The 115,343-nt window shown below is 38.9% G+C and carries 91 protein-coding genes and 5 pseudogenes (1 of these 96 running past the window's edge); 44 read left to right on the top strand and 52 right to left on the bottom strand.

Annotated features, from left to right (window positions below):
• The 9 genes from ACFIKR_RS01700 to ACFIKR_RS01660 all read right to left on the bottom strand — a co-directional run.
• On the bottom strand, positions 1-514 hold the 5' portion of the coding sequence (locus tag ACFIKR_RS01700; RefSeq protein WP_375658579.1) for a cell envelope biogenesis protein TolA. Its footprint begins 1,028 nt before the window's first position; only the first 514 of its 1,542 coding nucleotides appear in the window; its start codon is at positions 512-514; its stop codon lies off the left edge, out of view.
• Between the two features lie 108 nt (positions 515-622).
• Positions 623-1,075, bottom strand: a complete 453-nt coding sequence (tolR, locus tag ACFIKR_RS01695) for a protein TolR (protein WP_273787696.1) — start codon at positions 1,073-1,075, stop codon at positions 623-625.
• Between the two features lie 15 nt (positions 1,076-1,090).
• Complete coding sequence (tolQ, locus tag ACFIKR_RS01690) at positions 1,091-1,804, bottom strand: protein TolQ (protein ID WP_015856945.1); 714 nt, start codon at positions 1,802-1,804, stop codon at positions 1,091-1,093.
• A gap of 1,747 nt (positions 1,805-3,551) precedes the next feature.
• On the bottom strand, positions 3,552-3,992 hold the full coding sequence (gene ybgC, locus ACFIKR_RS01685) for a tol-pal system-associated acyl-CoA thioesterase (protein WP_375658578.1): 441 nt from the start codon (positions 3,990-3,992) through the stop codon (positions 3,552-3,554).
• A 213-nt stretch (positions 3,993-4,205) separates the two neighbouring features.
• A complete protein-coding gene (ruvB, locus tag ACFIKR_RS01680) occupies positions 4,206-5,300 on the bottom strand; it encodes a Holliday junction branch migration DNA helicase RuvB (RefSeq protein WP_375658577.1) in 1,095 nt (364 codons plus the stop codon).
• A gap of 13 nt (positions 5,301-5,313) precedes the next feature.
• Complete coding sequence (gene ruvA / locus ACFIKR_RS01675; RefSeq protein ID WP_375658576.1) at positions 5,314-5,928, bottom strand: Holliday junction branch migration protein RuvA; 615 nt, start codon at positions 5,926-5,928, stop codon at positions 5,314-5,316.
• Positions 5,929-5,941: 13 nt separating this feature from the next.
• The gene (gene ruvC / locus ACFIKR_RS01670) at positions 5,942-6,457 is read right to left on the bottom strand and encodes a crossover junction endodeoxyribonuclease RuvC (protein ID WP_375658575.1); all 516 of its coding nucleotides are present in this window, start codon (positions 6,455-6,457) and stop codon (positions 5,942-5,944) included.
• A 1,262-nt stretch (positions 6,458-7,719) separates the two neighbouring features.
• Entirely contained in the window at positions 7,720-8,238 is a 519-nt protein-coding gene (locus ACFIKR_RS01665; protein WP_015856950.1) for a DUF1465 family protein, read from the bottom strand.
• 182 nt (positions 8,239-8,420) lie between these two features.
• Positions 8,421-9,563 carry an OpgC family protein gene (locus tag ACFIKR_RS01660; protein ID WP_375635530.1) on the bottom strand — a complete coding sequence of 381 codons (1,143 nt, stop codon included), beginning with the start codon at positions 9,561-9,563 and terminating at the stop codon, positions 8,421-8,423.
• Positions 9,564-9,928: 365 nt separating this feature from the next.
• Here ACFIKR_RS01660 and ACFIKR_RS01655 point away from each other — a divergent pair, with 365 nt between their 5' ends.
• Together ACFIKR_RS01655 and ACFIKR_RS01650 are read left to right on the top strand one after the other, a co-directional pair.
• Entirely contained in the window at positions 9,929-10,591 is a 663-nt protein-coding gene (locus ACFIKR_RS01655; RefSeq protein ID WP_375644454.1) for a thiamine phosphate synthase, read from the top strand.
• Positions 10,592-10,901: 310 nt separating this feature from the next.
• Positions 10,902-11,678 carry a TIR domain-containing protein gene (locus tag ACFIKR_RS01650; RefSeq protein ID WP_375658574.1) on the top strand — a complete coding sequence of 259 codons (777 nt, stop codon included), beginning with the start codon at positions 10,902-10,904 and terminating at the stop codon, positions 11,676-11,678.
• A 307-nt stretch (positions 11,679-11,985) separates the two neighbouring features.
• On the opposite strand, the gene ACFIKR_RS01645 is transcribed toward ACFIKR_RS01650, so the two are convergent.
• The gene (locus tag ACFIKR_RS01645) at positions 11,986-12,231 is read right to left on the bottom strand and encodes a type II toxin-antitoxin system RelE/ParE family toxin (protein ID WP_375658573.1); all 246 of its coding nucleotides are present in this window, start codon (positions 12,229-12,231) and stop codon (positions 11,986-11,988) included.
• A 17-nt stretch (positions 12,232-12,248) separates the two neighbouring features.
• A complete protein-coding gene (locus tag ACFIKR_RS01640) occupies positions 12,249-12,437 on the bottom strand; it encodes an antitoxin (protein WP_375619989.1) in 189 nt (62 codons plus the stop codon).
• Between the two features lie 495 nt (positions 12,438-12,932).
• Between ACFIKR_RS01640 and ACFIKR_RS01635 the strand changes: the two genes are divergently transcribed.
• From ACFIKR_RS01635 to ACFIKR_RS01595, 9 genes and pseudogenes are all read left to right on the top strand, one after another.
• The gene (locus ACFIKR_RS01635) at positions 12,933-13,298 is read left to right on the top strand and encodes a helix-turn-helix domain-containing protein (RefSeq protein ID WP_375658572.1); all 366 of its coding nucleotides are present in this window, start codon (positions 12,933-12,935) and stop codon (positions 13,296-13,298) included.
• Between the two features lie 371 nt (positions 13,299-13,669).
• Positions 13,670-14,035, top strand: coding sequence for a helix-turn-helix domain-containing protein (locus ACFIKR_RS01630; protein ID WP_375658572.1), 366 nt, complete (start codon positions 13,670-13,672; stop codon positions 14,033-14,035).
• Between the two features lie 339 nt (positions 14,036-14,374).
• On the top strand, positions 14,375-15,418 hold the full coding sequence (locus ACFIKR_RS01625; RefSeq protein WP_375658571.1) for a tetratricopeptide repeat protein: 1,044 nt from the start codon (positions 14,375-14,377) through the stop codon (positions 15,416-15,418).
• A gap of 164 nt (positions 15,419-15,582) precedes the next feature.
• On the top strand, positions 15,583-15,951 hold the full coding sequence (locus ACFIKR_RS01620; protein ID WP_375658570.1) for a helix-turn-helix domain-containing protein: 369 nt from the start codon (positions 15,583-15,585) through the stop codon (positions 15,949-15,951).
• Between the two features lie 631 nt (positions 15,952-16,582).
• The gene (locus tag ACFIKR_RS01615; protein ID WP_375658704.1) at positions 16,583-16,981 is read left to right on the top strand and encodes a hypothetical protein; all 399 of its coding nucleotides are present in this window, start codon (positions 16,583-16,585) and stop codon (positions 16,979-16,981) included.
• 315 nt (positions 16,982-17,296) lie between these two features.
• Positions 17,297-17,672 (top strand): annotated as a pseudogene (locus ACFIKR_RS01610) (helix-turn-helix domain-containing protein).
• Between the two features lie 486 nt (positions 17,673-18,158).
• Entirely contained in the window at positions 18,159-18,734 is a 576-nt protein-coding gene (gene efp / locus ACFIKR_RS01605; protein ID WP_273787683.1) for an elongation factor P, read from the top strand.
• 11 nt (positions 18,735-18,745) lie between these two features.
• Entirely contained in the window at positions 18,746-19,537 is a 792-nt protein-coding gene (locus ACFIKR_RS01600; protein WP_375658569.1) for an inositol monophosphatase family protein, read from the top strand.
• A 92-nt stretch (positions 19,538-19,629) separates the two neighbouring features.
• Positions 19,630-19,910: pseudogene (locus ACFIKR_RS01595) on the top strand (inositol monophosphatase family protein); the annotation flags it as partial.
• 486 nt (positions 19,911-20,396) lie between these two features.
• Here ACFIKR_RS01595 and ACFIKR_RS01590 read toward each other — a convergent pair.
• The 3 genes from ACFIKR_RS01590 to ACFIKR_RS01580 form a co-directional block, all read right to left on the bottom strand.
• The gene (locus tag ACFIKR_RS01590; protein WP_375658568.1) at positions 20,397-21,182 is read right to left on the bottom strand and encodes a hypothetical protein; all 786 of its coding nucleotides are present in this window, start codon (positions 21,180-21,182) and stop codon (positions 20,397-20,399) included.
• A gap of 14 nt (positions 21,183-21,196) precedes the next feature.
• The gene (locus ACFIKR_RS01585; protein ID WP_375658567.1) at positions 21,197-21,631 is read right to left on the bottom strand and encodes a hypothetical protein; all 435 of its coding nucleotides are present in this window, start codon (positions 21,629-21,631) and stop codon (positions 21,197-21,199) included.
• Between the two features lie 1,032 nt (positions 21,632-22,663).
• A complete protein-coding gene (locus ACFIKR_RS01580; protein WP_375658566.1) occupies positions 22,664-24,454 on the bottom strand; it encodes an ABC transporter transmembrane domain-containing protein in 1,791 nt (596 codons plus the stop codon).
• 187 nt (positions 24,455-24,641) lie between these two features.
• Between ACFIKR_RS01580 and rpmE the strand changes: the two genes are divergently transcribed.
• From rpmE to ACFIKR_RS01565, 3 genes and pseudogenes are all read left to right on the top strand, one after another.
• Positions 24,642-24,863: a 50S ribosomal protein L31 gene (rpmE, locus tag ACFIKR_RS01575; RefSeq protein ID WP_015856961.1), complete on the top strand. Its 222-nt coding sequence runs from the start codon at positions 24,642-24,644 to the stop codon at positions 24,861-24,863.
• Between the two features lie 243 nt (positions 24,864-25,106).
• Positions 25,107-25,229, top strand: a complete 123-nt coding sequence (locus tag ACFIKR_RS01570; protein WP_375658565.1) for a hypothetical protein — start codon at positions 25,107-25,109, stop codon at positions 25,227-25,229.
• 316 nt (positions 25,230-25,545) lie between these two features.
• Positions 25,546-25,758, top strand: a pseudogene (locus tag ACFIKR_RS01565) (ABC transporter); the annotation flags it as partial.
• A gap of 1,170 nt (positions 25,759-26,928) precedes the next feature.
• Here the strand turns inward: ACFIKR_RS01565 and ACFIKR_RS01560 are convergent.
• The 6 genes from ACFIKR_RS01560 to tkt form a co-directional block, all read right to left on the bottom strand.
• Complete coding sequence (locus ACFIKR_RS01560) at positions 26,929-27,093, bottom strand: hypothetical protein (protein WP_375658564.1); 165 nt, start codon at positions 27,091-27,093, stop codon at positions 26,929-26,931.
• Between the two features lie 626 nt (positions 27,094-27,719).
• Entirely contained in the window at positions 27,720-27,887 is a 168-nt protein-coding gene (locus ACFIKR_RS01555; protein WP_375658563.1) for a hypothetical protein, read from the bottom strand.
• A 914-nt stretch (positions 27,888-28,801) separates the two neighbouring features.
• Positions 28,802-29,833, bottom strand: a complete 1,032-nt coding sequence (locus ACFIKR_RS01550; protein WP_375658562.1) for a class I fructose-bisphosphate aldolase — start codon at positions 29,831-29,833, stop codon at positions 28,802-28,804.
• A gap of 130 nt (positions 29,834-29,963) precedes the next feature.
• A complete protein-coding gene (locus ACFIKR_RS01545; RefSeq protein WP_375655830.1) occupies positions 29,964-31,157 on the bottom strand; it encodes a phosphoglycerate kinase in 1,194 nt (397 codons plus the stop codon).
• 514 nt (positions 31,158-31,671) lie between these two features.
• Positions 31,672-32,679, bottom strand: coding sequence for a type I glyceraldehyde-3-phosphate dehydrogenase (gene gap, locus ACFIKR_RS01540; protein WP_375658561.1), 1,008 nt, complete (start codon positions 32,677-32,679; stop codon positions 31,672-31,674).
• 202 nt (positions 32,680-32,881) lie between these two features.
• Positions 32,882-34,888 carry a transketolase gene (gene tkt / locus ACFIKR_RS01535; RefSeq protein WP_375658560.1) on the bottom strand — a complete coding sequence of 669 codons (2,007 nt, stop codon included), beginning with the start codon at positions 34,886-34,888 and terminating at the stop codon, positions 32,882-32,884.
• Positions 34,889-35,220: 332 nt separating this feature from the next.
• Here tkt and ACFIKR_RS01530 point away from each other — a divergent pair, with 332 nt between their 5' ends.
• Entirely contained in the window at positions 35,221-35,496 is a 276-nt protein-coding gene (locus ACFIKR_RS01530) for a DUF4164 domain-containing protein (RefSeq protein ID WP_005774573.1), read from the top strand.
• 12 nt (positions 35,497-35,508) lie between these two features.
• Complete coding sequence (locus ACFIKR_RS01525) at positions 35,509-35,886, top strand: cell division protein ZapA (protein ID WP_375635514.1); 378 nt, start codon at positions 35,509-35,511, stop codon at positions 35,884-35,886.
• Positions 35,887-37,192: 1,306 nt separating this feature from the next.
• On the opposite strand, the gene pyk is transcribed toward ACFIKR_RS01525, so the two are convergent.
• Both pyk and ACFIKR_RS01515 read right to left on the bottom strand, forming a co-directional pair.
• Positions 37,193-38,629 (bottom strand): pyruvate kinase, encoded by a 1,437-nt coding sequence (gene pyk, locus ACFIKR_RS01520; RefSeq protein WP_375658559.1) that lies wholly within the window; start codon positions 38,627-38,629, stop codon positions 37,193-37,195.
• Positions 38,626-39,114, bottom strand: a complete 489-nt coding sequence (locus ACFIKR_RS01515) for a DUF1036 domain-containing protein (protein WP_375658558.1) — start codon at positions 39,112-39,114, stop codon at positions 38,626-38,628. The genes pyk and ACFIKR_RS01515 overlap by 4 nt, the downstream gene beginning before the upstream one ends.
• A 263-nt stretch (positions 39,115-39,377) precedes the next feature.
• Between ACFIKR_RS01515 and ACFIKR_RS01510 the strand changes: the two genes are divergently transcribed.
• On the top strand, positions 39,378-39,638 hold the full coding sequence (locus tag ACFIKR_RS01510) for a DUF2312 domain-containing protein (protein WP_005774567.1): 261 nt from the start codon (positions 39,378-39,380) through the stop codon (positions 39,636-39,638).
• A 541-nt stretch (positions 39,639-40,179) separates the two neighbouring features.
• Here ACFIKR_RS01510 and rimJ read toward each other — a convergent pair.
• The 4 genes and pseudogenes from rimJ to ACFIKR_RS01490 form a co-directional block, all read right to left on the bottom strand.
• Positions 40,180-40,742: pseudogene (rimJ, locus tag ACFIKR_RS01505) on the bottom strand (ribosomal protein S5-alanine N-acetyltransferase).
• Positions 40,743-41,300: 558 nt separating this feature from the next.
• On the bottom strand, positions 41,301-43,163 hold the full coding sequence (locus tag ACFIKR_RS01500) for an ABC-F family ATP-binding cassette domain-containing protein (RefSeq protein ID WP_375658557.1): 1,863 nt from the start codon (positions 43,161-43,163) through the stop codon (positions 41,301-41,303).
• Entirely contained in the window at positions 43,163-43,549 is a 387-nt protein-coding gene (locus tag ACFIKR_RS01495) for a hypothetical protein (protein ID WP_015856972.1), read from the bottom strand. The genes ACFIKR_RS01500 and ACFIKR_RS01495 overlap by 1 nt, the downstream gene beginning before the upstream one ends.
• 103 nt (positions 43,550-43,652) lie before the next feature.
• The gene (locus ACFIKR_RS01490; RefSeq protein ID WP_375658556.1) at positions 43,653-44,288 is read right to left on the bottom strand and encodes a thiamine diphosphokinase; all 636 of its coding nucleotides are present in this window, start codon (positions 44,286-44,288) and stop codon (positions 43,653-43,655) included.
• A gap of 147 nt (positions 44,289-44,435) precedes the next feature.
• On the opposite strand from ACFIKR_RS01490, the gene ACFIKR_RS01485 reads away from it, so the two are divergent.
• Positions 44,436-46,013, top strand: a complete 1,578-nt coding sequence (locus ACFIKR_RS01485) for a M48 family metalloprotease (RefSeq protein WP_375658555.1) — start codon at positions 44,436-44,438, stop codon at positions 46,011-46,013.
• A 317-nt stretch (positions 46,014-46,330) separates the two neighbouring features.
• On the opposite strand, the gene ACFIKR_RS01480 is transcribed toward ACFIKR_RS01485, so the two are convergent.
• Positions 46,331-47,242 (bottom strand): RNA polymerase factor sigma-32, encoded by a 912-nt coding sequence (locus tag ACFIKR_RS01480; RefSeq protein ID WP_375658554.1) that lies wholly within the window; start codon positions 47,240-47,242, stop codon positions 46,331-46,333.
• A 588-nt stretch (positions 47,243-47,830) separates the two neighbouring features.
• On the opposite strand from ACFIKR_RS01480, the gene ACFIKR_RS01475 reads away from it, so the two are divergent.
• The 3 genes from ACFIKR_RS01475 (at position 47,831) to ACFIKR_RS01465 (ending at position 50,663) form a co-directional block, all read left to right on the top strand.
• Positions 47,831-49,411: a hypothetical protein gene (locus ACFIKR_RS01475; RefSeq protein WP_375658553.1), complete on the top strand. Its 1,581-nt coding sequence runs from the start codon at positions 47,831-47,833 to the stop codon at positions 49,409-49,411.
• A gap of 21 nt (positions 49,412-49,432) precedes the next feature.
• Positions 49,433-49,774 (top strand): ferredoxin FdxA, encoded by a 342-nt coding sequence (gene fdxA, locus ACFIKR_RS01470; protein WP_273787665.1) that lies wholly within the window; start codon positions 49,433-49,435, stop codon positions 49,772-49,774.
• Between the two features lie 304 nt (positions 49,775-50,078).
• A complete protein-coding gene (locus ACFIKR_RS01465) occupies positions 50,079-50,663 on the top strand; it encodes a CarD family transcriptional regulator (protein WP_375658552.1) in 585 nt (194 codons plus the stop codon).
• A gap of 1,900 nt (positions 50,664-52,563) precedes the next feature.
• Here the strand turns inward: ACFIKR_RS01465 and ACFIKR_RS01460 are convergent.
• Both ACFIKR_RS01460 and rpmF read right to left on the bottom strand, forming a co-directional pair.
• Positions 52,564-52,692 carry a hypothetical protein gene (locus ACFIKR_RS01460; protein WP_375635506.1) on the bottom strand — a complete coding sequence of 43 codons (129 nt, stop codon included), beginning with the start codon at positions 52,690-52,692 and terminating at the stop codon, positions 52,564-52,566.
• Positions 52,693-52,958: 266 nt separating this feature from the next.
• Positions 52,959-53,138, bottom strand: a complete 180-nt coding sequence (gene rpmF / locus ACFIKR_RS01455) for a 50S ribosomal protein L32 (protein WP_005774555.1) — start codon at positions 53,136-53,138, stop codon at positions 52,959-52,961.
• 405 nt (positions 53,139-53,543) lie between these two features.
• Here rpmF and ACFIKR_RS01450 point away from each other — a divergent pair, with 405 nt between their 5' ends.
• Positions 53,544-54,446 carry a polyprenyl synthetase family protein gene (locus ACFIKR_RS01450; protein ID WP_375658551.1) on the top strand — a complete coding sequence of 301 codons (903 nt, stop codon included), beginning with the start codon at positions 53,544-53,546 and terminating at the stop codon, positions 54,444-54,446.
• A 1,792-nt stretch (positions 54,447-56,238) separates the two neighbouring features.
• Here the strand turns inward: ACFIKR_RS01450 and ACFIKR_RS01445 are convergent.
• From ACFIKR_RS01445 to ispG, 3 genes are all read right to left on the bottom strand, one after another.
• Positions 56,239-56,403, bottom strand: a complete 165-nt coding sequence (locus ACFIKR_RS01445; protein WP_375658550.1) for a hypothetical protein — start codon at positions 56,401-56,403, stop codon at positions 56,239-56,241.
• Between the two features lie 752 nt (positions 56,404-57,155).
• On the bottom strand, positions 57,156-58,307 hold the full coding sequence (locus ACFIKR_RS01440) for an MFS transporter (protein WP_375658549.1): 1,152 nt from the start codon (positions 58,305-58,307) through the stop codon (positions 57,156-57,158).
• A gap of 339 nt (positions 58,308-58,646) precedes the next feature.
• The gene (gene ispG, locus ACFIKR_RS01435; protein WP_375658548.1) at positions 58,647-59,888 is read right to left on the bottom strand and encodes a flavodoxin-dependent (E)-4-hydroxy-3-methylbut-2-enyl-diphosphate synthase; all 1,242 of its coding nucleotides are present in this window, start codon (positions 59,886-59,888) and stop codon (positions 58,647-58,649) included.
• Between the two features lie 856 nt (positions 59,889-60,744).
• Between ispG and ACFIKR_RS01430 the strand changes: the two genes are divergently transcribed.
• Positions 60,745-61,029, top strand: a complete 285-nt coding sequence (locus ACFIKR_RS01430) for a hypothetical protein (protein ID WP_375658547.1) — start codon at positions 60,745-60,747, stop codon at positions 61,027-61,029.
• Between the two features lie 474 nt (positions 61,030-61,503).
• Here ACFIKR_RS01430 and ACFIKR_RS01425 read toward each other — a convergent pair whose 3' ends face one another.
• The 8 genes from ACFIKR_RS01425 to ACFIKR_RS01390 form a co-directional block, all read right to left on the bottom strand.
• Complete coding sequence (locus ACFIKR_RS01425) at positions 61,504-62,511, bottom strand: HlyD family secretion protein (protein WP_375658546.1); 1,008 nt, start codon at positions 62,509-62,511, stop codon at positions 61,504-61,506.
• 29 nt (positions 62,512-62,540) lie between these two features.
• Positions 62,541-64,169 (bottom strand): MFS transporter, encoded by a 1,629-nt coding sequence (locus tag ACFIKR_RS01420; protein WP_375658545.1) that lies wholly within the window; start codon positions 64,167-64,169, stop codon positions 62,541-62,543.
• A gap of 24 nt (positions 64,170-64,193) precedes the next feature.
• Complete coding sequence (atpC, locus tag ACFIKR_RS01415; RefSeq protein ID WP_375658544.1) at positions 64,194-64,610, bottom strand: ATP synthase F1 subunit epsilon; 417 nt, start codon at positions 64,608-64,610, stop codon at positions 64,194-64,196.
• A gap of 108 nt (positions 64,611-64,718) precedes the next feature.
• Positions 64,719-66,344, bottom strand: coding sequence for a F0F1 ATP synthase subunit beta (atpD, locus tag ACFIKR_RS01410; protein ID WP_375658543.1), 1,626 nt, complete (start codon positions 66,342-66,344; stop codon positions 64,719-64,721).
• Between the two features lie 19 nt (positions 66,345-66,363).
• Complete coding sequence (locus tag ACFIKR_RS01405) at positions 66,364-67,275, bottom strand: F0F1 ATP synthase subunit gamma (RefSeq protein WP_375658542.1); 912 nt, start codon at positions 67,273-67,275, stop codon at positions 66,364-66,366.
• A gap of 20 nt (positions 67,276-67,295) precedes the next feature.
• Entirely contained in the window at positions 67,296-68,831 is a 1,536-nt protein-coding gene (gene atpA, locus ACFIKR_RS01400) for a F0F1 ATP synthase subunit alpha (protein ID WP_026500438.1), read from the bottom strand.
• Positions 68,831-69,415 carry an ATP synthase F1 subunit delta gene (gene atpH / locus ACFIKR_RS01395; RefSeq protein ID WP_375658541.1) on the bottom strand — a complete coding sequence of 195 codons (585 nt, stop codon included), beginning with the start codon at positions 69,413-69,415 and terminating at the stop codon, positions 68,831-68,833. The genes atpA and atpH overlap by 1 nt, the downstream gene beginning before the upstream one ends.
• Before the next feature lie 1,838 nt (positions 69,416-71,253).
• Positions 71,254-73,461: a primosomal protein N' gene (locus ACFIKR_RS01390; RefSeq protein WP_375658540.1), complete on the bottom strand. Its 2,208-nt coding sequence runs from the start codon at positions 73,459-73,461 to the stop codon at positions 71,254-71,256.
• Between the two features lie 517 nt (positions 73,462-73,978).
• Here ACFIKR_RS01390 and ACFIKR_RS01385 point away from each other — a divergent pair.
• Positions 73,979-74,134, top strand: a complete 156-nt coding sequence (locus tag ACFIKR_RS01385) for a hypothetical protein (protein ID WP_375658539.1) — start codon at positions 73,979-73,981, stop codon at positions 74,132-74,134.
• A 465-nt stretch (positions 74,135-74,599) separates the two neighbouring features.
• Entirely contained in the window at positions 74,600-75,253 is a 654-nt protein-coding gene (gene fsa / locus ACFIKR_RS01380; RefSeq protein WP_375620026.1) for a fructose-6-phosphate aldolase, read from the top strand.
• On the opposite strand, the gene lptE is transcribed toward fsa, so the two are convergent.
• Together lptE and leuS are read right to left on the bottom strand one after the other, a co-directional pair.
• A complete protein-coding gene (gene lptE, locus ACFIKR_RS01375; protein WP_375658538.1) occupies positions 75,250-75,846 on the bottom strand; it encodes an LPS assembly lipoprotein LptE in 597 nt (198 codons plus the stop codon). The two genes, fsa and lptE, sit on opposite strands and share 4 nt — an antisense overlap.
• Positions 75,833-78,493 carry a leucine--tRNA ligase gene (gene leuS, locus ACFIKR_RS01370; protein ID WP_375658703.1) on the bottom strand — a complete coding sequence of 887 codons (2,661 nt, stop codon included), beginning with the start codon at positions 78,491-78,493 and terminating at the stop codon, positions 75,833-75,835. The genes lptE and leuS overlap by 14 nt, the downstream gene beginning before the upstream one ends.
• Before the next feature lie 165 nt (positions 78,494-78,658).
• Here leuS and ACFIKR_RS01365 point away from each other — a divergent pair, with 165 nt between their 5' ends.
• The 6 genes from ACFIKR_RS01365 to ACFIKR_RS01340 all read left to right on the top strand — a co-directional run bounded on the left by ACFIKR_RS01365 (position 78,659) and on the right by ACFIKR_RS01340 (position 86,419).
• Entirely contained in the window at positions 78,659-79,348 is a 690-nt protein-coding gene (locus ACFIKR_RS01365) for a YggS family pyridoxal phosphate-dependent enzyme (protein WP_375658537.1), read from the top strand.
• A 522-nt stretch (positions 79,349-79,870) separates the two neighbouring features.
• Entirely contained in the window at positions 79,871-80,158 is a 288-nt protein-coding gene (locus ACFIKR_RS01360) for a hypothetical protein (RefSeq protein WP_375658536.1), read from the top strand.
• A 1,482-nt stretch (positions 80,159-81,640) separates the two neighbouring features.
• The gene (gene acs, locus ACFIKR_RS01355) at positions 81,641-83,584 is read left to right on the top strand and encodes an acetate--CoA ligase (protein WP_375658535.1); all 1,944 of its coding nucleotides are present in this window, start codon (positions 81,641-81,643) and stop codon (positions 83,582-83,584) included.
• Between the two features lie 553 nt (positions 83,585-84,137).
• Entirely contained in the window at positions 84,138-84,797 is a 660-nt protein-coding gene (ftsE, locus tag ACFIKR_RS01350; RefSeq protein ID WP_015856996.1) for a cell division ATP-binding protein FtsE, read from the top strand.
• Positions 84,790-85,743 carry a cell division protein FtsX gene (locus ACFIKR_RS01345; RefSeq protein ID WP_375658534.1) on the top strand — a complete coding sequence of 318 codons (954 nt, stop codon included), beginning with the start codon at positions 84,790-84,792 and terminating at the stop codon, positions 85,741-85,743. The genes ftsE and ACFIKR_RS01345 overlap by 8 nt, the downstream gene beginning before the upstream one ends.
• Positions 85,730-86,419: a YdcF family protein gene (locus ACFIKR_RS01340; protein ID WP_375658533.1), complete on the top strand. Its 690-nt coding sequence runs from the start codon at positions 85,730-85,732 to the stop codon at positions 86,417-86,419. Before ACFIKR_RS01345 ends, ACFIKR_RS01340 begins: the two co-directional genes overlap by 14 nt.
• Before the next feature lie 419 nt (positions 86,420-86,838).
• Here ACFIKR_RS01340 and ACFIKR_RS01335 read toward each other — a convergent pair whose 3' ends face one another.
• The 9 genes and pseudogenes from ACFIKR_RS01335 to ACFIKR_RS01295 form a co-directional block, all read right to left on the bottom strand.
• Positions 86,839-87,072 (bottom strand): hypothetical protein, encoded by a 234-nt coding sequence (locus tag ACFIKR_RS01335; RefSeq protein ID WP_375658532.1) that lies wholly within the window; start codon positions 87,070-87,072, stop codon positions 86,839-86,841.
• Between the two features lie 697 nt (positions 87,073-87,769).
• Entirely contained in the window at positions 87,770-92,728 is a 4,959-nt protein-coding gene (locus ACFIKR_RS01330; RefSeq protein WP_375658531.1) for a DEAD/DEAH box helicase, read from the bottom strand.
• Between the two features lie 977 nt (positions 92,729-93,705).
• On the bottom strand, positions 93,706-95,715 hold the full coding sequence (locus ACFIKR_RS01325) for a MacB family efflux pump subunit (protein WP_375635487.1): 2,010 nt from the start codon (positions 95,713-95,715) through the stop codon (positions 93,706-93,708).
• A 3-nt stretch (positions 95,716-95,718) separates the two neighbouring features.
• Complete coding sequence (locus tag ACFIKR_RS01320) at positions 95,719-96,945, bottom strand: efflux RND transporter periplasmic adaptor subunit (protein ID WP_375658530.1); 1,227 nt, start codon at positions 96,943-96,945, stop codon at positions 95,719-95,721.
• Positions 96,942-98,423, bottom strand: a complete 1,482-nt coding sequence (locus tag ACFIKR_RS01315) for an efflux transporter outer membrane subunit (protein WP_375658529.1) — start codon at positions 98,421-98,423, stop codon at positions 96,942-96,944. Before ACFIKR_RS01315 ends, ACFIKR_RS01320 begins: the two co-directional genes overlap by 4 nt.
• Positions 98,424-98,490: 67 nt before the next feature.
• The gene (locus ACFIKR_RS01310; protein ID WP_375658528.1) at positions 98,491-99,300 is read right to left on the bottom strand and encodes an exodeoxyribonuclease III; all 810 of its coding nucleotides are present in this window, start codon (positions 99,298-99,300) and stop codon (positions 98,491-98,493) included.
• A 30-nt stretch (positions 99,301-99,330) separates the two neighbouring features.
• Positions 99,331-99,939, bottom strand: coding sequence for an outer membrane lipoprotein carrier protein LolA (locus ACFIKR_RS01305; RefSeq protein ID WP_375635483.1), 609 nt, complete (start codon positions 99,937-99,939; stop codon positions 99,331-99,333).
• A gap of 122 nt (positions 99,940-100,061) precedes the next feature.
• Positions 100,062-100,326: pseudogene (locus tag ACFIKR_RS01300) on the bottom strand (DNA translocase FtsK); the annotation flags it as partial.
• Positions 100,327-101,042: 716 nt separating this feature from the next.
• Positions 101,043-103,484, bottom strand: a complete 2,442-nt coding sequence (locus ACFIKR_RS01295) for a DNA translocase FtsK 4TM domain-containing protein (RefSeq protein WP_375658527.1) — start codon at positions 103,482-103,484, stop codon at positions 101,043-101,045.
• 722 nt (positions 103,485-104,206) lie between these two features.
• Here ACFIKR_RS01295 and ACFIKR_RS01290 point away from each other — a divergent pair.
• Positions 104,207-105,484 (top strand): ubiquinone biosynthesis hydroxylase, encoded by a 1,278-nt coding sequence (locus ACFIKR_RS01290; protein ID WP_375658526.1) that lies wholly within the window; start codon positions 104,207-104,209, stop codon positions 105,482-105,484.
• A gap of 1,531 nt (positions 105,485-107,015) precedes the next feature.
• Here ACFIKR_RS01290 and ACFIKR_RS01285 read toward each other — a convergent pair.
• Positions 107,016-107,303, bottom strand: a complete 288-nt coding sequence (locus ACFIKR_RS01285; protein WP_375635480.1) for an H-NS family nucleoid-associated regulatory protein — start codon at positions 107,301-107,303, stop codon at positions 107,016-107,018.
• A gap of 128 nt (positions 107,304-107,431) precedes the next feature.
• Between ACFIKR_RS01285 and ACFIKR_RS01280 the strand changes: the two genes are divergently transcribed.
• The 12 genes from ACFIKR_RS01280 to ACFIKR_RS01225 all read left to right on the top strand — a co-directional run bounded on the left by ACFIKR_RS01280 (position 107,432) and on the right by ACFIKR_RS01225 (position 115,111).
• Positions 107,432-108,046 (top strand): hypothetical protein, encoded by a 615-nt coding sequence (locus ACFIKR_RS01280; RefSeq protein WP_375658525.1) that lies wholly within the window; start codon positions 107,432-107,434, stop codon positions 108,044-108,046.
• On the top strand, positions 108,046-108,678 hold the full coding sequence (locus tag ACFIKR_RS01275) for a TrwN protein (RefSeq protein WP_375658524.1): 633 nt from the start codon (positions 108,046-108,048) through the stop codon (positions 108,676-108,678). The genes ACFIKR_RS01280 and ACFIKR_RS01275 overlap by 1 nt, the downstream gene beginning before the upstream one ends.
• Before the next feature lie 124 nt (positions 108,679-108,802).
• Positions 108,803-109,102, top strand: a complete 300-nt coding sequence (gene korA / locus ACFIKR_RS01270; RefSeq protein WP_015857010.1) for a KorA family transcriptional regulator — start codon at positions 108,803-108,805, stop codon at positions 109,100-109,102.
• The gene (trwL, locus tag ACFIKR_RS01265) at positions 109,065-109,382 is read left to right on the top strand and encodes a VirB2 family type IV secretion system major pilin TrwL (RefSeq protein ID WP_375658523.1); all 318 of its coding nucleotides are present in this window, start codon (positions 109,065-109,067) and stop codon (positions 109,380-109,382) included. Before korA ends, trwL (ACFIKR_RS01265) begins: the two co-directional genes overlap by 38 nt.
• A 140-nt stretch (positions 109,383-109,522) precedes the next feature.
• Positions 109,523-109,837 carry a VirB2 family type IV secretion system major pilin TrwL gene (trwL, locus tag ACFIKR_RS01260; RefSeq protein WP_375658522.1) on the top strand — a complete coding sequence of 105 codons (315 nt, stop codon included), beginning with the start codon at positions 109,523-109,525 and terminating at the stop codon, positions 109,835-109,837.
• Positions 109,838-109,976: 139 nt separating this feature from the next.
• A complete protein-coding gene (gene trwL, locus ACFIKR_RS01255; RefSeq protein ID WP_375658521.1) occupies positions 109,977-110,297 on the top strand; it encodes a VirB2 family type IV secretion system major pilin TrwL in 321 nt (106 codons plus the stop codon).
• 76 nt (positions 110,298-110,373) lie between these two features.
• Positions 110,374-110,691 (top strand): VirB2 family type IV secretion system major pilin TrwL, encoded by a 318-nt coding sequence (gene trwL, locus ACFIKR_RS01250; RefSeq protein WP_375658520.1) that lies wholly within the window; start codon positions 110,374-110,376, stop codon positions 110,689-110,691.
• A 123-nt stretch (positions 110,692-110,814) separates the two neighbouring features.
• Entirely contained in the window at positions 110,815-111,132 is a 318-nt protein-coding gene (gene trwL / locus ACFIKR_RS01245; RefSeq protein WP_375658519.1) for a VirB2 family type IV secretion system major pilin TrwL, read from the top strand.
• A gap of 120 nt (positions 111,133-111,252) precedes the next feature.
• A complete protein-coding gene (locus ACFIKR_RS01240) occupies positions 111,253-111,561 on the top strand; it encodes a conjugal transfer protein (protein ID WP_375658518.1) in 309 nt (102 codons plus the stop codon).
• A 12-nt stretch (positions 111,562-111,573) separates the two neighbouring features.
• A complete protein-coding gene (locus ACFIKR_RS01235; RefSeq protein WP_375658517.1) occupies positions 111,574-111,882 on the top strand; it encodes a type IV secretion system protein VirB3 in 309 nt (102 codons plus the stop codon).
• A gap of 2 nt (positions 111,883-111,884) precedes the next feature.
• The gene (locus ACFIKR_RS01230) at positions 111,885-114,356 is read left to right on the top strand and encodes a VirB4 family type IV secretion/conjugal transfer ATPase (RefSeq protein WP_375658516.1); all 2,472 of its coding nucleotides are present in this window, start codon (positions 111,885-111,887) and stop codon (positions 114,354-114,356) included.
• Positions 114,353-115,111, top strand: a complete 759-nt coding sequence (locus ACFIKR_RS01225) for a type IV secretion system protein (protein WP_375658515.1) — start codon at positions 114,353-114,355, stop codon at positions 115,109-115,111. The genes ACFIKR_RS01230 and ACFIKR_RS01225 overlap by 4 nt, the downstream gene beginning before the upstream one ends.
• Positions 115,112-115,343: the final 232 nt, after the last annotated feature.

Raw genomic sequence — 115,343 nt, 5'->3', positions numbered from 1 at the left:
CCTTGGGAGTATCCTCCGGTGCTCTCAAAGGCATCTCAGGCGCAACCTTGGGAGTATCCTCCGGTGCTCTCAAAGGCATCTCAGGCGCAACTTTGGGAGTATCCTCTGTTTTTACTTCTAATAATTCTGGTTTTGTAAGTTCGGGTGTAAATGTTTCTGACGTGTTCTTGCTTGGTGGTAGCGATGCTGTTTCAACAGGACGCAGTTTTTCCTTTGGTTGAAAAGGTGCTAGACTATCTATTTGTCCCTCTCCAATATGGCGTGCATCTTCTTTCTCTTGTGGTTGCATAGTTGGTTTAACGGCAGGGATTGCACGGATGGGAGCCTTCACGGATCCTTGTTGAGAGGACAACTCGTCCACTAAAGGAGCAAGAGTGATGGGAATTGCTTCCAATGGTTGTGGTAAAGAGACAGAGCTTGTAAACTGAACGGCTCCCCAACTGAGAAAAATGACATGGACCACAAGGGATAAAGCCAAGCCTCGTTTCATGCTATGATAGGAGTCTTTGTTCATTCTTTATGCCTTATTTATGACTTATATTTTTTCATTTTTAATCACTCTGAGCTCCATTAAAAACACTTTAAAAACAACAGGTTATGCGAAAATTTTATTACTTATTATTTATTGTGCTAGACTTGCTAACGCAACTTGAGAAAACCCCGCTTTTTGAATATCCGCCAGCAGTTTTAATACTTGCTGATATTCAACAGTTTTAGCAACCCGCACAAAAACCCGTTGATCTTTTTGTGTAGCATCTTCTTCCAGAAGAGTTTTAAGGTGTGCAATCAGTGCTTGTGACGTTTCATAATAATCTTGATTAATGGCAAAGCGCCCTTGCGCATCAAGTGAAACCGTAAGGGGCGTTTTTTGAGCTCGTACGGGACCCGCTTGACTATGAGGCAAATCTAGAGGAACACCGTTCACTAAAAGGGGGGCAGAGACCATAAAAATAATCAACAAGACCAGCATGACATCCACAAAAGGAGTGACATTGATCTCACTCATCAGTTGGCTTCGTGAATGATAGCGCCTGCGTGTATTTTTTCGAGAAGAAGAAGCAACAGAAATTCCCATGGGATAAGCTCCTTTTTATAATGAGGAAGGCGCTGTGCGTGTTTCATCAATACGCCGCGATACAATTGTTGAAAATTCATCAGCAAAATTTTCTATTTGTGCAATGATGCGCGCACTTTCATGAGTCAACTTGTTATAAGCAATAACGGCTGGAATTGCTGCAAACAAACCAATAGCGGTCGCCAAAAGCGCTTCTGCAATCCCTGGCGCGACAATGGCAAGTGATGTATTTTGAGAAGCTGAAATAGAAAGAAAAGACTCCATAATACCAATAACTGTTCCAAAAAGTCCGATAAAGGGTCCCGCAGATCCCAATGTCGCAAGAAAACTTAATTTTGATTCTATTTTTTCACTTTCACGCCCCAGCGTCAAATCCATAGCCTTATCAATTCTGCTCTGCAAACTTTTTGATGTATGGGTCCCTTTTTCAAGAGATTTTTTCCATTCAATCATTGCCGCCATAAAAACGGCAGATATACTATTGGTGTGTTGACTTTTACATGACGCATAAAGATCTTCTAGCGCTTTGCCTGACCAAAATGTACGTTCGAACTGCTTTATTTCACGCCGTATTCTCCGATACGTAAAAATTTTATCAAAAATAATTGCCCAACTCCAAATGGAAGCGAGCAGCAACCCGATCATAACACCTTTCACGATCCAACTCGCTTGCATAAACAAATGCAACATTCCAATTGTTTCCGGATTCGTTAGTTCACCATGCGGCATAATTTTTGTCCCTCTAAATAAAAGGTGTATTTTTTAAAATTCTATAAAACAGATTATTTTATAGTTTCTAAATTTAAGTAAAAAACCTTAGTCTCACATAAATTCATGTGCTAAAACAAGACTTGTTTCTTAAATTTCTTTAAAAAGTGATGACGAGAGACATCCCTCAACACACGCCCCCCTCATTTCACAACAGCATTTATGAATAATATAACGATAAAGCCTTCCCCATAAATGCTATAAAAACAAAAGATATAAAAATGCGTGATATCAAATCTATTATACACCACCATCTTTACGCTCATGAAAAGAAAGCTAAACCCTCATACACGTTTTAATCTTAAAATGCAGCGATAAGTCTTAGTACTTGAAAACATTCATAAGAGGCATTTTTATTCCTTTCTTAAGTGTTTTTGTCCCCACTCACCAAGCCCGCTTGTGACATGTAAGAAAATGTTTTTGATTAATTCACAGCAATAAAGCTTGAAAAGAAAAAATCTTACAAGTTTCAGAATTATCTAAAAGTGACAACGCAATGAATTATCATTATAAATAAATATGTTATAATCATGAAAGACTGCGCTTTGCCTCAGACTATTTTCTCTCATTTTGCATCGAATTTAATACGGGGACACCCTCGGGCACAAAAAAACGACAATAAACCACCATAAAATACCTCACAACAATGCGCCTCACCCATGCACCCTAATGTAGTCCCATAAATCTAGTGTAAGTCTCATGTAATCTCATTGTATTGTGAATTAGCCCCTTTCAATGCCCATCATCTCTCTCTGGCATCATGGTATAACGTAAAAGCTTCTGTGACGTAAAAAAGCCTTTTCACATCTTTACTTCATGAAAACCGGCTTCTTCGCTCTCTTTGCTCACTTGCGATATTTGATCGTTATTGCATTGAGAATGATCCATAAGAAACATTTTTACAATTTTTTCAATGATTTATATTGCTCATCTTATGATGTATAAGCAAATGATTTAAATTGTTTCAACATGAACAGATTTGAAATGAAAATATTTTATTCTATTACTCTATTGGGGTTTTTGCCCATGAGAAGTGATAATTTACCTTTCCAAATCGATCTATCATATAAAATAATGTGCTTTTGAAACTTTAAATCCAGAATACATTTCTGCTTTGTATACATTAATCTCTCACTCATTCACTGCGTTTAGGAGCGCAGATAAAGTCACGCATTATGGATGAAAATGGATAGGACATACGCTCTTGTGATACCAAATGACAATCCAGTAAAAAAATCAAATTGCTTAAAATACTCTTTGGGTGTTTTGAGAAAATTTTTGATCTAATAGCTTATTATCACTTTATTGCAACATTGCAATATTTTGCTGGGTATGTGCATTTTTATAAAAATAAATCCTAATCCATTTTTTATTTCTTTTTTGTTTTGGCCTTTTCTGCCGTTTTCCTATGCCAACGAACCTTTCTTCAAAAGAAAGAAAATATCTTGAGTTTATAGCAGAAAATGGATGATGAGACATTGATTTTGAATCATAACATGGATGAGGCGTGTTTAATTTTGTGGGATATCATCTTCAATTTAGTGTAGTTCAATTTAGTGTAGTTATTGTAGCAGAGGTGCTTTCTTTTGATGTATCATGCGACCTTGTTGGAAAACATTTAGGCTATGATAAATGTATGGTCTTAGATTGTAGGTTACTTTATATCCCCTGATCACTCCTGAAACTGCTCGTTCAATGAATAACAATTTTAACCAAGCATTTTTGCAAAAAGTTCTTTGGGTAAACGTCGCGGTTTTGCCTCCTCATTAATCAGAGCAATTTCAACTTTAGCTGTTACCAACGTGGTCGCCTCATGCAAAATAGATTGCTCCATAAAAAAGCGTGCCCCTTGGATATGAGTAACACATGTTTTAACAACTAAAAGATTATCAATTTTAGCTGGTCTTGAAAAATTAATTTCCATATGACGCACAACAAAAAACAGTTTTTCCCCCTCAACCCCTGCTGCTAACATCTTATTATTAAAACCGGTATCCCGTAAAAACTCTGAACGTCCTCGTTCAAAAAACTCAAGATAACGCGCATGATAAACCACACCGGAAAAATCTGTATCCGCAACATAAACGCGGACCTGAAAGTTATGAAAAGAATTTGTATGATTGCTCTTAAAAGGAGTTATTTCTGTCATTGGCTTCATGTCCCATAAAATCATCTAATATAGCAAATTGTTTATCAATCAAAAGATTGAACACATTTTTGTGTTGAAGTTGTGAAAAGAAAAAGCCCCCCCTTAATCGTGCAAGACCTTTTTGGTCAGAATATACTAAAAGAAGCACGTCTCTTGTATTTTATGACCTTGCTATAAAATATTCACATAGTTTCTTTTAATAAAGAGAATATCTTAGTCATCTTCCCCATCCCATAAAGACGTCTGAAGTGATGAATTGTCTTGAGCATCAGAAAGTTGAGAACGCCTTTGTATAGAGGTTGTAGAGGCAGGAGCAGAAAGCCCTAAATGGCTCCAAGCCTTTTCAGTTAGAATGCGTCCACGAGCGGTTCTTTGAATAAAACCTTGTTGGAGCAAATACGGTTCAACAATATCTTCAATGGCATCGCGTGGTTCTGATAAAGCAGCAGCAATTGTTTCAATCCCCACCGGTCCCCCTAAAAAAGTTTCCGCAATCAGGAGCAAGTAGCGACGGTCAAGCGGATCAAGCCCAAGATGATCGACCTCAAGGCGCGAAAGTGCTTCATCAGCGATTTTTTGGTCAATTTGTTTTGCCTGTTTAACCAAAGCAAAATCACAAACGCGCCGTAAAAGCCGCCCAGCAATACGAGGAGTCCCCCGTGCTCGGCGTGCAATTTCATGAGCACCATCATCACTGATCTTGACGGCAAAAAGCCGTGCATTACGCTGCACAATATATTCCAATTCTTCTATAGTATAAAAATTTAGACGAATTGGGATGCCAAAACGGTCTCTCAGCGGTGTGGTCAAAAGCCCCAAACGTGTAGTTGCCGCTACCAAAGTAAATTTAGCCAGATCAATTTTCACCGAACGTGCTGCCGGCCCCTCTCCAATAATCAAATCAAGTTGATAATCTTCCATGGCTGGATAAAGAATTTCCTCAATCGCCGGATTTAAGCGATGAATTTCATCAATAAACAAGACATCACGTTCTTCGAGATTGGTCAAGAGAGCGGCTAAATCTCCTGCTTTAGCGATGACAGGTCCTGAAGTAGAGCGAAAATTAACGCCTAATTCTTTTGCCATAATTTGTGAAAGCGTTGTTTTTCCTAACCCCGGTGGTCCTACAAACAAAACATGATCCAGCGCTTCTTGCCGCGTTTTTGCTGCTTCAATAAATATTTTTAAATTAGCCCGTGCCGCTTCTTGACCAATAAAATCATCGAGAACTTGTGGTCTTAAGGAACGATCTGGATCGTTAGGAAGGGAAGCGGAACCCAGAAGGCGTTTATCTTCATCTTTATGCATTGTTACCTTGATTTTAAGTAGGAGAAGAAAGCAATTTGAGACTATGGCGGATCAGCAGGGCAGAAGAAACAGTTTCCTCCTCAAGATCGTTCATCGCAAGAGCAAGAGCACGGGATGCTTGCTCCCGTTCAAACCCTAGCTTCATCAACGCGGAAAGCGCGTCATGCGCAGGTTGATTGGTCATCTCACGCTGAGGAACCGAAACAGTCTTGAGCGCTTGTTCAAAGGGGAGTGTTTTACTTTTCAGTTCACCCACAATTCTTTCACTGACTTTTTTACCAACGCCCGGCGCTCGACTAATCATCGCAACATCGTTTAAGGCAATAGCTTGTGCGAGTTCATCTGGCGATAAAGTACCCAAGATTGCCAAAGCAACCTTTGCCCCTACTCCAGGAACATTTTGTAGAAGACAAAACCACTCCTGTTCAGCTCTTGTAGCAAAACCAAAAAGGCGGATTGCGTCTTCACGAACATGCGTTTCAATAAAAAGGCTTAACGCCTCCCCAACAGAAGGTAAAGAAGGACGGAGCCGATTTGACACAAAAACAACATACCCCACACCGTGCACATCAAGAAGGATATGATCATCAAAGATATGCTCAAGGGTGCCCTTTAATTTGCCAATCATGTTGCCACCCCACTCATATCGCCATCCTGGACTGATAAGATCGGTCAATACTGTTACGGTGCATACTATGACAAAGAGCAAGAGCAAGAGCATCAGCCGCATCACTGCTATCAAATTCAGCACGTGGGAGGAGAACTTTTACCATCATATGGATTTGTTCTTTAGCACCGTGTCCAACACCAATAACCGATTTTTTCACTTTGTTGGGCGCATATTCAAAAACAGGAAGAGTTGCTTGCGCAGGAACCAGCAGTGCAATTGCACGCGCTTGCCCAAGTTTTAAAGTTGCTGTAGCATCTTTGTTGACAAACACATGTTCTACAGCGGCTTCATGGGGCATAAATTGATGCACAACCTCTGAAAGACCTTTGTGGATCTGACATAGTCTAGAAGCCAGCTCACACTTTACATCAGAAGAAACCGTCCCTGCTGCAATAAACTGAAGACGATTACCCACAACATCGATAACGCCCCACCCTGTACGCCGTAATCCGGGATCAATGCCTATAATACGAATCGTCTCTGCCATAAACTACAGTCTATACACTTTTCCCCCCTGTGAATAAAGATGTGAATAAAGATGTGAATAAAGACAAGACCACAAACAAAACAGCAGCACAAGACAAAACCAGTCAAAAGATGGTCATGCCCCCCAATTTATACAATTATAAAACGCAACGAACAGCATCTTTATGGAACATACTTTATGAAACATAACTAAAATCAATCAAAATCTTTTGTCTGCACATCACACGTGGGATTTCCGTGTGGAGTGAAACTGTACAAGAAAGGACTAAAATGCCTCTAATGAACCGTCTCAAATGCCAAGAACTTGTCGCAACATTGGGGACTGGCAAAGATGATGATAGTGCCAGCTTTTTCCTTTGCAAGCGTAAAGATGAGAGAGGCTCAATGGATGTAAGCAAGAACTGAGAGGTGTTTTTGAATATACTCATTACATCACAATGTCATTGTATGGAGGGGGACATTGCATGGGGGCACAGAGAACCCCTAAGGCATTCATTATATGGCACTTTATTTTGGATGTTTTATTTTACGCGAAGAAAATAACTTCCATTCAAAACAAGAGAAGCCCCAAAACTGACACAATGTGTATCATCCTCATTAACACACGCTTTACAGCAACTTTATAGGCATAAGTTATAGAGCATAAATAAATTGATATACAAGCCCCAGCTCTATCTAGCGCCCGATCATTATCATAGCCAAAACAAAATCACACGATATATCAACAGAAAGTGTTCCAGCTGCAATCAATCAAAGCCGATTTCCACAAGACCAACCATACCCCATCCCATACCATAATTCGAAATCAATACCTCTCAGCTATAAGCTCAAGATATTTCCTACGCTCAAATAGAAATTAGGCAGAAAAAAGCACTCTAGATTGGTTTTATTTGTGATATTTTGGTTGTGAAAAATGGGTATATTGCTCTAAATATCGCAAGAAAGAAGCAAGGCGCTATTCTTCTCAAAACACCCCCAAAAGCTGTTTTCAGTAATTCGATTTGTTTTCCCACTGGATTATCATCGCTTAAACTACAGCCTCCCCTTATTTACCAGCGCGCTTAAACTACAGCCGCATATCTAAACGAAAAAATGCGCGCTTCTAAACGCAATGAATGAGAAACAAATTGGCGGAAAATTTCTGGCAATTCATGCCAATGAAAGGGAAAAATTCCAATATTGGTGTATGAAGTGACACTTTTACAATTGCTTTTTTATTTGTTCTGATGACATTTCCCCTTCGCGCAAAGCAAGGGAATACCTCTAAGAACGCCCAAAGGCAGTTTTGAGCAATTCGATTTGTTTTCCTACTGGATTATCATCTTCTAAGGCACAAGAGGCTGCAGTTTCCCACCCAGCACGCATATACTGTATGCGCGCTTCTAAACGCAATGAATGAGAAACAAATTGGCGGAAAATTTCTGGCAATTCATGCCAATGAGGGGTTTCAAGTTCCAATGTTGGTGTATGAAGTGACACTTTTACAATTTCTTTTTTTATTTGTTCTGATGACATTTCCCCTTCGCGCTCTGCCCGAAGAAGAAGGAGTTGAGAAGCAATTTGCATCAGTCGTGTACTTAAATACATAGCTTCTTTCGCATAGATTGCAGAAACTTCTGCCGAAAGGGAACGTGCCACTAATTTCCCTTCTGAATCAATATACGCTGCGGTTTTTTCAATCAGCGCCATTGTTTCTTCATAGAGACGATTAAAAGCATTTTCAAAAGCATTATGCTCAATCATGATAATAGGTTCATCATATGGACGTTTATGTACACTCACGCTTTTATACTCCAAGTATCAGCACAAAATTACACCACTCAACGAATAGAGTATTAAAAAGTTTCTTTTGTTGCTGTGTAGAACGCTTTTTTTTTAAACTGCTACCTCTTTTAATTTTTTTGCGCAACGCGCTTTTTATACTAAGGTTAACGCACCCAACAAACGCTACAGGAGCGTTTTTCTTATAAACGGATCAGTTTCCTTGAAAAGGACCACTGCCAAGATCGCCGTCTTTCACAATAATAGGCGACTCCAAATTGCAGAGCAATACCCGTTATTATTAAGAGGGTATCGGAAAAAAACGTTCCTGTCATCACTGTTTTTATAATTTGTCCAAACATCGCAAAAATGGTTCCCGTTACAAAGACCGGTAAACTATGTTTTCCTAAGATTGCTAAAGGATGTTTCTGAGAGACATAAAACCATTTATTGATGCAGGGCAAAGAAAGAATAAAAAAGGCTAATGCAAGAACATGGAGTAAACGTGGCAAGCTTAAAAAGGTTTTATTAAAGTTCAGCAATGGGGAAGACCAGCCAAGCCACCCCAAAATACCCCACCAGTTTAAGCGAACCCATAACAGCGCCAACAAGAGATACGCTGCCGCACAAACAATCCAAAAAGACTGAAAAGCGATTGTTTTTCCTTGTTTAAGCGCTAAAGTACTGGTCAATCCTATGACAAATAAGAATTGCCAAGACAAAGGATTTAAAAACCACTTTCCCTCTAAGGGATAAGAAGGAGGAGCAATTTTATAAAATCCGCAGATAAGATACAGTGTAAACGAGCCCAAAAGCAGCCACTTTGTCTGTTTACAACTCAAATAAAGGATAAAAGGCGCAAAAAACATCAAAACGATATAAAGAGGAAGAATATTATTATATCCCAATTGATGCCCAAAGCTTAAGGTACTCAAAAATGCGATACCAGGCTCTTTAAAAAAGAGTCCCACATTGTTCATTGATAAAAGTTTTTCTGTTTTCCATAATAAAAAGGCAGCAAAAAAAAGACTTAACGTGACAAAAGTAGTAAAAAGATATGCGCCATAGAGCTGCAAAGCTCTGTACCACAGTTTTCGGATGATAAAAGCAAAGGATTTTTGCTGTAACCGTCCATGAAAACTTAACCCAAGAGCAATCCCTGAAAGCAAAACAAACACTTCTGCACAATCAGAAAAACCGAAATTTCTATGGGTAAAAGACTCATAGATCGTTCTGGGAATATGGTTGATGAAAATCGTCAATAAGGCTAAAGAACGAAAAACGTCAATACGCGTATCACGGTGAAAAGGTTGAGTATTATGCTCAAGAACACCTTGGTATTTCATCAGTGGACTCCCACACGCCACAAACCCCTTGAAGTCCCATAAAAATGGTGGTTACCCTTATTGCCAACAAGCATCAACAGGATGAAATTTTAATTTTTAAGAGTCAAGTTTCATTTTAAGCGTTTATTTTTTAAAAGGCAAAGTTTTTTTAAAGGTAAAAGAACGAAAAGAATCCATACATGTATCACAGCAAAAAGGCGACATATTATGCTTAAAAACACTCTCATTTCTCATAAGCAGGCTCCCACACACCCACAAATCCTTTAAATTACGTGAAAATGGTGGTCACTTTCATCGCAAATAAGCATAATAGAATGAAACTTTAATTTTAAGCATTATTTTTCTCTAAGAAACAGGGATTTGACATGACAGAACAAAAAAATAAACCAATTGATCCACCTCTTTTCCCTCAGTTGATTTTAACACTCGATGTTCGGCGCAACACCCCACACACATTTTTGCAGCAAATTTTGCAAACAAAGTCTTTTGCATGCGTCATCCTCTATGATTCTGAAAAGTTGAAAGATGATAGCTCTTTTTTACAACAACAAGCGCAAACTTACGCAGAAGATATTCAACATCATAACGCAGCCCTTCTCATCGCTGATGACAGCCGCATTGCTGGGCGCATAAAGGCTGATGGATTGCACATAGAAGATGATCTTAACGCTCTTGAAAGCTTCAAAAATCAGCAAAAGGAACAAAAAATCATAGGCTTTGGCAATCTGCGCAATCGCCATAGTGCTATGCTTGCAGCGGAAACAGGTGTTGATTATCTATTTTTTGGCAAATTAGGGGCTGATAAAAAACCCCATGCGCACCCCCGCAATCTCCAGTTAGCAACATGGTGGGCAGAAATTATGCAAACCCCCGCCATTATCCAAGCAGGAAGCGATTTTTCAACCTTTGATGAAGCCTTAAAGACTGGATGTGAATTCATTGCTGTAGAAGAAGTGATTTTGGGAAACGACAACCCCTTAATACTGCTTAAAACAATGCAAGAAAAATGTGAAAACACCCCCTTGTAATATAGGAGGAGAATTTATAAATAAAGCGTTAATAAAAATCCAAACACTCGCCACTATATTACTTATATAGAACACACAATAACAGATAAAGAGGATACCTCGAAACTCAATAAAACTACTTAATAATTCAATCAAATTGATGAAAAATCTAGTGTCTTTTTTTCATATAATATATAGAAAAAAGGATCATAAAAACTTTCTCGTTCAATGTCTTATAAAGACAAAGCATTATGATTGGGGAAAATGGTCATTTTCAATATTGGTGCTGAATACCAATAGCTGACGATACAAATATGCAGGGGACATAAAAATGCAATATAGCGGAACACTTGAAGATCTTACAAACATAATTTGCAAAGCTGGATATCAAATCAAAGAAACTAAACCTCTATCACATCCATCCCCTGAAGGATATCAGATCAAAACCTCCAAAGGAGGCACTATTAATTGGTATAAAAGCACAGGAAAACTTCAAGTTCAAGGCAACGAAAACATAAAACAAAATTTAATAGAAGATTTAGCAAAGCATCTAGAAGAAACATCAACGATTCCTTCTTCAAAAACTGCTTCCAATCCTTCAAATAAAAAAATCTTTATCGTTCATGGTCATGATTGTTATGCCTTAAAGGAGCTTGAAAATGCTCTTCTCAAGCTTGGTCTCGAACCATACATTTTACAAAATACGAGTGGTAATGGTTTAACCATCATTCAAACTTTGAAAAAAGAAATTTGTAACGGTTCTATAAAATTTGGTATTGTACTCCTCACGCATGATGACATGGGTTATGCTATATCTCAAGATGAAGAAACAACACAACCCCGTGCGCGACAAAAGGTTGAAGAAAAAATTCAACCCCGTGCACGACAAAACGTTATTTTCGAAATGGGCATGTTAGCTGCCGCACTTCCTCTTGAGAGGATTGCTCTCCTACAAAAAGAAGGCATTGAAATGCCTTCAGATGTTGGTGGAGTTTACTACCTTTCTTTTAAAGAACACGTAAAAGAAACATTTCCCAAACTTATTACGCGCTTACAAGAAGCTGATTTCTCTTTTAATACAAATACAATTACTCGTGCATTAAATTAAATTTGAATAATGCTTATGTTTATTTTTTTTAAGCGCACGCCCAAAACCACAAGGCACCCCACCACATTCCACAGACACACATATCCTATAGGCTCAAAGAAACGATTTACTCCCCACTCTTATTCAAACAGCAAGCGATTGTGCAAATTTAAATGAAGAGACTGCGTGTGAATTCACTACCGTAGAAGAAATCATTTTAGTCTCTTTGATAAACGCGGGGCTGTTGTCATAACTTTGGTAATTGTTCCAGAAAGGTTTAAGAGGCAGATAGCCTCTGATTAGATTAAAGAAAAATAGGAAATTCACGTCAGGCATGTACTACAGCTACAATTTCGATTTGATTTGCAGCTACTCGATACAATATAAGGTAATTTGGATGCGCTACAATTTCTCGTAATCCTAATACCTTCTCACTCTGCCTGTATAAATATGGATGTTTTGCCAATGGCAATACGGATGCTTCCAAAAACCTTTTCATTCGGCGCGCAGCGGATGGATTTTCGCGAGCAATGTACGTTAAAATCTGACGCAAATCATCGCGCGTCGAAGACAACCAAACAACCGGAAGCATCACTTTTCCTGTTCAGCTTCAAGCTGACTGATTATAACTTCCATTTCAGCCATAACCTCATCATGCGGAATAGGAGGATATGGATTTGCAAGACTTCTCGCTACCTTATCGCGCAGCCATGCAGTGTAGCTGCTTTCCTGTTCAACAGTTTCGAACTCTGAAATTAGCGGAGAAAGGGTGGTCTTCATATGTATGTCCTTTCTATTCCTGAATATTGAAAATAATTACTCTTGGCTATGTTGTCAATACTAGAGAATTGAAAATGTTTAACTTTTAAGCGTCCAAAGTTCTTTTGATCTTAAAACTTAAGGCTTTTTAACCCTCTCAAAAAACACGGGGGCTAATGTCATGATTTTGGTAATCATTCCAGAGAGGTTGAAAGGCGAATAGCCTCTCATTAAAAAACAAATTTTGTAAGTAAAAAACTATTTTTATTGTAAATTTCCTGAAATTACTTTATGAATTAAAAGATGTTTTGGTCGCATACGCAACGACCAAGAGGGTCTTGAAAGCCCGAAAATCTAAACATGAATTTACCCCACTTTGTGGGTATCCCGGAATTCCGGGAGTTTTTGCTATGTCCAGGTGCTTTAAGCACTAAAAGCAAAAAAAGCTGATTAGATTTCAGTACTTTCAAGCTCCCGGAATACTCATGCGAGGGCGCTCGCAACCGGCGGGGAAAAATGCAATCTCAGAATCTTGATATTGACCTTTTTATTGGCAAAAAAATTCGCTTAAAACGAAAAATGTTGAAGATGTCTCAAAAAACATTAGGTCAACATTTAGGTGTCACTTTCCAACAAATCCAGAAATATGAAAAAGGCTTAAATCGTGTCAGTGCAGGGCGTTTAATGGAAATTTCTGATATTTTGAATGTTCCACTTTCCTTTTTTTACGCGGATATCTTAACAAAACAACAGCCCCCATATCATCATGATGAAATCGCATCGAGCACAGAGGAATATCTGCTGCTCAAAAGATTTAGAACTCTACCAACGGTAAAAAAGAAAGCCTTTTTACAGCTCATCGCTGATGAGAATGCAAGCTAACATAACGCGATAGTGTGCGCTATTCAAAGTTTCCCTTTGTGAAGCTTTATTGCTTGAATGCAAAACATGCCGCCCCTCCATTTTAAGAAACGACACGGTAAGAGACACTATTTTAATTTTTATTGTAAATTTCCTGAAATTACTTTATGAATTAAAAGATGTTTTGGTCGCATACGCAACGACCAAAAGGGGCCTTGAAAACCCTAAGTTCTAGCGTAAAGATGAACCCACTTTGTGGGTATCCCGGAATTCCGGGAGTTTTTGCTATGTCCAGGTGCTTTAAGCACTAAAAGCAAAAAGGCTGACTAGAACTCAGTATTTTCAAGCTCCCGGAATACTCATGCGAGGGCGCTCGCAACCGGCGGGGAAAAATGCAATCTCAGAATCTTGATATTGACCTTTTTATTGGCAAAAAAATTCGCTTAAAACGAAAAATGTTGAAGATGTCTCAAAAAACATTAGGTCAACATTTAGGTGTCACTTTCCAACAAATCCAGAAATATGAAAAAGGCTTAAATCGTGTCAGTGCAGGGCGTTTAATGGAAATTTCTGATATTTTGAATGTTCCACTTTCCTTTTTTTACGCGGATATCTTAACAAAACAACAGCCCCCATATCATCATGATGAAATCGCATCGAGCACAGAGGAATATCTGCTGCTCAAAAGATTTAGAACTCTACCAACGGTAAAAAAGAAAGCCTTTTTACAGCTCATCGCTGATGAGAATGCAAGCTAACATCGCACGGATAGCGCACTATTCATAAGCATTCATACGTATTTTAAAAAGCAGCCCCCATTGTAAGCATTTTTTCATTTTAGGAGGAGATGCCCTTAATATAATAGAAGATAAGCATTTTTACACACGACACCCCTTCATTATTATTTTTAACAGGATTGTTTTAAACAGTCTGGCTCTCGTCGACATTTATACTATTTTTTTAACTTACCCACCCCTACCCTAACTTAAGACGAAAAACTGAGAAATAAAAAGTAATATAGAAATGAGATTCTTATACGGCTTGTAATGATGAAAGAAAAATGTGAAAATTCTGATCGGTAATGAGGAGAAAACACCATGATCAAGAGAAGCGTCAAGCTGCTTATCTTAGGCGTGATTGGACTTGCAAGTTCTGCTGTCAATTCAGCTGGAAACACTGAAGAATTCTCAAGTTCTGAAGGCTCTTTCAATACGATTCAAGAAGCTTCAAACACTCAAGAACCTTTTCAGCCCTTAAAAGCTGGAGACTATGATCAAGCCTATGACTATTACATCCAAGGTTATTATTTAAAAGCTTTTCGTGAAGCACTCCGACGTGCTGAAAAAAATGATCCTTTTGCACAAACTCTTCTTGCCCGAATTTATATGGAGGGATGTGCTGTCCCTATTGACGGTGCGCGTGCTGCTTTATGGTTTGAACGCGCCGCAAAACAGGGGGAACCCCAAGCACAACTACGCTATGGACTTATGTTATTTGATGGTCACTTTATAAAACAAAATCAAGAACTTGGTGAACAATTCATTCAAAAAGCTGTCAATGCAGGCGTCAAGGAAGCCTATTTTTATTATGGACAACTGCTTCTTTATAAAGCTTCACAGGAAAAACAAGCTCTCCCCGGTGTTTCTTCCCAAAGTCGTGAAAATGAAGCAATCGAGCAAGCCTTAAAATTGTACTTAAAAGGTGCTGCTCTTGGGGATGCTGAAGCTGCTTTTTCTGCTGCAAAAATTCTTGCCTTAGGCACATTAAAACGACCAAAGGATGATCGCAATGCCCGCAAACTCATGGAGGTAGCGGCTCAAAACAACCACTTAAAAGCTCAACTTCATTTAGCACAATGGCTTATACAGGGGCGTGGAGGAGAAACAGATTTTTCCCGTGCTTTTCATTTGCTTCAAAGAAATGCTATCAACATGGTAGCACCAGCACAGATTTCCCTTGCAAGGCTTTATCGAGATGGCACAGGAACAAAAGGCGATATAATAATGGCAGCGGCATGGTATATGCTCGCAAAGGAAGCAAAAATGCAAGCCCCTGATCTTGAAATGATGCTCCAAGGCATGGACAAAACACAACTAGAAAAAGCGCACAAAGAAGCAATAAAGCTCCTTCCTGTTTTTTAAAATACTCCTCTCTGCTTCAAAAAGATAAAATTTATAGAAATTCCGGAAGATTTTGCACTGTCCAGGTGCTTTAAGCACTAAAAGCAAAATGCTGATTCGGACTCAGTGTTTTTAACTCCCGGAATACCAATGCGAGGGCGCTCGCAACCGGCGGGGGCTTTAAAATGCAAAGTAAAAATTCTCATATTGATCTTTTTGTAGGCAAAAAAATTCGTTTTAGACAAAAAATGTTGAAGATGTCTCAAAAAACATTAGGTCAACATTTAGGTGTTACTTTCCAACAAATCCAGAAATATGAAAACGGCTTAAATCGTGTCAGTGCAGGGCGTTTAAAAGAGATTTCCGATATCCTAAATGTTTCGGTTTCCTTTTTCTATGCCGATATCATCACAAAACAACAACCCCCATACCACCATGATGAAATCGCATCAAGCACAGAAGAATACCTGCTTTTAAAAAGATTTATAACTCTCACCACTGTAAAAAAGAGAGCCATTTTACAGCTCATCACTGATCAGAATGAAAACTTTTAACATTATGATATAGGGCGCTACACTCTTTGTTCTTAACTTGCCTCCCACACCTCAAAGGACAGAAGTCCCTTCCCTATCCAGTTGATAAACAATCCGTCTTCTCAGAACAGAACTCTTTTAGCTTCCCATTTCATGTGGTTCATTTCACAAGATTATCCGGACAAGCCCCCCCTCATATATTCACCACACATTCTCATAAAAATATCACATGTGCAAAGTTTGATGCCTTACAGCACCACACCTCAAACGATAGTATTTTACAGCAAACAAAATAAGCATTCATGCGGATTTTAAAAAAATAGCCCTCAAAAAGCAATGCTTGAAAATTTTTTTGGTCAATCTGGAACAGCACCTAACGCATGATTTTATAATGGTGACAGAGGACGTGATCTTAACATGCAAACGCAAAAAATTGCTTTTTTATCACAATCACCAAAAACAGCTGTTTATTAAAATATACGCCGCAAGAAGCACTTCAAGCAACCTTTACAGCTGAAACCATTATTCATTGATTAATTAACCGATTGATTAGATACCGATATGTTGTTAAGTAGCTATAGGTAAAGTTGCTCTTAATTTCTGGAATAGGAGCTTCGCAAAAAAGAGCAACAATAAGTAAGGGGAATTAATGATGTTAAAATATTTATTGCTGTCACCGGTTGTGTTGGTGGCAGGTTGCGCATCTGTAGGCAATTATTCATCAAATTATGTTGATCAAAGTCTTACAAAGCGTCAGGCACAATTAGTCGCTAACAAATTTATTAGCGGTAACAAAGGGTTTTTACCACCCGCTACAACCACACTTCTTATAAAGAAAAATAATACAGCAGACAACTTTACTCCTGTATTTATCAATCTGTTGCGACAGAATGGATATAATGTGATTTATACAGATCAACCCCAAAAACAACAAAACATGGGTGTGAATTTGAGTTATAGAATAAGATTAAATAGTAGCACTATAGTGTCTCTTTTTCAGTATAACGTGAATGGAGAGCCGCGTTCTTATATAAATACTCAGCCCAAATGAACCCGCTATTTAATGTAAACATTCTCTATATTTTACACGTAAAGACTTAAAAGCTCTTGCCGAAAGGCAAAGAGATTTGCACCTTAATAAAAACCTCATTTTTAGCCAGAGTGGATAAATTTTATTATAGATTGTGACAATACAAAATAGTGCAAATTATAGCTTTGAGATTTAAGGAAAGAAGAATACTAAAAATAATGAAAATGCCCCATACCCTAGCAAATTATTACGCGAAGATGCAAATGCAAAACTTGGCTTATCTGTGATTGAAGCAGCTGAATAGCTTTCTATATCCCGTGTAGCATTTTCTAGGGTATCGGTAAAAATCCTTATAACGACATTTTCAGTGGGAAATTCATTGGCAAAAAAATTCGTTTTAGACGAAAAATGTTGAAGATGTCTCAAAAAACATTAGGTCAACATTTAGGTGTTACTTTCCAACAAATCCAGAAATATGAAAACGGCTTAAATCGTGTCAGTGCAGGGCGTTTAAAAGAGATTTCCGATAGCCTAAATGTTCTGGTTTCCTTTTTCTATGCGGATATCTTAACAAAACAACAGCCCCCCATACCACCATGATGAAATCGCATCAAGCACAGAAGAATACCTGCTGCTCAAAAGATTTAGAACTCTCACCACTGTAAAAAAGAAAGCCATTTTACAGCTCATCTCTGATGAGAATGCAAGCTAACATCACACGGATAGTATACACCACGCTCTGTCCCATAAGACACTATAATAAACTCCGTATTCAAATATTCACCACACATTCTCAATTAAAAACACCTCATGGTTTTACGGAACTTATATCATTGCCATCAATTATATCATTGCCATCAATGATGATATTTTACGACACAACGGGATAAATTCCTCCAAAAATTCTAAAAAATTTTTGTGCAAATTTTTAAAAAGCTTGCGTCTGAGCGCTTTTTATGGTCTTGCAAAGAACTGAAAAGCAAAAATACATCAAGGTCCTTTTTTACTTAAGCTTTTCTCTTTGCAAAAAACATGAGAAAACCTATGAAGCACACAGGACCATGAGAGAGCCGCAAGGCTAATCAAAGGAATTTGAGCCCGAAAATAACAAAAGAGCTCACCGTTAAAGGCAGCAAAGAAAAGCGCCATAACGACAACAAAAGAGTTCTTTTTGCAAGAATAGAATTGGATAGAAACGATGAAAATTAATGGCAATGAAATTCGCCCTGGTAATGTGATCGAACATCAAGGAAGCTTATGGGTTGCTGTTAAATGCAACGCTGTAAAACCAGGAAAAGGTGGTGCATTTAACCAAGTTGAAATGAAAAATTTAATTGATGGTACAAAACTTAATGAACGGTTTCGTGCTGCTGAGACGGTTGAACGCGTGCGCCTTGAACAAAAAGATTTCACATTTCTTTATCAGCAAGGGGATGCTTTGGTCTTTATGGATTCAGAATCTTATGAACAACTTGAACTTCAAAAGGATTTTGTTGGTGAACGTGCTGCGTTTCTCCAAGATGGGATGACTGTCACAGTTGAACTTTATCAAGAAAAACCTATTGGCATCTCACTTCCTGATCAAGTTGCCGTCACGATTGTGGAAGCCGATCCTGCCATCAAAGGACAAACGGTTACCTCCTCTTATAAACCCGCCATTCTTGAAAACGGGATTCGTATTCTTGTTCCCCCCTTTATGAATGCTGGTGAACGTATCATTGTAGACACCAATGAGTTGATTTATTTGCGTCGCGCAAATGAAAAAGATAAATAAAGGAATAAAAAATGGCCCATTCTGCAGTCATGAATGTCATGGTGCAAGCTGCAATGAAAGCAGGACGCTCGTTGGTGCGTGATTACGGTGAAGTGCAAAATTTGCAAGTGTCTTTGAAAGGACCAGCAGATTATGTCAGCCAAGCAGATCGCAAAGCAGAAAAAATCATTTTCAATGAATTAAGCAAAGCGCGCCCCAAATTTGGTTTTCTAATGGAAGAATCTGAAGAAATCATTGGCGAAGATTCCCAACATCGTTTCATTATTGACCCTCTAGATGGCACCACAAATTTTCTTCATGGCATTCCTTTTTTTGCTGTTTCCATTGCCTTAGAAAGTCAAGGGAAAATCGTTGCTGGTGTCATTTACAATCCCGTAAGTGATGAACTATTTACCGCAGAACGCGGTTGCGGTGCTTTTTTCAATGACCGACGCTGTCGCGTTTCTGCACGGCGCAGACTAGAAGATTGTGTCATTGCCACAGGTATGCCGCATTTTGGTCGCCCAAATCATGGAACCTATCTTATTGAATTACGCAATGTGATGGCGGAAGTTGCCGGACTTCGCCGTTTTGGCGCTGCTGCTCTTGATTTAGCTTATGTTGCTTCTGGCCGAACCGATGGCTTTTGGGAAGATAACCTGCAAATTTGGGATATGGCTGCTGGAATATTGATGGTTCGCGAAGCCGGTGGTTTTGTCACCGATAAAGAAGGCGGCAGCAATATATTCCGCAAAAAAAATATCATTGCTGGCAATGAACACATTCGCATCAAACTAGAAAAAACCCTCAAAAAAGGCATTTAGACCTCAGAAGTAGTGTCTTTTTAAAAGGCAATGCTAAAAATTCAACTTTGCAACATCCCCATAGAGATATCTCTCATCACGCAACCTTATCTCTTATTGAATTGCGCAAGTAATGATGAAAGTTGCTGGTCTTCGCCGTCTTAGCGCTGCTGCTCTTAATTTAGCTTATGTCACCGCAGGAAAAACCGATGGCTTTTGGGAAGATAACCTACAAATTTTTGATAGAACTACCGGCATACTGATGGTTCGCAAAACCGGTGGTTTTATCACCGATAAAGAAGGCAACAGCGATATATTCCGCAAAAAAAATATCATTGCTGACAATGAACACATTCGCAATAAACTAGAAAAAAACCTCAAAAAAAGTATTTAACTCTTACAGTTTTTTACAAAAACCTTAGAACCTTAAAAAACCACGTGGAGAGAGAGTTTTAAATTTTCTTTACATAAAACGATAGGAAATAACTGATCAGATAGTGACAAAAACATCATCACAAATAAAAAAATCTACTCGCTATACCCCCCCACACAAAAGCAATCCTCAACAGCTTACCTTATTGACGTTTCTGTTATTCAAATCCCCCTCCAAACAAGCTGCAAAAGGCAATAAACAAAAAAACATCATAACAAAAAGCTACAAAAAGCAATTATCGAACCCAAAACAAAAACACAGTCCATTCCCTCTCTCAATATATGCTCTTTATAGTGCGCTATCCATTGATCAAAAAACTCTCCTCTCTCATAAAAGCTGCCGCATATGCTTAAGAGTTTTCACGTCTTTTCCACCACTGCATAATGCAGAGATTTCAGAAAAACCACTGATTCATAGAGCTGTTCCCTACCCCTTTATTCAACCGTCTTACAAATAGTTTATCAAATGCCGACGACATTTATAATAATGAAAATTTTTGTTTTCCAAAATTGCTTTCTGCATTTCACTTGCAAGCTGTTCTTTATCTTTTTCAATAGCCTCTTTCAGCGCCTTTACCTTCTTATCCCCAAAGATAACTTTTAATTTTTCTTTTAACTTTTTTTCCTCAACAAACTTCTCCCAAAAGATCAACCGGTTATCGCATTTCTCATTTGATGATTTCATCCACTCTTTAACGCCTAATTTGTAAGCTTCTTCAAATGTTGGATTCCCTTCAACAATGGAAAGATTTTTTGCTCTATTTGTGTCATTCTCTTTACAAGTATTGATTACATCTCTAACTGTGACAGAATGGCAACCATTATCAAAGGCAACATAGCCCTTTTTCACTGTTTTAATAAGCTTCTTATAGTAAATGAAAATTTCTCTTGCCGCCTTATAATCACTGGAAATATCACACAACAACAACAACACATTCTTTTTACAATATAATAATAAAGTACACTCACCAGACCAAGATTCCGAAAGTTTTAGCATTTCCTCTATCTCTTTGTGTTCTATACTTATAGATATGTTGTCCCACAAAGTATCTGTAAATTTTTTCTTTTCATCCTCCCCTGTAAAGTTTTCCTTTTGGTGCTGTTTGCATTCAGCTGTAATCATATCATCAAGAACATATAACCACCAATGAAGTAATAACATCGTAGGTTGACTCCGTTTTTTGTTCGTAAGAGGATCTACAAACTTTTGCAGAGTTATTCCATTCTTTCTCATTAATCGCACTGCTTTTACACAAAATTTCTTAAAATACGAGTTATCCAAGACACTACATATTTTTTTGTAATGTTCATCAGTAAGTTTTTTTCAAGTGCTTGTCTGTACAATAAACGCACTTCGTGCTCCCCTCGAATACAAATATCCGTTACCAATGGAAGCCGATCTCCACTGAATTTCATATCTTCCCTAGGATTTTTTATCCCCAGTACGTCTCTTTCCCACTGTTTCACTCCCTCATCCCATTGTTTCAACCATTCCTGCGATACTTTTTGAGTTTTTGCAAAAAGCCTCTGTTCCCCTTGTGCAATAATATCTTGATATCCAACGCACTCTTGCTCTTTTTGCTCAAGTTGTTTAGTTAAATGCTTGTTCTGATAAATTGCCAATGCAAGCATTAAGCTTCCCCCACAACACACTATCATTGCAAAACCAAACAAAAAATCCACTGAGTATCCCAAATACCACGACTTCCCCATGAATATGATACAGAAAATCATAACGCCGAATCTTCTGCTCCCACATTCTTTCCCCCATTTCCAAATGACCTTAATTATAGCTATTATGGAACCTATTGCCCATTTTATGTCTTCTTCCATTCTTGCTCTTTTTTATTCCCACCAACATTTAACGCAGCTCTTTTATCGATTTCTCGATATTGTATCATTATGTGTATATCTGATTTGAAAATCACTACATATTATATTTTAATAAAAACAATACACAAAATATAGATATTTTTGTTGGTAAAATAAAACAATTTGTATTTAATAATGCTGTTTTAGTGATTTATGTACTTTAAAGAAAAGCCTTATAAGCCCTCAAAATGCATGATCCATGAAATATTGGTTTTCAAAGTAATAAAAACCTTAATCCAATCAAACAGCAAAACAAACTGCGTGCTTTGTTAGCAATGTTTTATAATATCGATAAAAAGCGTCTCTCTGCTTATTTATCAGCTCTTCTTTAAGTAGCCCAGCCCAGCACCATCATACTCTTATGCCAGCGCACACCCGTTGTGATAGCCCTTGAAACTTGAGACGATTCATAAAGAGGACTTATTCTTAAGTATTTTATTCACGCGGGCTCTCTCTGCTTGCCACATACAAGAGACATGGTTTTGATTAATTTAATATAATTAAATTTGACATGAGAAAATCCTATAGTATTAATAATCTCTCATAAAAACAATGTATTATCCTTATAAATCAACGTGACAGTGCTGTTATGAAGAGAACTCCTTGCACATCTTAATAGTTCATAGAGATTAACTGGGTGTCATTTTATATTCTGTACACAGATGAAGTATTTTTATAAAAATGCTCCATCTCACGCAGAAAAAAGGACAGCCCGTTAAGACTTTAAAAAGAAAAAACTCTCAATGCTTGCCCTCTTTTTCCATGAGAGATTCAATTTGATAAGCCTGTCTGAAAAGAGTGCTGTTTATGTCCTTAAAGATACTGCTCTTGTATCAAGATCACTTACTCAGGTGAAAATTGGAGTTTTGCGAGATAAGCATAGACGCCATTTTTTGCCACAAGTTCTGTATGGGTTCCTTCTTCCACAAGAGCGCCTTTATCCATCACGAGAATACGATCAGCTTTTAAAATTGTTGCCAAACGATGTGCAATTACCAAAGTTGTACGATTTTGCATCAATCCTTCTAAGGCGTCTTGCACCAACTTTTCACTGTTTGCATCTAAAGCAGATGTTGCTTCATCAAGCAGCAACAGGGGTGCATTTCTTAGAATTGCACGTGCAATACCAATGCGTTGTTTTTGCCCCCCAGAAAGCATGGTACCACGTTCTCCTACTTGCGTATCCAAGCCATCTGGTAAAGCTTGAATAAATTCAAGTGCATTAGCCGCCTTAGCGGCAGCAAGGATTTCCTCTTCATGGGTATTTTCAGTTCCAAAAATAATATTATCACGCAATGTTCCATCAAAAATGGCGACATCCTGTGGAACATAGGAAATTGCGCTGCGTAAATCTTGTAAAGAAAGACGATTAATTTCCATGCCATCCAACCGAATTGTTCCACTTATCGGGTCATAAAAACGAAGGATCAAAGAAAAAATGGTGCTTTTTCCTGCTCCTGAAGCCCCAACAAAAGCAACCGTTTCGCCTGCCTTCACAGAAAACGAAAGCGAGCGTAAAATCTTCTCTTGTGGTCTAGAAGGATAAATAAAATCAACCTGATCAAAAACAAGTTCGCCTCGAACAGATTGTTCCAATGATAAAGGATTTTTAGGAGCTATAATAGTAGGTTGTTCTTGTAGCAATTCGGAAAGCCGCTCAGCAGCGCCTGCTGCTTGGATTAATTCTGCCCCCAGTTCCGATAATTGCGCAAAAGTAGAAGCTCCAAAAACCGCATAAAGGACAAATTGCCCTAATGTCCCGCCTGTCATCGTTCCATTCAAAACATCGCGCGACCCAATCCATAAAACAGCAACCACACTGCTAAAAACCAAAAAAATTGCAAACCCCGTAAAAAAGGAGCGCAGGATCACAGAAGCACGTGCTGTTTGAAAAGCCCGTTCTATCAATTGTGAAAACCGTGTTGCAACGAGTTTTTCTGCGGTAAAAGCTTGCACAGTGCGAATAGCACTTACCTGTTCTGTAGCAACAGCATTGGCATCTGCCAGACGATCTTGCGCCGCACGCGTACGAGAGCGAACTTTACGCCCAAAAACCACCAAGGGAATGGCCACAACAGGAATAGCAACCAAAACCAACAAAGACAATTTAGCATTGGTAATCACCATCATCACGACGGCTCCGATCACTATAATCAACTGACGCAAAGCAGTAGAAGCGGTAGAACCCACAGCTAATTTTATTTGTGTGGTATCTGTTAGAAGCCTTGAAACAATCTCTCCTGAATGCGACCGATCAAAAAAAGCAGGAGAAAGTTTCATAATATGAATAAACACATCACGCCGTAAATCGGCAACAATCCGCTCTCCCAATGTGATAACACAATAATAACGGCCAGCAGAAGCAAATGCGAGAAGCAAGGCTAAGATAAACAAAATTCCGAAGTAAAAATTGATATGTCCATGGCTTGAAGTAGAAAACCCATGATCAAACATTTGGCGGATAGCCACAGGCAAAGCTAATGTGACAAGAGCAGCAACAGATAACGCTAGAAAGGCAAAGATAAACAACCAACGATAGCGCAAAAGATAAGGAAAAAAAATTGCAAGCGAAGAGAATGAAGATTTTTTAGGGGAAGACTTTGTAGATTTTTCTGAATGATTGAAGAGATTCATAAGGTTTCGCTCACTATATTGAATTTATAACACTTGATACAATGATGCATCTTGAACACTTGTTTTTTTATGCGTGCTCAGCTATAGGAATAAATACTTTAATCAATGTATCAAAAAGACAAAGGAAGCGCACTTAAAAAATCGAGCAAGTGCTGTTTCATTCTGTAAACGCAAAAGGTTTTTACGCATGAAAGCGAATATTCATCCCAACTATCACACAATTACCGTTGTTATGACGGATGGAACCCAATATAAAACGCGCTCTACTTGGGGAAAAGAAGGCGATACTCTTAATCTAGATATTGACCCAAGAACGCATCCAGCATGGACAGGTGGCTCCCAGACACTCGTAGACCGTGGCGGTCGTCTTTCTAAATTCAAAAATCGTTTTGGTAATATTGGCATGTAAAAGCCTATTCCTGATTATAAAGAGCACAAGTTTTAAAAAATGATTGCTCTATTGTAAGTGATTGGTTTTTTTATGCTGTAAAGAGTGCACTTTAAATATTAATTCAAAAACGCATCCAACATAAATAGATGGGATCTTAGGCACTAATAAATCTTGGTGGCTGCGTTTTTTAAATTTAAAAACCAGTTTGAAATACGAGCATAAATCTTTCCTCTTAGAGTATAACGACCTGAAATAAAATAATTGCAAACCGTTCTTCTTTTTTTGGAACTGAAAAATACCCGTGAAGAGAGTATTCTTGCTGCCGCTAAAGCGGCTAATGCGCTTGAATTGATTCAAGCTTTACCAGATAGCTTGGATACGTGAATAGGAGAACGTGGTACCATGCTTTCTGGGGGACAAAAATAACGCATTGGTATTGCACGTGCAATTCTAAGAAATGCACCCCTGTTGCTGCAAGCCGGCACCATCATTATATTTGCCAGCTCATGGGTGTTGCTACAGCCCTTGGCACTTGAGACGATTTATTATAAACATTTTAAGTCCTTCCTTAATATTTTTTTATTCACGCGGTCTCTCCCCACTTGTAACGTACAAGAGACATGGTTTTTGTTGATTCAACATGGAACAGGTTTGAAATGAGAAAATCCTGTAATATTCGGGATCCCCATTCAATATACAAAACAGTGAAAAGTTGGTGCAAGACGCCTTAGAAAGATTGATGCAAAATCGTACAACCTTGGTAATTACACATCGTTTGGCAACAGTTTTAAAAGCTGATCGTATTCTCGTGATGGATAAAGGCGCTCTTGTGGAAGAAGGAACCCATGCAGAACTTGTGGCAAAAAATGGCGTCTATGCTTACCTCGCAAAACTCCAATTTTCACCTGAGTAAGTGATCTTGATACAAGAGCAGTATCTTTAAGGACATAAACAGCACTTTTTTCAGACAGGCTTATCAAATTGAATCTCTCATGGAAAAAGAGGGCAAGCATTGAGAGTTTTTTCTTTTTAAAGTCTTAACGGGCTGTCCTTTTTTCTGCGTGAGATGGAGCATTTTTATAAAAATACTTCATCTGTGTACAGAATATAAAATGACACCCAGTTAATCTCTATGAACTATTAAGATGTGCAAGGAGTTCTCTTCATAACAGCACTGTCACGTTGATTTATAAGGATAATTCATTGTTTTTCATGAGAGATCATGAATACCATAGGATTTTCTCATGTCAAACCCTCATCGTGAATCAAACAAAATCTCTTGGCTTGCACATCACAAGCAGAGTTAGCGTGTGGAGTGAAACTGTACAAAAAGAAGAGCCTCTCTTACCCCTTTAAATACCAAGAGCTGTCGCAACATTGGGGCGCTGGAAAGAGTATACGGGCTGCTCGCCTTACCGAGGGGGCCCTTATGCGGCTCACTTGATAAGCTCTACAGACACAAACTCTACCCTAAAGACTTATCACACTCTTAAAAAAACTGAATATGAAAAATTTTTCATGCCCTCTCTCACCGCCCTAAACAATAGTGTTTACCGAAAATCATGACAAATTGTAATTCACAAATAGGCTTTTCTCATCTGCAAGAGTATCCTTTTATTCTCTTTCAAAAAAACGAACCCTTTTTGAACATTGTTTGCAGATCCGTACTATTGAAAAAGAGCAAAGACTCTTTTAGCGCTTTTGGGCTTCTTATAACTTTTGTGAGCGCGTATAAGCAACAGCTTTTATAATAAACCAGCTGTTGGCAAAATCGTAAAATTTTATCAAATTTATTGTTTGTAAATATCACCACAACCACTGTTTTGCTTTTGCAAACACGCATCCTCAAAACACTTTCTCTTTGCTCACAAATTATCTCTCCAGCTCTCTCTTCCAGTCATAGCCTATAAAAATAAGGATAGAGTGCTTTAATTGGACACCATCTTCTCACACCACCACCAACGCCATCATTTATATTTGCAGCCCTCAACTTTATAGCCACCCCCTTGTCGTGCTTTAAGAAGGCACGTTAACGATGATAAAAACATGTACAAAAAGGATATATCTTTAAGGTGTTTATGTTTTAAAGCTTACACCAAATCATAATTTTTTTGTATAGTGAGCTAAGCGTCTGCAGAACTGACACCCTAACCATTTCAAACCGTTCAGCTGTTTTAGTAACAGATAAGCCAAGTTCTACGATTATATCTTCAACCACGAGTTCACCGAGATGCAGAGGATTTTCCATTATTTTTTAGCACTCCCAATTCAGTAATCCTCTAGATAATCAGCTAATTCGGCATCTATACCAACAAAGCAAAATATTACGTGCTAATTTTCCTTTACAATCATTAACCAATAGCCCTCAAAATGACCTTGTAGTGAATAGAGCTAAAAGGATAAGTCATTCAAAGTCATCTGGAGATATAGCTATATCAAAAGCACCTAAAATACGCCTTAGTTGCTCAGTATAGGCGACCTTCTCCCTTTTATCGTATCAGCTTGTAGAAGACTTTAAGTTCTTTATGTTTAAATCAAAAAATCATAATTGGATTATATTGCATAAAGATGCTTTTTCTGATTTTTCCATTTAACACACGATAAGATACCATTTAGGCACCATGAGAAGCTTTCCCCTTATATCATGATTTTCAGAGCCGCATGAGAAAAACAAAATAAGCCGTTTGGGTGTCTTAGGTCAAGGATGCCATTAGGCGCAACCTTTAAAGGATTTCCTTGAGCTTAATGACCAAGACTTGTTAGTCCTCTCATTAAACGCGGGTCTGATGTTATGATTTTGGAGAGCGATTATTAAGAATTTTAGAGGCAAACAGCCTCTCATTTTGATTTGTATGCAAACGAATTGCACTCTATTTATTCAAAGAGCATAATTTCATACTCAGGAGGTGCTAAACGGAATAAGAGAGCGTCGTAACCCCACATAGCAGACATGCAGCAAACAGAAAAAACGCCTTCACTAATTGCTAAGAATAATGTGAGCGATATACCGGCTTCATCTGCTGTTGCTTCACGGCGTTCCAAGAGGTATCCGAAAAAAAATAAAAAGCACGCTAATCCACTCGCAGCCGTAAAGAAGCTTAGTACGGCATGAACCAATCCACGCATGCGGAACAAGATAAGAAAAATTATGAAAGTAAACACTCCAAATATTACAGCGAATACTCTACGCACCATATTGCACAATTTTCGCATCATAATTACAGAAAAGCTCTGTTCTGCGGATCGAGTTTTTCTTTTTGTGCTTGTATTCTTAGAAGATATGCTGTCCACAACTCCCCCCATTTTAAGCCAAAATGCTGTGAAATTAGCTATTTGTAATTATATCATCACAAAATACAAGAAAAATTTATTCATTTTAACGAAAAAATAGGTGTTTTATTGAGGTGCAAATCTATTTTGTTAGCAAGAGTTATTCAATTCGTTCGTCAATAGAAAAGCTACCCCCCTTGCAGAGAAAGCTATCCTGACGCTCAAAAACTTCATAAGCTGTATATTAAAATCCACTCAGACATCGCAACTCTCCAATCTACCCGCTTAATCCACCTTTGAAACTGCAATCAAATGGATTCTGCTGATGACAAGCAATGATAACATCAAAAAGAAAAAATATCACAATATCAAACTCTTCAATACAGTCTTAGCTTTATGATTTTCACTCAAAAAATAAGTGCCCACCCCATAAACGACACCATACTAAGATGCTGCGCATTCACAAATTTCCTTTAAAGCACCATCTCCCCTTCCCGAAATCGCACCTCTCCCGCAATCTTATCTCTCGATAGTACCCATTAGAGACTTTTAAAATATCCAAGGAGAAAACTCTCTGAGAAAGCTTTCAAGCCTAAAATGCCCTCGCCATTTCTTCATGATGAGAGCACCCCAAATCACGCAGAAACATGTAAAATCTCTCCGCATTTAGGCACAGAGCTTGTGCTTCAAGTACACGCTTTTTCTTGTTCTGTTGTCCATTGTCCCAAAGCCGCAAGATGATTCATCAAAGCCCGATGACTAAATGCCTTCTGTGCAACAGCAATATTCTCATCTTTTCCAGCCCATGCTTTTAAAGCAGCTGCTTGCAATGCCCGTCCATAAGAAAAAGTCAATTTCCAAGGCAATGCGCCCAAAGAATTCATAGCAGATAAATGCGCCGTTGCTTCCTGATCAGACTGTCCTCCAGAAAGAAAAGCAATTCCAGGAACAGCGGCAGGAACAGTCTGTTTAAGCACCTGGACGGTCTTTTCAGCAACTTCTTCAACAGAAGCGTTGCGGGCATCCTTTCCATCAATCACCATATTGGGTTTTAAAATCATCCCCTCCAAAAGAACACGAGCTTCAAACAATTCTTTAAAGACGGTCTGTAAGACAGCTTTTGTTACCTCAAAGCAGCGTGTAATGGAATGCCCACATGATGGTCCATCCATCAACACTTCGGGCTCAACAATCGGCACAATCTTGAACTCCTGACACAAAGCAGCATAGCGTGCAAGAGCTTGTGCATTTTGTCTTATTGCGCCTCTTGTTGGCAAAGTGTGTTCATCAATAGCAATCACCGCACGCCATTTAGCAAAACGTGCTCCCAAAGCATAATAGTCTTTTAGCCGCTCACGAAGACCATCCAACCCTTCGGTAATTGTCTCTTGAGGAAAAGCGGCCAAGGGTTTTGCACCGGTATCAACTTTAATCCCTGGCAAAGCGCCTGCATCCCGAATAAGATCCGTCAACATTTTCCCAGTTGATGCTTTTTGCCGAATGGTTTCATCAAATAAAATAACCCCAGAGATGGCATTTTCCATTGCTTTTTTTGTACTAAAAAGCATTTCACGATAAGCACGGCGTCTATCTTCATTGGATTCAACACCAATGCTTTCAAAACGCTTTCCAATGGTCGCCGTACTTTCATCTGCCGCCAAAATACCTTTACCCGCATGCACCAAAGCAAGTGCAATACCTTCAAGCCGTTCATTCATAAAAAATTCCTCTTTATTTTGTCTTAAAATTTCATTTTGTCTTAAAACTTCCAAAAGTGCGCAACACGTTAAACACAGCCTACACAAAGACACACAGCTCTTTTTTAAAGCTGCTCTTTCAATAAACTCTCTAAGCCTGCATAAGGGCAAGAATGCCAGGCAGAACCTTACCTTCCATCCATTCTAAAAAAGCCCCTCCAGCAGTCGAGAGATAAGTAAAATCATTGGCAACACCAGCATGATTAAGAGCAAAAACTGTATCGCCCCCTCCCGCAATTGAAACCAACTTTCCCGTCAAACTACGTTCTGCTGCATGGCGTGCAACTGCAATGGTCCCCTTATCAAAAGGAGACATTTCAAAAACACCAAGGGGTCCATTCCACACAAGAGTAGCAGCTTTATCTATCACAGTATTGATATGCGCAATAGAGCGTGTCCCAATATCCAATATCATGCCATCTTGTGGAATATCTTCAATGTCATAAAGACGATGCGGTGCATCTTTTTCAAAGCGAAATCCAACAACAGCATCCTGAGGGAGCAGAAGCGTACATTGACACTCTTGCGCTTTTTTAATGATTTTTTTTATCGTGTCCATCAGTGCATGTTCACACAGTGACTTACCAACAGACACACCTTGCGCTGCTAAAAAACTGTTAGCCATGCCCCCACCAATCACGAGATGATCAACTTTTTCCACCAAATGATTGAGCACAAAAAGCTTGCTGGAAACTTTCGCTCCTCCCACAATGGCAACCACAGGATGTGTTGGATTGCCAAGTCCCTTTTCTAACGCCTGCATCTCACCTTGCAAAGAACGCCCTGCATAAGAAGGCAACAAATGCGTTATTCCCTCCACCGAAGCATGAGCACGATGAGAAACTGAAAAAGCATCATTGACATAGAGATCCCCATTATGAGCCAAAGCTTCCGCAAAAGAACAATCATTCTTTTCTTCACCAGCATAAAAACGAACATTTTCAAGCAGTAAAATACCCCCATTTTGTAATGACTCAACCGCAACCTGCACCACCGAACCGATACAGTCAGGAGCAAAAGAAACAGGCTGATTAATGATCTTTTCCAGCACTTGCACAACAGGACGGAGTGAAAACTCTGGCTCTACCTTTCCTTTGGGGCGACCACAATGAGAAAGCAGAATAAGTTTAGCACCCCGCTTTTGTAGCTCAACGAGTGTCTCTTTATGTCGCTCTAAGCGCGTCGTATCACAGACCTTGCCCTGTGCCATTGGCACATTAAAATCCACCCGCACAAGAACACGTTTTCCAGTGACATCAACATCATCAAGTGTACGAAACCCCATCACTGCTTCCTCTTCACTTTCCATTGTTTCAAATAAAAACGCATCCAACAACCCTGCCCACTTTTCTTTCCATTTATCCCCCTCTTTGCTTTTACAAGAGATCCACGACAGCCTATCTCTCACCCTCTGCTTGAAAAGCCAAATCTTTCATCATCAAATGTACAAAAGCCCACCATTGTTCTTAATCTTCATATCCCATTGTGGCAAACAAATGCATTGGCTCAACTTGATCTCTATTAAAGCTTCCTTTTACTTCTAGGCAAAAGAATTTACATCTCCTAATTTTCTAATGTTTTTTCAAAGGATATCTCATTCAGATCTTACTTTTTCAAAGTTTACTCTTTCATGCAGCTTTTAAAAGCACGTATTGACCCAGCATTAAAACAAAACACATCATCAATTTTTCAATAGTCTCTTTTCTCCAGCGCATGAGAACAATATCCTCTATCTGTTTTTCTCAAAATTGTACAAAAATGAGATTTTTTCCTATAAAAAGGAGGACCCTGAGGTCCTCTTATATTGTCTTAGCAAAAGCCACAGCCGTATCACTCATACGGTTAGAAAAGCCCCATTCATTATCATACCAAACCAAAACGCGACAGAGCTTACCATCAATCACTTTTGTTTGATCATTGTGGAAAATAGCTGAATGAGGATTATGATTAAAATCACAACTCACAAGTTTTTCTTCTGTATAGTCCAAAACGCCCTTCAAAGGACCTTGTGCAGCAGCAGCAATGGCTGTATTAATTTCTTCGATTGTTGTGGAACGCTTAGCGGTAAATGTCAAATCAACCACAGAAACATTAGGGGTCGGAACACGAATCGACACACCATCAAGCAATCCCTTTAATTCTGGCAAGACCAATCCCACAGCTTTTGCCGCTCCTGTTGAGGTAGGAATCATAGAAAGAGCTGCCGCACGTGCACGATAAAGGTCACGATGCATTGTATCCAACACAGGTTGATCACCCGTATAAGAATGAATTGTTGTCATAAAGCCCTTTTCAATGCCCACCGTGTTGTGCAAGACTTGTGCAACAGGTGCCAAACAATTGGTTGTACAAGAAGCATTTGAAACAACGCGATGCTCGCTGCTTAAAGATTGATGATTAACCCCATAAACGACCGTAAGATCTGCTCCTTCAGAAGGCGCAGAAACAAGAACACGCTTTGCCCCCGCGTCCAAATGAGCACTTGCTTTATCACGCGCAGTAAAAATGCCTGTACATTCTAAAGCAATATCAATATCCAAATCTTTCCAAGGCAATTGAGCAGGATCACGCTCTGCGCATACCTTTATTAAACCACTCCCCACATCAATGGCATCCCCTACCACCTTAACGGTCCCAGGGAAACGCCCATGAACTGAATCATAGCGCAACAAATGGGCATTTGTTTCCACCGATCCCAAATCATTAATTGCGACCACTTCAATATCTTTCCGTTCACTTTCCACAAGCGCACGTAAAATATTGCGACCAATACGACCAAACCCATTAATTGCAACACGAACTGTCATTTCACATGTTTCCTCATCAATTTTTTAAGCACAACATTTAAAATACAATAAATGGGTATTTCACCAATCCCAAATCATTAATTCCCACAATGTCAATATCTTGATCACTCACTCACTTATCCACAATAATGCACAAGATCATCCAGAACACTGCACAGAATATGATGCCCTAAAACCACCCCATTCATGACAACACAAGCTGTCATTTTGTCTTTTCCTCTTTGATCTTTCCAAGTTCTTTTTCAACGGTGGCGACCACATTCTCACAAGTAATACCGAAATGCGCATAAAGGGCATCAATTGTTCCACTTGCCCCAAAGCCCTCCATACCAATAAACACACCATCGCAGCCAATAAAACGGTCCCATCCTTGGGCGACAGCAGCTTCAATGGCAATTTTAATCGGCGCATCTCCAATGAGAGCACGCTGATAGGAGAGAGATTGTTGAGAAAAGAGTTCAAAACAAGGCACAGAAACCACTCGCGTTGGGATGCCTTTTTCTTCTAACACCGCATGTGCCTCTACCGCAATTTGCAATTCTGAACCAGAAGCAAACAGCGTCACTTGTGCATCATCGCTAGCTGTTAGGAATTCATAAGCACCGAGCATACAGAGATTTTCTTCTTCATACTCTTGACGCAAAAGCGGTAAATTTTGTCGACTCAAAGCCAAGGTAGAAGGCGTTTTGCGTGCTTTCAAAGCCAATTGCCAACACTCGACTGTCTCCATAGCATCAGCAGGGCGAAACACAAGATGATTAGGCATTGCGCGCAGGCAAGCTAAATGCTCCACGGGTTGATGGGTCGGACCATCCTCACCAAGACCAATGGAATCATGAGTCATGACATAAATCACCCGCAATCCCATCAAAGAAGAGAGCCGCATTGCGGGACGCATATAGTCAGAAAAGCATAAAAAGGTTCCCCCATAAGGAATAAAGCCGCCATAAAGGGCAAGACCATTCATCATAGCTCCCATTGCATGTTCGCGAATTCCATAATGCAGATAGCGCCCTGAAAAATCTTCAGCAGAGATACTTTTCATCTGGCTGCTTTTTGTATTATTAGATCCGGTTAAATCAGCCGAACCACCAATGGTCTCAACAACGACTTCATTAATCACTTCAAGAGCCATTTCCGAAGCTTTACGCGTAGCAACAACGGGGCGCTCTTCAACCAGTTTCTGTTTATAAGTATCAATAGCGCCATCAAATCCGCCCACGAGATCGCCTCGCATCAATCTTTCAAACTCCACACGCTCTGAGACAGGAAGATCAGCAAATTTTGCTTCCCACTTTTGGCGTTTTTTAGCAGCATTGAGACTAGCCAAGCGCCAATTATCAAGAATATCGGCTGGAATAACAAAAGGCTCAGCCTCCCACCCTAAAGCGATACGGGTTTCAGTGATTTCTCGTGCGCCCAAAGGGGCTCCATGAACTTTATTAGTACCCGCTTTATTTGGCGCTCCAAAACCAATTGTTGTTTTACAAGCAATCAAAGTTGGTTTATCGGAATTTTGTGCCGCCTCAATAGCCCGTGCAATTGCTGCTTGATCATGCCCATTGACTTTATGTGTCTCCCAACCAGAAGCTTTAAAACGCGCAATCTGATCAGTACTATCAGCAAGTGAAATCTCTCCATCAATGGAAATATTATTATCGTCCCACAACACAATAAGCTTATTGAGTTTCAAATGACCAGCAAGGGAAATCGCTTCTTGAGATATCCCTTCCATAAGGCATCCATCGCCCACCAACGCGTAAGTGTAATGATTGATGAGATCACCAAAACGGGCATTTTGCAAACGCTCCCCAAGAGCCATTCCCACGGCATTTGCCAACCCTTGTCCAAGTGGTCCAGTGGTTGTTTCGATTCCCGCCACATGCCCATATTCTGGATGCCCAGCAAGCTTTGCCCCTAATTGGCGAAAATTTTTGAGATCCTCAAGAGAGAGATCCTCATAACCAGAAAGATACAAGAGAGCATAAAGCAACATAGACCCATGCCCCGCCGATAACACAAAACGATCACGGTTAGGCCAGCAAGGATTTTTAGGATCATGAGCAAGGAACTGTGTATAAAGAACCGTAGCAATATCGGCTGCCCCCATTGGCAAGCCCGGATGACCAGAATTTGCTTTTTCAATCGCATCAATAGCAAGAAAACGGATAGCATTGGCCATCTGATTCTGTTGGTGGGTATTTGTCATGAATAATTGACCATTTCGTTAAATACGTTATTCTGTTGCTTTTTCCGTATTCTCTTAAAACTCTCAAGAAATACTATTTTAACCATTAGCGTGAGACTTTTTGCCACCACTTTAATAACATTAATAACATTCCCCTCACGCGTCCTGTATATCCATGTCATTTATGCCAATACGCGCAAAAAATCCAGCTTTTAATTTATATCCATCCCCTGCTTTGCTTGCTAAAATATCCTACATACTTAAAAATAAAACGCACACAATACAAGATTGAAAGTGATTCGTTTTTGCATAACACATTGATAAAGGATACAATTACCCAAAGGATAAAAGCAATGAACCAAGAAACGACGGTTCTACAAGATGCTCTAGAGCACCTAGAAAAAGCACTTAGAACTTTAGAGATCACCATAATAAACCGCAATGCCGTTATTGATAAAAATAACGAATGGGAAGAAGAAATTCAACGAATGAATGCTGACCGCAGCCATCTTGCCCAAGCGCTTGACAAAGCTGAAGCCCAAATTGAACGCTTAGAGTCCGTAAACAAAGAAGTTTCCAAACGTCTTATTAAAGCAATGGAAACAATTCGTGTTGTCATTGATAGATAAAGGTTTGAATGTATGGAAACTGTTTCCGTTACCATTGATGGTAAAATTTATCGCATGGCTTGTGATAAAGGACAAGAACGTCGTCTTATCGCGCTTGCTGCTCAATTGGATCAATATATCACACATTTAAAGAACAATTTTGGTGAAATTGGCGACCATCGTTTATCGGTTATGGCTGGCATAATGATTATCGATGAAATGGAAGAAATAAAACGAGAAAATAAAAAACTACAAGAAGACTACAATGCTCTTTTACGACTCCACAACGAAAGAGACCGCACCATGGGGAAAATTATGCGTGACACCACACAACGCATTGAAAATCTCACCAACCAATTGCTCAAAGATGATCAAAACAGCACAAACTTTCAAGAACAGGAAGATTTCTAAAAGTACATCAGCGCGTAACAAACCAGTGATTTTACTTGTCCGCTACACCTCACAGGATAAAAACTCTTAAACCCACACCAGTCTGTAAATGGTCCAGTTTTTTATAGAGAGGATTCCAGCTACTCACCACTTATGGGATAAACTTAAAACTCAACAAGAAAAACTCGGCCCTGAATATTTCACCCCTGCACAAACACTTCTTATATCAAAGAGGAAACCTTATATCACCACCCTTCAAATGAGATGTCTTTTAACAGCACAACAAGATAAAAAACCAACATCATTGTAAAAAAATCATATAAATGACAACAGAAATAAACAAATAAAGCATCCTTCGAGAAAAAGAACTATATTCATGTTCCCTATGAATGCATACCAAAAGTCCTTACCCCTAGATAATATCAAGCAGATTTAAGATATATTTAAAAAATAACCTTATCTATTATACCGTAAAACACCGCCATTTGATAATATAAGCACTATGGAGTCTTTGCACCTAGAATGTCCATCAGATGAAACCCACCTAGAAGAACCGTATCATTTATAAACCAGCGTGAACTTTAGTATTTTCATCCTTTAGAGCAGGAAAAAAGCCAAACCCGAAGATTATGTTAATCTGAGACAACTTCAAACATCATAAACGACAATAATAAATCTTGAAAACACCCTCTACCGACATCTTTATCCTTATAATAAACAATCCATATCTCTCTCCCCAGTCCTCAAAATCTCCACGCTTAATAAAAGAAAGAGCAAACCGGCACCATCATTATAACCAGCCCCCAATATTGCAAAAACCCCCTTGTCCCTTAAAACGATTCATAAGAGAGGACAACCTTTCTTGTACAGTTTTTACCCACAAGCCCCCCAGTCGTGACGTACAAGCATGACTTTTTAGGCACATAATTCTAATTTTATTCAATTCTGTTTGCAAAAGTTTAAAATGAGAAAAGTTTCAAGGCTCTCATTCAAAAAGCAAAAGAATGAACTCTCATTACCAATGAACATCTTGCTCGTATAAACATCAATAAAGCAATCCCCAATATGCCTTAATGAAATAAAAGGGGGGGCTCCCATTAAATGCCCTACCGTAAAAGCAGCTTCCTCAGAACTAAAACAAAATCAACAGACAACATCACCGCATCTGCTCCCATCCCCAAACCTGACAACTTAAAGCAACACCTTGCTATCTTTACAATGGGAGATAAAAGAATAATAGGTCTATGGAAGCATTCACAAAAAGCGCACACGTGTTGTGTTTAAAGCCTGTTCAAAGGCGCATGAAAAAACACCATGCGTAAACGGCTCAAATCCCTTTCGTTCCATCTTGAGAGACAGAAGCAATACGCAAGAGATTTGTCGCTCCAGGCGTTCCAAGGGGAACACCAGCTGTCACAAGAAAGCGATCTCCCCCTTTGCAAAAACCTTCCTGAAATGCAATGGCTGCTGCACGATCAACCATATCCTCTAAATTCCGTGCATCTTGCGCAACCACACAATGAAGCCCCCAAACTAAAGCTAAACGCCGTGCTGTTTCCACAATGGGAGATAAAGCAATAATCGGTCTATTGGGACGTTCACGAGAGGCGCGCACCCCCGTTGTTCCTGAAGCCGTATAGGCAACAATAGCTGCTAATTCAAGTGTTTCAGCAATCTGACGCGCGGCAAGAGAAATCGCATCTGTTCCTGTTGATTCTGGTGCTGGATGTTGTGCCCCAACCTGAGCGGCATAAGTGTGATCCTGTTCGATTTGCCGCGCGATTCGATCCATCATAAGCACGGCTTCTTCAGGATAACGACCAGAAGCAGATTCAGCAGACAACATCACCGCATCTGTTCCTGCATAAACTGCTGTAGCAACATCCGACACTTCCGCGCGTGTCGGAACAGGAGATGTAATCATTGATTCGAGCATTTGTGTTGCCACCACAACAGGCTTTCCTGCTAAACGACAAGCTTTTATGAGCTCCATCTGAAGTGCAGGGATCCTTTCCAAAGGCATTTCCACTCCAAGATCACCCCGTGCAATCATAATACCATCGGATACATCAATAATCTTCTCTATATGCTCCAAGGCTTGAGGCTTTTCGATTTTAGCCATCAAAGACACCTTGCTTTTCGTCAATCGACGTACCGCTATAATATCTTCTGGACGTTGAATAAAAGAAAGAGCAACCCAATCAACAGGCTGCTGTAAAAGAGTCTGAAGATCCTCTTTATCTTTTGACGTCATCGAATCAAAAGGCAAAATTGTATCGGGAAAACTGACACCCTTTCGATCAGAAATACGGGTTCCAGCAACCACGCGACACTGTACAGAATGACCATCACAAACTTGCGCACGCAGTTCCAGTTTTCCGTCATCAATCAACAACCGATCCCCTGGTTTAACAGCCGAAAATACATCCTCATGAGGGAAAAAAACACGCTGTGCATCACCTGACACATCGCGATTATCTAACGTAAAGCTTTGCCCAACACGCAAATCTTCTTGACCCTTAGTAAAACGACCCACACGCAGTTTTGGCCCTTGAAGATCGACTAAAATACCAATGGGTCGCCGAACTGTTTTTTCAACTTCTCGTATAGACTTGACCAAATCAACCATCATATCACGGTCAGTATGGCTCATATTAAGACGAAAAACGTCTGCTCCTGCCCTAAAAAGCTTCTCAATCATTTCACTGGAAAAAGAAGAAGGACCAAGAGTCGCTATAATTTTCACTTTACGTGCACGTTTCACGGCGGAGCATTTCCTGAAAGAGAAGGGACAACAGAATTGTTTAACAAAGACTCATCCGTCAACTGTACCATCCAACTGGTTTGATTTCCGGTATCGATTTCTTTAAATTCAGCCTTTTGATATCCTCGAGGGAAACAATCATGAACCCCTTGAATGGTAAATTGGCTATCTTGCACACACATGGTTACAGAGCCTGCCCAGTTCCCTTTTTTTTGTGCCCCTTCCGCATAAAAATAATAAAACCGTGAAGCAAGAGGCCCCTCAATTAAGGTTTTACACTCCGTCACGGGTACCGTCCACCAGCCTTCGCTCACCCACCCTGAAAATGTACGATATCCAAGAGCAACCCCTACAGACTGTTGGGTTGTATTACAAACCCTAAAGTCAGCTTTTGCAAAAACAACAAGGGGAAACAAGAGCAAAATGCTCAAGAGAAAAACCTTTAATCCTTTCTGAAACACCCAATATCGTTTTTTAAAAATCACAAAACTTCCTCTATAATGTCAAATTCTCAAAACAAATTACACACTTCTTTTTCAAAAGCTTTTCAAGTCTAAAACGTATATTTTTATATTTTTCTTTTTATAGCCCTTTTATCAATGCATATATCTTAAAAATTTTACAAAATATTTAAAGTCAATTTATAAAAAAACAGTGTAGCTTGATTTACTTTTTGTTTTTCAAGCTTTTTCAACATAAATTCGTCGTCGAAAAACAACTTAAAATATATAACTTGGAGAAAAATACAATGAACGATACAGTAACCGATCAAACACACGCTATATCCGTAAACCAATTACGCTCTTTTATCGAACGTATTGAACGACTAGAAGAAGAGAAAAAAACCATTTCTGATGATATTAAAGACGTTTACACTGAACTTAAAGGCTCTGGTTTTGATAGTAAAGCTGTTCGAAGCATTATACGGTTGCGTAAAAAAGAAGAGCACGAACGAATGGAAGAAGAAGCAATCATTGAGCTTTATAAAAATGCGCTTGGTATGAATTAAAATCATTGATACCATTGGAAATTTTCTTAAGAAAAGAAAACGCAAAATGCAAAAAAAAATGAATGTATAAAAATTTCACCCAACAATAAGCAGTTTGTGTAACTTGTAACGAGACTATCGGTCACAGAATACACAATATTGCAACAGCCCTCACATTAAAAGGATTTATACAGAGCATTTTTATCCTTGTCCTCCAATCATTTTTATCCACACAAACCCTCACTTGTACGCCAATCCAGTTTGTGATGTGCAAGAGAGGTGATTTTTATGATTAAACATCTATAGATTTGAAATGAGAAAGTCTTACGATATTGAGGACTCTCTTCCTTCAAATTGAAAAAATGAATGATGATGATAAATCAATTCATTATCTACGAAAAGAAACATATAAAGTGGTTAGCGGTTGAAATCCGCTAAATGAGAGTCTGAACTGTTTACAAAAGAAGAGGTGGTTAAGGATCTTCGTCTTTTAGGATAGGCAGAAATTCGGCATATTTACACATTTGATAAAAAGCCCCTTGATAGAACTTTTAACAAAACTTTATTCGAATCTATTAACGGGCTCATACAGATCATTGATTCGAGAGGTTAGAATGTGGTCTCTCCATTTTCCAGAAATCATCAAATAGTCTTTGGCATAGCCTTCTTTTTCAAAATGAAGGCGCTTTAATAAACGTTCACTTTTTATGTTCTCAGGTCTATAATTTTCCATCACTCTATGCAGATGATAAACATGAAAGATATGCCGTATTAGAGCCGATAAACTCTCAAACATGAGACCTTTGCCTTGTTGTTTTTCATCAAGAGAAAAACCAAGATGACAAGCTTGAAAAACACCACGAACCACATTTGTAAAATTCACAACACCAATGACTGTGTTTTCATTTTTTAATCGTAGGCATATCGGTATGCTTGTCCTTGTGCACTTTCACAAGCAAATGCATTAGCTCGTATTTCCCAAGCTGTTAGGCTGTGGTAACCATCAGATCTAACAGGTTCAAAAGGACGCAGATGATTCGCATTACGAAGGTAATAAGAAGACAGTTCAGCTGCATCTTCTAAACCAATCAATGTGGAAATTGTTCGCTTTGTTTTAATTGCCATCATTTTCTCCTCCTCGAAATGTTACAATAACACGTTGGTTTATCCTAACAAATCATCATTTTTAAACTTAAATCATAACGTCGAATACAGTAAGCTCTCCCCATCACAACACTTCTCACGTTAGAATCAATGAAGATCATTTGCTTTTCCGTCAGAAGCGGGGTTGGTGCATTTAGGATATAAGGTAAAGATAAGGGAATGTTTCTTATGAATGCTCTCAAGTTCCAAGGGAGCTGTAGCAACATTGGGGACTGGAAAAGTATGCAATGGAACTGGCGTGCTTCCCTATACGCAATTTTGAAAAAACTCACGGCAAAGATAGTTTTGTTTCTTTGCCTTGTAAGCTCAGAGCATACTTGTTTTGCGCTATCATATCACTGCACCCGCATACAAAACCCAATGACCATCGCCTTGAAAAGCTACATGTTACAGTGCGATCTAAAAAGTTTCTGCCATAACTCATCAACAACACTGTTCCCGCTAAATCAGCCACAAACTCTTGTAACAAATCCAAGAAAAGCGATGATGCAATACAAATCTTTTAAAATTTTTTAGATATTACCGTGAACACGCTTCCATTTCTTCGCGTAAAATTTCAAGTTCTAACCATTCTTCTTCTTTTTGTGTGCAAGTATTTTTCTTTTTTTCCAACGCTGTTGATAAACGCTCAAAACGCTCTTTATCACTGCGATAAAGGGCTGGATCAGAAAGCTCTTGTTCAATTTTTTTGATTTCATTTTGCAAAACAGCAATTTCTTCAGGCAATCTTTCCAATGCATAAACCTGCTTATAAGACAATTTACCTCGTGGTTTTTTCTCCCGCACTATCAAGCTATGATCTGTTGATGAGTCCTGCTTTGAAAGCTCTCCCACATGAGATTTTGAAGGTGCTTTACGCTGCGATAATTCTGTTTTTTTTCGTTGTAAACTCAGAGCATGCTGGTTTTGCGCCATCATATCACTATAGCCGCCCGCATACAAAACCCAATGACCATCACCTTGAGGTGCCAACATATGCGTTACAGTACGATCTAAAAAGTCTCTGTCATGGCTGACCAACAATACTGTTCCCGCAAAATCAGCAATAAATTCTTGCAACAAATCCAAAGTTTCCATATCCAAATCATTGGTCGGTTCATCAAGTATCAAAAAGTTTGCAGGACGTGAAAGAAGTCGTGCAAGCATGAGGCGTGCTCTTTCTCCCCCCGAAAATTCTTTAAGGGGAGTGCGTGCTTGTTCAGGCAAAAATAAAAAGTCTTTCATATAAGAAACTACATGCCGCTCCAGCCCATTGATCACAAGAGTATCACCTCTTCCTCCCGTTAAATAATGCGCTAAAGTTTCTTCTTCATTTAAAATACGTTGCTGATCAAGCAATGCCATAGAAAGGTTATAGCCATGCCTCACCGTTCCACTATCCACGGCTTCTTGCCCAATTAATGCAGAAAGGAGCGTTGTCTTTCCGATACCATTGGGTCCTACCAACCCGATTCGATCACCACGCTGAATACGCAAAGAAAAATCTTTCACGATAATGCGATCACCATAGGATTTTGAAATTTTCTTTGCTTCAAGCACCAATTGCCCAGACTCATGACTTTTCGCTGCTGTCAAAAGTGCATTTCCAGGCTGCCCTTTATAGGTTTGATGACGCTGTCTTAAGTTTTTTAATTCGCCTAAACGCCGTACGTTACGCTTACGCCGTGCACTCACGCCATAACGCAACCATTGTTCTTCACGGGCAATTTGGCGCCCCAATTTATGCTGCTCAATGGCTTCTTCTTGCAACGCCTTATCACGCCAACTTTCAAATTCTGAAAAACGCTTTTCCAGTCTTTTGGTTGTGCCACGATCAAGCCATACCGTTGACCGCGTAACATTTTCTAAAAATCGCCGATCATGGGAAATCACCACAATCGCTGAACGCAAAGACGATAAAACAGCTTCCAGCCATTCAATGGTTGGTAAATCAAGATGATTGGTTGGTTCATCCAAGAATAAAATATCGGGTTTTGCAGCAATGGCCTGTAACAATGAAACACGCCGCTTTTCGCCTCCCGAAAGCGTTTCCAATTTTTCCGCCCCCGAAAACCCTAAATTTGTGCGAAGCGTATTGATCCACTGAACATCAGATGTATCGTCCAGCCCCGCTTCCATATAAGCGTTAATATCTTCAAATCCTGAACAATCCGGATTTTGTGAGACATAACGGAGCGTCACTCGCGGGTGGCGAAAAATTTCGCCACCATGAGGCTCTAATATTCCTGCGGCAATTTTTAATAGGGTTGATTTTCCACAACCATTACGGCCAACCAGCGCGATACGCGCCCCCTGCTCAACCGATAAACAAGCTTGATTGAGCAAAGGCGTTTTTCCAAAATTTAAGAAAATGCGGTCAAGCCGCAGGAGCGGCGGCGCCATTAACGAACGCGGTGCGGACAAGGGGCTTTATACATTACCCCTCTTGCATCACGGTAAGCACACAATTGCCGTACAGGGACTCTTTGTGCACAAGGTGCTTGGTAAACATGCCCTCTACGACCACGATACGTGCACAATTGTGATGCCTGTCTTTGTTGTTTTCTTTGATTTGCAGCCGCACCTGTTACTGTTCCAGCCAAAGCACCAAATGCTGCACCGGTAAGTGCTGCTCCAGGAGTACTTCCAGCAATAGCAGTTCCAGCCAAAGCACCAATTGCTGCTCCTCCTACGCCATAACGTGCAACGCGTTCATCGTTTGTGGTACAAGCGACTGAACTGAAACCAATGGCTGAAACAACAGCCACTTTAAAAATTGATTTTAACATATCAAAACCTTTCCTTCTCAAGATCAATACATAATATATCGTTTATGTCGGCACTTAATCACTAGGCCCCCCCCTGCCTTATTCAAAATATATTGGAAGAGCTTTATGGAATAGGCACAGACGCTAACAATATAGCTTTTCCAGAACCTAAATGGCAAGAAAAGGTTCCACAAATACGGTTAGAAAGTGTTAAAGAAGAGCCAAATGACACATTTTTGTCACAAATTGGCCATTTTACCCCTGCAAGAGTTAAGCCTTTTAAATCAGAAAAACCGATAATACTAAACAAACATCCCTTAGGCAAATCATACGAACAAGGTCTTGGCAAAACCGGCCAGCCTTCTTCCAAACCGCTTGTCAACAACACTGAAATGCCTCTTTCAGCCATCACCAATGCTTGCGTCATATGAGAAAGGCTATGATCACTTCTTTCACCTCCCAAAGCACCGCACAAAATAAGCTTTTTAGCACCATTTTGCAGCGCTCTTTCGCAAGCTAGAGCACTATCTGTCATATCTTTATCAGAGGGAAAAATCTCACGCGGAACATGACTATATTCGCGTATTAAATTCTCATCCGATGAATCAAAATCGCCTAACCACAACTCAGGCAACACATTAAGCGCTGCCGCATGACGCATACCACCATCAGCAGCAATCACCCGACTGTTTTGAATTTGATTAAGCAAGCGATCAGTGATACAAACATCTCCATTTAACAATATCGTAAATGTTGTCATGCCATACTTTGCCTTTCACAAAATTTCCTTTATAGCGCACCCTTTTATCAGTGAGAGTCATTTTTTATAAACAAAAAGCGTGATATAGCCAAACGAATCCTTATCCCTGATGACTCTCTTGAAGAAACATACGATACAAAGATACAAATGCAATTTGCCAAATTACTCCGCAGAAACAATGTGCACCATGATCCAACGCACTCCATTTTTCAACGCAAGTTTCTTTTTCGCTCACGCCTGTATAAAGCAACTTTCATAAGTTTAACGTTTCTCCTTTCGGCTTGTCATACGCCCCTCTCTCAAAATGATAGGCTTTCTTCCACTTCTTCTAAAACGATCAAACGTACCAACAATCACAATATCTATGTCACATTAAGCGCTCTGCAACACCCACGTATTTTGCAAATGTATGGCGGCGCTTATTATGATGTAAAACTTGAACACCTTTTAGCAAAGATTGTCCGTAAACTGACAGTTGCATCCCATAGTTCTCATCAAAGCTATTCTGTAACCATTTTAAACTCAGAAAGTATTAACGCATTTGCGCTCCCCAATGGCGCGATCTACATCACTCGTGGTATGCTGGCATTAGCCAATGATTCTTCAGAAGTTGCAGCCATTTTAGCCCATGAGATAGCACATATTAGAGCCAATCATGGCATTTTACGCCTGCAAAAAGAAGCCCAATTAAAGATGGCAAATCACATATCTTCACATCTTCTTTCTTCTATTGGCAAAAAACTTCATAACCCTACGCAAAACAAGCAACAACTCGCACAATTTTCCCGCAATCAAGAGCTAGAAGCTGATTCCCTTGCACTTGAAATGCTCCAACAAGCAGGATATGATCCATTTGCTTCACCACGCTTTCTTCAAACAATGGAAGCCTATAGTGCTTTGCGTAATATCTCCGGCACCCAAAATGCCTCTCTAGATTTTCTAGCCTCTCACCCAACCACCCCTCAACGCATTCGGCTTGCGATAGAAAAAGCGCGTAAAATAAGTAAAGGGAATAGTAAAACAACCGATCGCAATTCTTTTCTCAAAAGCATTGATGGCATGATTTTTGGAGGAGGATTTTATACAGGTTTTGTACGAGGCAACCAATTTATTCACCCACAGTTGGGCATAGCTTTCTCTGTTCCAAACAATTTTACAATAGAACATTCAGCACACACTGTTTGGGCCAGTGGACCAGATAAAATTGCGATTCGTTTTGATGCTATTCCGCATCCTGCTGGAATATCTGCGAGTGATTATTTGAAAAGCGGCTGGATTATCGGGCTAGACCAATCATCTATCCGCCCCATCACAATTCAGGCCCCCCCCCATCAAGAATTTACGCGTCAAGGATTCCAAAGCCAAAGTTTACTTGGAGCACGAGCCCATGCTACCAATGAGCAATGGCAATTTGATGTAGTTGTCATTCCATTCAACAACCACATCTTTCGTTTTCTGACAGCCGCCCCACATAATTCTCAAAATTTTGTAGAGGTTGCCCAAAAAACGCTACAAAGCTTTCATTCTCTTTCATCTTCACAATTAAAAAAACTGAAGCCCTTAAAAATCCGTGTTGTCCGCGTTAAACAAGGAGAAAACGTTGCAAACCTAGCCAATAAAATGCAACACACACCAGATAAAGAAAAACTCTTTCGCATCCTCAACGCCCTCTCACCAACACAAACTTTACCCGCAGGTACAAAAGTGAAAATCATTACAGAATAAGCCTTTTTTCTCATCTGCTACAGTTTTGATTCTTTTCTATCTGTATGACGCCCTCTCCCTTAAAGCATATTCGCAAATGAAGAGGGGCATTTTAAAAACCAATTTCATCATACCTTCATACGACTCCGTTTGATACATACTTCCTCGAACTAATATCACCCCCAATCTTCCCCTGTTCATCAATAGCACCAAACGCATCCCCAAGGAGGCATATCCCTAGACAAATCTGGCAATCCCCTAAATCCAACTTCATCATACCCTCATATAACCCCCTACTTATACGTTCTCTCTCTTCCTCCCACAACGCCTTTCGCTGCTTACATATCGTAAGCATCTTCTGAATGAACCGTAAGGAGAGCAGAACGCAATTTCTGCAAAGCCCGAGCTTCAATTTGACGCACGCGCTCTTTCGAGATTCCTAACTTTTCACCCAAAACTTCGAGAGTCGCACCCTCTTCATTTAAGCGACGAAAGCGAATGATTTCCAACTCCCGTTCATTGAGAATTTGCAATGCATCGTAAAGCCATTGTGTACGCCGTTGACCATCAATTACTTGCTCAATTAAAGCATCAGGAAGAGGACTATCATCCACCAAAACATCCATCTTAGCAATGGGATTATCACTGTTCTCAGAAACAGAAACACTCAAGGAATTATCAGAACTGGAAAAACGAAAATCCATCGTTTCAACATCGCGCACGGAAACGCCAAGCTTTTCAGCGATTGTGCGAAAAATATCCTGTTTTGACAAAGCACTATCATCTTGTATCAGTTTTGCACGCAAACGCCGAAGATTAAAGAAAAGTGCTTTTTGCGAAGAACTAGTTCCCCCTCGAACGATTGACCAATTTCGCAAAATATAATCTTGAATAGAAGCGCGTATCCACCACGTTGCATACGTTGAAAAACGCACTTCCCGATCAGGTTCAAAACGTGCAGCTGCTTCCAATAGTCCCACATACCCTTCTTGTACCAAATCCCCCAATGGCATTTTGAAACGTTTAAAGCGGTTAGCAATAGCAATCACTAAACGCATATGAGCCGCTGCAATTTGATGCATGGCATCATCATCACGTTTGTCTTTCCACCGCAGAGCCAAATCATGCTCTTTTTGTCGTTCAAGATAAGGTGCTTGCATAGCAGAACGCATCATATTGCGTCCTAAGCTTTTGTCTGCATCGCTATAATGTTTGCTGCTTTTATAAACAGCATTTGAAAGATTACCCATAATAACCCCTTGCGATTAAAATTATCAAAATTGATTTGGCAACGACATCATTGTTCTTTGCATTGTTCTTTGCTTAAAATAACGCAAAAGTTGTTAACTTTTGCACCCGCTACTTTAACGTGTATTTTTATAATCGCAATTGTTTTTTTTACTGTCATGGTAAAACTTCTTGTCATAAGACACAATTTCACCTGCAAAATACCTTTACAATATGCCTTTTAGTCTATGAAATGTTTGAAAAAACTTTCTCTGCACTTTTCATAACAAAACAGCAAAAAAATAAAATGATCATGCAAAACAAATGCTGTTTTTTGATAACCGGTTCCGTTTCCTTTTAAATTGAAGAATTTACTTATGCTTTCAGCTTTACAATACAACTAATAAGTGTAATTTTCAAATATAAAGCACCCAAACTGAATGAAACGTGAATAAAAAAGAATCATCCAAGTTTTAAAGATGCAAAAAGAAACATCAAAAAACGACAAGAGTGATTGAAGCAAACGCAACAAACGTGTTAAAGAAAGAGAACCATTATGAAATTGTCGCAAAAAGCTTTTGACCAATTTCGCACTGAGAAAGAAACTGATCATGGATAGCAAGATTGTTCAACAGAATGAGATTCTTCAAGATGATATTCTCATTGAAAAACACAGAAGGGGTAAATTTGAAGGTTTTCGTTTTTATGCCAACAAAAACAGTACCGATCAAATAACTGAGAAGCAAATTTCAACAGAGAATGAAAATTTGATTCTTGCTTTTTCCAAACGCGCAACACGCCTCTGTGCTTGTGCAAATGGAGATTTCACCCTCAGTTCTGATGGAATTGTGCGCTGGATTGGTCAACCCGTAGGACAACTTGTGGCAACAGAAGATTTTTTCAAACCAAAACTGATTGTTTTAGCAGATGAACAACTCACAGGAGAATCTCGCGATAACGTTGTGAAACGATTAGAACGCTTTGTCACCTTTCATTTTGAAACGACTTTAAAACCTCTATTTGATTTGCGTAATGCTGATAATTTAACGGATTCAACAAATAATCTTGCTTTACAACTTTTTAACTCTTTAGGGATTTTACCACGCCGCGAAGTCTTAGACATTGTCAAAGAACTTGCGCAAGAATCACGTGCCGTGCTTCGGCGTCTAGGTGTGCGTTTTGGCGCTTTTCACATCTATGTTGCCGGAATGCTTAAACCTGCTCCGGTTCAAGCCATTACTCTCCTGTGGAATCTTCAAAACGCGGGACAAGATCAAACTGGTTTGGGTGAAATTTTGTCAGCATTATCTGCTGGTCGAACCTCTTTGATTGTTGACCCTACCTATAACCGCCAATTTTATCAATTAGCCGGCTACCGAATCTTAGGACAACGTGCTGTACGGATTGATATTTTAGAACGTCTCGCCAATCTCATCCGCCCCGCACTTCATTGGAAACAAGGAAGTGATCCCAAACCAGATGGCGCCTATGATGGCAAAAGTTTTTTTGTTACACCAGCCATGATGTCCATTCTTGGAGCCAATGGAAACGATATGGAAGAAATCCTCAAAGGACTTGGTTATCAATCGTACAGCATAAGCAATACTGTTTTTGAACAAAATCTCCTTGCACACCAAACCTCTTCCCCTGTCAATGGGACAATGCAAGATGTTCCTGCAGCAGAATGCGTTGGCAGTCAATGGAAAACAATGAGCCATTCAGAAATAACACGAGAAGAAAAAAACACCTCATACCCAAACACTTTATTCTCTGGTATTGAAAAACATCCCCATAAAACCAATCGTTTACCAGCAGCTGAACCTGTTGGGAATTTTGCCAAATCCCCTCTCCCTACAGAAGAAGATAAAGTTATTTTACTATGGCATTATAGGCATCAATTTCACCACCACGCACAAAAAAAACGTGATAAATTAGGAAATAAGTGGCAAAATAAATCGAAGAGCGCTATAAAAAAAGGGGAACACACAAATGAAAATTCCCCTCAAGAAGCACTATCACAAACAAAACGCTCTCATAAGTTCCACAAATCCGAAGGCAAACATGCAAATCATAAGCCTTTTCAAAAAGAAAAGCGCCTTAATCCTGATTCACCTTTTGCAAAACTAGCTATACTACGCGATCAACTCACCAATCACAAAAACACGCACACACTTTCCTCTAAAGAGAATTAAAGTAACCAATGGAGTTTGATCTTGACCCACGTAGTAACCGACAACTGCATTCACTGCAAATATACGGATTGCGTTGAAGTCTGCCCTGTTGATTGTTTTTATGAAGGGGAAAACATGCTTGTTATTCACCCCGATGAATGCATCGATTGTGGTGTTTGTGTGCCAGAATGCCCAGCAGAAGCGATTTTACCTGATACAGAACCAGGATTAGAAAAGTGGTTAGAACTTAATCTTCATTATGCAAACAAATGGCCTAATCTAACCACCCAAAAAGATCCTCTTCCTCAAGCAAAAGAAATGGATGGTGTTCCAAATAAATTAGAAAAGTATTTTTCAGAAAATCCAGGAAGTGGCGAAGAGTAATGATACAGTGTACACCCTCCTCCTTTAACAACTGAAAGACTTCTCTTGTAAAAATAAAAAAATCCTTAAGCGAAATGATTGATTCTTTGGAAGTTTGATGTTAGTGTTATTTTAACATGATCATCTTTCTAAGTATTTTTCTTTGCTTTTTGTAGTAAAGCGATGTATTTTTTTTGGATTTAAAAGTACTCGGCTTTTATGCTCACTTAATTGGTACAATATACTTGGTTAAAGAAAACTCAACCCTCAGGTTTATAACCTGTTTTCCGATACATTTGTTGATCATAAGGGAGTAAACTAAAATATGGCATCCCAACATGGAACGTCCTCCAAGACCAAAGAATTTGCAACCTCTGAATATATCGTCTATCCTACGCATGGAGTAGGACAAATTATAGCGATTGAAGATCAAGAAGTTGCAGGACATAAATTAAAACTTTTTGTCATTCATTTCGCGAAAGATAAGATGGATGTCAAAGTCCCCATTGCAAAAGCCCTTTCCGTTGGAATGCGTAAATTGTCTGCTAGTGATTCTGTCGAACGCGCCTTAAAAGTTTTACGTGGAAAAGCACGCGTTAAACGAACCATGTGGTCACGTCGTGCACAAGAATATGATGCTAAAATCAACTCAGGAGATCTTATTTGTATCGCCGAAGTGGTCCGCGATCTTTTCCGCTCTAATCTACAGCCTGAACAATCTTACTCTGAGCGCCAACTTTATACAGCTGCTCTTGAAAGAATGGCCCGCGAAATTGCGGTTATTAATAGTCTTTCTGAAACAGAAGCTATCAATCTCATAGAGATGCATCTCTCCAACAAACCGAAACGCGAATTTGAAACTGAGAGAGAAGAAACAGATGAAAACAGCAAGGCTGTCTACGCTGCATAATACACTCTTTCATCATAATGAGATACTTTGATAAAACCAGCTTTTCGCTGGTTTTATTTTTTTAACATCCTCTCTGCCCCTAAGGACGAAGTTTCTTAACCAGCGCCAATCTATAAATAATCTAACTTTTCGACAAATTCCTTCTCCCTATTTGCTTGCTTCATAGATAACAAATTGATTAATCATCATAATCTAGCATTATTCATATTAAATTAGAATCTTGAGTATCGTAAGATTTCTCATTTCAAATTTCTCTCATGTTGAATCAATCAAAATCACTTGCTTTTCGGTCACAAGCGGAGCTGATCTGTGAGTAAAAACTGTACAAAAAGAGCTAGTAGAACTGTCCAAGCACCAAAGGATATACCAACATTGGAATCTGGCAAGATGTATAAGGATGCGGGCTTGTTTTTTTATTAAGCGTAAAGATCACAGTGCCGTTTATACACTGCACCGAAACTTTACCATTTACCCTTCTACAAAACCATTATAACATTCAAAAATGCCGTCATAAAATGGATGCAACAAATATTGAAAAATATTCCTTTTTAAAAACGCGTGACAGTACAACATAAGCATATTTTGTCTTGGGCGCTCTATTTTGCATGAGAAGCATTCTCCTATTAAAGAACGAGAAAAACAAAAACATGAACTAAACTATCATATCCATTCTGTAAAAGACATTCCAAATACTTTTGAAAGCTGTAAAGCTAACTTAAAAAATAACAATAAAAATGAACGTTGGCATTTCCCCCTTGCAACTTCATATTTTTCCAAAATGAGGTTATATTCTTATTTCAGAGGAGATATACGCAATATTCTTACTCCAATCGGACACACAAAATCTAAAACAATTCATAGAGCTCTTAAAAATCTTAACCTCTGTTTTAAACAGACCGCTAAAGATTAGATATTGATGAACAGATAACAAAAAAATCACAAACTTAGGTAAGCAACACCATAAAACCATTCATAAACCAGCTATGAACCGGAGAGTCATACCAACTTTGATAAAATACTTTGCTCAACCTCCATACATAAAACACCTAGTTTTAAGTTTACTTATTTTTACAAGCTGTTCGTAACAAATCCCTTATATTCACAAAAATAAGAAAAAATATATGGACAATTCTTAGCTCAAAAATATGAAAAGACAGCGTGATATTCATAGAAAAGTCTCATGTACCTTTATCATCAAAAGCACTAAAGATTATTGAATGTGTACACCTTCTGTCTTGTAACGGTTTTCTCTTTTCTGCTCATAAGAAAGCACGCTAGCATCAGCATACACTTAACCCCCAATGTTACAACAATTCTTACATTTGAAAATATTCATTATAGACATTTTGTTCTTTCTTATAGAGTTTTTACCCACATGCCATCCCCACTTGTGACAGAAAAGCAAGTGATTGCCATTGATTCAACATGAAAGAAATTTGAAATGAGAAAATCCTACGATAGACCTTTCATTCAAGGCACAAAACAACAAATGAACCTTATAAATCAATGTGATGTCGATCTCTATTTTTTATGGAGAATCACATGTCACAATATAAGCCTATAGACAAACCATTGCCTTAAATATTCTCATAAAAACACCAGTATGCTTAAAGGCTTACATGGGCCAACCACCTTAAACGACGATATTTTACGATCTAATAGGATTCCCTCTAGAGTGAGTAAAAATTAAATGCGATACAAAATGATTCCATTACTGACCTAACTTATATCAATACCCCAGCTCTTAACGAAATCATCATAAAAGACACTGACACAAGCAATCCTTTATAGCCTCTCAAAAAAACAAAAAAATCATCTCCCACAATAGAATCATTTTTCTATGGCCAAGCCTTACACATGTTCTCAAGAAAAAGCGAAAAACGCATCTCACCCAATGCATTCACTCATGAATCAAAAGAAGCTTACTACTGGAAAAGAGATAAAACGCTAAAGTTTTAACCACTAAAACGGAACGCCCGCGATACATTCCCGTTTTCAAATCAATGTGATAAGGGCGACGCAGGGACACCTCAACATCCATCTTAAAGCGAAAATGCACGCCACAAACGTGCATTCACTCATGAATCAAAGAAGTCTACTACTGGAAAAGAGATAAAACGCTAAAGTTTTAACCACTAAAACGGAACGCCCGCGATACATTCCCGTTTTCAAATCAATGTGATAAGGGCGACGCAGGGACACCTCAACATCCACCTTAAAGCGAAAATGCACGCCACAAACGTGCATTCACTCATGAATCAAAAGAAGCTTACTACTGGAAAAGAGATAAAACGCTCAGTCTTTAACCACTAAAACGGAACGCCCGCGATACATTCCCGTTTTCAAATCAATGTGATGAGGACGACGTAATTCACCAGAATTTTTATCTTCGATATAAGTCGGCGCCTTCAGAGCATCAGCCGAACGGCGCATGCCCCTCTTCGCTGGAGAGGTTTTTCGTTTAGGTACAGCCATAAAAAGACACTCCAAATCCATTAAAACAGAAAAAGCAATGTCAAAAATGACAATGCTTCATTTAAAAACACCATAAAATTTTAAGATGTTATACACTGATAAACAAGAAGAGGCAATGTCAAAATGCTCATCCTCTTATCAAAAATGATGTCAAAATGATCAAATGAATATCAAAAACACCGCAAAATTTGAAAATTTTATACGCCAATGAAAGCATCCTCATAAGACCTTCATTCAATTTTTATTTGGCTTAAAAAGGGATTTGCACATACAATAGAGATACGGATAAAAAGAGAAATTGATTTTTAATAAAAAACGACGCCAATTTATGAAAACAAGAAAAAGCGACAACATTTCTCTTTAAAACTTCGTAATTTCATTTTTGTAAAAACAAAGGAAGCAAGAATGCACGAATTTACTACCCTTCTTGCAAAACATGGACACACCGTTGAAAAGCGGCTTGATACCCTGTTAAGTGATCAAATCCAAAATGGTGAAATTTCACGCCCTAAAAACTTAATCAAAGCCATGCGCTATGGCGTGCTGAACGGTGGAAAACGCCTGCGTCCTTTTCTTGTGATTCAAAGTGCTGCACTTTTTGATATCCCTGTCGAATATTCTCTTGATGTTGCATGTGCCTTAGAATGTATCCATTGTTATTCGCTCATTCATGATGATCTTCCCGCTATGGATAACGATATACTCCGGCGTGGAAAACCCACCGTCCATATAGCATTTGACGAAGCAACAGCAATTCTAGCAGGCAATGCTCTCTTAACATTTGCCTTTGAAATCATTGCCCATAAAGCCAGTACTTTATCTACAGACATTAGAATCAAACTGATCACGTCTCTTGCACAATCGGCAGGACTTGGCGGTATGTTAGGTGGACAAATGCTGGACCTTGAAGCTGAAAAAAAACCGCAAGGAAGTAGTGACATCATCACTCTACAACACATGAAAACAGCAGCCTTGATAAGCTTTGCTTGCCAAGCAGGCGCCATCATTGGCAATGCATCTAAAGAATTAACCGAAAAACTTACTGATTTTGGTACCTATCTTGGTTTAGCCTTTCAATTAACCGATGACCTTCTTGATGTTATCGCCAACACGCAAACCCTAGGAAAAACTGCTGGGAAAGATGAAACGGCACAAAAAGCAACTTTTGTTCATCTTTATGGCATTGAAGAAACCCAAAAAAAGCGAGATACACTCATCAGTAAAGCAGAAGCATTCTTACATCCTTTTGGCGCTAAAGCACTCCCCCTCCAACAAGCGGCACACTTTAGTGCAATACGCAAAAATTAAACTTCATCTGCTCCATTGCACATAGTGTAAAACATCACCTTTGTTGAATGCATAATAGGCTTTTCAAAGAAACGTTACCATTAATCTCCATTATAGTCCTTATCATGAAATGGGTGCGACAAATCTTGAGAGGGATTTCATTAAAACAAGCCGCGTGAATTTATAACACAAGTGCATTCTGGGCATTTCATTTTGCATGAAAAATACCTTCCATTAAAGAATGAACGAAAGAAAATGTGAAACAATGCGCAATCACCATGCTTTAAAAGATATTACCGTGGATGCTTTAAAGCCGAATAAAAACGATCAAAAAGAAGAAAACTCGTTTTCTCCTTCATGTCTTTAATCTTCTAACGATAAGGCAAAAAATAAACAGGATAAGTATCAAACAAGGCATTTTATAAACCCGTAAAAAACAATAAAAGAAGTACAATGCCCTAAGTAGAGAACCGTAATTTTTATGCCTTTCCACGCTATCTTGTTATAGAAGATCAAATATGGTTACATTCTGTAAATTCACTCGTGTATTGCTTGATCTCTAAAAACACTTTTACAAAAGTACTCGTTGTTTAGTTCAAGCATCATTTTTTTGAAGCCCGTATTTAAAATATCAGAAAAAAATGAACACAATGGCTATTTTGATTTTTATGCCACCCTCAAAGAACAAAGTTTTTTAACCCAATCTGCTCTGTAAACAGTCTAGATTCTTAACCGAGTAAGTTCCTCTAGCTTTCCACGCATGCGATTCACTTAAACTAAAGACTCGATAAACAAGACTTAAGAATATTCACCATGCACTTTTTAAAATATTTAATGTGTCAAACAGACAACCTTCACCACCCCTCAAATGACAGTGTATTACGGCATAATAGGATAAATAAAGTCATCAATTTCAATAGAACGAAAGACCAAAGCAGTATTATTACTAATCTCTCTTTTCTTCGCAAAAAAGCTACAAATAATTTATTTATAATGATAATTCAGCGTTATTCATATTGAATTAGAACTCTGAATACCGTAGGATTTTTTCATTTCAATCTGTGTATGTTGAATCAATCAAAATCATTTGCTTGCACCTCACAAACGGAGAAAGCCGCGTGGGGAAAAACATCAAAGAACGGATTAACAAATACCTCTTATGAATCGTCTCAAGAGCCAAGAGCTGTAGCAACCAACATTGGGGGGCAGTAAAGTGAATGATAGTGTCGGCGCGCTCCTTCAAAAGTAGAAACATTTTTATAAAACTATGTAATAATTTCAATTTAATAATAATCACGATCACTGTAGAACTTTAATTCGTCACGCTCTTTATCTCGTTTATTCAATTCATCGCATAAAAAGAGAATTGATAAGATTAAACAGAGAATGATCATTGAAACAGAAAGATAAAAAAGTCCTTATTACTAATATAATAGCGCAATTTAATTTATGATAAGTACTTTTTTCAAGCTAAGTGTAAATTTCCTCCTTTAAGTGAAATTTTCTTATTAAGATGAAGAGCATCATTGTAAGTGAACCTATACCTATTGCCAAAGCTGGAAAATATGCCCACCTTTTGAAGGCATAATAAAAAACACGCAACATGGCTAAGAAAATATCGTGATGATCAATAAAGTATCATAGCCATTTAATATCTTTCGAGAGAGTTTTGCCCATTACCCATTAAATGTCATTTGTAAGTTTTTCTTGGTTTCATCATGTCATATATCGTATTGAGCTCTATACAAAAACGCGCTATTTGTTCAGTGTTTTCATTATGACAAGCTTCCATACTAGACACAAGGTCAATAACTTATGTTGTTGGGCTAATGCCATTTCCGCTTGAAGAATTAAGAAATTTTTTCGCATAATCAATCATGGGACCCGTAGAGTTCATAGACATATTATATGCCCAAATAGAATTGTTTTCTCTCCAATCATAGTCATAACGCAAACTGCTTATGACATGAGGGAACATCGCCCATGACATCTCCTCATTATAATCCACCGCGCAATAAATTAACAAAGCGTCCACATAAAACAATAAGTATGTAATGATGCCATATAATATCAAATTTGGGCGCTATATTCTGATACCACGGCTATATACGAAGTTTCTTGCTTGCTCTTGTTTTTGAAAATATTCAAAAGCCTCGTATTTTCCATTTATGTATTCTTCGTAAAGTTTATTGTACTGCTCTAGACTATCCACGCGAGTACATCCCAACAATACCAATACAGAGACCACAACCAAAGAGAAAATACTCAAAAATAAGAATGAAAGATGCCGTTATCTCAACAATAAAATCGGTCATGAGGAAAGCCTTTTTGAACAGGCTAAAATTGTCCGACTGCTTAATGAGCTCTAATACGATAAAGTGTTACCAGCAAGTAACCAATGAAAATGGGAAGACTGCTCCATCACCATTCCTTAATAAGCATATGATCCAGCACAATCATTTTCTTTATCAGCGTCCAATCTTGTCAGCAACTCTTGGTACAATATTCATGAGAAGCATTTTTATTTTTTTAATGATTGTGATGCCACGCCCATTTATAACGTACAAGCAGATGACTTTGATTGCTTCAACATACATAGATTTTAAATAAGAATAACGGATAACATTCTGCTTTCCCATTCAATATGCAAAAACAATGATGCGCCTTAATAAATAAAAGCCTTGATCCACTATAAACCCCATGAAACACACGTGAAATACGTTACTATTTTCACTGAGATTTCTTTAGGGCTCCTTCTAAAAAAAACATTGCCAACAGATAAACCAATAAATAGATACCCAAAACATAAACGAGTGAGAAAAAGCCAAATATATCGACCATATACGCACTCATGTAAAAAAATACCAATAAGCTAAATCTCCCAACAGTTGACAAGAAAGATTCATATGTAGCCCTGAAATGATCACTAATACTATCATGCAAAACAACTTCTACACGAAGATATGTATACTTAATTAAGTAAAAAATCATACAGACTAAAATAACAGCAATTTCTTTTTTCGGCTCAAAGAAAACCACTGTAAAAATCAGTGAAACCAAAAGAAACAGCAATAAAATAAAATTCACTCTTTCACTTAGTTTTGTAAAGAGAAAACTAGCCAAGAGCTGAGAAAGCAATATCAGTGAAAATGTCACACCAAGATCAAAATAAGTGACATTAATATGATGATCTTTAAATATCCACTGCCAATACTGCGAGAATATATTGAAAAAGATCAGTGAAAAATAAAAGCATAAAGAGATATAAGGAACTTTAATAAAAATAGATAACATCTCTTTAGCATCATAAATGAGAGAATTCGCTTTATTTGTTTTTTTCTCTCCTTTCAGGTCATCAAGAAAAAACAAACCAAATAGTGTTGTCATCAACATTAAAAACGCCGCGATATACCATATATATTGGCTAGAATAATCAGCAAAATATGCGCCGATTAAACTGAATATAAACATGCCGATGTAATTATATTGAGAGCTGGCTCCCAGCACTTTTTTAGTCGATGTCAATTTTGCTTTTGCATATTGAACAAGTAAAGCATTATAGGCCCCAGCAATCAATGTCAGCGATAAGGCATTAAAAGATTCTGCCAAAAGAAAACCATAAAAGCTTGTAGAAAATCCCATGAGACATAGCCATGTAGCAGCAAAAGCCGCTGCCAAAACGATCGATATTTTATAACTTTTTCTATCGGCAAAATATCCCAGAGGAATATCTGTAACCATCATAATAAAAGCCTGAAACGACTTAATGATCCCGATATCAATAAGAGTTAGCCCTTTTTCAAGCATATAAAATACAATAAAGGCACCTGTTAAAATTCTTATACCGTTAAATAAAAATCCAAATGCTAATATATTTGTCATCTATTCCCCAATAACGCCACGAAAGGTGTCAATACATCCTTTTATATAAAGATAAAAGCTTAAATTTTATGACAAATATGGCAATAGCCGCTATGCGGATCTCCAATCCTATCAATTTGATATCCTGAAAATTGCTGGAAATAATGTCACGTTTAGTTTGCTATTGGATCTGTTTGAAGACAGTATTATCAAGGAGAAATGCTTGAAAACAATGAAGAAGCGCCTCAATTTATGAATAATCATCTTGTTCTGAACATGCAACCACAATGAAGACTGATATTGATTTACAAACAAAAACACAGCCTTTAATGAAGAAAAAATGCACTCCAAGAATTTATTTTAACCCTGTCCAAAGCGTGTATGAATATAATCACTCAAAAGCGCTTCAAATTCTTCAGCAATGTGATCACCCCGCAAAGTTTTTACCTTTTGTCCCTCAATAAAAACAGGTGCCGCAGGACTTTCCCCCACTCCAGGCAAAGAGATTCCAATATCCGCATGTTTTGACTCCCCCGGTCCATTGACGATACATCCCATCACGGCAACCTTCAAACTTTCAACGCCAGGGTATTTTTCACGCCAAATAGGCATATTTTTGTATAAATCCGCTTCAATTTTTTGCGCCAATTGTTGAAAGACCGTTGAGGTTGTGCGCCCACAACCAGGACAAGCCGCAACCACGGGCAAAAATTGCCGAAAACCCATCACTTGCAAAAGTTCTTGCCCCACCTTTACTTCTCGTGTCCGATCACCACCAGGTTTTGGTGTTAAGGAAATTCGTATCGTATCGCCAATACCTTGCTGTAATAAAATACCCAAAGCCACCGAAGAAGCAACAACCCCCTTTGTTCCCATCCCAGCTTCCGTTAATCCCAAATGAAGAGCATAATCACAACGCGCCGCCAAGGTGGTATAGACAGCAATAAGATCTTGGACATCACTCACTTTAGCAGAAAGAATAATTTTATCACGTCCCAATCCCATCTCTTCAGCCCAAAGAGCTGATTGCAGAGCAGACTGCACAACAGTTTCCCGCATCACTTCAGCAACCGATAAAGGATTTTCTTGCTGTGCATTTTCATTCATAAGCCGTGTTAACAACGCATTATCAAGAGAGCCCCAATTCACGCCAATGCGAATAGGTTTATGATACCGACAAGCAATCTCAATAATTTCTGCAAATTGGCGGTCTTTTTTTGCGCCAAAACCAACATTTCCAGGATTGATGCGATATTTTGCAAGCGCCTCAGCACACGCAGGATGCTCAGATAAAAGCTTATGACCAATATAATGAAAATCCCCAACCAATGGTACAAAAAATCCTAACCTCTCCAATCGCTCCCGTATTTTTGGTACAGCTGCCGCCGCTTCATCACGATCAACAGTAATCCGAACCAATTGTGAACCAGCCTGCCAAAGAGCAGCCACTTGAGCAACAGTTGCATCAACATCAGCCGTATCCGTATTGGTCATTGACTGTACAACTATCGGGCTCTGCCCCCCAACGATCACATCACCAACAGTAACGCCAATAGACCGACGACGCTCAAGTGGTTTAGATAAAAAATAGGTCGTACTCATCAAGTCCTCAAATTTTTAAAACCTGCGCTATCAATCATCATTTACATTGACTTCCTCCGCGCTTCAAAGGACGAAAATTACACCGCCCCCAATCTTAACAGATTACTCTCAAAAGGTTCCACCTACTAACCACTGATGCAATTCAACTCATAGGTGCGATTCATCCTATAGACGCACCGGATAAGTTTTACTACTTCTGTTCAAGTTTATACTTCTACACTTGGTTGATTCAAAAAGAAACCGAAACCAAACAGAGACAATACTGTATTTTTAAGTTGCATGCCTATACCGTACATCCACGTCATCGCAAAACGTATTTTACAACACAACAGATAACGCCTATCAAAGCGCAATTTTTAAAAATGCATGAAAGACACCGCCCAATTAATCCAACACATTGATTTATAATAATCTATTTTTTACAAATTTGAATGGCAAACCCAAATATCGTAAGATTTTCTCATTTTAAATCTTCTTAATTGAATCAATCAATACCACCCCGTAAAGCCACAAGAGAACATGTAGATAAAAATTCCTTATAAACTATTTCAAGTGCCAAAAGCTATCCCAACACTTTAAACAAACAAAAAATGAAGACAACGCCCACCATCTTTATGAAATAAAGATGATAGAACACCATTTTGTAAAATTTTTTACCTCACATCCTTAACAAACACCATCATGAAATGAACTCGAGCACATTAAGAAATTCCTCATTAAACTCAAACTCTTAATTCTCATCTCACCCGCGCGCGGCATTATCAATGCAACCTTTCAATTTTCAAGCCGTTATAGCAAAACCCCAAACACAATTCCAACTGTCACGCAACAATTTAACACATGAAGGAGTCAATAAATGTGTCTATTTTCACCCAACGCCAAAAATGCTAAAATTAAAAAACGTATAGCACAATTAAAAAGAGAGCTGGTCCCCGTAAATCATTGGAGTTCTCAAAATGATAGCTTTGAAAACATTTCTGAGCTGTTTAGCACATGGAAACAAAAAGGCCGTCACGCGCTTTATCACCTCAACGAACATGCTACAGAATTAAAGAAAAAAGCGAAAGAAAATCCTAAAAAAACCCTCGCATTAGCAGCAGGAGTCGTTTTAGTAAGCTTCTTGCTGATCCGTAAAAATTAACAATACAACCAACAACCTTCCCTTTTAATGCCCGACTCAAAGCGGGCATTTTTTATAGTTTACAAAATATAAAATTTACATCTTTCCCTCTAACTTTACACTTTCTTCCAAAAGATAAGTTTTCATCCATCCCGTCAGTCTATTATCCAATTTTCTATCTGGCAGTCCCCTACCCCTGTCCTCAAAACACGCGGTAACACCACACTTCAAAGGACAGTGTTGTGAGAAATTATAAGAAAATTTTTCAACATTGCATCCATCCCGCTACTGAGTTAGTTTAAAAGAAATGGAAGTGAGTAAAGATGCATGCGCTTTAATATTCTAAGGAACATTAATTGACATCATGATATAGAAGTATAAGAAGCCTAAGAGCTTTAAAAGATGTATTATAAAAAACCAAACGAAATCTTCCAATGTGAATACCCATTTGCTATAAGTAAATGACACAAGAATTAAACTGAAAAAACCCAAAATTTATCCTCCAGAATCGACCCGCTGCGAAGTATCCACATACGTAACCACAGACATCCCAGGAATGAGTTTTTCAATCCCTTCCTGCCCAGGATCTAAAGCAATCCGTACTGAAATACGTTGCGCAATTTTGATAAAATTACCAATTGCCGTATCCGTTTTTAACAATGAAAATTCTGAACCTGTAGCAGGTGCAAAACGAACCACACGCCCTGTTAACTTTTTGTTGTTCAATGCATCAACAGAAAAAACAACCGGTTGTCCCACACGCATCTGAGAAAGTTGCGTTTCCTTATAATTAGCAATAATCCAAATATCATCAGAAATAACAGAGACCAATTGTGTCCCCGGCATAACATATTGCCCTACCCGCGCTCCAACTAATCCAATATAGCCTGTTCGAGGAGATAAAATCTTTGTGTGATCGAGATTAAGTTTTGCCAACTCAACACTCACCTTCGCTCCCGCAATTTCTGACTGTAAACTTTGCCGTTCAAGATCCAATTGTTTTTGCAATTGGCGTTTTGTTTCGAGAGCTGTCAAGAGTTGTGAAAGAGGGCGAGAAACAGAACTTGCCGCATCACCAAAACCTAACTTTTTACTATCTGGAACAACATTGGAAAATGCTCGTGACCGCGCCAATTCCACCTCTGCTGTATTAATTTCGCCCTGCAAAAGCTGTGCTTGCAATTCAATACTTGCCAGTTTTGCATTTTTTGAATCGAGAACAGCCTGTGCCCGTGCAAGCTGCTGCCGAAAAAGAGAATCATCGAGCTCAAAGAGCAGCATTCCCTTTTCAACACGTTGATAATCTTGCACATAAATCCGTGCAATCACCCCAGAGATCTGTGAACTAACCAGAGTAACATTGCCCTTAATAGAAGCATTATCCGTTATTTGAATGTTACTCACAAAAGGAGGAAGTCTCCAAGCCCACAAAATCAGCAAAACCCCCGTAATACCCGATAGGAATGCAACAATCGTAGCTTTTGACCGTAATGTTTTTATCATTTTTTGCACCCCTCTTCTATGACATTATTCTACTTTTCTAATGCACGCAAAGAGCATGACTTAACAATCATTGTGGCAAGAAAAATAACGAATACAACCATTGAAATATAAAAATAAAGCCGAAAAACGTCATCATAAGCAAAAATATTTGCTGTTAACTTAAATTTCTCTATCAACATAGAAGTACCCTGCTCACTTCTCAAGCCATTGGGAACAGAAACACCATAAGAAGGCGAAAATAAAGTATTCATCTCACCAGAAATAAGCGGATCAGTAATAATAATATTTTGTGTTAAGGACTCAAAGTTCTTATGGGCAAAATAAAACTGAAGGCTGCCAAAAAAAGCCGACCCCATCAATCCCCCTGTCACTTGCGTTAGCAAAAAAACAGCAATAAAACTTAAAACGTAACGCGGTCCTCGCTCACCAGCGATCACAAACCCTCTGAAAAGAGCAGGAGGCAAAAAAAGTGCATAACTAAAACTCACCAACCCTTGGCTCAACATCATATCTTGTGGACGCGTTAAATGGTTTACATGACTATCTAAATAAGCTCCCAACGCCAAACAACCCAAAGACAACAAATAAAAATAATCCTCACGCCCCGCCCGTAAAAAAAAGACACAAACAGCCCCCCCTAACAGAATCCCTAATGTCACCGCAAGATACATGGGCGCCATCTCACGATTGAGCAAACCAAAAAGATTAAAAAACCCTACAGGCAAATTTGACCGCTCCAATAAAAAAACATGAAAAATAAATAAAATAAAAACAGATTGGACCATTTCTTTACTGAAAATCCAACGTAAATCAATCAACGGTTTTTCTCTATTAAGCTCAATAATAATAGCAATAGCCAACGAGAAAATAGCAAGTGCGAGCCCCCAACCAATCCATGGTGCTTCATACCACCAATACAATATGCCAACAGACATGATCACAGCATTTAATCCAAGACCAAGAGCAATCAAACCATAGCTTATCCAATCTAATTTTTGAATAACCTTACTACGCACAACAGGAGTAAGAGGCAAAGTATAGATACAGACCAAGCTGATGAGAACCAATCCCATTTCCAGAGCGGAAAGACTGGAAAAGCCACCATTTTCCAGCAAATCAGGAGAAATTAAACGTGATAAAGGTGCCGCTAAAGCCGCATTCATATAATTCAAACTAAGACCAACAGTAAACTTCTTTGCTGGAGCAAAAGCCTCCATCATATAAAGCAGCGCAAGCGAAGCCAAAGGAGCAGCAGCAATCCCAGCAAAAAAGCGAATAATCAATGCAGAACGCAAATCCGTAACAAAGAGTTGCAACACGCAAACCAAAACGAAGCCAAGGATTGATAGTTCAGCAAAAGCACGCAACCCAAATTGATAGCGGATTTTTATCAACATAATCGCTACACTCACATTTGGCGCCATATAGGCCGCTACCAACCATGTTGTCTCGGTCAAAGTTGCGTGAAAATCACCCGTAAGATGGACAATGTTAGACTGAACAATATTAGCCCCTAAACCATAAGCCCATTGCAAAATAAGAGAAGCAAAAATATAAACAAAACATTTTGGCAAAGATCCTGCAAAAATACGACCAGGACGAGGAAAAGGTTTTCCACCCCTTTTAGCAAACACAACCGTACTCTTTTTTCCGCTCATGTCACCTTTTTCCTGTATACGCTGCTACGCTTCTATCAACACAGCACCATCAGCTGACAATTGCTGGAAAAAAGCCTCTATTTTATGATTATCCTCATCTCCTGTCCCCCCTTCTAATGTCGCTTGAACCTGCAAAATCCGCTGTTCCAATACATCAAAAGAAAAATGCTCTACAGCCACAACGTGCTCTACCAATAAAGAGCAGCTCGAAAAGGTAATATTTGCAACGCCCCCGCATACAGCAAATAATTTTTCACCCAAAGAGGTGCGAACACGCACACTACCCAACACAATGCTTGCCACTAATGGCGCATGGTGCGCCATAACTGTCAAAGAACCTGAAGCTGAAGGAAGAACAACAGACACTACCTGCTCTGAAAACACAATCTTTTCAGGCGATACAAGCTCAAATAAAAAATGCTCTTCTCTATTGTTTTCCACAAAAGTCTCCACAATACCCGATATAAGGACTCTCTGTTTTCTTCAACGACTTGTCCTTTTTAACGAAAAATATTCATGACAGTTTTCTCTTGAACAAGAAGCTTCTTATTAAGACGCCTCTGCCATGAGACGCTTTCCTTTTTCAAGTGCTTCATCAATCGAACCAACCATATAAAAAGCAGCTTCTGGCAAATCATCATAATCGCCAGCACAAAGACCTTTAAAGCCTTTGATTGTCTCTTCTAAAGGAACGAGTTTCCCTGGCGAACCAGTAAAGGCTTCCGCAACATGGAAAGGTTGCGAAAGGAAACGTTCAATTTTACGCGCCCGTCCCACCAGCAATTTGTCATCTTCAGAAAGTTCATCCATTCCAAGAATAGCAATAATATCCTGAAGAGCTCTATAACGTTGTAAAATGGTTTGCACTTGACAAGCAACAGTGTAATGCTCTTCCCCCACAATTAATGGATCCAACATACGCGAGAAAGAGTCAAGCGGATCAACCGCCGGATAAATTCCCTTTTCCGCAATAGAACGCGAAAGAACCGTTGTTGCATCCAAATGAGCAAAAGACGTTGCCGGCGCTGGATCCGTCAAGTCATCGGCAGGAACATAAATTGCCTGAACGGAAGTAATAGAGCCTGTTTTTGTACTGGTAATACGCTCTTGCAAAGCCCCCATATCCGTTGCCAAGGTAGGCTGATACCCCACAGCAGAAGGGATACGCCCTAAAAGCGCTGACACTTCAGCACCAGCTTGCGTGAAACGGAAAATATTATCCACAAAGAAGAGAACATCTTGTCCTTCATCACGGAAACTTTCTGCAATTGTCAATCCTGAGAGAGCCACACGCGCACGCGCTCCTGGCGGTTCATTCATTTGCCCGTAAACAAGGGCACACTTTGACCCTTCCGTTGAACCATTATTCTCTTTTGGATTCACATTCACGCGGCTTTCGATCATTTCATAATAAAGATCATTTCCTTCCCGTGTACGTTCTCCCACACCAGCAAATACAGAATAGCCACCATGTGCCTTTGCAATATTGTTTATAAGCTCCATAATAAGAACGGTTTTTCCAACACCAGCACCACCAAACAAGCCAACTTTACCTCCTTTAGAATAAGGAGCTAACAAATCCACAACTTTAATACCAGTGACGAGAATTTCTGAAATGGTTGATTGCTCAACATATGGAGGTGCCTCTTGGTGAATAGAACGCGTTTTGGTCGCAGGAATTGGTCCCACATTATCCACCGGCTCTCCAATCACATTCATAATACGTCCCAATGTTGCTTCTCCTACAGGAACGCTAATTTGCGTGCCTGTATCCACAACCTTCTGGCCCCGCATCAAACCGTCAGTGGTATCCATAGCAATCGTACGAACGGTATTTTCACCCAAATGCTGCGCAACTTCTAATACCAAGCGATTGCCTAAATTCTCTGTTTCCAAAGCGTTAAGAATATTTGGCAATTCACCTTCAAATTGCACATCAACGACAGCACCAATAACCTGCTTGATCTCACCAACAGCGCCTTTTGCACGCTCTTCTTTTTTTACAGGTGTATCTTTAGCTGCACTACGCGCAGGCGCAGAAGAAGCCTTTACATCCGCTGAAGCCTTTACATCCACTTGAGACTTCGAAGCGGCTTTTTTCACGCCGGAACGAGCAGTTGGTTTCTTTTTTTCACCTTTTTCTGTTCCTTTGCTTGAGGTTACTGCTTTTACCATCAATCCTTACCTTTTCCATTTAAAGCGCTTCAGCGCCCGCAATAATTTCGATCAATTCTGTCGTAATCTGTGCCTGACGTTGACGATTATAAGCTACCGTCAATTTATTAATCATTTCACCTGCATTGCGCGATGCATTGTCCATAGCTGTCATCTTGGCACCCATCTCACCAGCAATATTTTCTAGCAAAGCCCGAAAGATTTGCACCGAAAGATTGCGTGGCACAAGCGCCTCTAAAAGAGAAGCCGCATCAGGTTCATACTCATAAACAATTGATTGTGAACCTTTGCTATGATCTGTTTGCTCCTCAACATCTATTGCCTCAATAGCTGCTTTTGGAGCAATCATCGGAATCAAGCCAAAAGCTGTTGGACGCTGATTAATCACAGAAATAAATTCAGAATAAAACAGCGTACAAACATCGAAAGCGCCTTCATTGAATAAATCAACAATCCGTTGACTAATCATCACCGCCTCTGCAAAACCAATGCGCTTTACAGCATGCAAATCGATATGATCAATTATCAAACCTTTGTAATCACGCGATAAAATATCCGCACCTTTTTTGCCCACAGTGATAATTTTCACTATTTTACCAGCTGCCAACAATGCCTTAATCTGTTCACGTGCACGACGAGCGATTTGCACATTAAAAGCACCACACAAACCGCGCTCAGCAGTACACACCACCAAGAGATGCACATCATCTCGCCCCGTACCACGCATAAGAGCAGGTGCATCAACACCATCTACATCAGCAGCAACACTGGTCAAAATATCAGCCATCTTCTTCGCATAAGGACGCGCAGACTGCGCTGCCTCTTGAGCACGATGCAACCTTGCCGCTGCAACCATCTGCATGGCTTTGGTGATCTTTTGTGTTGCTTTAACCGAAGCGATACGGTCTCTAAGATCTTTTAGTGAGGCCATTCAAGCATTCCATCAATTCATCACGAGAAATTTTTCGCATAAGTATTAAGAACAGTTATCAACTTGTCTTTCAGCTCGTCTGTTATTTGCTTTTGCTCAGCAATTGCCTTTAAGAGATCTTGATAATCACTACGCAAAAGCACCAAAAGTCCCTGCTCAAACCGCGCAACATCAGAAACCGCCAAAGCATCAAGATAGCCATTCACACCCGCGAAAATAACCACCACTTGTTCTTCTGTTTTGAGTGGAGAAAATTGTGGCTGCTTCAACAACTCTGTCAAGCGCGCACCCCGATTTAACAGACGCTGGGTTGACGCATCCAAATCAGAGCCAAACTGCGCAAAAGCTGCCATTTCACGATATTGCGCCAATTCACCTTTAATCGAGCCAGCAACTTGCTTCATCGCCTTAATTTGTGCGGCAGAACCAACACGCGACACAGAAAGACCAACATTTACAGCAGGACGAATTCCTTGATAAAATAAATTAGTCTCTAGAAAAATTTGCCCATCAGTAATCGAAATCACATTTGTAGGAATATAGGCAGAAACATCATTTGCTTGCGTTTCAATAACCGGCAAAGCTGTCAATGAACCAGATCCATTTTCCGCATTCAACTTCGCAGCCCGCTCTAAAAGACGCGAATGCAGATAGAAAACGTCTCCCGGATAAGCTTCACGACCTGGAGGACGACGCAACAAAAGAGACATCTGACGATATGCCACCGCCTGTTTTGACAAGTCATCATAACCGATCAAAGCATGTTGCCCATTATCACGGAAATACTCACCCATAGCACATCCAGCAAGAGGTGCAATAAATTGCAGTGGTGCTGGATCAGAAGCGGTCGCTGCAACAATAATAGAATATTCCAACGCTCCACGTTCTTCTAAAACTTTAACGAATTGTGCCACCGTCGAACGTTTTTGACCAATAGCCACATAAATACAATAAACTTTGTCTTGCTCTCGTCCAGCCCCTTTTTCATGAAAAGGTTTTTGGTTTAAAAATGTATCGAGCAAAATTGCTGTTTTTCCTGTTTGGCGATCACCAATCACCAATTCACGCTGCCCCCGTCCAATAGGAATAAGTGCGTCAATCGCTTTCAATCCGGTCGACATCGGTTCATGCACTGACTGACGCGGAATAATTCCAGGCGCCTTAACATCGACACGACGACGCTCCGTTGCTTTAATGGGACCCTTACCATCTATAGGATTTCCCAACGCATCAACCACACGCCCCAGCAAAGCGGGCCCCACAGGAACATCGACGATAGCGCCTAACCGCTTTACACAATCACCTTCACGAATATCGCGATCTGAGCCAAAAATGACCACACCAACATTATCAACTTCCAAATTGAGGGCCATACCACGCACACCGTTTGGAAAAGCAACCATTTCCCCTGCTTGGACATTATCCAAACCATAAACGCGAGCGATACCATCCCCTACAGAGAGAACCCAACCAATTTCTGAAACCTCAGCCTTTTGGTCAAAGTTTTTGATTTGCTCTTTTAGAATTTTTGAAATTTCAGATGGTCTAATATCCATCAGCTGACCTCTTTTTTCAATGAAAGCTTAAGCGAAGACAATTTTGTGAGAAGAGACGTATCAATTTGAGACGACCCCACACGAACGATTAATCCACCAAGAATTGTTGGATTCACAATGCTGTGTAGCAAAACTTTTCCTCCAACGACACCTTCCAAAGCCTCACACAACTCTTGTCTTTGTTGAGAACTTAAGGGGCGCGCAGAAATAATTTGCGCAGTAACCTGCCTACGAGCGCGTGCAACACAACGCTGAAAGGCATGTAAAATACCAAATACGGCACTAAGCCTACGGTTTGTTGCAATAACGCGTAAAAAATCACCAATAACCTGCCCTGCATTTTTATCAGCAAATTTGATGTTTGCACAAACAGATTGCATCACCTTAATTTGCTCTTTAACTGAAAAGAATGGACTAAGCACAAAGCGTTTTAAATCTTTATTTTGCTCCAAAACAAGCAAAAGATCTTCCACTGCCTTTTCAACCTTTTCAACGTTTCCGGCTTCTTGAACGCAATCAAAAAGCGCTTGTGCATAGCGTTGATCTACCAACGGCAGCGGTATGAGAGAAAATGAATCCGACACGAAATACCGCCTCTTTCCCTTGAGCGACTCTCTGATAGTTATCAGATGAAATGAAACAAACATTCCTAATCTTAAGAATCTTCTTCTTAAAACCTAGAACAAAAATCATTTGGTTTCTAGCATAGACATAGCCGACTCGCAACACCACAAATCGCTGCTTTTTAAAAATTTTAATAAAATATTCAAAATATTTTTGAAAAGATTTTTTTTAGATATACAGGATGGCATCACAGTTTTTTTATGCCTCTTTTTGACATTCTCTGAGCGATTTTTTCACGCTCTTTGATTTTTCTTCAAATGCTCTTACCACTATAACAAAACACTTCTTCTCTAAAAATCACTCCCTTTATCACCACAAGACCTTTAACGAGATGCGACTGCGACTAAAAAATCTATTCTTTTAAACTGATAAGAAAGAAAAAATTGATCTTTTTTCTTCAAATACCCACTCCTTTTAAAAAAAATCACCAAGTATATTTTCTTGTAAACACACTCTTTAAATATACAACGCATTGATTTATAATGATAATGTATCATTTTTCATACCAGATGAGCCCCAAACATCGAAAGATTCTCTTATTTCAAATCTTTCTATCAAAATCACTCCCTTGTTCCATCACAAACAAAAGAGGAAATGATTAAAGAAAAAACACCTCGTATAAACGCTCTCAAGTACCAAGAGCTTTCGTAATCCTAAAAGCTAAATAATAAATGGCGCCATTTTATACCTTTATGAAATAAAGATAGGGAGCCTTAATGCGTTTTTTTCATTCATGAAAGCTTTTACATTCTACACTCGAAAAACATCGTAAAATGAATCCGAGCATGCTGAGAAACATTTGCTTAAACAAGCATATGAATACAGTAATACAATAGATGTTCTGTAATATTCCGTTTTGGGCGTTCTGCTTTACATGAAGAATGTGCCCCCATTAGAGAACGAAGGTAACAAAAGCGTGAAGCAATGGATAATCTCCATTTCACGACAGCCTTTAACACTTGAGATGATGAGGCATTTTAGTTCTTTCTTATATAGCTTCACCCGACACAAGCTCCCCCATCTGTAACATGCAAACGAATGGTTTTGATTGATCAATATAAACAGATTTGAAATAAGAGAATCCTACAATAGTTGAAATTCTAAAGCGAATAACGGCATATTATCACTATAAATCAATATGTTATTATTTATAAAATTATAATTATGGGCGCTTTTGAAAATTCTAGAGCCATAAATAAGGACGACAACGATAAATGCTTATTTTAACCTTTACGCTCCCAAATGAGTCTATTTTCTCGTCAAAGATAAATAAAATAGATATATGCAATACTCTCGCCCTAATCTAGCATACAAAAGCAAGTACGACTCGTACAGCACTAATACATCTTATGAATGCTGCTTCATAAGGTTTTAAGGTCAAACAACATCAAAAACACGACCTTCATTAAGCCTACATAGCTTCACTTTATATGGCACTATATTGCACTGATTTTAGAAAAAGCATAGATCAATATCAATTTGAACCCGTATAAAATTGGATATTTTTGGTGTATTTTCAGGCATTTTCAGCCCCTATAATCCGCCATTATAAAAAGAATCCGCCTATCAAAAGGGTACTGTCCCTAAAACAAAAAAAGGAGTAAAAGCCAAAATGATAGCGCCCTCAAATAAGAGAGACGCTTCTGCTGGTTCCATAACAAAGATATTTTTTCCCGTGGCTCTGCTTAATGCAATGCACATGTATCATATTCTGCTGCTTGGATGCTTATTCTGAATAGATAGTATTAAAGTAAAGCACCTTAAGCTAAAGAGACCTTCACTTTATGCGAGACTGGTTTTAGAAAAAACTTTGCGGATCAATATCAATTTGAACCCGAACGGAACTGGGCATTTTGGGTGTACCGCTAAGCATTGCACGTATAAACCCTTGTATATCAAAAGAGCGCTGTCCTTGCAGCAAAAGCCGAAAACGATAACGCCCCCGAACTAGAGCCAAAGGCGCTTCTGCTGGTCCCATAACCGAGATATTTTTCTCCCGTGGCGCTGCTTGGCGCAATGCGCGCGCATAATGTTCTGCTGCTTGGCGCTGTTGTGCAGATACAATCAAAGAGGCAAGCCGCCCATAGGGAGGCAAATGATAATGCTGACGCGCTGCAATCTCACGTGTGTAAAAATCTTCTGGCTGGCATGAAAGTAAGGCTTTGATGACCGGATGATCTGGTTGATAAGTTTGCAATAATCCTAAACTTTCCAATCCCACACGCCCTGCTCTTCCGGTAACTTGAGAAAGCAGCTGGTAGGTACGTTCACTTGCGCGTAAATCACCATTGGCAAGACCAAGATCAGCATCAATAACGCCAACCAAAGAGAGCTTGGGAAAATGATGTCCTTTAGCGACCAACTGTGTTCCAATAATAATGTCCACATCGCCATTTGCAATGGCTTGTAATTCGCTTCGCAATTGCCCAATCCCTCCTTTGAGATCTGTTGAAAGAATCAATGATCGCGCTTGAGGAAAAAGCATTTGTGTTTCTTCTGCAATTCTTTCCACACCCGGTCCACAAGCCACGAGATGATCTAATGTCCCGCATTCAGGACAGGCTTGAGGAAGTGGTTCATGATATCCACAATGATGACATTTCAATTGCCCTTGCGCACGATGTTCGACCAACCAACTTGAACAATCAGTACAATGAAAACGATGTCCGCAAATTCGGCATAAAGTTAAAGGTGCATAACCACGACGATTAAGAAAAAGAAGAGCTTGTTCGCCCTTATCAAGCGTTTGTTTTAAAGCCTTTTCAAGAGCAAAGGAAATAAAGCGCCCCTTTTGCACCCCTCCTTGGCGCATATCAACCACCCGCAACTGTGGAAGTGCTACTTCTTTAAAACGGGAAGGTAAATGCACCTTTTGATAACGCCCTTTTAAAACATTGGCTTGGCTTTCAATCGACGGTGTAGCTGAAGATAAAATAACAGGAAAATGCTCAAAAGAGCCCCGTGCAACAGCCATATCACGCGCATGGTAAAAAATGCGCTCTTCTTGTTTATAAGCGCTATCATGTTCTTCATCGACAACAATCAAGCCAAGCTCATGAAAGGGAAGAAAAAGCGCTGAACGAGCCCCCGCAACGACACGCACCCGCCCTTCTGCAACTTGCCGCCAGACACGTTCTCTACGACGTGGCGTCAAATCAGAATGCCATTCTGCTGCCGCAGCTCCAAAGCGTGCATAAAAACGATCTAAAAACTGCTGTGTTAAAGCAATTTCCGGCAATAAAATTAAAACCTGCTTGCCCCCTTTGAAGGCTTGAGCGACCGCCTCAAAATAAACCTCCGTCTTTCCTGATCCCGTAACACCATCAAGCAAAAAAACTTGAAACTGTGAAGATAAAACACCTTCTCGCAACATTGTTGCTGCTTCATTTTGCGCTCCCTGCAACTGAGGGGGACAAAAGTCAGGATCAGGCATTGCCACAAGATCAGGAGCAGGAACTATAACATCTTCAAAAACCCCTAACGCTTTTAAACCTTCAACAACAGAAACCGAAGTTCCAGCCGCATGCGCAAGACCAGAACGTGTCCATATCTTCTCATTACGCACCAATTCCAAAACCCGTAATCGCGCTGGTGTGAGACGTTCTACATTTCCACCACAATATCGCAAACCCAGCATCTGCGCTTCCGGCTCTAAAGCAGCCGGTACAGACAAAACCAATCGCGCCACAAGACCAAAAGGCGCCATTGTATAGCGACTAACAAAACGCAAAAATGTGATCATTTCTGCCTTTAAGGGGGGACAATCAAAAACATGAAGCAGAGAGCGTAATTTTTCACGCGCCACCAAACCAGACCTTTGCCCATCGGCTGTCTTCTCTCCAACATCCACAACAAAACCGCAAAGCTCACGCCCCATCACCGGAACCCGAACAAAGGAACCAACGTTCACCTCCATAGAAGATGGAACTTTATAACTATAAGCGTGAGCAACAGGAAGAGGAACCAATACAGATACAATCTCTTCCTCTATCACGTTTGAATGCATCTTTTAAACCAATCTACGACCTCTTGAGCACCAACAGGTCTACACCTTATCTTTAAACACTCTTATAAAATTCATTGCGGGATTCAATCTCTCCCCCTATCACAACACTTTTCTCACAAAAATTCTTTTTAATACTCATTTCATCACCAAAGTGCCAATAAAAGAACCAATCTCATCCTCTATAACAAAAAACTTTATAGCAAAAAAACCAGCGCCATTCTTCTGTGCAAATAAAGCTCATCACTATAAGCATTCAACATGATATTGTAAGTGCGCTCTTCAACAAAGCTATCCCATACTGTAACTTCTTCCCAACACACACGTTTATTTTTTTACCGCCTTATATCTCAATTTATCTTCAACAAACTGATTTATAAAGATATAATCATCATTTTACCTATTGTAATAAAAACCCTCAATACGATGAATTTTTCTCATTTCAAACCCATCGAGGAACATTTGTAAATCCTTATTGATGAGAGAGTCTCCCATGATTTTAATTACAGGGAGAATAATATTGCAAATGGAACCGTTACAATATTCACCTTGGCTTTGTGCCAAAACGTGGAAACACGTGCGTACATCTTTCAGCTTGATTGAGAATCAAGCAACAATACAAGTAGCACAAAAGCGTATTGTTGAAGAATGGGTAACACAGAATAAATCAATGTAATTGACCATAAAAAACCCTTCATGTGTAAAATTTTACATGCCTTCTTCAATGGTGTGTTACGATAAAATAAATCCATTCGCTTCTATTAAAAATGAGGTTAAACCTACCCCCTGAAAAAGGGAGGTATCTTATGATGCACTCTCAAATATCAAGAGCAATCGCAAATAGGAAATGAGCAAAGTGTATGATAATGCTAGCTTATTTTCATAAGTATAAAAATACCGCTACGCAAAGATGCCAATACGCAAAAATGTTGGTACGCAATGAACTCTATGCCTTATCACGAGCAACGATATAAAATAGGTATAGAAACAATAAGTAATATTTCTTTACTGAAAACGCGTACATGGTTAACATCATAGCATTCTTGTTCTTTACACAGAGATTAATTCTTTCTCTTGCTTTTGCAGTCAACAATAGCACATAACAAAAAATAGGATAAAAGCTAAAAAGAAGAGGTTAGATATGAAATTTTTTGTGGATAGCGCCAATATCGAAGAAATCCAAGAGTTACAGAATTTAAGCCTTGTTGATGGTGTCACCACCAATCCCTCTCTTATCCTAAAATCAGGACGCAATATTCTTGATGTTACAAAAGAAATTTGTGCTCTCATTAGCGGGCCTGTTTCTGCTGAAGTTGCAGCAACGGAATTTGAAAATATCATGAAAGAAGCGGCTGTTTTAGCAAAGATTGCCGACAATATTTGTATCAAGCTTCCTTTAACACTCGATGGATTAAAAGCCTGTAAAGCCCTCACAAAAGAAGGACTAAAAACAAATCTCACACTTTGCTTTTCTGCCAATCAAGCCTTACTTGCAGCCAAAGCAGGCGCGACATTTGTTTCGCCTTTTATTGGTAGACTTGATGATTGCGGAAATGATGGAAGTGAACTGCTTCATGAAATTCGCACAATTTATGATAACTATAACTTTGAAACACAAATCCTGGCCGCTTCAATCCGCACCGTTAATCATGTCAAAGAAGCAGCACTCAGTGGTGCTGACGTTGCAACAGTTCCACCAGCAATCTTAAAAGCACTGGTCAAACACCCTCTCACTGATAAAGGGTTGCAAATATTTCTCAACGACTGGAAAAAAACAGGACAAAATATTGCTTAATATCTAGAATTTTTATTGGAAAGATCTTTTGAAAGTAACAAAAAAATCTGTTCAGCCAACTCTTCAGCAACACGTTTTTTTGCATCTTCTTCTGCTTGCATCGTTGCATATTCTTGACGAAGTCGGTCAAAAGATGCATTCATCATTGCTGTTCCTTTTGCAACAAGAGTATTTTTCATATTCTGCAAAGTGTAAGAAGCTCTGCTCATAACAGTTCCAACAGAAGGTCGTCCTTTTCGTTTTTTCTCAAAATCAACCTCTATCTGCATAGATTCTCTTGTAGATACGGATATCTGCAATGCCAATCGATAAGCAGGTAGAGAAGGTTTACCACCATTTCCATACAAAAGAAACAGCAGATGATTGCGCACCATTTGACCAAAACGATCCGAAGGCTCTTCCACAACAATAGAGGCAAGCTTTTGCGCAAGCCCCAAAGAAGCTTGCCCAGAAACAGGATTCCTATAGGAAGTAGAATTCATTGTCATTGCACTCTGCAACTCTTGACGATAAAGCGGTTCAACTTTGCATCCACACAACAGTGTGAATACACCAGCTAAAACGACAAGAATCAAACTTTTAAAAAACGACATTCACAATCCTTTGTGGAACAATAATGATTTTTTTCACAGGCTTTTCAACCAGCTGTGCCTTTACAAAATCTAAAGCCAAAACCGCTTCTTTAATCATCGTTTCATTTGCTGTTGCTGCAACGCTCACCTCACCGCGTTTTTTACCATTAATTTGTACTGGCAAAGTATAGCATTCCGCAACGGTTAACGCACTGTCATAAACAGGCCAAGCAAGCGCAGACATTAAAGTTTTTCCCCCTAAAGCAGCATGACATTCTTCTGCTAAATGAGGCATCATCGGTGCAATCATGGCAAGAAAAAAATCCATGGCTTGACGTAAAGAAGCTTTCATTTCATCGTCAACACTTGCTATTTTGTTGAGCAACGGTGCCATAATATTCAAGAATTCATAAAGGCGTGCAATAGCCCGATTAAAAGCAAATTTTTCCAAATCATCTTCTACAGCGCAAAGCGTACGATGTGCAGCCTTTGAGAGTTCCAAAGCCGCCCCCTGATGCCCTGCACAAGGCGCCACATCCTTTAAAACAGAAGCACTCAAAGCTACACAACGCCAAACACGCTGTACAAAGCGATGGGCTCCTTCAACACCAGATTCTGTCCAGATGACATCCCGATCAGGGGGAGAATCTGACAACACAAACCAACGCACAGTATCAGCGCCATAGGATGCGATAATATCATCAGGATCAACGACATTCTTTTTGGATTTCGACATTTTTTCAATCGAACCAATCATCACTTCACTTTGATCAGTCAATTTATAAGCCTGTCGTTTTCCATCCTTTTCAACAATGGAAATTTCTGCTGGAGAAACCCACCCTTGATCATCCCGATAGGTTTCATGAACCACCATACCTTGGGTAAAAAGCCCCTTAAAAGGCTCATCAACAGTCACATGACCGATCAATTTCATGGCACGCATAAAAAAGCGTGCATAAAGAAGATGCAAAATGGCATGCTCAATTCCACCAATATATTGTTGCACAGGCAACCATTCAGAGATTGCTTGTTTGTCGATAGGTTCCTGCGCAAAAGGGGCCGTAAAGCGTGCATAATACCAAGAAGAGTCAACAAATGTATCCATGGTATCGGTTTCACGTTTGGCAGGTTGACCACAGGAAGGACAAGTAACATTCTGCCATGTTTCATGCCGTGCAAGAGGATTTCCAGGTTGATCAAAAGTAACATCATCAGGCAACACAACCGGTAAATCGGTGCGCGGCACAGGAATCACTCCACAAGATGTACAATGGATCATCGGAATGGGGCACCCCCAATAACGCTGCCGCGAAATCCCCCAATCACGCAAACGAAATTGCACTGTTTTTTTCCCTTGCGGTTGCCCATTGAGCATTTGTTTCTCAAGCCTTTTGGCTGCTTCTTCAAAAGCTTGTTGAGGCGTCAAACCATCCAAAAAGCTGGAATTGATCATCACACCATCACCCGTATAAGCTGTTTCAGCAATGACAAAATCTTCTGCTTGCTCTCCTTTTGGCAAAACCACCGGTTTTATTGGAAGATCATATTTACGCGCAAAATCGAAATCTCTCTGATCATGAGCCGGACAACCAAAAACAACCCCTGTTCCATAATCCATAAGTACAAAATTCGCGATATAAACAGGAATATGTACTGTTGAATCAAAAGGATGAACTGCCAAAAGAGGCGTGAGAAATCCTTGTTTTTCAGCTGTTTCAAGTGCTGCCGTTGTCGTTCCACCACACCGACAGTTTTCGATAAAAGCACTCAACGCTTTATCTTTCTTTGCCAAAGCTTGTGCAATGGGATGGTCAACAGACAGAGCTAAAAAAGAGGCGCCAAAAAGTGTATCAGGACGTGTTGAATAACAAACAACCTCATTAAACATCTCACAAACATCATCAACACCACTTGCATCATCAGCATCCGCACTCGACTTTAAAACCCAACGAATCAGTAAACCTTGTGATTTTCCAATCCAATTTTTTTGCATAGTGCGAACTTTTTCAGGCCACTGCTCCAGCTCTTCAAGCCCAGCCAAGAGCTCTTCACTAAAGTCGCTAATTTTGAAAAACCACTGTGTCAATTCACGCTGTTCCACCAACGCACCAGAACGCCATCCCCGCCCATCAACAACCTGCTCATTTGCCAAAACGGTGTGGTCAACAGGATCCCAATTCACCTTAGCCACTTTACGCGCAACCAACCCCTTTTGATAGAAATCAAGGAACAACATTTGTTGACGATGGTAATATTCCACATCACAAGTCGCAAATTCACGCGTCCAATCTAGTGAGAGCCCTAATTGCTTTAATTGCCCGCGCATCACAGCAATATTCTGATAGGTCCAAGTTTTAGGATGCACTTTACTCTGCAGAGCAGCATTTTCAGCCGGCATACCAAAAGCATCCCAGCCCATAGGATGAAGCACATTAAAACCCTTTGCCCTCTTATAGCGTGCCACCACATCCCCCATGGCATAATTGCGCACATGCCCCATGTGAATGCGGCCTGACGGATAAGGAAACATTTCTAAAACATAATATTTTTCACGAGCATCTTCTTGAACAGTCTGAAAAATTTTCTTTTCATCCCAAATTTCTTGCCATTTTTTTTCTCTCGCACGTGGATTATAGCGTTCGCCTATATTATAATGCCCAATCGTCATTCCCATTATACTCTTTTAATAAAACAGAACCAAAAACTTGTTTTATTATGCTTGACCATGGATTAACCTCATCGTCAACATTTTCGTGAAATTTTTTCCTAAGTATTTTATAAAACTTTTAAAAAAACGACCAACTCTTGAACAAAAAAGGTAAAGCACAAAAATATGAATACACAAACGCCCCTCGATGCCCCTTCCATTGAAGCATGGAAAAATCTTCAAAAAGACATTGCTGAAACATGCCAAGAGCTACAACGCCCTGTAGAAGAAATTGAACTTATCGCTGTTTCAAAAACTGTTTCTGCCACTGATATACGTCCCCTTTTACAAGCAGGCCAATCTTTGTTTGCAGAAAACCGCGTACAAGAAGCAGCACAAAAATGGCCTGCTTTACGTCAACAATTTGAAAATATTAAACTTCATCTCATCGGTCCCTTACAATCAAATAAAGCCGCCGAAGCTATCAAAATTTTTGATGTCATTCAAACGGTTGATCGTGAAAAAATAGCCAAAATTTTATCCGAAGAAATGCAAAAACAAAAAAGGCATCTTCCTTGCTATGTTCAGGTTAACATTGGCTTAGAACCGCAAAAAAGTGGTGTTGCACCGCAAGAAGCAACATCTTTTGTCAACCAATGCAAAAACAACTATGGACTTGATATCATCGGCCTTATGGGCATCCCCCCTGTCGATGAAAACCCCGGACCCTATTTCGCGCTCTTAGCAAAATTAGCAAAACAAGCAGGTCTTCCAAAGCTTTCCATGGGTATGTCCAGTGACTTCAAAACCGCTCTACAGTTTGGCTCTAACGTCCTTCGCATTGGCTCTGCTTTATTTGGAAAACGCCCTGTGTAAAGCAAATTTCCTTCATATAAATTCCCATTGAAAATTCTACGAACAAGCCAAAAACAGCAGAAATGAGAAAAAATATTTCCTTCAATATCAATAAAAAAGTAATTCTAGCAAAAAAGATTCCAGTCTCTCTTTCATCCTGTTAGCAAAATAAACATCTAAAATGCCCAATAGAGCACCAAGAGCCGCGCTAAACAACATGAATAGCAAACTATAAGATCACAACGATAGCATAGAGGCTTTCTATGCTCTACAAAGCGTAACATACGGTCAATATCCGCTTACGAATCCCGTGCATATGCGCATAATACATGCAGGCAAAACAATGGCAATGAAACCGATCCCAATAACGATATTTCTTTATCGTTATTCCTTTGTCGATTTCTTAAACAAAGAGAAAAAACTTCAATTTTTAATATACAAAATTTTTCTAAATTTAAACTTTAATTAAGAAAAAACATGGTATTATTACTTATATTTTAAAAAATTATAAGTAATATTACTATCTTATTAAGAAGAATTAATATGTTTGGTTCATTCAACACATTAGGTCATATGGCGACAAGTCATTCTTTGGGTCATTCGCACAATTCAAGACTTACTCATGGAAATGCATATAGTCCTAATGCTTTTATGTCTCACATGATTGCACAGGGTCTTGATCTTGCAATTGCAGGAGGGATAACCGGAGCAGCAATGGGTTCTATAACTGGTCCCTGTGCACTTATGGGTGGACTTACGGGCGCCACAACTGGTTTCTTCGGAGGTCTTGGTTTGGGTTTCGTACAGAAAGTTGGTGAGTGTTGGTTCTAATTTAGAGAGAATAACTATAAAGATATCTCTGAGGTTAGTAATTTTATAATTTTTTTCGAAAAAATATCTAAATTATATTATCTACAATTATGATTGAGACGGACTTCAGAGATATTTATAATTTATAATTATAATTTGGATTTCGTGATGACAGATTTTGCTTATAGCAACATTTTTTTGGTTTAATATATCTTTTTTATTATAATTTTATTTCTTATAGTTGGAAAGATTCTCTAAAAAAATCATTATTAATAAACTCAATATTCTTTCTTATTAGTCTTTTATTTAACTATATTGGTTTATATCAAATTATAAGTAATATTTTATAATGTATATTTTTAAATATTAATATTATACAGATACATATTTACAAATATGTATATTTAAGATAGCATTCAACGCTGTATGTTACAATTGCAACTTTTATGAAGGTACTTATAATGGATCTTATGGATCTTATGACTATTAGTGATACTCTTCTTCTTATTTATTTTTTTGGTTTCCTTTCTGTTTGGTGTATTTTGTAAATATAACGTTGATAATTTAAAATATATAATATTAAAAGCATTACACTAAAATTATTATTTATACATAATAATTTTTTATATTGTATTTTATACAAATACAATAGATGATTGCGAAATTATTCGCCGTATTAATTATATCTATTACTATATTTATTTTTTTAGAAAAAATTTTGTTACATTTAGAAAATATCATAACGGCATTATAGTCAGTTATTATGTTCTTTATTTCTAATAACTTATTTATATATTTGTGTTTATATTAATTAAAAAACAGTCAAATCGATAAATTACCCAGCATGTTTATAACACTGCTTTAAAGGATGATATTTTTAGGGCGTGCACAATCGGATAGTTAACTTGATTTTTTCCTTTCCCTAAAAAACAAGCAAGAATTAATTTTAGATTTTCAATGCGTTCCTAGCCTTAGATGGATCTTGAAGAAACATTTGTCCTTGCTCCCAATACCATTTCCTAGTATAATCGGTGAATGGCATAGCGCAAAACACTAAGTGTTAGTATTTTACATTTATGGAAGTAATAAATCTGTAGTGTGGTGATATTCGCCCTTCGAAAATGACTTTACAAATAATGCCGATAATCTACAAATCCCCATCTCCTTTTAACTTTTATATGAATTTGTTTTTAAAATTTAATTTCTTATCGGCACATAAAGAGCTCTCTCTACAACAATACGATCTTTTTGTATTTCTATACAATTTACAGCTCTTTATGACGATATACTTTGTCACACGTTACCCCCTAAAACAGCATAAAAAAGCTCTCTTAAAATATAAACGTAAAGACAAACACCGCTGATTTTAAAAATTGACTATTCTAATCTTTGTCATTTAGTCTAACCTCACAATGAAAAGCTTTTGGAAAACTCTGCCAAAAATATAAACATACGAAAGTATAGAGGCAAATTTTTCCAAACAATAAATTAAAAGAGGGACACATGACTGAAAAAATTTATTCAATATCAGAAGAAATCAAAAAAAATGCGCTTATCAATGAGGAGACCTATCAACAATGGTATCGAGAAAGCGTCAATGATCCAGAAAGCTTCTGGGCAAAACATGGACAATGCATTGAATGGTTTAAACCTTATACAAAAGTAAAAAACACTTCCTTTAATGGAGATGTATCAATAAAATGGTACGAAGATGGAATAACAAATGTTGCCTATAACTGCATTGATCGCCACCTGAAAACCCATGGAGACAAAATCGCGCTTATTTGGGAAGGAGATAATCCTTATCATGATAAAAAAATAACCTATAACGAGCTTTATGAACATGTTTGTCATTTTGCCAATCTTTTGAAAAGTCGTGGCATTAAGAAAGGCGATAAAGTAACCATTTATCTTCCCATGATTCCCGAAGCAGCCTATGCTATGCTCGCGTGTGCCCGCATTGGTGCCGTTCATTCGGTTATCTTTGCTGGCTTTTCTGCTGAGGCAATAGCAGGACGCCTTGTTGACTGCGAATCAACCTTCATCATTACCGCTGATCACGGCTTGCGTGGCGGCAAACGGATCAACTTAAAAGACAATGTTGATCATGCTATTGAGATAGCAGCACGCCAAAACGTGCATGTAGACCAAGTCATGGTTATACGGCGGACTTGTGGACCCATTCAATGGATAGAGGGGCGTGATTTCTGGTACCACGAAGAGATAGCTCATGCCAAAACAGACTGCCCACCAGAACCAATGAACGCTGAAGATCCGCTTTTTATTCTTTATACTTCAGGCTCCACCGGCAAACCCAAAGGTGTTTTGCATACCACAGCGGGCTATCTTGTTTATGCCGCAATGACACATCAATACGTTTTTGATTATCACCCTGATGAAATTTACTGGTGTACAGCTGATATTGGTTGGATTACCGGTCATTCTTACTTGGTTTATGGACCTTTATGCAATGGTGCGACCACTTTGATGTTTGAAGGCACACCAACCTTTCCTGACAAAGGAAGATTTTGGGAAATTGTCGACAAGCATCAAGTCAATACACTCTATACCGCACCAACAGCTATCCGCGCCTTAATGGGAGCAGGAAATTCGTTTGTTGAACACTCAAACAGGACGTCGTTGCGTCTTTTAGGCACGGTAGGAGAACCGATTAACCCAGAAGCATGGGAATGGTTTTATCATACAGTTGGAAATGACCGTTGTCCGATTCTCGATACATGGTGGCAAACGGAAACAGGGGGGCATATGATCACGCCCTTGCCCGGTGCAACCCCCCTCAAAGCAGGATCAGCCACACGTCCTTTCTTTGGTGTTCAACCTCAAATTGTTGACGCCCAAGGCAATACTTTAGAAGGTGAAGCAGAAGGCAATCTTTGTATCAGTGATTCATGGCCCGGACAAATGCGCACGCTTTATAAAGATCATGAGCGCTTTATTCAAACTTATTTTTCCTCCTATAAAGGAAGATATTTTACAGGCGATGGTTGTAGGCGCGATAGTGACGGCTATTACTGGATTACAGGGCGAGTTGATGACATTCTCAATGTCTCGGGCCACAGGTTAGGAACTGCTGAAATTGAATCAGCCCTTGTTTCTCATCCCGCTGTATCAGAAGCAGCTATTGTGGGTTACCCGCATCCCATTAAAGGACAAGGAATTTATAGTTTTGTGACCCTTATGGAAGGGACAGCGCCAAGTGAAGAATTGCAAAAAGACCTTATCAAGCATGTGAGACAAGAAATAGGTTCTATTGCCATATTGGATAAAATTCAATTTGCCCCGCAGCTTCCCAAAACGCGATCAGGGAAAATTATGAGACGTATTTTACGAAAAATCGCTGAAAACAACCTTGGTACTCTCGGAGATATTTCAACCCTTGCCGAACCACAAGTTGTTGAAGATCTGATTGCCAACCGACAAAATTAAAGAAACCACGAAGAAACACAACATACGGTGGTTTTTGTTTTTCTGCTAAAATTATCCTAGCATTGTTACGAAAACCACCCATGAGAATAAAAACAAAACAATTCATGGGAAGCTCAACAACTCTAACAACAAACGCTTTTCTTCATAACAAATAAGAAACAATTGAAAAAAACTTCATGATTGGAAGATGCTAAGATTGGAATATAAATGCGAATAGGAATAAAAAAGTGAGATAAAAAGAGCAACATAGCTTTTTAAAATCGCCCAGTACCCACTCAATGCAAAAAAGCCTCTGAGAAAGAAGGAAAAATAGTTCTGATGTTTATGCTAGAATCACTTTGAAATTCCTGCTAAAATCATAGATAAAGCTAAAAAGAGAAAGTATAAGTGATAATATTTTTGAGCAAAAATATTTATCTATAACGAGGGTGTATAAAAAATATTGAAAACCATGAAATCTAAAATAATCAAGCTTACAAAAAAATCTAAAGTAATGAAAGTAAGAGTTCTTAGAATAAATAATGCAATATAAAATCAGGAGTAATAATAAAAAGTGATTCATTTTGAAAATGTCGGTCTACGCTATGGAATGGGACCTGAGGTCCTTCGTGATATTAGCTTTCATATTCCTCCTGGATCATTTCAATTTCTCACTGGCGCCTCTGGAGCAGGGAAGACGTCGTTGATGCGTCTTATGTTTTTGGCAATCAAACCCACCCGCGGTCATATTGATCTCTTTGGAACAGACACAGCATTACTCAAACGACAAGAGCTCCCTGCGCTACGACAACGTATCGGTGTTGTTTTTCAAGATTTTCGTTTACTCGACCACATGACCACTTATGAAAATGTCTCCTTACCTTTACGCATTAAAGGACAAGAAGAGGCAACCTATCGCAGTGAAGTAGAAGATCTTCTCTGTTGGGTTGGTCTTGGAGATCATATTCATGTTTTACCACCAGTTCTTTCCGGCGGAGAAAAACAAAGGGTAGCCATTGCACGCGCGCTCATTGATCAACCTGAAATTCTACTTGCCGATGAACCAACCGGAAATGTCGATCCGCCCTTAGCAAAACGCCTACTCCGTTTGTTTATTGAATTAAATCGTTTTGGAACAGCTGTTATCATTGCTACCCATGATATTGCCTTAATGGAACAAGTTGCAGCACGGCGTATGCTTCTCCATAACGGACGGATGACGATTCATGAATAAGTCTTTCCCCATTTTTACAAGCAATAAAAAAAATACAACAGCGATTATTCCCAGTGGTAATATTTCTGGAAAAGCACTGGTTGCCGTGATTGCTATTATGACATTTCTTTCAAGCCTCACCTTAATCGGTGTTGATTTAGTCCAACGTGCCGCCCAAAATTGGAGTAATCAGATTAGCTATGAAGCAACAATACAAATACGCCCCATGGACAATATTGATATCAACAAAGCACTCCGTGATGCCGTCCAATTGATTAAAACATTTTCTGGTGTACAAGATGCAAAAATTGTTGACCAAAAAGCTACCGAAAAGTTACTGGAACCATGGCTTGGAACAGGCTTTAATGTCAATGAACTACCCCTTCCCCGCCTTATCATTGTAACCCTGAAAGAGGATGAAAAAATCAATTTTGCAGCCATTAATCACGCCATTAAAACCCAAATTCCAGGAGGTCAATTTGATGATCACCGTGTTTGGGTCCATCGTTTTGCAACCATGGCACACACCACTGTTTTCATCGGTTTTTCAATTTTAGCATTGGTTCTAGGCTCTCTTATTCTTACCATCATTTTTACCACCCGCAATGCATTGGCAGAAAATGCGCATATTATCAATGTCTTATATTTCCTTGGTACTGAAACTCTTTTCATTGCCCGCCAATTTGACTGGCATTTTTTTAAAACTGCGCTGCGTGGTGCTTTATATGGTGGTCTCACAAGCATATTTCTGTTTTTAGCCTTTTGTCTCTGGACGAATTATAACTTGGGAAGAGTGGAAGCTAGCCAAGTAACAGCTTTGTTTGGACATATTTCCATAAGTTCCATTCCTTACGGAAAAATCATTTTTCTTATTATTTTCGTTTCTTTTCTTACCACTCTTACAAACCGCATGACTATTTTAGCGCAACTGAAAAAAATCGATCAATGTGAAAATGGTTTATTTTAATTTTATGACTCACCACTCCTACCATTCCAAATCGTTGAAGCAAAACAATTTAGAACGTCCTCTTCCAAAACAACCCCACTATCGTTGGTCTGTGTGCTTTTTATTTCGCTATTTTCCACCGACAACACTTACTCTTGCAATCATTGTTTTCATTTTCTGGGGCGGTTTTATTGTTTTTTCTGAAAAAACTGAACGACTTTCTCCCCCAAAGCCTCTCCCCAAAGCTGATGCCATCATTGTGCTTACAGGCGGAGAAAACCGAATAGAGACAGGAATCCATCTCTTACAAAAGGGGCTTGGTTCACGACTCCTTATCAGTGGCGTAAACGCCACAACCAATCTGAAAGGTTTCATGCATAACAGGCATATTACCCCACGGCTTGTCTCCTGTTGTATTGACATTGGGCATCAAGCGATTAACACCCAAGGGAACGCTAAAGAAAGTGCTGCTTGGATCAAAAAACACCACTATAAAACCCTTTATATCGTCACCCATGATTACCATATGTGGCGCTCGATGCGAGAACTTAAGTATTTAATGCCTGATATCCATTTCATTGCTTATCCTGTTAAAAAGAGCAATGCTGAAAGCGCAATACAACAGATCAATCAAATCCGCATTCTCATATTCCAATATATTAAAACGCTCCAAGTCTATATCAGAACCGCATTCTAATCTTTATCCTTCTGACTTTTTTAAAAACCTTGCCACCCACGAACCGCTTCATACCGTTCTTTCCATAGCCTTCCACACGAGGTTGCCTCTATAAAAGCTCGACAGAGCTACCCTCATATAACACAGAATACCCCATACACGTATCACTGTATTGCACATTCACCCAAAGACATTTCTCACATCCCAAACATATCTCACAGCACGGGATCTGTACATGCCATCTCAATATATAAGCTCTTGTAAATAGAGCGCCCAGACAACTATAAGATCTCCCGACTTGTTATAGAGATCTATTTATACCACCCTCTTTACGCTTCATAAAAAATGCAATTACCCCATCCTATATTTTACCGCCCCCAATATTACGATAGCTCTTACGCCACTTGGGATAATTGGTAAGAGATATGCTTTCGCCTTTTTTAAACACGAGCATACCAACCTCGTATGACATGAAAAGAAGTAATTTTAATAGATTTAAAATAAGAAAATTTATGATACTTAGATTTCTCATTCAACAGAGAGAAGCTTAAACTATCATTATAAACCAATATATTAGTAATAATCTCTTCATTCAACAAAGCATCTTCATAAGGGCATTTTAGATCACAGATAGGAATAAGCTCAAAACGCACACCACCATGAACATCCCACACTTTTTATCGCAATCTTTTTTGAAATCATTTCCCACTAAAAACACTTTTTGTTTGGCTGCCTCCCCAAAAAAGAACGAAAATTTTTAAACTCTAGCAATCTGTAAACAATAACAATCCAGCTTCTTGTCTAATGCGTTCTCCCTGCTCACTTCCAATCACCCCCGCTCAAAGGACAGATTTCATGAGAGTTGTGATTTCCTTCCAACATCTCAAAGGACGATGATTCCCATCAGCAACGGTTTGTAAACAATCCTACTTCTCTGGGCAGGTTCCTCTCTGCTTCCCCATTTATATGGTTTACTCACATAAGACTCAACGAACAAGCTCTGCTTAAAGCTATTCATCACGGTCGCTAAAGCGCATGCGTCATCATTTTATCCGTCTACTACCTAAGATGTTTTATCACATGCAACACATTGATTTATAAGGAAAATTTATACGCTACAACTTGAATGAGATCTCTCAATATCATCAGATTCTCTCATTTTAAATCTATTCTCTGTTGAATCAATAAAAACCATTTTCTTGCACATCACAAAGGACTTGCACATCACAAGGGAAGAGAGCTTGCGTGGCGTAAAACTGTACAAGAAAGGCATGCCTCTTATGTACTTGTCTCAAGTGCCAAAAGCTGTCGCAATACCCACGAGCTGGCAAAGTGTATGATAGTGCCAGTTTGTTACGACACAGCGCTGTTTTACCGCACAATGGATAACTTAACCTTTTCAGTTTCTCTCACTTCCAATTTTGGAAGACTGCGAACAATTTTCATTGTTTCCAAGCTTACAGTAATAACCCGCTGAAACAATTCCAGAGGATAGGCCGGATTACCCACCGTTTCAACAGCATAGCGATTAGCATCATTCACAATCCCGCTCGCTTTGTCCGTTTTGACAATCTGCCGTTCCATAACCCATTCAAGAGCAGACCTGCCATTGACTATATACTCATAAGCTTCAAGAGGAATATTCTGCATCGTAATATGCGCATTATAAATCACTGTGCTTTTATCAATAGCGCCACGCTTACCAGCAAATTTCATCGCTTCAACACGATAGAAACTCTTCTCATCAGAAATCATCCAAGTTCTTGGATCACCCTGTTTATAGGTAACAGGATAGGGCTCAACCTCTTCATAATCCATATGCAAATCACCAAGCTTTCGCCCCGCTGTTACAAAAGCCCAAAAATCCTCTACTTTTTTAACTGTTGGGATACGTGGTAATTGTTTAGACAAATTATGGGCATAACGCGCACGATAATCTTCAGAATGCAAAATCCCATAAACATAATAAAACAAATCATCCTTTGTTATCATTTCACCAGGATATGCTGCCTTAAAATATGCCAACCCTTCATCCGTGAGTGCATCACGCCGCTGCAAACCAGTTTCTTTGCTTTCCTCTGCAAAATTTGCAAACAAATGAACCTGATCCTTCTCTTTATCTCCTAAGGACTCAGCATCTTCATAAATATATCTTGGAAAACACTGACCAGTATCCATTGTATGAAGATTGGATAAATAATTAGTCATCAGAACAGAAAAACCACTACTTGCTCCAACTCCCGTAACTTGTATTACCCTGTTTTCAACCGCTGTTTCCATAGGGAATATACGCGGCATTTGATAAACTCTCTCATTAAAGGTGCGACTATAGTAAAGCCACTGTCGTGTAAAAGGACGATAAAGACTTTGCACTAAGCAATTACTTTCAAAGTCAGAAAACTTTCCTCTTACCAATTCTTCTTTAAGGCTACTACTCCAGCTGATTTTCCTTGCATCTAAATTTACGAAATCATTCACAGCATTTGCACGCACTTTGCGGTCAGAATGCGCATAAACATTATTAAAACGTTTCACTTCATTGTTATAAAAAGTTATCGTGTTACGCATATTCTTCGCTAAAGCTCCACGGCTTGAATTATATGCCCAAGCATCGCGAGTAGTTATAATCCCACGAGAAAACGTTTCAAAGAGTTTTTTATCACTGCCCTTCTTATCACCTAAGGCCAGAAATTTTTCAAAATCACTGTTGCGCTGATTCAACCAATCGCCATGCTCATCTGGTGTAATCATCTGCCAGCCTTGTGCACGCTTGATCCCACCAACACTATTCAACCGCTGAAGTTGAGATAATTTCTCTTTTGTCGTGAGATTATCACCAATATCGTAATAGTGAATTTTGCAATGCTCCATGACATTTGGATTTTTAATAAATAGTGTCACAGCAATTCCTGCCATACTTCCACTTCCGAAAACATTTTGCCCTTCTTGAGCACGTCCTTTGCTCATCATATTTTTGCGAATATCACCACGCAAATTGAGAACATAAATGCTTGAAAATTCTTCACTCAATTCTTTTCGTAAGCCATTCGTAGAATATCCATTGATAAAACCTGAATTTGTCACAAAACCAACAACACCACAGTCTTTTATACGGTCACTTGCCCAGCGAATGGCACGAATATAACTATCATAAAGTCCATTAACATTACTCGCTTTGGATTGAGCAGCATAAGTTTCACGGATACGACGGTCCAATTTAGGATAGCCAATATTTTTCGCATTGTCGTTTTCACTTTTTTGCCCAGAAGAATAAGGAGGGTTGCCAACAATAACACGAATATCCAGTTCCTTCTGGCGTGATCGGCGTGTGCTATTATCCACCAGCAAATCACTGATCAGGTCCTTTTCTTGCTCATAAAGCTGGAATGTATCAGTTAAACAAATTCCCTCAAAGGGAACATAATCTCCCCCCATCAGACCATGATAGGTCGTCTCAATATTAATGGCTGCAATATAATAAGCTAAAAGCACAATCTCATTGGCATGAATTTCATGACAAAATTTGTGTTTCATTTCCTCTGGCTTTATCAGACCCGATTGTAAAAGCCGCGTGATAAAAGTTCCCGTTCCTGTAAAGGGATCCATGATGTGCACACCAGATGAGCCAAGCGTTTGCCCAAATTCTTGCTCTAAGACATCATTGACAGAGTGCAGAATAAAATCCACAACCTCAACGGGGGTATAAACAATGCCTAATTTTTCTACAGTACGTGGAAAAGCATAACGGAAAAACTTATCGTAAAGCTCTATAATCAACCTCTGTTTTGCTTTTGGATCCGTAATTCCACTGGCTCGTAATTTTACACTTTCATAAAATTTCTCCAGATCTTTGGATTCCTTATCAAGGTTTGCCTCATCAAGCACATCAAGAATACGCTGCATAGCACGCGAGACAGGATTCTCACGTGTGAACTGATACCCTTCAAACAACACCTGAAAGACAGGACGCGTGATAATATGCTGTGCCAACATCTCAATCGCATCAGCTTCTGTAACAGCATCATTTAAATCATCACGCAGTTCTGCCACAAACCTGTCAAAGGCTTGACGCGCCTCAGTATCTGGCTCTGCCAGAATACCTGTTAAACGCGTGATATGATTCTTAGCAATTTCAGCAATGTTGCTCGCCCAATCTTCCCAATAATCACGTGTCCCACATTTCTTGACGATCTTTGCCAAAATTGCACGAGAAAGTTCATCTACGCAGAAAGAAAGCTGCCCTTGTATTTTCTCTGTACGAATTAAATCATATTCCGGTGCTCCAATTCCCGCTCGTGCAGGCTGTGAGCGTAGTGGAAGATTGTCTACAACAGCTGTAACAGCCTGTAACTCAGTGCTCTGTGTGACGCCAATAATCTCAATCACATTGCTGATATCTTGGCTCAGCGATGCCTTATTAATCGTCGCATCAAAACGATCATCATGCGCACGCAAAGCATTTAAAATTTGCCAAACAACCCGATATTTATCATTGTTGTTCAAAGCCTGTTCCACTGGAATCCCAGAGGGAATACCAATTGGCAAAATGACATACCCCATCTTTTTGCCCTCAGACCGACGCATCACCCGCCCAACCGCTTGCACAACATCAATCTGGCTCTTACGTGGATTTAAAAACATGATCGCATCCAGAGCCGGAACATCCACCCCCTCAGACAAACACCGTGCATTGGTCAAAATACGACAAGCATCCTCACCACTATCAGCTTTCAGCCAATCAAGTAATGCACCACGATTCTTCGCATTGAAAGTGCCATCAACATGCTCAATTTCACACTTCAGAAAATGCTCTTTTTCCGTATTCTTTTTTGTATAATCAAGATATTCTCTAACAACCGCAGAAAATTCATCACGCACCAGTTCAGAACTTTTAATAGTCTTACAAAACGCTAAAGCACGATGCATAGGGTTTAGATCCGCACCAACATCAGCCTTCAGATCTTGTTTTGTCAAAGCCTTATAACAGCCAATAATCTTCGTTGCATCATCAAGAACAAGCTCAGACTGGTCATCACTAAGACGCTTCTGAACAGCTGAACTGACTAATTGTTCGTCCACTGCTAAGACAATAACCTTATAATCCGTTAAAAGATCATTTTGTACTGCCCATGAAAAACCCCGATAAAAAAGTGTTTTACCAAAAAGCTTTTCATCATCCATCGAAGCAAGAACAGCATTAACTTCATTCGCGCGACTTTTTGCGTTATCACCAAAAATGCGTGGTGTCGCTGTCATATAAAGGCGATTCTTGGCACAAATAACATCATTAGAATGCACCTTAACAAAATTGGATTCATCCTCTCCCACCAGCGTTGCCCCTGTTGTACGGTGCGCTTCATCACAAATGATAAGATCAAATATTGGCAAACCATACTTTTTCTGAGCATCCGCAACCACCTGAATCGAGTGATAGGTTGCAAACACAACGGTCATCTTATCTGCAACACTCTTACCCGCCTGTTCTGCAAGTTTAGCAGCATCGGTTGTCGCCGGAAAAGCAAGATCAAACACATCAATTTCAGCAACATCATCACTATTTTTACGACGCTTTCCCACTTGTGTATCTGAACAAACAGCAAAGGATCTCAATCCGATTTCCGCATCTGTTGTCCATTCACGAACCGTCTGTGCCATCAGTGCCAAGGAAGGAACAAGAAACAGAACAAACTTGCCTTCACCCGCCAAATCCTCAGCAATTTTAAGACTGGTAAATGTCTTACCAGTACCACAAGCCATAATAAGCTTACCCCGATCTGCTTGAGCAAGCCCAGCACGCACATCACGCAACGCCTCCTGCTGATGTGGACGGATTTTCTTTTTATCCTCCAACACAATTTTACCCTGGGCTGCAAAAGTTTCCCAATGGATCGGACTTTGTTGTATATCGGAAAGATTAATCCGTATAACGGGAATATCCTGCCCCCGTATCATTGTTTCAGCGTTATCACTCCAAGCACTTTCAGTGCTATCTATAATAACACGCCGCTTGAATGGAGCTTTCCCTGATGCCGAAATAAAACTATCAATATCTGCTTTTCTAATTCGATATGCTGCATCATAAAATTTACATTGGATTGCCGCAAAACCCTCTTCATTACGAATCTTTGCCACAAGATCGATACCAGTATCACGTCCATCCCAATCATTTTCACTAGCCCAATCTTTAAAGGTTTGAACCTTTTCATAACACCCAGACTGAAGAGGATCATGTGTCAGATAAGCAAGAGCAAAACGCTCAAAATACGTACCTTTTTCCCGTTCGGTACGCGCTTCGTCACGATATGTCTGTAAAAGCGATTGCAGCGTCATGCTTCCCCCCAATGAAAAATACTTTCAATTATCGAGTCTAGCCAAATTGGTCAATGCCTATTATTTCCCCCAAAAGACTTTAGATAACTCGATTTACTGAATGAACCAATATTTATAATGGAATATGTACTAAACAAAACAAATGAATAAAGTTTTACTTATCAACAAAAGAATAGAATCTGCTCTTCCCACATCCCTGATAAATATCATGTAATCACGCACAAGAATGTAGAGATTTGCTTCATTATTTTGATGAGCTTTTTTTGATATTTATCTATTGAAAATAGTTTAAGCTCATATTCAGGAGGTGCTAAACGCAATTAAAGTATATCATAAAACCAATAACCAGCTATACCAATACACATAATAATGAATACAGCAATTAACATTCCCAGCAACATGAGCCCATAAGTGTATTCATCTCGTTCTCCCTACAAAACTGGAGCTTCGTAAAAACCTATATCTCCGTCGCATAAAGCTATAAAGCCATAAAGAATCTTAAAACCAAACGTTACCAATACCAACGCCCCTCCCTTTGCCATACAATTTGTGAGAAAAAACAGGGTAACGAATAAACAAAAGGAAAAGAAAAACTATAGAAGACCAACTCGCCTCGTATACCCGTTCGTTTTTTTGGGATATAAGCTGTTTTTCGTTTAAATTTTCTTCTTTTTTTATCTTGTTTGTTAACAGATATACACTCCACTTCCCCTCTTACTTTTAGGTTAAAATCCTAAAGTTATCGCGCCTTGTATTTTGTATAGCTATAAAAATACAAGGGAAATTTATTCATGATACGTTGTGCCGTAAAACTTCATCCTTTAACGTTATATAAAGCGCGCTCCATTTAACGAACAAAGCGTTTTCTAAAATAGAACAGCGAATAATGCTAAACTTTTCCCATCCATGTTTCGCTTCATAAACGCTTCTTCCAAGTGGAAAACATCACAACAAACATGCCCTACAATTGATAAAGCTTAATCGCGTGAAAGAGCGACAACAGGGTCAAGCCGTGAAGCTTGCCGCGCTGGAGAAAAACCAAAACAGATTCCAATGAGGGTTGAAAAAGTAAGGGATAAGATGATCGAATCAATCGTATAAACCAAGTGGATAGGCGCTTTAAACAGAAGAAATAAACCACCGATAGAAAGCCCAAGCAAGATCCCCAAACCACCACCAATGACACAAACCAACACCGCTTCAATGAGAAACTGCTGCAAAATATCACTTTGGCGTGCACCAACTGCCATACGCACACCAATTTCATTGATCCGCTCAGAAACGGTGACCAGCATAATATTCATCACCCCAATACCACCCACAATTAGGGAAATAGCTGCAATTGAAGAAATTAAAAGTGTTAAGATATGTGTACTCTCCATGATACGTTCACGAAAGAATTCTGAATTTCTAATGAAAAAATCTTCTCCACCATGCCGCATAATGAGAAAACGTTTCACCATGTTTTCCGCTAAATGTGAATCGACATCATCAGCAATCCTAACGGTAATCGCACGAACTTCTGTTGTGCCAAGAAAACGCGTTTGCACTGTTGTATAGGGCAAATAAAGCTGTAATGTATTTGATGTATTTCCATTTGCGTTATTTTGCGAATCAACAACACCAATAATGCGCGCTGGAACATTACCCACAAGCACCACTTTGCCAAGGGGACTTTCATGGCTATGGGGAAAAAGAACAGACAATGCTTCTTTCTCAATCACGAGATCAACCGCCCGATCATGCACACTTTTTTGATCAAAAAACTGTCCTTTGAAAACTTTAAGCCCCTGTGTCTGAAAGAATTGTTCTCCCACCCCCACAATGACGGCATTGACTTCAACTGCACCAAAACGCACTTTCGAACTTGTTGAAATCTGAGGCGTTACACCAGAAACATAAGGTAACCCAGACAAGGCTTCTGCATCAGCTTCAACAAGAGTTGTTATTTTCTCTGCTTGTGGATCAGAAAAACTTTTGCCAGGTAAAATTGTTAATGTATTAGCACCCAAGCTTTTAAAATTTTCCAAAATTTTCTCTCGTGTACCATTTCCCAAAGCCACCATAGCAATAATCGCCCCAATACCGATAATCACCCCAAGCATTGTTAAAAAAGTTCGCATTCGATGTGCATTCATTGCCAACAAAGCCATAATAAATGCCTCACGAAACCGCTCAACAAAAGACCGAAAAGAGCCAAGCTGTTGTTTAACTTTTAGTTTCTGTTTTTCATAAAAAGATTGACTATCCGTTTTTATTTTTGCCCCCGCTGCTCTTTTCTTTGCAACCTTTGTCATACTGTCAGCAATAATTTCTCCATCACTGATTTCGATAATACGCTCTGCTCTTTTGGCCACCTGCATATCGTGAGTTACAATGATAATAGTACGACCTTCTTGATGAAGCTCATCCAAAATACGCAACACTTCCTGTCCACTCTGTTTATCCAGTGCACCAGTTGGCTCATCGGCAAGAATAACCTCCGCATTATTCATCAACGCTCGAGCAATAGACACCCGTTGTTGCTGACCACCTGAGAGTTGATTTGGACGATGATTCACCCGATCGCCCATGCCCAAGCGCGTTAAAAGATCTTGTGCACGCTTTTTCCTTGCTTCCACAGCACATCCTGCATAAATAGCCGGAATTTCAACATTCCCAAGAGCTGTCAACTCATTCAACAAATGATAGCGCTGGAAAATAAAACCAAAATGATTGCGCCGCAAAGCCGATAATTCATCAGCTGAAAGAGAAGCTGTTTCTTTCCCTGCAATCCAATAACGACCAGAAGTTGCTCGATCAAGACAACCTAAAATATTCATCAATGTGGATTTTCCTGAACCAGAAGCTCCCACAATCGCTACCATTTCACCGCGCTTAATGGTAAGATTGATGTCCTTCAAAACAGTAACAAATGTTTCGCCCGCTGGAAATTTACGTACAATATTTTCCAACACAAGGACAGCATCTGCTTGGTTTGTGTTCATGGTTTAAATCTCGTCTTCACTATGCACGTCAGAAGGTTCTGGCATCACCCCATCAGGCGAGCCAGTGATAACGACATCGCCCTCATTAAGTCCTGAAACAATCTCTGCCATCACCTTATTATTCAACCCAACGCTCACCTGTTTAGTAACCACCTTGTTTCCCCCCTCCAAAACAGAAACCCACGCCTTATGCTCTTTTGTCTCATCGCGTAAAGCATCGCTTGGAACCAACAAGACATTTTGAGCACGCCCTAAGATAATATGAACTTGAGCCGTCATATAGGTTCGCAAAAAATTGTCCGCATTATCAACATGTAAAATTCCGTTATAATAAATAGCTGATGAGATTAAAGCGCTAGACCCCCCTACCATACCAGGATTAATACTCACATCAGCACGAATTGCTTCAGGAGCCGGCTCTATCTTTTCTAAAACGCCCTCATAACGACGCTGCGAATTCCCTAAAACTGTAAAATAAAGTGGTTGTCCAGCCTGAATTTTAAGAACATCAGCTTCTGAGATTTGCGCCTTGATCGTCATCTTTGACAAATCGCCCAAAATAACAATTGTTGGCGCCGACTGAACCGCATTCACGTTCTGTCCTTCTTCCACAACTGTTGCCAAAACCGTTCCCGCTGAAGGGGCAATGATGCGTGTATAACCTAAATTGACCTCTGCACTATCCACATCAATTTGTGCTTGCACAATCTGCTGTTGAAGTTGAGCAATTTGCGCCTCACGTATTTTTACTTGTGTCGCAGCATCATCGAGATTAGCCCGTGAAACCGCACGTGACTCGATCATTTTTTTCTGGCGTGCTAAATTTTTCTGCGCAAGAGAAAGATGGGCTTCTTGTTCTACCAAACTCGCATAATAGTGAGATAATGCTGCTTTTTTTCTTTTTAAATCATTTTCTTGATCTGTAGGATCAATTTCTGCCAAGAGATCGCCTTCTTTCACAACACTCCCAGGAGAAACGCGCATTGATACCACACGCCCTGTTGCACGCGCACCAACAGCCACCAACCGATAAGGACGTACAAGACCAGAAGCTAAAACACTTTCCTCAATATCCCCACGCTTCACCACCGCTGTTATATAAGTTGGGCTAGATGTTCCAAAAACAACAGAACGCAACCATAAAAACAAGAGAATAAGGAATATGGCAGTTAAAAAGAAGGAAAGTTTTTTGTGTTTTGTAATGAAATTTTTGAGTAGACTTTTTTTCATTTTCCTACCTTTGCACGCGAACGAGGTGCACCATCAACGACTTCCGGACGTGATACATCAACAACGCCATCCCAGCCCCCCCCCAATGCTTTCATCAACGTGATATATTGCGTAACCAAAGAAACACGGCTATCTTTAAGTGCTATTTGTGCAGAATAATAAGAGCGATCAGCGTTTAACAATTCAAGAAAACTGGTATTTCCATTCTCAAAAAGACTCCGTGAAAGTTTTAAGGAATGAAGAGAAGCTTTATTCGCAATGATTAGCTTTTCTAAGCGTTGATGTTCTTTAGTTAATCTTACCAACGCATTTTCTACATCTTCTAAAGCTCCCAAAACAGCAGCCCGATAAGTAATAAAAGCTTGATCACGCTGTGCACGCGCAACAGCAATAGAAGCCTCAACCTGACCTCCATTAAAAAAAGGAAAACGCAGACCAGGTCCAAAAGACCAGCCAATCGTTGAATTTTTCCATAACTGATCAATCGCCGTTGCTGCTGTCGAAATATTACCTGTTAAAGTAAGTGATGGATAGCGATCTGCTTCACGTTGACCAATCCGCGCTGTTGCTTGCGCGTATTGACGCTCTGCCCGTCGCAAATCCGGACGTGTTAATAAAATATCGGCTGGAATTCCTGCTGGTATCGGCCAGCGCGGTTGTGGAATCTTTGCATGCTTAGCATTTTTTTGTAAAAAATCCTTCAATGCCGTAGGCACACAACCAGTTAAGACAGAAAGGCGATGAACGCTCATTGCTAAATTCGCTTCCATCTGTGATATATCTGCTTCTGTATTTGCCATTTGTGCTTGCGCATTTGAAACATCAAGCTCAGAAACATCACCAGCTGTTAATCTAGCGCGCATCAATTCATAGGTTTTACGTTGTGATACAGCAATTTGCCGCACAATCAACAACTTCTGTTGCCAACCACGCATTTGCACATAATTTGTTGCCACATCTCCTAACAGTGTCACCATGGTAGCGCGCATATCTTCCACAGCCGCATCAAGACCATAACGCGCTGCTTCAACCGCTCGTTTATGCCCACCAAAAAAATCAAGCTCCCAGCTTGCATCAAAACCACTATGATATTGGTTTAACAATGCATCAGACTGTCCAGAATGACTACGGGTTCCTGAAATTGAATTGGACACATTTGGCAAAAGAGTTCCTACAACCTGTCCTAAACCCGCACGCGCCTCACGTACCCGAGCTTTGGCAACAGCAACATTATTATTTCCAGAAATCGCATAATCCATTAATGCATCTAGAACAGGGTCATTCAAACGCCGCCACCATCCGGCAAGCGCAACTGACTGCCCAGACGCCTGTGCAGATTTTTCTCCCCAAACTGCTGGAACACGAAAAGATGTTTTCTGGTAATTAGGACCAACCATACATCCTGACAAAAGCAAACACAAAAAGATACTAGAAAGTAATCCACGAGAAGCGCCCCTTTTGAGATTTCTGATATACATCTAGTCTCCCGCATTCTTTCAGAATCATTATTTAATATTAATACTTTATTTACCTCTTATTTCAAACTTAACGTGAAAAATCAAATACAGTTTGCACAGGAATATGATCTGAAGGACGTTCCCATCCGCGTGCATCACGAAAAATCGAAAGATCTACAACAAAAGGTGTTAAATCAGGAGAAGACCAAACATGATCAAGCCGCCGCCCATAATCGGTAAATGCCCAATCGCGTGCACGATAACTCCACCATGTGTAAAGCTTGGTAGGAACAGGGATATGTAACCGCATCAGATCAACCCATCCACCTTGACAGCATAAAGCTTTTAAACGCTCGGTTTCAATGGGAGTATGGCTTACAACCTTCAACAATTTCTGATGAGACCAAACATCCTCTGCCAAAGGAGCAATATTTAAATCGCCCACCAAAAGAGAAGAAAGACCATCTCCTTGATCCGCACGAATGGAGGACATTTCTTCTAAAAAATCAAGCTTATGCCGAAATTTTTCATTCACATCAGCATCAGGAATATCTCCCCCAGCAGGAACATAAAAATTATGAATCCGCAAGTTTCTCCCATGGGCTTCCACAATAACTGAGATATAGCGACAATCTTGGTTTTGGCAAAAGAAACGCTTTTCTACCTTTTTAAAAGGCAAACGAGAAACAATAGCCACCCCGTTATAAGATTTTTGTCCACTCAATGCGATATGCTTATAACCCGCCGCTTCAAAAGCCTCCACTGGAAATAAAGCATCTGGACATTTTGTTTCCTGTAGACACAAAACATCTGCGGAAAAGAGTTCCAAATACTGAAAAACCTGTGCAAGACGCAAACGAATAGAATTAATATTCCAAGTTGCAATACGAAAGAACATCCATTTCAATCCCAATGAAATAACACAGCACTATTTCTTTGAAGGAAGTGTAAACATTCCATTAGCGAAGCGGACGTCCGTCCGCACATTCATAATCTGCACAGTAGTTTCCAAATTTTGTTGGTCAACAATTGTCCACTGGCGCAAAGCAGAGCCTTTAGAATCAAAAACCATCCTTATTTGCCCTGCCCCAATCGTTTTATCACGCAGAACAATCGTCACAGCCCCTGGATCTTCGCGAAATGCCAACAAGCGCCCAGAAGATACATCAATTTTATCACCCAACAGAAACTTCATTGGCGTTTGCGAAAGTTGTGAAAAGTTCCAAGTATTCAAAGCCCGATTGTTAATACCTACAAATTGACCATCTGCAATAATCTGTAAGGGCATTTTTTTGTAAATGAAACGAATTTTCCCTGGACGCTCTAGGTAAAATGTCCCCTGAGACATTTTCCCCTTTGGACTAAACTGAATAAAATCACCTGTCATTGTTTTGATTGCCGCAAAGTGATTTACAACATTTTGCGCCTTTATCACTTTATTAGACGCTTGTGAAAAAACAGGAAAAGTTAAACACCAAAAGATAATAATTCCCACCAACCCAAAGACTCTTCTTTGCGACAAAAAAGACGTTTTCATAAAAAAATGCTCCCAAGCAATACTTAATTGACTTTATAATTTATAACTTAAGTAATCAACGATGAATAAATACCCTTCTTTATAAGATAACGATATTGTTTGAAAAAACTATCAAAAGATTTTTAAAAGTATTCTTCTTCGACCGTCCCCAAAACTTTCCGCTTACCCATATCATTTGCTGGACTAATAATGCCTTCTCCTTCCATCCTTTCAATCAATGTTGCGGCACAATTATAACCAATACCTAAACGGCGTTGAATATAAGAAGTCGAAGCCTTACTGTTCACGAAGCACAACTGCCACAGCTTGACTATAGGAATCATCTTCTAAAGAAAAAGCTAAAGAAACATCCTTCTTTATTTCTTGCGGTATCGTTTCCAAATAATTAGTCTGCGTTTAAGTTTCCGAAAGCATCCAAATTTCCCGTTTTTCTGCTGATTTTCTAAACGCATAATATATTCTTTCCCACCCCTAATCTGTGAAGCAACATAAATTATAGTCAATACATAACGGATTAAGTACTAAACATATTGCTCACGCACCTGAAAACTCTTTTAAGTGGCAAAAATGCTTTTTTGACTTCCTTCCAATCCAAAAGAATAAAAATTTTCACCCGAACCAGTCTGTAAACAGTTTGGAGTTTAGCAGATTTCACTTGGCTTCCCACCCCATATGATTCATTTATATAAGGCTCGACAGATAAGCCTTGCCCTCAATATTTAGAGCGCACTAAAAAAAACACTTAAATATCAAGCCTTACATGCTTTTATACCCCTACATTCGCAATGACATTATTTTATACCAAGATATTGATTTATAATAATTTATCTTTTTAACTTAAATCATAACGCCAAATACAGGAAGGTTCTCTCATCACATACTTTCTCATATCGAATCAATTGAAATCATTTTCTTGCACGTTACAAGCAAGGTTGGTGTGTGGATAAAAATTATATAAGATAAAGAATCCCCTTATAAAGAGTCTCAAGTGCCAAGGAGCTATCGCAAATCGAGAGCTGGTGTATGAAAATGCAGAATTTCTACGATAAAGTGGGATAAGCACTTGTTTTATAAGATATTATAAAAACAACTATAAAGATTTTTCAAAAGCGTTCTTCTTCGGCAGGCACTAAAATTTCTCGTTTCCCTGCGTGATTTGCTGGACTAATGATACCTTCTTCTTCCATCCTCTCAATCAATGTCGCGGCACGGTTATAACCAATGCCTAAACGGCGTTGAATATAAGAGGTCGAAGCCTTACGATCACGAAGCACAATAGCAACAGCTTGACTATAGGGATCATCTTCTGAAGGAGAAGCCAAAGAAACATCAGCACCATCCTCTTCAACTTCTTGCGTAATTGTTTCCAAATAATCAGGTCGTGCTTGCGCTTTGAGATGCGCAACAACCTGCTCCACTTCATCATCCGCAACAAAAGGACCATGCACACGTTGAACACGCCCTCCTCCCATCATAAAGAGCATATCTCCTTGTCCCAATAATTGCTCAGCCCCCTGTTCGCCCAAAATTGTTCGGCTATCGATTTTTGAACTCACCAAAAAAGAAATACGTGTAGGAAAATTGGCTTTGATCGTCCCAGTAATAACATCGACGGAAGGACGCTGAGTCGCCATAATTACATGGATACCGGCAGCACGTGCCATTTGTGCCAAGCGTTGAACCGCGCCTTCAATGTCTTTACCAGCAACCATCATCAAATCAGCCATTTCATCAATAATGACAACAATATAGGGCATAGGACTAAAATCAAGCGTTTCCGTTTCATAAAGAGGCTCACCAGTCTCGCGATCAAATCCCACTTGAATTGTCCGCGCCATTGTCTCTCCCTGACTTGCTGCTTCCCTAAGACGTGCATTAAACCCATCAATATTACGAACACCCAGTTTTGACATTTTACTATAGCGCTCTTCCATTTCACGAACAGCCCACTTTAAAGCAATCACAGCTTTTTTAGGATCTGTCACCACGGGCGTTAATAAATGAGGAATGCCATCATAAACCGAAAGCTCAAGCATTTTAGGATCCACCATAATGAGACGACATTGTTCAGGTGTCATCCGATAAAGCAATGATAAAATCATTGTATTGATAGCAACAGACTTTCCCGATCCTGTTGTACCAGCAACCAAAAGATGGGGCATTTTTGCTAAATCTGCAATAACAGCTTCCCCCCCAATTGTCTTACCCAAAGCAAGCCCTAATTTTGCTTTGCTTTCAATAAATTCTTGCGCCTGCAACATTTCTCGTAAATAAACCATCTCACGCTTTGCATTGGGCAATTCTATTCCAATCACATTACGTCCTGGAACCACCGCAACACGCGCCGAAATCGCACGCATCGAGCGTGCAATATCATCTGCCAAACCAATGATACGGGAAGACTTAATACCGGCAGCTGGTTCAAATTCATACAAAGTTACCACCGGTCCAGGACAAGCATCAATAATTTGCCCCTTGACTCCAAAATCTAACAAAACCCCTTCAAGTTCCTGAGAATTTGCTCTTAAAACAGCAGGAGAAAGTTTTGCATCCCTAACAGACGGTGGTGGAACCGAAAGATAATCTACAAGAGGAAGAACAAAACCACCATTTGAAGAAGCTGTTAAAGACTTTCGATTTTTAACAGGAGAAACATAGGCTTTATTTTGATTTTCCTCACACTTTACTTTTTCACCCAAAAAAGTTGGCTCAATCCGATCAAATGACTTTCGTTGCCCCTTACTCTGAAAACGGCTTTTGAAACAGAACAAACGAAAGAAACGCGCTTGTAAAAAATAAAAAAGATGTAAAAGAGCGCCAAAAGTTGTCGCAAAAAAACCATGATTTTCACGATCATCCTCTGCAGCATATTCCGTATCTTCTTCCAATTCAAAAACTGGATTAACAATTGCGTCTTTTGGAATGCTTTTTTCTTTTCTTTTCTTTGTTCGACGCCGCCATATCACATTGCCAGCAAAAGCAGCAGTAAAAAAACCTAAAAGAATAAAAACAACACTAAAAAACACCGTGTAAAGAGGAGAAAGAAAAAGAGGAAAGACTGAAGAAGCAACACTTAAAGCTTTATCTCCTAAAACCCCTCCCAATCCCATTGGCAATGGCCAATAAGTAAAAGAAGCAACAGGTGACATAAGGGCAAAAGCAATTAAAAAACAAATTGTTGATAGCACCCATAAAAAAAAGCGCAAAGTCAAATTGTAGATATTCTTTTGCGCCAACAAGAGAAAAGACCAAAATAATGGCGGCAACAAAACAGCAAGACTTGCCAAGCCAAAAAACTGCATAATAAAATCTGAAAAAATTGCCCCCATCCACCCCATAAGGTTTGTAACCTCATTTGTACTTGCATGGGTTAAAGATGGGTCCGCAACATTCCACGTCGCCAACGCAAACACACAAAAAATAATAAAGCCCAAAAGCCCAAGCCCAATAAATACCCCTATCTGACGTAAAAACATCTCAATAAGACGCGAACCTTGAGAATTTCGCACTTCTAATGAATCATAAGGAGAAGAACTTCGGTGCATCTATCAATTCCAAATACAAAACTTTCATATTTTAAAGAGTTATAACTCCCTCTCTCTTACAAAAAGATGAAGCTTAAACTCTGTGCCGATCTGTAAACAAAATAGCCTGTAAACAATCCGACTTCTTATCTAGCGCATTCTACCTTCTAACCCACTTCATATATCACCACCCTAAGAGACAATCCTTCATAAGGCGCACAAAAAGATCTCCCTGAATATTTATCACAGGATCGACCAAAAAACACCTCATGTGTAAAGTTTTACATGGGTCCTATAGCACCTTCCTAAACAGATGATGCTTTTACGCTACATCATGGTAACGGCAAAATATTAATACTGTTTTAACCATCACGAATGAACACAATTTTTTATCTATCATACTAACTAAATATACCCCTTAAGGACAGGCATACTAAAGTACACTCATACAACTTAAAAAATACACGACCATCTTTGTTTATTTTTAGTTTTCTTTTTTAACAACCAAGTGTAAAAAGAATTGAAGAGGACATTCAAAAAAGCTTATCCGATAAATCTGTAAAATGAATCACATAAATGATGAAGCAGAAGAACTCTCAAAAACCAATCTGTCATCAGATTGGCGCCAAAAAAGAACCTCGTTTTTGTAAAGCAGAAAGAAAAGTAAAAGTTAAAATATTTTAGGCAATTTAAAAAGATATTCTTTTTTAAAAAAGCAAACTGTAAACAATGGAAGAAGTATTGTGTGTTCTAATCGCAATAAAGACGTACAACCCAATAAAAGAATAAAATCTCATAAAATGAAACGATGTGATCTGCTCATTGCAGGGGGGGCGGCTGTCGGTTTAACCTTAGCGATAGCACTTAAGCAAACAGCCCCTAATCTGAAAATAAAAATCGTTGATGCTGCTCCACAAGGAGATAGTCCTGCTTCTAATATACGAACCATTGCCCTTGCTGCTGCTTCTATTCGTATGTTAAAACAATTACAATGTTGGGAACCTATAAAACCCTATGCGCAACCCATTCATTCAATGATCATCACAGATACAAGCACAAGTGATCCTGTCAAACCCACTCTTTTAACCTTTGAAGGCGATATTAACCCTGGTGAGCCCTTTGCTGCTATGGTAGAGCAGAGAGAACTCATCAACACTTTAAAAAAACGTGTCAAAGATCTCAATATCCCTGTTATTGCAAACACGCGTGTCATTGATTTTCATCAAGAAGACCAATATAAAACCGTCACTTTAAATAATGAAGAGGTTTGGCAAACAAAATTGCTTATTGCAGCCGACGGAGCCCATTCGAAATTACGCCAAAAAGCAGGTCTTAAAAACTTTTCTCATCCCTATAAACAAACAGCAATCATCTGCACAGTTGAACATGAAAAAACCCATAATGGTCAAGCAATTCAACATTTTTTACCTGCCGGTCCTTTTGCTCTTCTCCCTCTCAAAGGCAATCGATCTGCCATTGTGTGGAATGAAGATCATAAAACTGCGCAATATTATCTCAAAGCTAATGCCCTTATTTTTGAAACAGAACTCGAAAGACGCATTGGCCATCGATTAGGCAAACTCTCTTGGAATGGCGAACGCCAAGCTTTTCCTTTAAGTCTTTCTTTAACACGTCAATGTGTTAAACCACGTTTTGCTCTCGTTGGCGACGCCGCCCATACCATCCACCCCATTGCAGGACAAGGACTCAATTTAGGATTACGTGATAGCGCTGCCCTCGCTGAAGTGATTATTGAAACAGCACGACTAGGTCTTGACATTGGCTCCCTCACTGCTTTAGAGCGCTATCAAAGCTGGAGACGTTTTGAAGTTATCCGTATGGCTTTAAGCAATGATTGGCTTAATAAACTCTTTTCTAATGATAGCCTTCTTTTACGGATGCTCCGCGATACCGGCCTTGGTATTGTTAATCAAGCGCCAAAAATAAAAAAATACTTCATCCAAGAAGCTGCCGGACTCACTCCAAATGCCCCACGTCTTCTACACGGCTTCCCACTTTAAGCAAAAATTCATCCTATTTCACTTTTTTACAACCTTTGCCTCCCTCCTTCAAAGAACAAAAAATTCCTATCTCATCCAATCTGTTTACAAACCAGATTGCTGTCGAGTAATTTTCTCTTGACTTCCTTCTCCCATATTTCACTTAACATAAGACTCGACAAGCAAGATACATTCTAAGAATATTCACCACACACTGAAAAAAAACATTTAATGTCTCAAAGAGATTGCCTTGTATCACCACACCTTAAAAGAAGCCATTTCACGGCATAACGAAATAAACAAGACTTTTTAGCACACAACATTTTATTTATAATAATAAATTCATTGTTCTCATATTGAGTGAGAAATCTAACGATCATAAAATACCCTTATTTCAAATCTCTCTCATGTTGAAGCATGAGAAATCATTCACTTGCACATCACAAGCGGGAGTGCCGTATAAATAAAACAGCAATAAAAAGCCTTACCTTCTCAAGTACTAAGGGCTTTAATAACATTGGAGGTGAGTAAAGTGTATAAGGGCACCGGCTTATATTTTTTATTGAAATAAAAATGCTGGCGTACAAAATGGATTTTATGTAATCATAGAGACTTTTACGTTATACTATTCACGAGAAGCGGCATAAAATAAGCTTCGTTGCATTAAAAAATTTTTCTTTTAAAAAAAGCGCGTAAATTGGTAATACAACTGTATTCCGTTTGAGGTATTCTGTTTCTAAGACAAACCCTTTAACTTATTGTTGAATACCACACGATTTTAGAAAAAATATTCTAATATATAACAAAGTGCTCCGTACTCTATACCATCACACACAATTGTAAACTCGCATATCACCCCCCTTCACACCATAAAAGAAGATAAACCGCAATAAAAATGACTCAATCCTTTTATTTTCAAATACGCTCTTTATTCATTATTCACAAATGCTCATAAATGAATTTTAATCACAAACGCTCAGAAATATGTCATAAATTCTATAAAACCCATAACAACCATAGAAATTTTTCATTTCCTACACACTCTCTCATCTCAACAAAACGAACGATAAATAAAGTAAATGCCTCATATATAATCTTACAGAAAAAAGACCAAACAAAATCTATAACATTAGGCTTGTTCTACAGAACAATATTTCAAAAATATAAGTATGCTAATTTATTAACATATTAATTGATAAAATTACCATTTTACATATTGAGTGAAAAATCCCTATGCAATAAATTATTCTCATTTCGACCACTTTTGTAAAGAGTCAATAAAACTATAAAAGAAGTAAATTATCCCCCTCTCTCAAATGCCAAAAGCAATTATAATATTTTAATCAGGCATCATCATTATGCTTGCCAGATTATAACAACAAGACCTTTTTCATTTAAATACATTTGTTCATGCCCCCTATCATTTTATTTGATCACTCAATACTTTAATATATTCGTTCAGTATATCTATACAATCAAATTACCCAAAAGAGCATACTTCTTACATTTACATTCCTTGGTATTCCCTTATCTTGTAAATATCGCACACGTGTTATGTTACTTCAAGTTCATCAAGTGTATACCCATTCTCCAACCACTCTTTAATCCACTTAGGCCTACGTCCACGCCCATTCCATAATTCCCATTGGTTATTGGGATTTCTATAATGGCGCTCTTTGCTCACAAGATCAGCGATATCAATTCCATGGGCATTAGCAATTTCAAGAATTTTTCGTCGCGCATTTTGCTTTTCCTTTGCTTGCCGTTTTTTTAATTCCATATCGATTTGTGTACGCATCTCTTGTAGTTCATCAAAATTCATATTTTTGAGATCATTCACCTTAATTACTCCCCTTGCAAAAAAGAATTTTTTCTTGCCATATTTTAAACACAATTATAGACAATTTTCGTCTATTTATTATCGAAATTAAAATTACGATACATATATCACTTTGACGGAGATGTGCTTTGGACCACAAAGAACTGTTTATTGGTACATCAATTACCACCACTGCATCTTTTTTCAGTTCAATCGCTGGAACTACTAAATGCAGTGCTCAAACACCATCACACCTCTCTGACTCTCATGAATCAGTAGTCAAAAGTAAATATAAATCGTCACTCTATAAGTTATGGCAATACGCAACAAAGAACAAGCCCTCTCTGTATAATGATAGTGTGGTTCATTATGACAATAAAACCTCCCCTCATACACAACGGATTTTTACTTCGTATAAATTTTTTTTGAAAAGATTTTTGCAACTAGAAAATTATATAAAACAAGCAACTTCAATACAGTATCAAAGATTATTATTTTTTAAAAGCAGCGCATTTTTTCGTGATTCCAATAATATTGGTTGGCGTAATGTGCTCTATTTTATTCCACACTTTTATCTTGTTGGTTGGATATTCGCATATATTAGAAATATTCTTAGAAGAGAACAAAACAGTTATCACAGGGAATATTCTACGCTAAACAATTTTGTTCTGCAAATTTATAAAATCAAAAGACAACGAAAAAAAGCACCACAAAGAATTAGCATTTGTATTAATAAAATTCTTTATAATAGGGTGTATTGCTAATGATTGTTCCAGATTTCACATTTTTTGCTGCTGCATACATATCCAATACACCTCCCATAACATTTTCAGTTATCGCCGAACAAAAAGCGCGGGACAATGTTTATGTAACAGATGATAAAGATAACTTCTTCTATCAATCATCTCAGCTTAAGGAAACAATCGCAACAACTGAACAGTTTAGACAGAGCAAACATAATTTTAACACAATTTTAGGGCAAATCGGTGTTGGAAATGTGAAATTGTTTTCTCTTTTTGATGCATTTGGTTTTTGCAGAAATCTTACAGCTGTACAAAGCGCTTTAACTTACTGCTATGAACAAACAACATCAAAGTGCATCTTTGAAAAAGCGACTTTGCAATCTGTACTAAATTTTTACAACACAGAAAACTCAAACCACACCTCTATACAGAAAGTTACTTCATATATTGGAGTAAAAGCTGCTGTACGAGGAAATGAAGATTTGCAGGAGCCTGTAAAGCTTAAAAAAGAAGAACCAGAACAGACAACTAACGTAGATTCTCTTCCTCTCTCTTCAAGAGGAGAGGAAGATGCATTTACACATAAAGAAAGTGGCACCAGCGATGCTTTTTCGGCTGAAAATTCTTCTTCATCGAGAGGCTCGCTAGAGTGACAACTGATATTTTCACGAAACCCTAGAATTTTGATAGGATATTATAATGAACGGTAGATAAGAAAATGTTAAAGCTCTAATTAGTAAGATTGGACAAAATCTCTTCTAATTGAGGGCAAAGATAATGAAAATGATAGAACAAAACAGCGTTGATATAGCATTTAGTCAAAAAGCAGCACGTGAGATTACAGTCGTAATGCTTTCAGAAAGAGAATGGTATTTCACGTTTATTTCCGATGATCCAATCACCGGAAAGCCAAATAAATATACGTTACTTACACAAAGAGGAAAACTAAGAACTTGGGCTGATCCAAAATATCTCTTTAAGTTTCTTCATGAACGAGGGGTCATTTGTGGGAGTTTTAATCTTAATCAGGATAAAGAACATGAAACAATTAAATATTCTTCACACAACAGCTCGTAATAAAATTGCTTTATTTTCTGCAGCTTTAACCGTATTTTTTATGATCAATCCTGCACGTATCCAGGCAGCAGGTTTAGATCCTGCAAAAAAGGCTTTAGAGGCACTCCAAACAGATTTAAAAACGATTATCCCTATCGCTGCTGCCGTTATCCTCTTGTGCTTAGCAATTGGTTATGCAGGACGCTACATCGGAAAAGACACATTTGTACGGTGGGCAATTGGTGTCGTTATCGCTGGTTCAGCAGCTGAACTTGCTAGTTTATTATTTAAAACTACCTGATAAATCTATTAAAAAAATGAAATATTTCTTTAATGAAATAAAGAACGTTAAATTTCTGTGTTTTTATTTAATGCAATAAAGAACTATATCGAAAAAAGAAATTATTTATACCAACTGTAATCTAAATTGGAATAAACAATATGAAACAATCAAATACCCTTCAAACAATATTTAGAAATAAATCTGCTAAAATCTCTGCAGCTTTAACTGTATTTTTTATGAGCAGTCCTGCGTATGCTCAAGCAAAATTAACAAATGCAAAAACTGCTTTAGAGGCGCTCCAAACAGACTTGAAAGTGATTATCCCTATTGCTGCTGCCGTGATACTTTTATGCTTAGCAATTGGCTATGCAGGGCGCTACATCGAAAGAGATACATTCGTACGATGGGGAATTGGCGTCGTTATCGCTGGTTCAGCCGCTGAGCTCGCTAATTTATTATTTAAAACTAGCTGATAAATTTATTAAGGACGAAATGTTTCTTTCATAAAAAAGAAGTTTAGGTTTCAATACTTTTATTGCACATCAATAAAAGTGTTCCTTATTTCATGGAAAAACTACTTGTGCCAAATACAATCCTATAAGGTTGAACAATATGAGAAAATTAATCAATTTTCAATTGAAAGATAATAATAAAATTACCGCAACCTCTGCAGCTTTAACTCTGTTTTTTATGAACAATCCCGTATCGGCTCAAGCAGCAAAAGGTTTGAAAAATGCAGATACAGCTTTAAAAGCACTCCAAGCAGACTTAAATCTGCTTATCCCTATTGCTGCTGCCGTGATACTTTTGTGCTTAGCAATTGGCTATGCAGGGCGCTACATCGGAAAAGACACTTTTGTACGGTGGGCAATTGGTGTTGTTATTGCTGGTTCAGCAACACAACTTGCTACGCTGTTGTTCACGGGTAAGTAATGAGAATGACTATTAAAGTCATGCAGTATAAAATATCTTTTTATTCTAAAGAGAAATCTAAATTGAGATAAACAATATGAAACAGTCAAAAATTCTTCAAACAATAATTCGGAATAAAACTACTAAAATCTCTGCAGCTTTAACTATATTTTTTATGGACAATCCTGCATATGCTCAAAAATTAACAAATGCAAAAACTGCTTTAGAGGCTCTGCAAAAAGATCTTATTGATAATATTATTCCTATTGCTGCTGCTGTTATACTTTTGTGCTTAGCAATTGGTTACGCAGGACGCTACATTGAAAGGGATACATTTATACGATGGGCAATCGGTGTTGTCATCGCTGGCTCGGCAACCCAACTTGCTAAACTACTATTTACAGGTCAAGTATGAATTAGTATAATACGTAATGTTTTTAAAGTAATAACCCATTTAATAATTATTAATATAGCAGAATTCTATTCCATTTATGATAAGAAATTCAAAGCATTCATAAGAACTTAATAAGAGTAAATTATGCAAAAACTAATCAACCTTCAATCAAAAAATAATAAGACAATTGCCACACTTTCTGCAGCTATAGCCGCGTTTTTTATAACGCATCCTGTATATGCAAAAATAGATCCTGCTGAAAAAGCTTTAACGGCTCTGCAAAAAGATCTTATTGATCACATTATTCCTGTTGCTGCTGCTGTTATACTTTTGTGCTTAGCAATTGGTTACGCAGGACGCTACATTGAAAGGGATACATTTATACGATGGGCAATCGGTGTTGTCATCGCTGGCTCGGCAACCCAACTTGCTAAACTGCTATTTACAGGTCAAGTAAGTTAATATAATACGTAATGTTTTCAATGTTCGTCAGTTATAGATTTGTACCAGTAATAATGTCGCTCATACTACGAAAAAAGGAATATTATTTATAGCAACTTTAATTAAAAGGGGATAAAAGATATGAAACAATTAAATACGATTCAATCAAAAATATGTAAGATTAGTGCTATTTTTATCACTTCAGTTATGTTATTAATAACTCAATCTGCATATTCTCAGACGGAAACAAAGAGTTTAGATGTTTTCATAGGGATGCAATATGGATTAAGTATACTTATTCCTATCGTCGCCATAATTATTCTTTTATTACTTTTGCTTATTTATATATTTCGCATCATCGCAAGAGCTACATTTATGCGATGGGCATTCAGTGTCATTATTGCTGGTGCAGCCTTTTATATTAGCCACATATTATTTCACCTCCAGTGACGAGAATACCCCATGAAATCACAAGAACAAAAAGAATTCCCCCTATTCAAAGGAGCAACACGTGTTCCAACTATATGCGGTGTCCCCATGATGCCCTTTATCGTTATGCTTATGGGGGTCGCTGTTGTTGCTATGACAGTAAGTATCTTTTTGTGGATTATAGCACCTCCATTATGGTTCATTATGGTGCAAATTACTAAAAACGATGATAAGGCGTTTCGTATCTGGTGGTTATGGATCGATACTAAATTTCGCAATCGCAACAAAGGTTTTTGGGGTGCATCAAGTTATAGTCCATCTGATTATGGTAAAAGGAGATAAACATGACAGCTGTTGAAAGTAGCAAACGCCTTGCATCAGAGACACCTGTAAGCCTGTTTCTGCCTTATTCACATCATATTACAGATACGATTATCTCTACTAAAAATGCGGAATATTTATCGATTTGGAAGATTGACGGGCGTTCACATCAAAGCGCTTCAGAAGAAGATATTTTTCAATGGATAAAAGAGCTTAACAATACTCTACGGGGTATTGCATCAGCCAATTTATCATTTTGGACACATATTGTGCGTCGCCGTGTTTATGAATATCCTGATTCAACATTTGATCAAATGTTTTGCTATCAACTTGATGAAAAATATCGGCAAAGCTTTACTGGTTATAATTTGATGGTCAATGATTTATATCTGACTGTCGTTTTTCAACCGATAGCGGATAAAATTATGTCGTTCTTTTCTAAACATGAACGTGAAACGCTTGATCAAAAAAAGATGCGACAAGACTCATGTATCAAAGAACTCAATGACATCAATCGTACTTTAGGCCAATCTTTAAACCGTTACGGTGCAGAACTTCTTGGTGCTTATGAAAAAAATGGGCATGCTTATTCTTCTGCACTTGAGTTCCTTGGAATGCTTGTCAATGGTGAATATCGCCCCATGCCAATTTGCCATGACCGTTTTTCTGACTATATGTCTATCAATCGGCCTTTTTTCTCAAAATGGGGTGCTCTTGGTGAATTGCGAACAACCAGTGGAATGCGTCGATTTGGAATGCTGGAAATTAAAGAATATGATGCAACAACCAAACCAGGACAATTAAATGTTTTGTTGGAAAGTGACTTCGAGTTCGTATTGACGCAGAGCTTTTCGGTGCTCTCCCGACATGCTGCTAAAGACTATTTACAACGGCATCAGCGTAACCTTATTGATGCACGAGATGTGGCAACGAACCAAATTGAACAAATTGACGAAGCACTAAACCAGCTTATTAGCGGGCATTTTGTCATGGGAGAACATCACTGCACATTGACTATCTATGGTGATACAATTCAACAAGTTCGCGACCATATGGCTAAAGCAAGTGCAGCATTACTAGACGTTGCGGTACTGCCCAAACCTGTAGACTTAGCGATAGAGGCTGGCTATTGGGCACAACTTCCTGGCAATTGGAAATGGAGACCACGTCCTGCTCCGATTACATCATTGAACTTTTTGTCATTTTCATCTTTTCATAATTTTATGTCAGGAAAACCCACTGGCAACCCGTGGGGTTCAGCCGTCACAATTCTTAAAACAACCAGTAAAACACCGCTTTATTTCAACTTTCATGCCTCCAAACTTGAAGAGGACTCAACAGATAAACGTTTGCTCGGTAATACCGCACTTATCGGACAATCTGGTTCCGGTAAAACCGTGTTACTCGGCTTTTTGGTAGCACAAGCACAAAAATTTAAGCCGACAACGGTTGTTTTTGATAAAGATCGTGGTATGGAAATTGCCATTCGAGCTATGGGTGGAAAATATTTAACATTCAAGCCAGGCAGGAAAAGTGGTTTCAATCCTTTCCAACTCCCACCCACACAAGAAAATCTGATTTTTCTGAAACAATTTGTTAAAAAATTGGCAGAAGCTGGTGGTGAGGTCACGCATCACGACGAGGAAGAAATTAACAAAGCGGTTATGTCTGTTATGAGCAGTAACATTGACCAATCACTCCGTCGTTTGTCCTTTCTGATACAATTTTTACCAAATCCACGTTTAAGTGATTATAATGCTCACCCATCTGTTCATGCTCGCTTACTAAAATGGTGTGAAGGTGGTGATTATGGATGGTTATTTGATAATCCCCATGATGCTCTTGATCTCTCAACACATCAAATTTACGGCTTTGATATCACGGAATTTTTAGATAATTTTGAAACTCGCACCCCAGTGATGATGTATTTGCTTTACCGCACAGAAGGCATGATTAGCGGACAGCGATTTATGTATATCTTTGATGAGTTTTGGAAGCCTTTGCAAGATCCGTACTTTGAAGATTTGGCGAAAAATAAGCAAAAGACTATCCGTAAACAAAATGGTATTTTTGTTTACGCAACACAAGAGCCTAGCGATGCCTTGGAAAGTAATATTGCCAAAACACTCATTCAACAGTGTGCGACTTACATTTTTCTAGCCAACCCCAAGGCAAACTATGAAGATTATACAAAAGGCTTTAAACTAACAGATACAGAATTTGAACTCGTTAAAGGACTTGGTGAGTTTAGTCGCCAATTCCTCATTAAGCAGGGTGATCAATCTGCGCTTGCAGAACTGAATCTTGGTAAATTCCATCTGACAAGCGGTGGAAAAACCATCGAACACGACTTTAGTGACGAGCTCTTGGTGTTATCAGGTACACCAGATAACGCAGAATTAGCCGAAAGCATTATCGCGGAAGTTGGTGATGATCCGGCAATATGGTTACCAATTTTCTTACAGCACGCAAAAAATGACAGGAGGGAAACATGAAAAAAAAGCTCATTCCAATAGTAGTTGTAATAACTTTAGGGATTTCAGACCCAGCCATGGCTTGGACTTTTGGCGCTGGAGCGGCAGATTTGTCAGCAACAGTTCCAACGGCGTGGCCCAATTTTTTTGGAAAGTCACGTGAAACAACGCCTAAAGAACCTCCACAACAAAAGGAAGCGCCAGCTGACCCACTTCTCGAAACACTAAAAAAACAACTTGAGGAAGTAAAAAAGATACAGGAGTCTATAACGGGAAACCAAAAGTTCGACACTAAAAAACTTAAAAATGCACAAACAGATCACAGCAGTTTTTTCCTCAAAAATCCGGAGACGCTCTACAATAGAAATAAATCTTCTGCTCTAACTACATCACTTGAAAATATCTTAAAAGAAGAAGAAATTCCTATCTCTGTCCATGAATCTAGCAGTTTTATCAAAAAGCGTAGCCAATATGCAGCCATCACTGATAAAGCTGTAAGTCTAAAGACTTTTGAAGAAGCAAATAATCGTTTTCAGCAAATTGAAGAACTATTAAACGAAATCAAGACAACAAAAGATCTAAAAAGTATTGCTGAGTTACAAGCACATATAATTGGAATGCTCGCTATGCTACAAAATGAAACAGCAAAACTACAAATGGTCACACATTTACGCAATGCTGAATATACACTTATCAAACAGCAGAAGGACAAACATAACATAAAAATTTTGAATAGTAAAAACACGAAAATGCCTACCATAAGATTTATTAGATAAGGCTTTTTATAACAATATTTCGTGTATTATTTTTCCTATATGCTCGTAAAAAGCAAAGGTTAGTGCGTAATATTCAGTTCTCTCTCATAGACTGAAAAGATCTACGAAATTTAATTCTATCCTAAAAAACTCAACGAAAAATGCTTAAAAATCATATAAAAAGTTGAAAATTCGTTAAAGAGGAATTCCATGGACTTTACAGTGTTCACGCAACTTTTCAATAAAATTGATC

It is taken from the genome of Bartonella sp. MR30HLJHH (genome assembly GCF_042194195.1).
Lineage (GTDB): Bacteria > Pseudomonadota > Alphaproteobacteria > Rhizobiales > Rhizobiaceae > Bartonella > Bartonella grahamii.
The sequence above is the reverse complement of the archived record's forward strand: the minus strand, read 5'-3'. Positions and strand labels throughout refer to the sequence as shown.

Excerpts from the sequence above, each read along its gene's own strand:
- tolR (WP_273787696.1), bottom strand. The coding sequence starts at position 1,075 with ATGGGAATTTCTGTTGCTTCTTCTTCTCGAAAAAATACACGCAGGCGC.
- tolQ (WP_015856945.1), bottom strand. The coding sequence starts at position 1,804 with ATGCCGCATGGTGAACTAACGAATCCGGAAACAATTGGAATGTTGCAT.
- ybgC (WP_375658578.1), bottom strand. The coding sequence starts at position 3,992 with ATGACAGAAATAACTCCTTTTAAGAGCAATCATACAAATTCTTTTCAT.
- ruvB (WP_375658577.1), bottom strand. The coding sequence starts at position 5,300 with ATGCATAAAGATGAAGATAAACGCCTTCTGGGTTCCGCTTCCCTTCCT.
- ruvA (WP_375658576.1), bottom strand. The coding sequence starts at position 5,928 with ATGATTGGCAAATTAAAGGGCACCCTTGAGCATATCTTTGATGATCAT.
- ruvC (WP_375658575.1), bottom strand. The coding sequence starts at position 6,457 with ATGGCAGAGACGATTCGTATTATAGGCATTGATCCCGGATTACGGCGT.
- ACFIKR_RS01660 (WP_375635530.1), bottom strand. The coding sequence starts at position 9,563 with ATGAAATACCAAGGTGTTCTTGAGCATAATACTCAACCTTTTCACCGT.
- ACFIKR_RS01655 (WP_375644454.1), top strand. The coding sequence starts at position 9,929 with ATGACAGAACAAAAAAATAAACCAATTGATCCACCTCTTTTCCCTCAG.
- ACFIKR_RS01650 (WP_375658574.1), top strand. The coding sequence starts at position 10,902 with ATGCAATATAGCGGAACACTTGAAGATCTTACAAACATAATTTGCAAA.
- ACFIKR_RS01640 (WP_375619989.1), bottom strand. The coding sequence starts at position 12,437 with ATGAAGACCACCCTTTCTCCGCTAATTTCAGAGTTCGAAACTGTTGAA.
- ACFIKR_RS01635 (WP_375658572.1), top strand. The coding sequence starts at position 12,933 with ATGCAATCTCAGAATCTTGATATTGACCTTTTTATTGGCAAAAAAATT.
- ACFIKR_RS01630 (WP_375658572.1), top strand. The coding sequence starts at position 13,670 with ATGCAATCTCAGAATCTTGATATTGACCTTTTTATTGGCAAAAAAATT.
- ACFIKR_RS01625 (WP_375658571.1), top strand. The coding sequence starts at position 14,375 with ATGATCAAGAGAAGCGTCAAGCTGCTTATCTTAGGCGTGATTGGACTT.
- ACFIKR_RS01620 (WP_375658570.1), top strand. The coding sequence starts at position 15,583 with ATGCAAAGTAAAAATTCTCATATTGATCTTTTTGTAGGCAAAAAAATT.
- ACFIKR_RS01615 (WP_375658704.1), top strand. The coding sequence starts at position 16,583 with ATGTTAAAATATTTATTGCTGTCACCGGTTGTGTTGGTGGCAGGTTGC.
- efp (WP_273787683.1), top strand. The coding sequence starts at position 18,159 with ATGAAAATTAATGGCAATGAAATTCGCCCTGGTAATGTGATCGAACAT.
- ACFIKR_RS01600 (WP_375658569.1), top strand. The coding sequence starts at position 18,746 with ATGGCCCATTCTGCAGTCATGAATGTCATGGTGCAAGCTGCAATGAAA.
- ACFIKR_RS01590 (WP_375658568.1), bottom strand. The coding sequence starts at position 21,182 with ATGAGAAAGAATGGAATAACTCTGCAAAAGTTTGTAGATCCTCTTACG.
- ACFIKR_RS01580 (WP_375658566.1), bottom strand. The coding sequence starts at position 24,454 with ATGAATCTCTTCAATCATTCAGAAAAATCTACAAAGTCTTCCCCTAAA.
- rpmE (WP_015856961.1), top strand. The coding sequence starts at position 24,642 with ATGAAAGCGAATATTCATCCCAACTATCACACAATTACCGTTGTTATG.
- ACFIKR_RS01560 (WP_375658564.1), bottom strand. The coding sequence starts at position 27,093 with ATGGAAAATCCTCTGCATCTCGGTGAACTCGTGGTTGAAGATATAATC.
- ACFIKR_RS01550 (WP_375658562.1), bottom strand. The coding sequence starts at position 29,833 with ATGAATGAACGGCTTGAAGGTATTGCACTTGCTTTGGTGCATGCGGGT.
- ACFIKR_RS01545 (WP_375655830.1), bottom strand. The coding sequence starts at position 31,157 with ATGGGGTTTCGTACACTTGATGATGTTGATGTCACTGGAAAACGTGTT.
- gap (WP_375658561.1), bottom strand. The coding sequence starts at position 32,679 with ATGACAGTTCGTGTTGCAATTAATGGGTTTGGTCGTATTGGTCGCAAT.
- tkt (WP_375658560.1), bottom strand. The coding sequence starts at position 34,888 with ATGACAAATACCCACCAACAGAATCAGATGGCCAATGCTATCCGTTTT.
- ACFIKR_RS01530 (WP_005774573.1), top strand. The coding sequence starts at position 35,221 with ATGAACCAAGAAACGACGGTTCTACAAGATGCTCTAGAGCACCTAGAA.
- ACFIKR_RS01525 (WP_375635514.1), top strand. The coding sequence starts at position 35,509 with ATGGAAACTGTTTCCGTTACCATTGATGGTAAAATTTATCGCATGGCT.
- ACFIKR_RS01510 (WP_005774567.1), top strand. The coding sequence starts at position 39,378 with ATGAACGATACAGTAACCGATCAAACACACGCTATATCCGTAAACCAA.
- ACFIKR_RS01500 (WP_375658557.1), bottom strand. The coding sequence starts at position 43,163 with ATGGCGCCGCCGCTCCTGCGGCTTGACCGCATTTTCTTAAATTTTGGA.
- ACFIKR_RS01495 (WP_015856972.1), bottom strand. The coding sequence starts at position 43,549 with ATGTTAAAATCAATTTTTAAAGTGGCTGTTGTTTCAGCCATTGGTTTC.
- ACFIKR_RS01490 (WP_375658556.1), bottom strand. The coding sequence starts at position 44,288 with ATGACAACATTTACGATATTGTTAAATGGAGATGTTTGTATCACTGAT.
- ACFIKR_RS01485 (WP_375658555.1), top strand. The coding sequence starts at position 44,436 with ATGCAATTTGCCAAATTACTCCGCAGAAACAATGTGCACCATGATCCA.
- ACFIKR_RS01480 (WP_375658554.1), bottom strand. The coding sequence starts at position 47,242 with ATGGGTAATCTTTCAAATGCTGTTTATAAAAGCAGCAAACATTATAGC.
- ACFIKR_RS01475 (WP_375658553.1), top strand. The coding sequence starts at position 47,831 with ATGGATAGCAAGATTGTTCAACAGAATGAGATTCTTCAAGATGATATT.
- ACFIKR_RS01465 (WP_375658552.1), top strand. The coding sequence starts at position 50,079 with ATGGCATCCCAACATGGAACGTCCTCCAAGACCAAAGAATTTGCAACC.
- rpmF (WP_005774555.1), bottom strand. The coding sequence starts at position 53,138 with ATGGCTGTACCTAAACGAAAAACCTCTCCAGCGAAGAGGGGCATGCGC.
- ACFIKR_RS01450 (WP_375658551.1), top strand. The coding sequence starts at position 53,544 with ATGCACGAATTTACTACCCTTCTTGCAAAACATGGACACACCGTTGAA.
- ACFIKR_RS01445 (WP_375658550.1), bottom strand. The coding sequence starts at position 56,403 with ATGTTCCCTCATGTCATAAGCAGTTTGCGTTATGACTATGATTGGAGA.
- ACFIKR_RS01440 (WP_375658549.1), bottom strand. The coding sequence starts at position 58,307 with ATGACAAATATATTAGCATTTGGATTTTTATTTAACGGTATAAGAATT.
- ispG (WP_375658548.1), bottom strand. The coding sequence starts at position 59,888 with ATGAGTACGACCTATTTTTTATCTAAACCACTTGAGCGTCGTCGGTCT.
- ACFIKR_RS01430 (WP_375658547.1), top strand. The coding sequence starts at position 60,745 with ATGTGTCTATTTTCACCCAACGCCAAAAATGCTAAAATTAAAAAACGT.
- ACFIKR_RS01425 (WP_375658546.1), bottom strand. The coding sequence starts at position 62,511 with ATGATAAAAACATTACGGTCAAAAGCTACGATTGTTGCATTCCTATCG.
- ACFIKR_RS01420 (WP_375658545.1), bottom strand. The coding sequence starts at position 64,169 with ATGAGCGGAAAAAAGAGTACGGTTGTGTTTGCTAAAAGGGGTGGAAAA.
- atpD (WP_375658543.1), bottom strand. The coding sequence starts at position 66,344 with ATGGTAAAAGCAGTAACCTCAAGCAAAGGAACAGAAAAAGGTGAAAAA.
- ACFIKR_RS01405 (WP_375658542.1), bottom strand. The coding sequence starts at position 67,275 with ATGGCCTCACTAAAAGATCTTAGAGACCGTATCGCTTCGGTTAAAGCA.
- atpA (WP_026500438.1), bottom strand. The coding sequence starts at position 68,831 with ATGGATATTAGACCATCTGAAATTTCAAAAATTCTAAAAGAGCAAATC.
- ACFIKR_RS01390 (WP_375658540.1), bottom strand. The coding sequence starts at position 73,461 with ATGCATTCAAACGTGATAGAGGAAGAGATTGTATCTGTATTGGTTCCT.
- fsa (WP_375620026.1), top strand. The coding sequence starts at position 74,600 with ATGAAATTTTTTGTGGATAGCGCCAATATCGAAGAAATCCAAGAGTTA.
- lptE (WP_375658538.1), bottom strand. The coding sequence starts at position 75,846 with ATGTCGTTTTTTAAAAGTTTGATTCTTGTCGTTTTAGCTGGTGTATTC.
- leuS (WP_375658703.1), bottom strand. The coding sequence starts at position 78,493 with ATGACGATTGGGCATTATAATATAGGCGAACGCTATAATCCACGTGCG.
- ACFIKR_RS01365 (WP_375658537.1), top strand. The coding sequence starts at position 78,659 with ATGAATACACAAACGCCCCTCGATGCCCCTTCCATTGAAGCATGGAAA.
- ACFIKR_RS01360 (WP_375658536.1), top strand. The coding sequence starts at position 79,871 with ATGTTTGGTTCATTCAACACATTAGGTCATATGGCGACAAGTCATTCT.
- acs (WP_375658535.1), top strand. The coding sequence starts at position 81,641 with ATGACTGAAAAAATTTATTCAATATCAGAAGAAATCAAAAAAAATGCG.
- ACFIKR_RS01345 (WP_375658534.1), top strand. The coding sequence starts at position 84,790 with ATGAATAAGTCTTTCCCCATTTTTACAAGCAATAAAAAAAATACAACA.
- ACFIKR_RS01340 (WP_375658533.1), top strand. The coding sequence starts at position 85,730 with ATGGTTTATTTTAATTTTATGACTCACCACTCCTACCATTCCAAATCG.
- ACFIKR_RS01330 (WP_375658531.1), bottom strand. The coding sequence starts at position 92,728 with ATGACGCTGCAATCGCTTTTACAGACATATCGTGACGAAGCGCGTACC.
- ACFIKR_RS01325 (WP_375635487.1), bottom strand. The coding sequence starts at position 95,715 with ATGAACACAAACCAAGCAGATGCTGTCCTTGTGTTGGAAAATATTGTA.
- ACFIKR_RS01320 (WP_375658530.1), bottom strand. The coding sequence starts at position 96,945 with ATGAAAAAAAGTCTACTCAAAAATTTCATTACAAAACACAAAAAACTT.
- ACFIKR_RS01315 (WP_375658529.1), bottom strand. The coding sequence starts at position 98,423 with ATGTATATCAGAAATCTCAAAAGGGGCGCTTCTCGTGGATTACTTTCT.
- ACFIKR_RS01310 (WP_375658528.1), bottom strand. The coding sequence starts at position 99,300 with ATGTTCTTTCGTATTGCAACTTGGAATATTAATTCTATTCGTTTGCGT.
- ACFIKR_RS01305 (WP_375635483.1), bottom strand. The coding sequence starts at position 99,939 with ATGAAAACGTCTTTTTTGTCGCAAAGAAGAGTCTTTGGGTTGGTGGGA.
- ACFIKR_RS01295 (WP_375658527.1), bottom strand. The coding sequence starts at position 103,484 with ATGCACCGAAGTTCTTCTCCTTATGATTCATTAGAAGTGCGAAATTCT.
- ACFIKR_RS01275 (WP_375658524.1), top strand. The coding sequence starts at position 108,046 with ATGATTGTTCCAGATTTCACATTTTTTGCTGCTGCATACATATCCAAT.
- korA (WP_015857010.1), top strand. The coding sequence starts at position 108,803 with ATGAAAATGATAGAACAAAACAGCGTTGATATAGCATTTAGTCAAAAA.
- trwL (WP_375658523.1), top strand. The coding sequence starts at position 109,065 with ATGAAACAATTAAATATTCTTCACACAACAGCTCGTAATAAAATTGCT.
- trwL (WP_375658522.1), top strand. The coding sequence starts at position 109,523 with ATGAAACAATCAAATACCCTTCAAACAATATTTAGAAATAAATCTGCT.
- trwL (WP_375658521.1), top strand. The coding sequence starts at position 109,977 with ATGAGAAAATTAATCAATTTTCAATTGAAAGATAATAATAAAATTACC.
- trwL (WP_375658520.1), top strand. The coding sequence starts at position 110,374 with ATGAAACAGTCAAAAATTCTTCAAACAATAATTCGGAATAAAACTACT.
- trwL (WP_375658519.1), top strand. The coding sequence starts at position 110,815 with ATGCAAAAACTAATCAACCTTCAATCAAAAAATAATAAGACAATTGCC.
- ACFIKR_RS01240 (WP_375658518.1), top strand. The coding sequence starts at position 111,253 with ATGAAACAATTAAATACGATTCAATCAAAAATATGTAAGATTAGTGCT.
- ACFIKR_RS01235 (WP_375658517.1), top strand. The coding sequence starts at position 111,574 with ATGAAATCACAAGAACAAAAAGAATTCCCCCTATTCAAAGGAGCAACA.
- ACFIKR_RS01230 (WP_375658516.1), top strand. The coding sequence starts at position 111,885 with ATGACAGCTGTTGAAAGTAGCAAACGCCTTGCATCAGAGACACCTGTA.
- ACFIKR_RS01225 (WP_375658515.1), top strand. The coding sequence starts at position 114,353 with ATGAAAAAAAAGCTCATTCCAATAGTAGTTGTAATAACTTTAGGGATT.